Source organism: Mangrovicoccus sp. HB161399 (assembly GCF_013184745.1).
Taxonomy (GTDB): domain Bacteria; phylum Pseudomonadota; class Alphaproteobacteria; order Rhodobacterales; family Rhodobacteraceae; genus Mangrovicoccus.
Map to the genome: position 1 here is coordinate 1 of NZ_JAATVU010000015.1, position 109,780 is coordinate 109,780.

Sequence of the window (109,780 nt, forward strand, 5' to 3'; positions counted from 1 at the left end):
GAACTGGCCCGCTCGGCGCGGCCGGAGCGGTGGTCAGGCGGCACGCGCTGCTGGACCCCGATCGGCTCCGTCTGGCTCAACCCGGAACGGCCTGACGAGATGCCGCGAGGCCATGGGGCCGCCGGCGCGCTCGCCAGGGAAGCAGTCCGCGGCGGCCCCATGGCCGGGACGGGAGAGTGCGCAGCCTGAAAATAGACACCGGTGACAACAACCTTGAAAACCACCGGGATCTCGGACCGCTTCATCAGGCTGAAATCGTGGCGGGTTTCGCGTCCGTCCGGCGCCTGCCCTTCATCGCAGCAGAGCGCGGCCTCGCGTTCCTTTGCCAGCAGCGCCCTGGACCAGTAGCCGACCGGGTCCGCAACCAGTTCGACAGCAGCCTCGGGGGGCAGGCCGTGCGGCAGGCCCCAGCTGACCTGGCGCAGGAAGATTACGCGCAGACGGCCGTTCGCGGTGTAGTAGTAGCAGAGCTTGTCGCGCCCCTCGCCGAACTCCTTGAAGTCGCAGTCATGTTCGGGCGGAGCGATCCGCAGGGACTCCCAGAGCCGGTCCGGGTTCGCGTCCTGTGCGGAAGCGGCGGTTCCGAAGCAGAGCAGCGCTGCCGCGGGCCGAAGGGGGGACGGAAACTGCATGGCGTGGCCTCCCCGGGTGACTGATGTGCCATGCCGGCATGTCTCATCTTGAAAATCTGATGTGATGCGTGCTGCGGTGCAACCGGCATGGCGGCCCATGCCGTCCGACTGACAGTTTAGTTTTCCTGAACTGGAATGCAGCCGTGCGCGGCTTGTCGGAGCCGATGGGACAGGCATACTGACCCGGACAGATCACGCGCGAGGATATCATGGCACGCAGCGACAAGCTCCGGCTGGGCACATTCGTCTACACGTTCGGCTTCCACCCGGCAGCCTGGCTGCATCCCGAATCGGACGTGAACGGCGCGAACGACATCAGGCACCTTGCCGAGGTCGCGAAGATTTCCGAGGCGGGCAAGCTCGACTTCATGTTCTTCGCCGACAGCCCGGCGGCTGCCGTCGGCCATCCCGAGGCGCTGGCCCGCCAGCCCACCAAGATGAACCGCTTCGAACCGATCACCGCGATCACCGCGCTGTCGATGGTGACGGAGAAGCTCGGCTTCGTCGCCACGGCTTCCACCAGCTATTACGAGCCCTACAACATCGCCCGGCTCTATGCCTCTGCCGACCATATCTCGGGCGGGCGGGTCTGCTGGAACGTGGTCACCTCGGACCATGACGAGACCGGCTACAACTACAACCGCCAGGGGCTCGACCCGCATGCCGACCGTTACAACCGCGGCGAGGAATTCCTCGACGTGGTCTTCGGGCTGTGGGATTCGTGGGAAGACGACGCGCTGCTGCTCGACCGGGACTCGGGGATGTATCACGACCCGGCGAAGCTGCATCAGCTGGATCACGTGGGCGAACATTTCCAGGTGCGCGGGCCGCTGAACATCGCGCGCACGCCGCAGGGGCGGCCGGTGATTGCGCAGGCGGGCGGGTCCGAGCGCGGTAGGGAGCTTGCCGCGCGCACCGCCGAGATCGCGTTTTCGCTGGCCTCGAACATCGAGAAGAACGCCGCCTTCTACAAGGACGTGAAGTCCCGCATGGCGAAATACGGCCGCGACCCCAATGACCTGAAGATCATGCCGGGCATTGTCATCAACACGGGCGAAACCCGCGAAGAGGCCGAGGCCCGCGCGCAGGAAATGGTCGACATGATGCATCCCGAGGTCGGACTGCTGATGCTTCAGGAATTCCTGGAGACCGACCTGCATGGCGCCGATCTGGACTCGCCCTTCCCGATGGAGCGGATGCCCGAGAAGCCGAAAGGTTCGGTTGCCATGTTCCGGGAGGTGAAGGATTTCGTGGAGCAGGGGCACACCCTGCGCGAGCTGGTGACGCACTATGCCCGCCAGCACACCGGCAACGGGCTGACCGGCAGCTACATGGAAGTTGCGGATTTCATGCAGGAATGGTTCGAGGCCGAGGCGGCGGACGGCTTCATCCTGATGTTCCCGACCCTGCCGGCCTCGCTGCGCGACTTCACCCGCCTGGTGGTCCCCGAGCTGCAGCGCCGCGGCCTGTTCCGCGAGGAATACGAAGCCGGCACGCTGCGCGGCAATCTCGGCCTGAGCTGGCCGGTCAACCGCCATGCCGCGGCCCGGAAGGCGGCGGAGTAGCCTTCCGCCCGCACTTGCAGTACCGATCCGGCGGCGGGGCATCCCGGCCGCCGCACGTGTTTCCGGAGTATCCCGATGTCCCATCCCGCAATTGCCGCCCTCACCGCCCGTTTCGGAGACCGGATCGAGACCGGCCAGGCGATCCGAGACCAGCACGGGGCGGGGGACAGCTGGCATCCGCCGGCTCCGCCCGAGGCGGTTCTGTTCGCCGGGACGACCAAGGACGTCTCCGACGCGCTGGCGATCTGCCACGCGCATGGCTTCCCGGTGGTGGCTTTCGGCCATGGCTCCTCGATCGAGGGCCAGACCCAGGCGGTGCAGGGCGGGCTGTCTCTGGATCTCACGCAGATGACGAAGGTGCTGCGCGTATCGGCGCCCGACATGGATGCGACGGTGGAGGCCGGCTGCACCCGCCAGCAGCTGAACGAGGACCTGCGCGAGACCGGCCTGTTCCTGCCGATCGATGTCGGCGCGCATGCCACGATGGGCGGGCTGGCCTCGACGCGCGCCTCCGGCACCATGACGGTGCGCCACGGCACGATGCGCGACCGGGTGCTGGGGCTGACCGTGGTCATGGCCGACGGCGAGGTGATCCATACCGGCGGGCGGGCGCGGAAATCTTCCTCGGGCTACGACCTGACCGGGCTCTTCGTCGGGGCCGAGGGCACGCTGGGCATCATCACCGAGGTGACCTTGCGCCTTGCCGGCATCCCGGAGGCGGCGAAGGCCGGGCTCTACAGCTTCGCGGACATCGCCGAGGCGACGGAAACGGTGGTAGAGGCGCTGCAATGCGGGCTCTGCCTGAACCGGATCGAGCTGCTCGATGCGCTGCAGATGCGGGCGATCAACGCCTATAACGGCACGTCCCACCCCGAGACGGCGACGCTGATGGTCGACATGGCGGGTAGTGCGGACCAGGTGGCGGCCGATCTGGACATGTTCGGCGAGCTGGCCGGGGGCCACGGCGCGGCGGCCGCGCCCTGCGAGACGCCCGAGGCCCACAACGCGCTCTGGAAGCTGCGCCATTCGGCGCTCTATTCGGCCCGCGCGCTGCGTCCGGGTGCAAAGAGCCTGTCCACGGATGTCTGCGTTCCGGTCTCCTCGCTGCCGCAGGTGATCGCCGACATCCAGGCGGAAATCGCCGCTGCAGGTGTCATTGCACCGCTTCACGGCCATGTCGGCGACGGCAATTTCCACCTCGTGATGCTGTTCGACGGGCCGGAGGAACAGGAGGTCGTGCGCGGCCTCCATTCCCGGCTGATCGCCATGGCGCTGGAGGCCGGGGGCACCGCCACCGGCGAACACGGCGTGGGGCTGGGCAAGAAGCTCTACATGCAGGCCGAGCACGGACAGGCCCTTGGCATCATGAGGAAAATAAAGGCCGCGCTCGACCCGCAGGGCATCCTGAATCCGGGCAAGATCTTCGATCTCTGACAGTCCTGCGCGCCGCCTTGCGAATGCCGGGGGGCGTGACCCTGCACCCCATGGAACCCCTGCCGCTGCTCCGCTCCAATGGGCGGGGATCATGCTGACGCCCGCGGTTCCGGCTGCGCGCGGGGCCCCGAAACGGGAAAGGACCAGCCTTGAACCGCAATTCCGTGCCGCCTAGGCTCCGGTCATCGGAGTGGCGGGAGATGATCATGTACCGTGTCTGGGGCTTCATCAGCGAATATTCCCTGCTGCTGATCAGCGGGGCGCTGATCGCGCTCGTCTGGGTCAATGTCGAACCCCACAGCTATCACGACTTCGTAGAGTTCGTGATCGCCGACGATTTCTTCATCGGCCATCCGCATCTTGACGCCGAGGGCCATGTCCACCGCACGCTGACGCTGCACTACCTGATCAACGACGTGCTGATGGCGCTGTTCTTCGCCATCGCCGCCAAGGAGGTCTGGGAGGCGGTGATCCTCGCGAACGGCTCGCTCCGGGGCAAGAAGGCCGCGACGCCGCTCTTTGCCACCGCAGGCGGCATGGCCGGGCCGGTGCTGGTCTATCTGGGCATCGCCGCCGTTCTGGGGTCGGAGACCTTCAGCGCGGTGTCGCGCGGCTGGGCGATTCCCACGGCGACCGACATCGCCTTTTCCTATCTCGTCGGGCGGATCGTCTTCGGTGCGGGCCATCCGGCCGTGCGGTTCCTTCTGCTTCTCGCCATTGCCGACGACGCGGCGGGGCTGATCATCCTGGCGGTCTTCTACCCGTCGGGCGACCTGGCGCTGGAATGGCTGCTGCTGTCGATCGCTGCCTCGGCCGCGGCCTACATCCTGTTCAACGAACTGCCGCGGCGCATGGACCGGGGCGACCAGCTGCGGCTGCATTCGACCTGGGTGCGGCAGAAGCTGGGCTTCTGGCCCTATGCGATCGCCGGCTGCCTCAGCTGGTACGGCTTTATGCGGGCCGGGCTGCATCCGGCGCTGGGGCTGCTGCCGGTCGTGCCGGCGATTCCCCATGCCGACCGCGCCTTCGGCTTCTTCGCCGATGCCGAGAGCCACCTGCACGACCTGCTCAACGAAATGGAGCATGCGCTGAAATACCCGGTCGAGGTGGTGCTGTTCTTCTTCGGCCTCGTGAATGCCGGGGTGGAGCTGAACGCCATCGGCCCGGCGACGCTGCTGGTCTTCCTCGGCCTCGTGATCGGCAAGCCGCTGGGCGTCACGCTGTTCGGCTGGATCGCGGCGCGGCCGCTTGGGCTGGGCCTGCCGGAGGGCATGCGGGTGGTCGACCTGACGGTGATCGGCTGCGTTTCGGCGATCGGCTTCACCGTCTCGCTCTTCATCGCGACGGTCGCCTTCGAGGCCGGGCTGGTGCAGGACGCCGCCAAGATGGGCGCGCTGCTCAGCTTCGCCGCCGCGGCGCTGTCGATCATCGCCGGGCGGGTCACCCGGGTGAAGCGGCGCCCGGCATGATTTCCCGCGCATTAAGCATGTCTTCAGCCCGTCTCTGCTAGACCGTCTCCGGCCCCCCGGTCCGGGGGCGGAGATGGTGCATGATCGAGTTCTCGGGTGTCAGCAAGGCGTTCTGGACGGGAACCCGGTACAAGGTGATCCTTGACCGGGCTAGCTTTTCGGTGCGGCCGGGCAACTCTCTGGGCATCCTCGCCCGCAACGGCACCGGCAAGACCACGCTGATCAACATGATGGCCGGGCTGGAAAAGCCCGACGAGGGCGTGATCCGCCGCAACTGCCGGGTGTCCTTTCCGCTGGGCTTCATGGGCGGCGTGCTGGGGCGGCTGACGGGGATGGAGAATGCCCGCTTCATCGCCCGGCTCTACGGTCTTGATCCCGATTACGTGGAGGCCTTCTGCCGCTGGCTCTGCGGGCTGGAGGAGTATTTCGACCGCCCCGTCGGCCAGTACAGCGCCGGGATGCGCAGCCGGTTCTGCTTCGCGCTGATGCTGGCGCTGGATTTCGATCTCTACCTGATCGACGAGGGCATGCCGCGCGCCACCGATGCCGAATTCAACCGCAAGGCGGCGGGCATCCTGAAGGAGCGGCTGCGCAAGACCACGATCGTCATGGTTTCGCACCAGCCCGAGACGCTGGAACGGTTCTGCCGCTCTGCGGCCGTGCTGCGCGACGGACGGCTCTACCGGTTCGAGACGCTCGAGGAGGCGAGGCGACTCTATGACTACAAAGCCGCAGTCTGACGATCCGGGCGCCACGCGCCGCCGGGCGCGGCTGGAACGCCGCAAGGCCAGGGCGGAGAAGATCCGCGCCCGCCAGGAGGAGCATCGCGCCGATGTCCAGGCCGAGGGATTCACCGGCCATCAGCTGCGGAACGCGATGCGGCTCGCGCGGCATCACGGGCTGAGCGCGTCGGATCCGTTCGAGGCCGTGCGGCTGCTGCGCGAGCGCGGCGTCGATCCGCAGAGCCCGGCCAATCCGCTGCATCTGGTCGTCGACAACACCCGTCCGTCACCGGATGCGATGCCGGTGCCGGTGATCGCCGGCATGTCGCCCGCCCAGATCGCCGACGAGCAGCGCCAGCTGCTGGAGATAGAGCGGATCCAGCAGGACATCCTGCGGCGGCGCAAGCGCAACGTCTCGCAGCTCTGGGCGCGGATCGCCGGCTTCGTGATCGTCCCGACGCTGGCGGCCTGGCTCTATTTCGCGGTCGTCGCCACGCCGATGTACTCCACCAAGGCGGAGTTCATCGTCCAGAAGAGCTCCGGCGGCGGCAGCGGGCTGAGTTCGCTGCTGGCCGGGACCACCTTCGGCTCCTCGCAGGAAGCCGTGGCGGTGCAGCGCTACATCGACTCGAAGGAGGCGATGGTGCGGCTGTCCGAAGAGCAGGGATTCATCGGCCATTTCAGCGATTCCCGCATCGATCCGCTGGCACGGCTGCCCGCGAACGCCTCGATCGAGCGGGCCTACCGGCTCTACAAGCGGCGGGTGAAGGCGGGCTACGATCCTTCCGAGGGGGTGGTCCAGCTGGAAGTCTCGGCGGCCGATCCCGCTGTCTCGGTCGCCTTCGCCGATGCGCTGGTCTCCTATGCCGAACAGGTGGTCAACGATCTCACCCTGCGCCAGCGCCGGGACCAGCTGGCCGGGGCGGAGCGCGCCTTCTCCGCGGCGGAGGCCGATGTCCAGGCGGCGCAGCGCAAGGTGCTGGCGCTGGAGGAGGCGCGCGGCGTGATCAGCGCCGAGGCCGAGATCGGCGCCGTGATGTCCCAGATCGCTGCCCTGGAGATGTTGCTCCAGCAGGAGCGGCTGGAACTGGCCGGGCTCCTCGACAACCCGGCCCCGAACAAGGTGCGGGTGGCGGCGACGCAGGCCGGGATCTCGAGGCTGCGGAACGCGATTTCCGGGTTGCGCGGACAGCTGACCAATTCCGAGGAAGAGCTCTCGCTGGCGCAGGTCAACAGTGACCTCCACGTCGCCAAAGCTGGGCTCGCCACCCGCGAGGCGATGCTGCAGGAGGCGCTGCAGGCCCTGCAGGCGGCGCGGCGCGAGGCCGACCGGCAGGTCGGCTACCTGTCGCTGAACGTCTCTCCGGTGGCGCCGGAGCAGGCCGCCTATCCGCGGGTGGCCGCCAACACGGCCATGGCCTTCCTGATATTTGCTGGTATTTACCTGATGGTGTCCCTCACCGCTTCCGTCCTGAAGGAACAGGTAACAAACTGATGAAAACCATCTCCGTCGGAAATCTGGCCATCGGGAACGACGCTCCGCTGACCGTCATTGCCGGGCCCTGCCAGCTCGAATCCCTCGACCACGCCATGATGATCGCCGAGACCATGGCCGCAGCCTGCGCCGATGCGGGCGTCGGCTACGTCTTCAAGGCATCCTACGACAAGGCCAACCGCACCTCGCTGGGCGGCAAGCGCGGCCTCGGCATCGAGGCCGGGCTCGACATCATGTCCGCGGTGCGCGACCGGCTGGGCTGTCCGACCCTGACCGACATCCACAACGAGGAGCAGGCTGTGCGGGCGGCCAAGCAGGTCGACATCATCCAGATTCCGGCCTTCCTGTGCCGCCAGACCGACCTGCTGCTCGCGGCGGGCGAGACCGGCGCCGTCGTCAACATCAAGAAGGGCCAGTTCCTCGCGCCCTGGGACATGCCGAATGTCGTCTCCAAGGTGGAGAGCACCGGCAACGAGCGCATCCTGCTGACCGAGCGCGGTGCCTCCTTCGGCTACAACACGCTGGTCGCCGACATGCGCAGCCTGCCGACGATGATGAAGACCGGCTATCCGGTGGTGATGGACGCCACCCATTCGGTGCAGCAGCCGGGCGGGCAGGGCGGCTCTTCGGGCGGGCAGCGCGAATTCGCCCCGGTGATGGCGCGCGCCGCCGTCAGCCTCGGCATCGCGGCCGTCTTCATCGAGACCCACGAAGCGCCGGATACCGCGCCGTCGGACGGTCCGAACATGATTCCGCTCGACCGGATGCCCGCGATGGTGAAGTCGCTGAAGGCGTTCGACGAACTGGCGAAGGCCGATCCGCTGCGCGTCTGACGGATGACGCGAGGGCATGGATCGCAAGGGGAAATTTCCGCGAAAAAAATGCGTTTCGCCCCTTGCGCCCCCCGGCCCTACACAGTAAATCCGCCTCCACCGTTGGGGTGTAGCCAAGCGGTAAGGCAGCGGTTTTTGGTACCGTGTACCGTAGGTTCGAATCCTACCACCCCAGCCACTCTTCTCCGGAAGAGAAAAGACGGCCCCGCAGGTGTCTCCTGCGAGGCCGTTTTCTTTTGGGCCGGACCCTTCCGCCCCCGCCGCTAGCTCAGCAAGTTGGCCGTCGCATTCTGCCGGGCGGCCAGTTCCGCAGTCGCGGCCGCGATCAGCGTCCCTTCCACGGTGGCCCTGGCCGCATCGGCCTTGGCTTCGCTCCACTCCGCCTTGCGCAGATGCTCGCGCAGCGCCGTGAACGTGACGGCGGCATGGACGGGGGTCGACTTGATCTGGACGGATTTCGCCTTGGTCCAGGCATTTTCGACCTCGACCTTCTGCTCGACCGAGCCGATCTGGAAGGTCGGCGGCTTCTTCGAGAAGCGCGCCACAAGCCAGCGCAGGAGGATGGTGCACTCCTTCTCGGCCAGCGCGTTGGGCATGTGGAACGCGGTGCCCGCTTCGGCCGGGGCCTTGAGGTTCAGCGAGGACTGCTTGGCCAGCTGCGCGAATTTCCGCGCGTTGTAGTCGACCTTGGACGGAGCCGTCGCCTCGTAGTTCTTCATCGCGCCCAGATGCGACATCGGCAGCTTGCCGCCGCGGTTGGTCCCGCTCTCGCCGCCCTTGCCAACCTTCATCTTGTCCGCGCCATAGCTATAGGTCGCCGACTTGTCCGGCTGGCCCGAACCGAATTGCAGGAGCTTGCCGAAATCGAGCTCCTTGTCCTGGCTCTTGCCGTATTTCACGCCGCCCTCCAGCAGGTCGAGCAGCATCAGGTTGACCATGAAGCTGCGCGGATTGCGTGCCACTTCGGACAGGAACATCGCGGCGACCAGAGTGGCCACCCAGGGATCCTTGCAGTCCCAGTCGGGGCTCTCGAGAATCCTGCGGAACATCTCCGCCAGCTCGGTCTTGGGATATTTTGCCGTCTTGTCGCCGAGCTCCCAATAGGCCGGCCCCTTCGAGCCGTGCTCGGTCTCCTTGAAGACGATCCCCTCGGCCTTCACGTAGAAGCCCTCTCGGATGATCGTGGTGCCCGCGAGCCGGAACGTGCCGCCCTCCGAGCTGCAGCCGATGAAGGTGTCGAGCTTCTTCAGCCAGTTTGCCGGGATATTCCCGCTTTTGGTCGCGCTGGTCGTTCCGAGCATGTTCAGCGCGGTCGCTCCCCCGAGGAAGACCTTTCCGTTTGCTCCGCCTTCGCCGAATTCGGCCAGCAAGCCCAAGATCGCCATGAGTTCCTCCCTGCACGGCAGCCGGTCTAGCGCCGGTCCGGGGCGTCGGGCCGCACGCTGTCGCGGGTCGGCCCGGCTGTGCCGTCCCCGGCTCCGACCGTGCGGAAATCAACCCAGGGAAGCAAGGCAAATGAGCGGAGCCCGCTAGGGATGTCCGCTCCGGTGGCCGCGGGAGGGCGGCCGGGGGCGCTGCCGGTCGATCCGGGAGAACAGCATCGGCGTGGCGTAGATCGGGAACTGCATCAGCGCGACGAAGAGGGTCAGCAGCGGGTCATGCGGCAGGGAGGCCAGGACCAGCACGGTGTTGCGGTTGCCGAAGACGAGGCCGAGCGCCCGTGCCGATGCCGGGGGCAGGACCGGACGGGCGAGGGTCCGCATCGCGAGATGGCCGCCGATATTGACGGCCAGCGCGAGGCAGAGCAGCCCCGCCGCACGGCCGGGATCGGCCGTCACGGCCTCGCGCATCCCGGCCATCAGCGGGAACAGGAAGACGATCATCAGCAGCGCCGCCAGCCCGTTGAGCAGGTCCGCCTCCGCCGCGATGCGGGCCTGGCCCATGCGGCGCTGGATCGCCAGGCCGAGCGCGATGCCCAGCGACAGGATGCCCAGGACCCGCAGGGCGAGCGCCCCGGTGCCGATCTCAAAGGGCAGGCCCGACAGGGCCAGCGCGGCGGGCAGCAGAAGCGGGGCGAGCATCGTGCCAAGAAGCGTCAGCCGCAGCGCCAGCGCCAGGTCGTATCCCAGCATCAGGCACAGATTTGGCGCGGCGCTGAGCGGGGGCGCGGCGCAGAACACGGCGATCAGCGCGAGGATCTGCGGATCGAGCCCGGCGAGCCGCCCCGCCCAGACGGCCGCGGCGGCCAGCACGGCCTGGGTCAGCACCAGCCATCCGGCGAGGCGCAGCGCGGCGCCGGGCGCCAGCAGGCGGCGCAGCGTCGCCGGGTCGAGCGGCTGGCGGGCCACGCCCAGGGCGGTGGCGAGCGCCACCAGGAACGGCAGGGCAGGGCGCAGCAGCTCCGCGTCGACCGGCAGGAAGGGCACCGAGAGGAAGCCGAGAAGCAGCAGGACCGAGGCATGCCGGCCCGCCGCCGCGATCATGGTCATCGCGCGGCCTGGACGGTGTCGGGCAGCCAGGTGGCGAGCCCGGGAACGGCGACCAGGATGGCCACCATCAGCACCATGATCAGGAACATCGGCGCTGCGGTCCTGGCGATGTAGGTGATGTCATGGCGCGTCATGCCCTGCAGCACGAACAGGTTGAAGCCGACCGGCGGGGTGATCTGCGCCATTTCCACCACCACGACGATGAAGATGCCGAACCACATCAGGTCGATGCCCGCGGCGCGGATCATCGGCTCGATGATCGCCATGGTCAGGACGACGGCCGAGATGCCGTCGAGGAACATGCCGATGACGATGTAGAACACGGTCAGCGCCGCGATCAGCGCCACCGGGGAAAGGTCCATCGCGGCGATCACCGCGGCCAGGCTGCGCGGCAGGCCGGTGAAGCCCATGGCGAGCGTCAGGAAGGAGGCGCCCATCAGGATCAGCGCGATCATCGCCGAGGTGCGCGTCGCGCCGAGCAGGCTCTCGCGGAACGCCTCCCAGGTGAGCGAGCCCTGCAGCCCGGCGAGGATCAGCGCGCCGATCACGCCGAAGGCGGCGGCCTCGGTGGCGGTGGCGATGCCCGCATACATCGAGCCGATGACGACGAGGATCAGCGCCACGACCGGGATCAGCAGGGTGGAGGCGCGCAGCTTGTCCTTCAGCGGCAGGCGCGGCTCGGGATCGGGGGCCTGGTCCTTCCGGATCACCGACCAGAGGGCGATATAGGCCATGAACATCGCCGCCAGCACCAGCCCCGGCAGGACGCCCGCCATGAAGAGCCCGGTGATCGATTCCTTCACCGTCACGCCGTAGACGATCAGCGTCAGCGAGGGCGGGATCATCAGGCCCAGCGTCGCGGCGCCCGCGAGCGTGCCGACGATCATGAATTCCGGATAGCCGCGCTTGCGCAGTTCCGGGATGGACATCTTGCCGACCGTGGTCAGCGTCGCTGCGGACGAGCCAGAGACCGCGGCGAAGACGGTGCAGCCCACCACGTTGGAATGCAGCAGCCCGCCGGGGAAGCGCGCCAGCCACGGTGCCAGCCCCTTGAACATGTCCTCGGACAGCCGCGTGCGGAACAGGATCTCGCCCATCCAGATGAACAGCGGCAGCGAGGTCAGCGTCCAGCCGGAGGACGACGTCCAGACGGTGATCGACATCGAGCTGCCCGGATTGCGCGGGGTGAAGCCGATCATGCCCATGTAGGCCACGCCCATCAGGGCGAGCCCGACCCAGAGGCCGCTCCCGAGGAGGAAGAACATCACGAAGAGGAAGACGCCGATCTTGAGCCCGGTGGCGTCGCGGTCGAAGCCGGTCATCAGGTGGATCGCGGCGTAGAGCACCAGAAGGCAGCCGAGTGCCAGCGCGATCCGCGCCTTCGCCGGGGACAGCGCGTCCTGCAGCACGGGCGTCCTCGGCGCGTCGACGCCGTAGCTTTCGGTCAGAAGCAGGGACACCAGCGCGTCGATCACCGCGACGGCCAGCAGGACCGCGCCCGAGGCCATGGCCAGCTGCGGGATCCACAGGGGCGTGCCGTCCTGGCCCTGGGAAATGTCGTTGATCTTGTGGCTGAGCATCGGCGTCTTCACCGCATGCCAGGCGAAGAAGACGGCGATCGCCGCCGCCACGGTATAGCACCAGATCTCGACGCCGCGGCGCCAGCGCCCGGCCCGCTCCACCAGCATGCCGACGCGGATATGCTCGTTGCGGCGGAAGGTGTCGGCCAGTGCCAGGAAGGAGGCCGCGGCCATCGCGTAGCCCGCGTAATTCGCGCCGCCGGGCAGCAGGATGCCCAGCCAGCGCGTCACCATCTGGGCGACGACGAGACCGAGGATCGCCAGCAGCGCAAGCGCGGCCGCGTATCCGGAAAGGGCGTAGATCCTGTCGAGAACGCGGCGCATGTCCCCACTTTCGCTTGCGATGCCCGGAAGGGCGTTCCTGTCTGTCCGGAGCCGGAACCCGGATACGGCGCAGGGCGCCCCGGACCTGCCGGAGCGCCCCCTGTCCAGCCGCCGGGCCGGGATTACTGGGCCTTGTAGGCGTCGATGATCGCCTTGCCGTCCTCGCCCGCGCTTTCCATCCATTCGGCGGTCATGGTCTCGCCGATCTCGCCCAGCTTGGCCATGATCGGCTCGGCAGGCGGGTTCACGTCCATGCCGTTCTCGGCCAGGGTCGCGACGAAGCCGCCGGCCAGCTCGGCCGCCTTCTCTGCGCCGCGGGCCTGGGCCTTGGCCGCCTCGTCTGTGACGCAGGTCCGGGCCGCCTCGGAGAGGCCTTCCAGAGCCTCGGCATTGGCGAAGACGGTGTTGCGCGGCAGCCAGGCCTTCACGTCGTAGAAGTTGGTCATGTCTTCCCAGACGCTCTCATCCACGCCGGTGGAGCCCGAGGAGATCATCGACGACACGAGCCCGGTCGCCAGCGCCTGCTTCAGGTCTGCCGCCTCGATCTGGGTCGGGACCATGCCGGCCAGTTCGGCGACGCGCGCGGTGATGGAGTTGTAGGCGCGGAACTTCACGCCCTCCATGTCGGCGGGGGTCGCGACGGGCTTGGAGAAATACAGCCCCTGCGGCGGCCACGGCACCGAATAGAGCAGCGTCATGTTCTGCTTGGCCAGCACCTTGGCGAGGGTGGGCTCGGCCGCGGCGCGCAGCTTCTCGGAGGCTTCGAAGGAAGTCGCCAGGAAGGGGACGGAGTCATAGGCGAAGACGGGGTTCTCGTTGGCATGGGCCGACAGCAGCCGTTCGCCGATCTGCGCTTCGCCGAGCTGCACGGCGCGCTTGATCTCGTCGCCCTTGAACAGCGAGCCGCCCGCGTGGATCACGATCTCCAGCTCGCCGCCGGTGCATTCCTTGACGGCATCGGCAAAGATCTGGGCGTTCTCGGTGTGGTAGTTCGAGGCCGGGTAGGCCATCGGCATGTCCCAGGTCTCCGCCGAGGCGGCGCCCGCGAGGGCGGTCGAAAGCGCGAGGAACGCTGCTGCGGTGGGTTTCATGGTTTCCCTCTCTGTCGCATCTGCCTTGCCATTCTCTCCGCCCGCCCGTCCCCGAAGGCATGGCGGCGGCGTGGCATCGAAACGTTGGCAGATGTGGCAGGCTTTGGAAATGCAGCAAAGCTGGGTTCGCCATGAGAAAAACTCATCTCGGCCCGGCAAGGGGATGTTCCGGGGGAGCGGGGCGGGATCGGGCGGAAGTGTCCGCAGGGCGTGTCCGGGCCAGCGGGGCCGCTGCCGCCGGTTGCGGCGCGGGGCGGCTTTCCCCGGGGCGGACCCGGGGGAAGCCGGAGCGCGGTCAGGCGCGGCGCAGGAAGCGCGCGCCGGCGATCAGGATGCAGGCGCCGATCACGCCGACGATCAGGTTGGCGATGATGCCGTAGGCCTGCCAGCCGACGACCATGCCCAGCACGAAGTTCAGGATCACGGCGCCGAGGATGCCGAGGATGATGTTGGTCAGCAGCCCATGGGATGCGTCCATGATCTGCTCGGCGATCCAGCCTGCGATGGCGCCGATGATGATAGCGAGAAGCCAGCCGAGTCCGGCCATGGGGAAGTCCTCCGAATGTTTGGGACCTGCGAGGCAGGTTGCGCTTGGTTAACGCAAACCCTGCCTCCGCGTTCCCTGCCCCGGAGGGGCTTCGGCGGAAATCCCGCTCAGCTGCAGATGATGCGGCCCACTGTTTCGCCGTCGGTGCTGGTCACGGTCAGGCGGTGCGGATTGTAGTCCTTGGTCACGGACTGGTCGGGGCCGAGATAGCGCTTGGGCCCGGAATAGGGCAGGTCGAGCGCCAAGGCGAGCGGGCCGCCGACGAGGTACTGGTAGGATTCCGCGCCGCAATCCGCGGAGCCGATCGCCGCGGCCGAGGCCGAGCCGGACGAGCTGCCGGTGGAATAGGCGGAGCCTGCCGGGTCGCACGCGGCGAGGGCAAGGCAGGCAAGGACGGCGGGAACGAGGCTCTGGCGCATTGGCGTACTCCGGATCGACGGGCCGAAAATGCGGCAGGCCGGGCGGAATCGCAAGGACGCCGCGGCAGGCGCCCGCGGGGCTGTGGCTTTTGCGACAGGGCAGGGCGGCGGGCCGGGTGTTCAGCGCCGGGCGGACGGGGTAGAGAGGGGCGTGCCCCAACTGGAAGAGCCCGATGCCCGACGACCGTTCCAAGCTGCTAGCCGTCCTGATCGATGCCGACAACGTGCCCGCGAGCTATGCCGAAGCCATCTTCGAGGAGATCGCCTCGCTCGGCGAGGCCTCGGTGCGCCGCATCTACGGCGATTTTGCGCGCGAGGGGCTGAAGACCTGGGCGAAGAAGCTGGCCAAGCTCGCCATCGTGCCGATCCATTCGCCGTCGAACACCAAGGGCAAGAACTCCTCGGACATCAGCCTCGTGATCGACGCGATGGACATCCTGCACCAGGGCCGGTTCGACGGCTTCGTGCTGGTTTCGTCGGACAGCGACTTCACCCGGCTGGCCAGCCGGGTGCGCGAGCAGGGGCTGGATGTCTACGGCATGGGCGAGCAGAAGACGCCCGAGGCCTTCCGTATGGCCTGCAAGCGCTTCATCTACGTGGAGAACCTGGGCGATGACGGGGCGGAGGAGCAGCTGCCTGCCGCGCCGGGCGAGCCCGCCAAGCGCAAGCTGGCGCCGGTCGATGCCCGCAGCCTGGTGCTGCGCGCGATGGAGGCGATCGACCAGGACGACGAATGGTATTCGCTGGGCCAGATCGGCCAGCACATCACCGCGGCCAATCCGGATTTCGATCCGCGCACCTACGGCAAGAAGAAGCTGACCGAGCTGATCGCCGAGCTGCCGATTCTTGAGCTGCGCCGCGGCGCAGGCAACCAGTGGGAAGCGCGGCGGCTCGACTGAGGCGCATGGGAGAGGGCCGCGGGAGAGGGAGACCCTCTCCCGCCCCTCAGTGCCCGTACATGCCGGTGAGCGTGGCGGTGCCGAGGGCGGCCGCATTGACGAGAAAGCCGGCCACCGCGGTGGAGGCGCCCTCCGCGATGCCCGAGGTGGCCCCTTCGAGCGCGTAGAGCGTGAAATTGTAGCGGTGCGGGCTGTCGCCCTCGGGCGGGCAGGGACCGCCCCAGGCGGCGGCGCCGTAGTCGTTCGGGATCATCCGCGCGCCTTCGGGCAGGCCCGTGCCGTCGGCCGCGCCCGCCCCGGAGGCGAGGCCCGTCGCCGAGGCGGGGATGTCCAGCACGATCCAATGCCAGAATCCCGCGCCGCCGGTCGGTGCATCGGGGTCATGGACCATCAGCGCGAAGCTCTTGGTGCCTTCGGGCGGGTCCGACCAGGAGAGCGCGGGCGAGACATTGCCGCCGGTGCAGCCGAAGACATCGGCCACCTGCTCCATGGCGAGCTCGCCGCCCGGTTCGAAATCGGAGCTGGAGAGATCGAAGGCGGCAGCGGGCGCGGCGGCGGCCAGCGCCAGGGCGAAAGGGACGGAACGCAACATCCTGGGTCTCCGAAATGAATTTCTGTCCTGCGATCCTGCGCCCGGCCGATGCCCGCGGCCAGACCGCCCTTCGTCGCGGCCGGGTCGGCCCGGCCGGCGGCGCGCCGCGCCATGCCGCAGCGGCAGGACCACTGGCCGCCGCCGCTGCCGCCGCTATCTATCGCGCAAGCACAACGGTTTCGGGACCCTTCGATGGACTGGACTCTTTTCGCCGCCTACCTTGCCGCCGCCGCGGTCGCTGCCGCGACCGGGGTGATGTTCAAGCCGGGCAACTGGTACGCCCATCTGGAAAAGCCGGGCTGGACGCCGCCGAACTGGATGTTCCCGGCGGTCTGGACGCTGCTCTACGTGCTGATGTCGGCGGCCGCCGCGCTGGCCGCCGTGCAGCAGGGCAGCGCGCTGGGCATGGCGCTGTGGTGCCTGCAGCTGGTGCTGAACGCGGTCTGGTCGCCGGTCTTCTTCGGGCTGCACCACATGCGCGCCGGGCTGGTGGTCATCTGCCTCCTGTGGCTCGCGGTCGCGGCCACGGCGGCCGCCTTCTGGCAGCTCCTGCCGCTGGCGGGGGCGCTCATGCTGCCCTATCTCGCCTGGGTCACGGTGGCCGCCGCGCTGAACCGCGCGGTGATCGCGCGGAACCCGCAGGCGGGGGCCTGGAAGCTCGGCTGAGGCCGTCAGGCCCCGAGCACGATCTTCGCCGCCTCTTCGCCGGTCTCGACGAAGCGGAAGAGGTCGAGGTCGTCGGCACCGATCGTGCCCGCGGCTTCCAGCGCCTCCCAGTTGATGATCGAGCGCCAGAATTTCTCGCCGAAAAGCAGGATCGGCACCGGCGCCATGCGCTGGGTCTGGATCAGAGTCATCGCCTCGAACAGCTCGTCGAGCGTGCCGAAGCCGCCCGGGAAGACGGTGATCGCCTTGGCGCGCATCAGGAAATGCATCTTCCGGATGGCGAAGTAGTGGAAGTTGAACGAGAATTCCGGCGTCACATAGGCGTTGGGCGTGGCCTCGAAGGGCAGCACGATGTTCAGCCCGATCGACTTGCCGCCGGCCTGCTCGGCGCCCATGTTGCCGGCCTCCATCACGCCCGGACCGCCGCCGGTGACGATGACGTTCTCGTGGCCGCCGGATTTCATGCTTTCCAGCGTCATCAGCCGGGCGAATTCGCGGGCCTCTTCGTAGAAATGGCTGAGCTCGCCGAGCGCCGGGGTGCGCGCGTTGTGCTTCTCGGCGGGCGAGGGAATGCGGGCGCCGCCGAACATCACCACGGTGGAGGTGATCCCGGCCTCGTCCATCATCATCTGGGGCTTGAGAAGCTCCAGCTGCAGCCGCACCGGGCGCAGTTCCTCGCGCATCAGGAAGTCGGGATCGTCGAAGGCCAGCCGGTAGGTCGGCGACAGGGTCTGCGGCGTCTGTTCCTCGATCAGGCTGCGGCGGATGTCCTCTCGCGCATCGGGGAAGGGATGGGCCTTTGAACCTGTCATCTTGGTGTCTTTCATATGGATTGCACCCTCCGACCCATAGCCGTATAGCCCGGTGGACCGCGACGCCAGAGCAAACCGTTCGGAGAGGCCCCATGTCACACGCAGATCTGGAAACCGCCATCGAGGCCGCCTGGGAGGCCCGGGACACGATCACCCCGGAAACCAAGGGCGCGACCCGCGATGCCATCGAGACCACGCTCGACGCGCTGGATTCCGGCAAGATCCGGGTGGCCGAGAAGCAGGCCGACAATTCCTGGCACGTCAACCAGTGGGCCAAGAAGGCCGTGCTCCTGGGCTTCCGCCTGAAGGACATGGAAAAGCAGTCGGGCGGCCCGCAGGGCGGCGACTGGTGGGACAAGGTGGACAGCAAGTTCGCCGACTGGAAGAAGAAGGACTGGAAAGAGGCAGGCTTCCGCGCCGTGCCGAACTGCGTCGTGCGCAAGTCGGCCTATATCGCGCCGGGCGTCGTGCTGATGCCGTCCTTCGTCAATCTCGGCGCCTATGTCGACAGCGGCACCATGGTCGACACCTGGGCGACCGTCGGCTCCTGCGCGCAGATCGGCAAGAACGTGCACCTCTCGGGCGGCGTCGGCATCGGCGGCGTGCTGGAGCCGATGCAGGCCGGTCCGACCATCATCGAGGACAACTGCTTCATCGGCGCGCGTTCCGAGGTCGTCGAGGGCGTGATCGTCCGCGAGGGCTCGGTCCTGGGCATGGGCGTGTTCCTCGGCCAGTCCACGAAGATCGTCGACCGCGAGACCGGCGAAGTCACCTATGGCGAAGTCCCTGCGGGCTCCGTCGTCGTCGCGGGCACGCTGCCCTCGAAGAACGGCGTGAACCTCTACTGCGCGGTGATCGTGAAGCGCGTCGACGAGAAGACCCGCTCCAAGACCTCGATCAACGAGCTGCTGCGCGACTGATCCGCGGCCAGACCGTTTTCGGAGGGCTTCCCCGCGGGGAGGCCCTTTTCCGTTCGCGGTCCAGCTCTTCGGCCCAGGGGCCTGCCGCGGTCTCCGCCGCGCCTGATTGACCGGTGCGCTGCGCCGGATTGGCATCATGCCGTGGAAACGGGTGCCGGAGTTTCTTGCCGGATGGCCGAGTCTAGGAAGCGCAGGACGCCTGGACCGGCTCTTGCCGGAAGATGTGTCCACTGGGTGATGCTGCTGTTTGCCCGGCACGAGGCTTGGGTGCTCCGGACAAGGAGAAAAGCGCCATTCTTTGGCCCGCTGTTCCTCGGAACTTTCTTCCCATGGATGCTCATTCCCGCGATTCCCGTTGGCATCTCGATGGTTTTCCTCATGGAGAAGGCGTTCATTCTCGCCATGATCTTCGGTTGGGTCGGGCGCGTCGGCGGAATTGTCGTCCTGGTTCCCTGGTACTTCCGGCGGGATTGCACCGACGATGATTTGAGGCATGGCCGCGCCAAGAGGGCGCTGAAGAAGGAAAGGGAGCTTTCGGCCTGCCTGGACCGGCTGCAAGCCACGGACCCGCGCGAAGCGGTCCGCGAGCTGCGCGTCTTCCCGAAACGGAAAAGGCAGGACTCCGGGCTGCGGAAACAGCCATTGGACGGGCCCGCTCCACCGCGGCCCGGCGTCGCGTGAAATCGGTCCCGGACCGTGCTAGCGTGCCTCGAGTTTCGGGTTCGAGCGGGGTGACATGGTGGACAAGCAGGTTCTGGCGGTGGAGCAGGAGCTGGCCTCCCGCTTCGAAAGCCTCGGCTTCAACTGCGAATTCGGCTTCGTCCAGACCAGATGCGGATGGCAGCAGGGCGGGCTTCTCAGATGGGCGGTGGCGATGCCGGGGCCATTGCTGAAGAACCTGCGGAACGGCTTCGACGGCATCTACGAATGGGACAGCCTCGTCGTGCGCAACCCGAAGATGGTCACCGACACCGCAAGCGGGCTTGGATTCCACACGGGGATGCATTCGAAGGACGGCGCATTCGTGCATGGCGAAGAGGAGCGGCGGCGCATCCACGAGGAGGAGCGCGCGAAGTTCCTGTTCCTGCGCGACCGTCTGCTGGAGCAGCTGGCCGAGGGGCATCGCATGTTCGTCTACAAGTACAATCCCGGCGTCGAGCCCGAGATCGTGCAGAAGATCGCCCGCACCATCGGACGGGCGGGGCCGGGGCGATTCCTCTACGTGCAGGCGGCCGAGCGGCCCGAGCAGGTCGGGACCGTCACACACGAGGGCGGCAACCTCTATCTCGGCTACGTGGAAAAGCTCTGGTGGCGCGATCCCGAACCCGCGAATGTCGATTACGCGGGCTGGCGCAAGCTGATGCAGGCGACGGAGCGCTTCCTGCCCTGAGGCAGGTGCGCCCCGCCAGCGGTCAGGCGGCGTCCGGGACCAGCCCGCGCCCCTTCAGCAGGGCCTCCGGCCCGGGCATCCGCCCGCGGAACGCGGTGTAGAGCTCCGCCGGATCGGCCGAGCCGCCGACCGAGAGGATGTTGCGCTCCAGGCTCGCCGCAGTCTCGTCATGGAAGGCGTCGTCCTGTTCGAGGAAGGCCTCGAACGCATCGGCATCCATCACCTCGGACCACATGTAGCTGTAGTATCCGCTGGAATAGCCGTCGCCCGCGAAGACATGGGCGAAATGCGGCGTCGCATGGCGCATGGCGATCGCATGCGGCAGGCCGAGCCCGTCCAGCACCTCCTTCTGCCGCGCCATGATGTCCTCGGGCGCCTTGCCGGAATGGAAGTCGAGATCCACGAGCGCCGAGGCGACATATTCCACCGTGGCGAAGCCCTGGCCGAAATTCTTTGCCGCCAGCAGCCGGTCCAGCATGTCCTGCGGCATCGGCTCGCCGGTCTCGGCATGGGTGGCGAACTCCTGCAGCACGGCGGGGACCTCCAGCCAGTGCTCGTAGAGCTGGCTCGGCAGTTCGACGAAATCGCGCGCCACAGAGGTGCCGGAGACCGAGGAATAGGTCACGTCCGACAGCATCTGGTGCAGCGCATGGCCGAATTCGTGGAACAGCGTGCGCGCGTCGTCATAGCTCAGCAGCGCCGGCTTGCCCTTGGGCGGCTTGGCGAAGTTGCAGACATTGACCACGACGGGGCGGATGTCGCCTGCCAGCTTCTGCTGGTCGCGGATCGCCGAGCACCAGGCGCCGGAGCGCTTCGAGCCGCGGGCGAAATAGTCGCCGATGAAGACGGCGAGGTGGCGGCCGTTCCGGGTGACCTCCCAGGCGCGGCAATCGGCATGGTAGAGCGGCACGTCGAGCTTGCGGAACTCCAGCCCGAACAGCCGGTTGGCGCAGGTGAAGGCCGCCTCGATCATCCGGTCGAGCTGCAGGTAGGGCTTCAGCGCGGCCTCGTCGAGATCGTGCTCCGCCGCGCGCTGCTTCTCGGCGTAGTAGTGCCAGTCCCAGGGCTCCAGGTCGCCGTTCACCCCGTGCTCGTGCATCATCTGCGCGAGTTTCGCGGCATCGGCCTCTGCCTGCGCCTTGGCGGGCTGCCAGACCTGCATCAGCAGGTCGCGCACCGCAGCGGGCGTCTTGGCCATCTCGGTTTCCAGCTTGAAGGCGGCGAAGCTGCCGTATCCCAGCAGGCCCGCGCGTTCCTCGCGCAGCTTGAGGATCTCGGTGGCGATGCCGCGGTTGTCGGTCTCGCCGCCATTCTCGCCGCGGGCCACCCAGGCGCGGTATGCCTTCTCCCGCAGGTCGCGGCGCGGGCTGAACTGCAGGAAGGGCGTGATCAGCGAGCGGCTGAGCGTCACCACCGGGCCGTCCTGGCCCTTTTCCTCGCCCGCGGCACGGGCGGAGGCCGTGACGAAGTCCGGCAGGCCCTCCAGGTCCCCTTCGGCAAGCGGCATGAACCAGGACCGCTCGTCGGCCAGCAGGTTCTGGGTGAATTGCGTGCCCAGGACGGCGAGCCGCGCGGTGATCTCGGCCAGCCGTTCGCGGTCGGCGCCTTCCAGCTCGGCGCCCGAGCGGACGAAGCCGCGCCGGGTCAGCATCAGCAGGCGCGCCTGTTCCGGCGTCAGCTTCAGCGTCTCGCGCTGCTGCCAGAGGGCATCGACCCGCGCGAAGAGCTGGCGGTTCATCGAGACTTCGGAGGAATAGGCGGCGAGTGCGGGCGAGAAATCCCGCATCAGGGCCTCGCGCGCGGCGTTGCTGTCGGCGCCCGCCATGTTGTAGAACACGCCCAGCACCTTGTTCAGCAGCCGGTCGGCCAGTTCCAGGGCCTCGATCGTGTTGGCGAAGGTCGGCGGCTCGGGGTTCTCCGCGATCGCCTTGATCGCCGCCCGCGACTGTTCCATCGCCTCGTCGAAAGCGGGACGGAACTGGCCGTCCTCGATGCGGTCGAACGGGGGCAGGTCGAATTCGGTTGCCCAGTCTTCGGTCAGCGCATTGGTCATTGCGGGACTCCTTTTTCCAAGAGCTAAGCCTTGCGCGCGCCGCTGGCGAGAGGGCGCGCGGAAATTTTGCGGTCAGGCGCCGCGGCCCTGGCAGACCGGACAATCCGCCCGCGCCTTCAGCCGCAGCTTGCGGTTCTCGCCCCAGAGCGCGTCGTAGAGCACCATCTCGCCGCGCAGCGGCTGGCCTGCCTCCGCGAGGTATTTCAGCGCTTCGACCGCCATCATCGAGCCGATGACGCCGGGCAGGGGGCCGATCACTCCGGCCTCTGCGCAGGTCGGCACCAGCCCGGGCGCGGGGGCCTCGGGGAAGACGCATTGGTAGCAGGGGCCGCCGCCCGCGGGGTCGAACAGGCTCAGCTGGCCCTCCCACTGGGTGATCGCCCCCGAGATCAGTGGCGTGGAGGTCTCCGCGCAGGTCCGGTTGACGAGATAGCGGGTGGCGAAATTGTCGGTGCCGTCGAGCACCAGGTCGTACTCCGCGATCAGTTCCGCCGCGATGCCGTCGTCGAGGCGCTGGTGATAGGGGCGGACCAGCACATGCGGGTTGATCTCGCGCAGCGCCATCTGTGCCGAGAAGACCTTGGGCATGCCGGTGCGTTCGGCCGTGTGGATGATCTGGCGGTGTAGGTTCGAGACATCGACCGTGTCGTCGTCGATGACCCCGATGGTGCCGACGCCCGCCGCTGCGAGATATTGCAGCACGGGCGCGCCCAGCCCGCCCGCGCCGATCACCAGCACCTTGGCGCGCTTCAGCTTCATCTGCCCCGGACCGCCGACCTCGCGCAGCAGGATCTGGCGCATGTAGCGGTCCAGCTCGTCATCCGACAGCGGCGCCCGCGGGTCGGGCTCCGGCTCCGGCGCGGGGTCTGGCTCCCGGTTCTCGGGGCGCACGCGGGATTTCAGCGCCCTGAGGCCCTGGACATACGCAAAGCCGATCGCGGCGAAGCCGCCGAGCAGCAGCCACATCTCCACCGACCCGCCGAGCGCGCGGTGCAGCGCCGCGCCGGGCGGCAGCAGGAGCAGGAGGGCGAGGGTCAGGATGTAGAGCAGCCCGATCATCAGCCAGCGGGCCTGGCGCGGCGCCTTCAGCGCCCAGCCGGCCAGCCAGATCGCTGCGGCGGCGGCGAGGAACAGGATCATCGCGGCGCCTCCGTCAGGGGCATCCGGGCGCGGGCGCAGGGCATGGGGGCGGTCCTTTCCAGGTCGGCTCGGTCCCCTGTCTGCCCCCGGACAGCCCTGTGATCAATGGGCGAATGGGCTCATTCGGCGGGCACGCGCACCAGCGCGAATGCCTCCTTGACCAGCGGGTCCAGCCCGTCGCCGCCTGCCTCCACATGGGCCGCCAGCTGCTGGCGCATCCGCGGTTCCCAGAAATCGTTCAGGTGGTCGGCCACGCGCTGGGCCTGGTCGCTGCCCGGCTGGGTCTTGAAGAAGGTGGCGATCTGGTTGGCCATCATGGCCATTTTCTCAGGCGACATTTGGATCCTCGGGCTGGATGCGGTCGGGGCGGCTGTAGAGGTCGAAGCCGTCGCCGCGGGCGAAGGCGGCAACGGTCAGCCCGGCCCCGCGGGCGAGGCGGAGCGCTGTGGCGGTGGGGGCGGAAACGGCGATCAGCACCGGCGACCCGGCGATGACGGTCTTCTGCACCATCTCGACCGAGACGCGGCTGGTCAGGACGATGGCGCCGTCTGCCGGATCGGTGCCGCGGCGGACCAGCGCGCCGATCAGCTTGTCGAGCGCGTTGTGGCGGCCGACATCCTCGCGGGCGCAGGTGATGCCCTTGCCGGGTTCGAGAAAGCCCGCCGCATGGACCGCGCGGGTCTGGTCATGCAGCGGCTGGTGGTGGCGCAGCTCCTCGGTGGCCCGGCCGGCCTCGGCGGCGGTCAGGCGCCAGTCCGGATCGGGCAGCACCGGCAGGGGCCGCAGCGCCTGTTCTAGGCTGTCGATGCCGCAGAGCCCGCAGCCCACGGGGCCGAGCATCGCCCGGCGCCGCGCCTTGACCTCGGCGGACCGGTCGGCCGAGAGCCAGAACCGCGCCTCGATCCCCGTGCCGTGCTCGGCCAGCTCGAAGCTGGCGATGTCCTCCGGCCCCTGCAGGATGCCCTCGCTGAGCGCGAAGCCGATGGCGAAATCCTCGATATCCGAGGGCGTCGCCATCATCACGGCCTGGGTCGACCCGTCGAAGGTGATCGCGACGGGGGTCTCCTCGGGCAGGGACCGGGTGATCTCGGCCTGCCCGCCGCCGCGATGGGCGTGGCCGGGCAGGCTGCGGACCGGTTTCATCGTCATTCCGCCGCCGGCAGGATCCGGCGGGACTTGGCGGCCTGGGCGTTGTACTCCTCCTGCCAGTCGGTGGGACCGTTGGAGGGCAGGACCTGCACCGCGGTGACCTTGTATTCCGGGCAGTTGGTGGCCCAGTCCGAGAAGTCGGTGGTGATCACGTTGGCCTGCGTGTCCGGGTGGTGGAAGGTCGTGTAGACCACCCCCGGCATCATCCGGTCGCTGATCTGCGCGCGCAGCGTGGTTTCGCCGGAGCGCGAGGCCAGCTTGATCCAGTCGCCGTCCTTCACGCCGCGGTTCTCGGCATCGGAGGCGTGGATTTCCAGGATGTCCTCGGGATGCCAGGCGGTGTTCTCGGTCCGCCGGGTCTGGGCGCCCACGTTGTACTGGCTGAGGATCCGCCCCGTCGTCAGCAGCAGCGGGAAGCACGGGCCGGTGCGTTCCTCGGTCGCCACGTACTCGGTGACGATGAACCGGCCCTTGCCGCGCACGAAGCCGTCGACATGCATGAGCGGCGTGCCGTCCGGGTTCGCGTCGTTGCAGGGCCACTGGACCGAGCCCTTCTCGTCCAGCATCTCGTAGGTGACATTGGCGAAGCTCGGCGTGGTCGCCGCGATTTCCGCCATGATCTCTGACGGATGGCCGTAGTTCCAGTCGGCGCCCATCGCCTGGGCGAGCTTCTGCGTGACCTCCCAGTCCTCGTAGCCGTTCTTCGGCGCCATCACCTTGCGCACCATGTTGATGCGGCGTTCCGCGTTGGTGAAGGTGCCGTTCTTCTCCAGGAAGGACGAGCCCGGCAGGAAGACATGCGCGTAGTTCGCCGTTTCGTTCAGGAAGAGGTCGTGGACGATGACGCAGTCCATTGCCGCAAGGCCGGCCGCCACGTGCTTGGTGTCCGGGTCGGATTGCAGGATGTCCTCGCCCTGGCAGTAGAGGCCCTTGAACGAACCGTTCACCGCTGCGTCCAGCATGTTGGGGATGCGCAGGCCGGGCTCGGGGTCGATCTCGACGCCCCAGGCGTCCTCGAAGATCTTGCGGACCTCTGGCATCTTCACGTGGCGGTAGCCGGGCAGCTCGTGCGGGAAGGAACCCATGTCGCACGATCCCTGCACGTTGTTCTGGCCGCGCAGCGGGTTCACGCCCACGCCCTGCCGGCCGATATTGCCGGTCAGCATGGCGAGGTTGGCGATGCCCATCACGGTGGTGGAGCCCTGGCTGTGCTCGGTCACGCCGAGCCCGTAATAGATCGCGCCGTTGCCGCCCTGCGCGAAGAGCCGCGCTGCGTCGCGCATCTCGACGGCCGGGACGCCGGTCATGTCCTCGATCGCCTCGGGGCTGTGGCGCGGATCGGAGATGAATTCCGCGTATTCCTGGAACTCGTCCCAGTCGCAGCGCTCGCGGATGAAGGCCTCGTCATAGAGCTTCTCGGTGACGATGACATGGGCGAGGCCGGAGACCACGGCGACGTTGGTGCCCGGGCGCAGCGGCAGGTGGTGCGCGGCGCGGATATGGGCGGATTTCACCAGGTCGATGCGGCGCGGATCGATGACGATCAGCTTGGCGCCCTGGCGCAGCCGCTTCTTCAGCCGCGAGGCGAAGACCGGGTGGCCGTCGGTCGGATTGGCGCCGATGACGATGACCACATCCGTGTGCTCGACCGAGTCGAAATCCTGCGTGCCGGCCGAGGTGCCGAAGGTCTGTCCCAAGCCATAGCCTGTCGGCGAATGGCAGACGCGCGCGCAGGTATCGGTGTTGTTGTTCATGAAGACGCCGCGGGCGAGCTTCTGGACGAGGTAGGTTTCCTCGTTGGTGCAGCGGCTGGAGGTGATCACGCCGATGGAGCGGCGGCCGTGCTTCTGCTGGATGCCCTTCAGGCGGTCCGCGGCGAAGCTCAGCGCCTCGTCCCAGCTGACCTCCCGCCACGGCTCGTCGATCGTGTCGCGGATCATCGGATTGAGGATGCGGTCCTTGTGCGAGGCGTAACCATAGGCGAAGCGGCCCTTGACGCAGCTATGGCCGCGGTTCGCCTTGCCGTGCTTCCACGGCACCATGCGCACGAGGTCGTCGCCGTTGAGTTCGGCCTTGAAGGAGCAGCCGACGCCGCAATAGGCGCAGGTGGTCACGACCGAGCGCTCCGGCGTGCCGAGTTCCCAGATCGATTTCTCCTGCAGCGTCGCGGTCGGGCAGGCCTGCACGCAGGCGCCGCAGCTGACGCAGTCCGAGGACAGGAAGTTGTCCGAGGCGGCGCCGGCCGAGACCCGGCTGTCGAAGCCGCGGCCCTCGATGGTCAGCGCGAAGGTGCCCTGCACCTCTTCGCAGGCGCGGACGCAGCGCGAGCAGACGATGCATTTCGACGGGTCGTAGGTGAAATACGGGTTCGACTCGTCCTTGGCGATGTAGCGGAAGTTGCCCGGTCCGTCGCGGCGGTCGGCATCGGCCTTGCTGAGCGCGCCGGTCCCGGTCGGGTCGAAATGGTTCTGGCCGCTCTCGTAGCGCACGTCGCGCAGGCCGACCATGCCGGCCATGTCCTGCAGCTCGCAATCGCCGTTCGCGGCGCAGGTGAGGCAGTCCAGCGGGTGGTCGGAGATGTAGAGCTCCATCACCCCCTTGCGGATCTTCTTCACCTTGGCGCTCTGCGTGTGGACCTTCATCCCCGGCGCGACCGGGGTGGTGCACGACGCCGGCGTGCCGCGGCGGCCCTCGATCTCCACGACGCAGAGGCGGCAGGAGCCGAAGGCCTCGACGCTGTCGGTGGCGCAGAGCTTCGGAATCTTCAGGCCGGCCAGCATCGCGGCGCGCATCACCGAGGTATGTTCGGGCACCGTGACCTCGACCCCGTCGATGGTCAGCGTCACCGGCTTGCCTTCGCGGGCGGGCGTGCCGAGATCGGCATCGGTATCCCACGGAATGATGAAATCCTTCATTCGGCTGCCTCCTTGGCGGTGGTGGCGAAGTCTTCGGGGAACTGCTTCAGCGCGGACATGACGGGGAAGGGGGTGAAGCCGCCGAGCGCGCAGAGCGAGCCGTCCTTCATGGTCTCGCAGAGATCGGTCAGGAGCGGGATGGCCGAGGCGTCGCCGCGGGCGATCCGGTCGATGGTCTCGACGCCGCGCACGGCGCCGATCCGGCAGGGGGTGCATTTCCCGCAGCTTTCCACCGCACAGAATTCCATCGCGAAGCGCGCCATGCCCAGCATGTTGGCGGTGTCGTCGAAGACCACGATCCCGGCATGGCCGATCAGCGCTTCCTTGCGGTCGAATTCCTCGTAGCCGAAGGGCGTGTCGAATTTCTCGGGGGCCAGATAGGCGCCGAGCGGGCCGCCGACCTGCACTGCCTTGACCGGGCGGCCTGAGGCCGTGCCGCCGGCGATGTCGTTGACCAGCTCGCCCAGCGGCATGCCGAAGGCGGTCTCGAACAGGCCGCCGCGCTTGACGTTGCCAGCGATCTGGATCGGCATCGTGCCCTTGGAGCGGCCGAGCCCGAAATCGGCGTAGAACTGCGCGCCCTTCTCGAAGATCACCGGCACGGTGGCGAGCGACAGCACGTTGTTGACGACGGTCGGGCGGCCCATGAAACCCTCGAGCGCCGGAAGCGGCGGCTTGGCGCGGACGACGCCGCGCTTGCCTTCCAGCGAGTTCAGGAGTGAGGTCTCCTCGCCGCAGACATAGGCGCCGGCGCCGACGCGCAGTTCCAGGTCGAAGGCGGGGCCTTCGCCCATCACCTTGGCGCCGAGGATCCCGGCCTTCTGCGCGGCGGCGATGGCCGCGCGCATGATGGCGTTGGCCTGCGGGTATTCGGAGCGCGAATAGATGTAGCCCTTGGTTGCGCCGGTCGCGAGACCGGCGATGATCATGCCCTCGATCAGGGTGAAGGGGTCGCCTTCCATGATCATCCGGTCGGCGAAGGTGCCGCTGTCACCCTCGTCGGCATTGCAGACGATGTATTTCTGGTCCGCATGCGCGAGCCGCACCGTGTCCCACTTGATGCCGGTCGGGAAGCCCGCGCCGCCGCGGCCGCGCAGGCCGGACAGCTTGACCTCGTCGACGATCGCTTCGCCGGACATCCCCAGCGCGCGGCGCAGGCCGACGAGGCCGCCATGGGCTTCGTAATCGGCCAGGCCGAGCGGATCGGTGATGCCGCAGCGGGCGAAGGTCAGGCGGGTCTGCTTCGCCATCCAGGGCAGCTCTTCGACCAGCCCCAGCGATTTCCGGCCATCGCCGTCGAAGACTTGGCCTGCCTCGGAGGGCAGGAGCGGGCCGAAGCCCTTGCGGCCCTCGGGGGTTTCGATCTCCACGAGCGGCTCCAGCCAGACCATGCCGCGGGTGCCGTTGCGGACGATCTCGGCCTCGATGCCGCGCTTGGCGGCTTCGGCGGCGACGGCCTCGGCCACCGCATCTGCGCCGAGCGCGCGGGCGGCGCTGTCGAGGGGAACGTAGATCTTCATGCCCCGGCCTCCTTCAGGATGGCGTCCATCTTCTCGCCGTCCACGCGGCCATGCAGCGTTTCGCCGACCATGACGGCGGGCGCGCAGGCGCAGAGTCCGAGGCAGTAGACCGGCTCGACCGTGACATTGCCGTTCGGCGTGGTGCCGTGCCAGGCGAGGCCCAGCTTGGCCAGCGTCGCGTCGGCCAGCGCGTTGGCGCCCATCGACTGGCAGGCCTCGGCGCGGCAGATCTTCACGACATGGCGGCCCGCGGGGACTTTCCGGAAGTCATGGTAGAAGGACATGACGCCATGCACTTCGGCGCGGGTGATGTTCAGCGCATCGGCAATCGGCTGGATCGCGGAGTCCGGCACATGGCCGTAGGTTTCCTGCAGCGCATGGAAGATCGGCAGCAGCGGACCTTCCAGGTGAAGCTGCGCGTGGATCAGCGATTCAATCTCTTCTGCGGTCGGCTGCGGGAAATCCCGTGGCATGCAGTCCTCCAGGTCGGTTTTTGCGGCATCCTGAGAACAAGAGGATTAAGAAATCAATATGGGCTTTCCGTCGCTTGATTGGAATTTCCTATCAGCGGGGGCGGCACCTCCGCGGCTCCCGGCGGGCCGGGCGGCCGCAGGTCCTTGAGATGCAGGAGCTTTCGAGCCGCGCGGCGCGGAAAATCGGGATCCGACCGGGCAACGCAGCCGAAGGCACATCCTCGCTGCATAGTTTACAGGAGGTTTATGCTTGCCGCAACGGCAGCGCGTGGCCGGGTCAGTCCGCGGCCAGGGCCTGCGCGATGCGCAGGGCGAGGCGGCGGGCAACCTCGTCCTTGCCCATGCGCGGCCAGTCCTCGGCGCCGTCCGCGGTGATCAGCGTCACGGCGTTCTCGCTGCCGCCCATGATGCCGGTCGCGGGCGAGACGTCATTGGCGAGGATCCAGTCGCAGCCCTTGCGCGCCCGCTTGGCGGTGGCATTGGCGATCACGTCGTCGGTCTCGGCGGCAAAGCCCACGACCAGCGGCGGGCGGCCCTCGGCCAGCTGCGAGACGGTCTTCAGGATGTCGGGGTTCTCGGCGAATTCCAGCGCGGGGGCCCTGCCCGTGCCATCCTTCTTCATCTTCGAGCCGCTGGCATTCTCGACCCGCCAGTCGGCCACCGCGGCGGCGAAGACGGCGGCATCGGCTGGCAGGGCGGCGAGGGCGGCATCGCGCATCTCGCGCGCGGTCTCCACCCGGACCAGTTCCACGCCCGCGGGCGGCGGCACTTCGCCGGGGCCGGTGACGAAGCGCACATGCGCGCCCAGGTCGCGCAGCGCGCGGGCAATGGCGACGCCCTGCGCGCCGGAGGAGCGGTTGGCGATGTAGCGCACCGGGTCGATCGGCTCGTGCGTCGGACCGGAGGTGACCAGCACCGTCTTCCCGGCCAGCGGCTTCGGTCCGAGCGCGGCGTCGATGGCCGCGAGGATCGCGGCCGGCTCGGCCATCCGGCCGGGGCCGTATTCGCCGCAGGCCATCTCACCCGACTCCGGTCCGGCGATGGCGATGCCGTCTGCGGCCAGCGTGGCGAGGTTCCTCTGCGTGGCGGGATGCTCCCACATCCGGACATTCATCGCGGGTGCGATCAGCACCGGCGTGTCGGTCGCCAGCAGCAGCGTCGTCGCGAGGTCGTCGGCGATCCCCTGTGCCATGCGCGCCATCAGGTTGGCGGTGGCGGGCGCGACGACCACCAGATCGGCGACGCGGCTGAGCTGGATATGGCCCATCTCCGCCTCGGAGGTCAGGTCGAACAGCTCGGCATGCACCGCCTCTCCGGCCAGGGCCGAGACCGAAAGCGGCGTCACGAACTCGCCCGCCGCGGCGGTCATCACCGGCGTCACCGCTGCCCCTGCCTTGCGGCAGAGCCGGATGAGTTCCAGCACCTTGTAGGCGGCGATGCCGCCGCCGATGATCAGGAGAATGCGCTTGCCTGCCAGCATCTTGAGAATGTCCCCCGGGAACCGGTCCCGGGGGCATCTAAGGGCAGGACGGGACCGGACACAATGGCTGCCTCTGCCGCGGATACGCGTCCGGAGGGACCCCGCGGGGCCGCTCCTCACTCGTTACAGGTGGTATGGTAGCTGTAATTTTCCCTGAGTCACCAGGATGGATCGCATATCCGGCATGCAGAATTTTCATTCATATCGACGGCATCTACCGGAACGCCGCGCAGGGATCGCCGCGGGGTGCCGGTTCGGTCGCGATCTGCACGTCGAACCTGTCGCCGGGGTCCTCTTCGCCGTGCTCGGAGAGCGCGATGGCTGCCACCCGGACATCCGGCGCGGCGGCGGCCAGCGCGGCGGGCATGCCCCAGTCGCGGCGCACATGGCCCCGACCGGCAATCACCACCACCGGCGCGCCATAGCGCTCCAGCGCGTCCAGGGCGGTGCGGGCGAAGGCGGCATCGCGCAGCCGCTGGGCCTCGACCATTCCCGGCAGCATCTCCTCGGGCAGGGCGCCGCAATGCGCGTCGCGCTGCAGGCCGAGCCGGTCCTCCAGCTGGGTAGCAGGCAGGTCCGCGGCCAGGCCGTAGCGCAACGCCCCGTCGCCGAAGGCGGCGGCGGCGCCGCCGGAGATGGCGGCGCGCAACGTCTCGCGCGGCAGCGCGGCGCCCAGCACGGCAGCCTCGGGCGCGGCGGTGAAGATCGGGTAGTACATCGCGAAATCCGGCCAGCCCGATCCGTCCCAGCCGAGCGCCGCGCGCATCGACGGCTCCGACCGGTCCGCCAGCCCGTCAAGCGCGGCCGCCTGTTCGGGCGACAGCATCTCGAAGACCAGCGCCCTGGGCGCCAGTTCGGCGGTGAATTCCGCCTGAAGCCGGTGATGCGCGGGATTGTCGTGGGTCTCGCCCAGCAGCACGATCTGCGCGCCGCGGGCAGGTTCGGGGAGGGACTCCGCCCCGGCCGGGACGGCCAGGAGGGACAGGCAGAGCAGGAGCGTCCGGCCGGACGCCCTCAGAGGAAGTCGGCCAGCACCACGTTGCGGGATTCCAGCGTGCGGCGCATCTTGGTGAAGGCCGCCGCCTCCAGCTGGCGCACGCGTTCCTTCGACAGGCCCAGCTCCTGGCCGAGGCTCTCCAGCGTCCGCGTGTCCTCGCGCAGCTTGCGTTCGCGGATGATGAAGCGTTCCCGCTCGTTCAGCGCCTCCATCGCCACGCCCAGATAGTCGCGCAGATGCGCCGCGTCGTGCTCCAGCTCCACCTGATGCGAGGACTGGCTGCCCTCGTCCTCCAGCGTGTCGATCCATTCGCGCCCGTCCTCGTCGCTGGACTGGGTGGCGTTCAGCGAGAAATCCGAACCCGAGAGCCGCCCCTCCATCATCTCGACATCCTGCAGGGGAACGCCGACCTCGGTGGCGATCATATGGCGCAGCTGGTGGCTGTCCAGCATCTCGCCGCGGGCCTCGGCCTCGCGCTCCAGCCGCGCCTGGACCCGGCGGAGGTTGAAGAACAGGGATTTCTGCGACGAGGTGGAGCCGGTGCGCACCATCGACCAGTTGCGCATCACGTAATCCTGAATGGAGGCCTTGATCCACCAGACCGCGTAGGTGGAGAACCGGACGCCGCGGTCGGGGTCGAACTTGTCTGCCGCCTTCATCAGGCCGAGGCTGGCCTCCTGGATGAGGTCGTTCATCGGCGCGCCGTAGCGCCGGAACTTGGACGCCATCGAGATCGCCAGCCGCATGTAGGCGGTGATCAGCCGGTGCAGCGCCCGTTCGTCGCGCTGGTCGCGCCAGGCGTATGCGAGTTTGAGTTCGGTTTCCGCATCCAGTAATTCCGCTTTCATCGCGTGGCGCGACAAGGTCTGGTCAGTTGCGATAGCATCAAGGGCCATGGGGTCCGGTCTCCTCTTGTCATCACAACTACGCGCGAGACCCCGTTTTGGTTCAGCCCCGGAGGAAAAAATGTTGCCAAATCTCGCTCTCGTGCTAGGCGGCGCGGCTTCCGGAAAGTCGAAATTTGCCGAAAGCCTGATAGATAACAGCGGGTTGCGAAAATTCTACCTGGCGACTTCACAGATTTGGGATGACGAGATGTCGCTCAAAGTGGAGGCACATCGAGAACAGAGGGGCAACGGCTGGACCACGATCGAGGCGCCGATGGCCGTCGACGAGGCGCTGCACCGCTGTCCGGCAGGGGCGGGGATCCTGCTCGACTGCGCGACGATGTGGCTGACCAATGTCATGCTGGCCGAGGCGGATGTCGAGGCGGCGGAGATGGCGCTGCTGGCCGCGCTTTCCGCGGCGCCGGGTCCGGTTGTGGTGGTCTCCAACGAGGTCGGGCAGGGCATCGTGCCCGACAACCCGCTGGCGCGGCGGTTCCGCGATGCGCAGGGACGGCTGAACCAGAAGCTGGCGGCGCAGGCGGGGCTGGTGGTCTTCGTGACGGCGGGGCTGCCGATGGCGCTGAAGGGAGTGCTGCCGTGACCATGCTGCATTGGGTGCGCCACGGGCCGACGCATGCCAAGACGATGGTCGGCTGGACCGACCTGCCCGCCGACCTGTCCGACGCGGCGCAGGTCGCGCGGCTGTCGGCGCATCTGCCGGCGCAGGCTCGGCTGGTGTCGTCCGACCTGTCTCGGGCCGCGGCCACGGCCGATGCGCTGGCGGGGCCGGGACGGCTGCGGCTGCCGCATGACCCGGACCTGCGGGAGATCCATTTCGGCGCCTGGGAAAACCGCGCCTTCGCCGAGATAGACGCCGATGAGCCCGAGGCCATCGCCGCCTTCTGGCAGGCCCCAGGGGCGTCGTGCGCGACGGGGGGCGAGAGCTGGGACATGCTGTCGGCGCGGGTGTCGGCGGCGGCGGACCGGCTGGCCGGGCTGGGCGGCGAGGTGATCGTGGTGGCGCATTTCGGCGCGATCCTCACCCAGCTTCAGCGCGCCCGCGGGCTGCCCGCAGCCGAGATTTTCGCCCAGAAGGTGGACAACCTGTCGGTGACGCGGCTGCACTGGACCGGCGCCGGCTGGCAGGAAGGCTGCGCCAATCACTGCCCGTGATGGCGAGCCGCACAAAACGCCATTTCCGCCGCGCGGACCGCGCGGCTAGGCTCTGCCGCATGAGCTACGAACTGTATGTCGGACACGCGTCCTATTCGAGCTGGTCGCTGCGCGCTTGGCTCCTTCTCCACCGGTTCGGCCTGGAACACAGGCTGGCCCAAGTCGATGTCTACGAGGGCCGCAAGATGGCCGATCTCGCGCCGGTGGCCCCTGCCAGGACCGTGCCGGTCCTGGTCCTGCCGGACGGCACGGCGGTGGGCGAGAGCCTCGCCATCGCCGAGACCCTGCACGAGCGCCACCCGGACGCCGGGTTCTGGCCTGCCGATCCGGCGGCGCGGGCGGCGGCGCGCTGGGTGACCTCCGAGATGCATGCGGGCTTCGGCGCGCTGCGCGGCAACTGCCCGATGGTGGTCACCCACCGCCGCACGGATTTCGTGCCGCCCGCCGAGGTGCTGGCCGATCTGGAGCGGATCGGGGAGCTGTGGGCCTTCGCCCGGACCCGCGCGGCCGGAACGGGGCCGTGGCTGTTCGGGGAATACAGCATTGCCGACGCCTTCTATGCGCCGGTGGCGATGCGGATCGCGGGCTACGGCCTGCCGGTTGCCGGAGCGGCGCGCGGCTACGTCAATGCCCATCTCGCGGATCCGGCCATCGCCGCCTGGCGGGAGATCGGCGCCGGCTGGCCGATGGCGGAGGAGCCGCCCTATGCGCAGGGAACGGCAAGGGAGCCCTGGCCCGCAGCGGTGTGATCCCGTGGCGGCATCGTGATCATGGTTAACCTGCCGTTAGCGCGGGGCCGTGCTAAGCTGCGGCCATGCGACGGCTGCTTCTCATCCTCTGCCTCCTCTTGCCGGCTCTTGCCGCAACGGCGGAGCCGCGCAGCTACCGGCTCGACCCCGCCGGGTCGGAGGTGCGCTTCGGCTATGCCGTCGGCGGGGTGCCGGGCGAGGGGGTGATGCCGGTCAAGTCGGCGCGGATGGCGATCGACTTCGCCAGGCTGGAGCGCTCGAAGGCCGAGGTGGTGCTGGACGTGCCGCGCATCCGTGCCTCCAGCCAGATGATCACCGACGCGCTGAAGGGCGAGAGCATGCTGCATGCCGCGGCCTATCCGGAAATCCGCTTCGTGTCGTCGAAGGTCAGCGGGTCGGTGCGCGACGGGGCGACGATCTCGGGCATGGTCACGATCCGCGGCGTCACCCGGCCGCTGGCGCTGAAGGCGCAGCTGTACCGGCCGCCCGACAGCGCCGAGGGCGATCTCAGCCGCCTGACCGTGCTGCTGACCGGCACGATCAACCGCCACGATTTCGGTGCGGACGGCTATGGCGAGCTCGTTTCCGGCCGCGTCGACCTGCGGATCCGGGCGCAGCTGGCGGAAACCGGGGGGTGATCCCGGAACAACCTGGCCGCGGCTCCCGTTGACCGGGCGACCACAGCAAGGAAAGGAGCGTCCCATGATACGCAAGCACGGATCCGCCGTCTGGCGCGGCGAGCTCAAGACCGGCACCGGCACCGTCAGCACCCAGAGCGGCGCGCTCGACAGCCAGCCCTACGGCTTCAACACCCGCTTCGAGGACAAGGCCGGCACCAATCCCGAGGAACTGGTGGGCGCGGCCCATGCCTCCTGCTTCTCGATGGCGCTGTCGATGATCCTCGGCGAGGCCGGGTTCGCCGCCGAGGAGATCAAGGCGCGCTCGACCGTCTTCCTCGACAAGGAAGAGGGCGGCTTCGCGGTGCAGAAGCTGCATCTGACCGTCGAGGCCACGGTGCCCGGCGCTTCCGAAGAGGCGTTCCTGGAGGCGGCGCGGACGGCCAAGGAAAATTGCCCGATCTCGAAGCTTATGGCGGCCGAGATCACCATGGATGCGGCGCTCGAAACATCCATGGCCTGAGGGCGGAGCTGCGTGTGCCGGACCGGCATGCGCAGCCCGGAACATGCCGGCAGCGGCGTGCAAGTCCTTCATTCGGCGCGGCTTAAGGCACGCAAAAATTGAATAACATGATAAGTAACGCTCGACAGCAGATCTCCTCCCTTGTATCCGTGGTGGGGTAACGTGCGGAACCATTTTTTCGAATTCCGCCGTTCTGGAGGAGATAGATAAAATATGAGAAAACTCTTATGTGCCGCGGCGATGGTCGCGGCGCCTGCCTTTGCGCATTCTTCCACTCTGCTGAACGGCGTCGAGGTTACCGAGGCGTTCGTGCTGTCCGCGCCGGACGACACGGCCTCGTTTTCCTATGAGACCGGAGGGCAGAGCTTCAAGCTTTCGGGCATCTCCGTCGCGGGCACCGATGCCCATGACGGCGACTCCCTGTCGCTGGTCCTCTATGGCCTCGACTCTGCATCGACTCCGTTTTCCACGGTGATCGACCTGTCGCCCGACAGCCCATCGGCTGCCCTCGCATATTCGTCGATCGCGGATTTCGTGATTTCCAGCGATTTCACCGTGGAATTCTCGATGACGGGCGCGCCCGCCAATGCCGGCATCACCTTCAGCTTCACGCCGCAGGCGGTTCCTGTGCCAATGGCCGGCGCATTGCTCGGCACCGCGCTGCTGGGCGGCGGCGCCTTTGCCGTCCGCCGGAAGGCATCCTGACCGGCGGCGCCGCGCGTCCCGGATTGCGGCGCGCGGCGAATCGTGCTCGCGCGCTGCGTTTTCCCCTTTCGGTCCGGACTGCGGCATGATAGCGGCAAGCTCCTGCAATTGCTCCATAGAAACGTGAACATCGCATTGACTCGTCGGTCTGTGCGCATGGATGCCGTGCATCGCACTTCCGGTTGCGGCGAGCGTGCGCAGATGGTCTTCTACCGAAGATTGTTTCTGGTGTTAAAAATGAAGATATTGAGAATTTTCCCTCGATATTTCAGGTTCTGACCCTATACCGGCCCTATAGGATGGTTAACGCGAGCGGTGGCAATTCCGCGCCCTCCGCCCATCGAAGGAACGGACGCGAAATGTATAGATATGTAATTCCGGCGGCTGTCGCTGCCATGCCTTTTGCTGCCTCGGCAGCGACCTACAATGTCGACCTGGATACTCTGACGTCGCCCTTCTACGTCGCCGAGACGCTGGAAGCCGGCGTTGACGAGGTCGATACCTACAACTTCACCTCCGCAACGGCCTATGACATCTCGTCGGTCGTCTCCCTCGGCATCGGCAACAGCGCGGGCGCGGATGTCACCGCGATGACCCTGACGATCGACGGCGTCGATTACGCCTACACCCTGATCGGGAGCGTCGGCGGCCTGACCTATGCAGCTGCCGAAGGCGTGCCGCTGAGCAACATCACCTCCTTCTCGATCACGATCGACTCCACCGGCGAGCAGCAGGACGTGGGCTACAACCTCCGCGTCGTCTACGAACCCTCCGCGGTTCCGCTGCCCGCTGCCGGCGGCATGCTCGGCCTTGCCCTGCTGGGCGGCGCGGCCGTCCTGCGCGGCCGCCGCAAGTCGGACGAAGCCTGATCGCACGCAATCCGCGCTGTGTTGCAGGGGCACGGGTCAATCCCGTGCCCCTTGGCGTGCGCGGGGCAGGGGGCGGACGGCGTGCGGCGACGGGAAAAACCCCGCGCCGGGGGGCTTTGGCGGCTGCAGGCCACGCAGCGCTAGAACTCGTCCTCCCCTTGGGCTAAAGGGGCCGGGACGAGACAAAGGCACCCCCCAATGGCACGCATCCTGATCACTTCCGCGCTTCCCTACATCAACGGCATCAAGCATCTCGGCACGCTGATCGGGTCGCAGCTTCCGGCGGATCTCTATGCCCGCTACAACCGGGCGAAGGGCAACGAGGTCCTGTTCCTCTGCGCGACCGACGAGCATGGCACCCCGGCCGAGCTGGCCGCGGCCAAAGCCGGGAAACCCGTCGCCGAATACTGCACCGAGATGCATGCCACGCAGTCGAAGCTGGCCGAGGGGTTCCGCCTCAGCTTCGACCATTACGGCCGCTCCTCCTCGAAGCAGAACCGCGAGCTGACCCAGGATTTCGCCGCCGCGCTGGCCGAGAACGGCTTCATCGACGAAGTCTCCGAGAAGATGGTCTACTCGAATGCCGACAGCCGCTTCCTGCCCGACCGCTACATCGAGGGGACCTGCCCGAACTGCGGCTACGACAAGGCCCGCGGCGACCAGTGCGAGAACTGCACCAAGCAGCTGGACCCGACCGACCTGATCAATCCGCGTTCGGCGATCTCCGGCTCCACCGACCTCGAAGTCCGCGAGACCAAGCACCTCTATCTGAAGCAATCCGCGCTGAAGGACGATCTGGATGCCTGGATCGATTCCAAGGCCGACTGGCCGATCCTGACCACGTCGATTGCCAAGAAATGGCTGCATGACGGCGACGGCCTGCAGGACCGCGGCATCACCCGCGACCTCGACTGGGGCGTGCCGGTGCAGAAGGGCCGCGAGCCCTGGCCGGGGATGGAGGGCAAGGTCTTCTATGTCTGGTTCGACGCGCCGATCGAATACATCGGCTGCGCCGCCGAATGGGCCGAGGCCAAGGGGCTGGGCGACGAGGCCTGGCAGCGCTGGTGGCGCACCGACAAGGGCGCGGAGGATGTCCGCTACGTCCAGTTCATGGGCAAGGACAACGTGCCCTTCCACACGCTCAGCTTCCCGGCGACGATCATGGGCTCGCGCGAGCCCTGGAAGCTCGTCGACTACATCAAGTCCTTCAACTACCTGAACTATGACGGCGGGCAGTTCTCGACCTCGCAGGGCCGGGGCGTGTTCATGGATGCGGCGCTGGAGATCCTGCCGTCGGACTACTGGCGCTGGTGGCTGCTGAGCCACGCACCGGAAAGCTCCGACAGCGAGTTCACCTGGGAGAACTTCCAGGCCGGCGTGAACAAGGACCTTGCCGACGTGCTGGGCAACTTCGTCAGCCGCGTGACCAAGTTCTGCCGCTCGAAATTCGGCGAAGTGGTGCCCGACGGCGGGGCATGGGGCGAGGCCGAGGAGGCCGTGCTGAATGACATCGAGGCGCGGGTGAAGACCTACGAGGCCCTGATGGAGGCGATGGAGGTCCGCAAGGCGTCGCAGGAACTGCGCGCCATCTGGGTGGCGGGCAACGAATACCTGCAGGCCGCCGCGCCCTGGTCGGTGTTCAAGACCGACCCCGAGGCCGCCGCCGCGCAGGTCCGCTTCGCGCTGAACCTCGCCGTGATCTATGCCGGGCTCAGCTCGCCCTTCATCCCGGACGCGGCGGAGAAGCTGCGCGAGACCTTCGCGCTGCAGGTCATCGACTGGCCGGAGGATATCCGCGCGGCCATGGCCGAAACGCTGAAGCCGGGCCATGCCTTCGCCGTGCCGGACGTGCTTTTCGCCAAGATTACCGACGACCAGCGCGACGAGTGGCAGGCGCGCTTCGCCGGGCAGTGAGCCCGGCTGCCCGGTAAACGGGCAGTGGCCGCGCCGCGGCACGTCTGCGGCGACAAACCGTTTGTCCCCCATTCGGCGGATGCCTAATGCTGCGGGCGGGGCTGTCGGCCCCGCCGGAAGCGAGGAAGACCGAATGACCGAGATGGCGAAGCGCTACGAACGCAACATGGGCGGCTACGGGGCCAATCCGCCCGATGCAGCATGGCCGGGCGGCGCCCGGATCGCGGTCAACTTCGTCGTCAACTACGAAGAGGGCGGCGAGAACTGCCTGCTCCACGGCGACACCTATTCCGAGGCCTTCCTCTCCGAGATCGTCGGCGCGGCCAACTGGCCGGGGCAGCGGCATTGGAACATGGAGTCGATCTACGAATACGGCGCGCGCGCCGGGTTCTGGCGGCTGCACCGCATTTTCACCCGCAGCAACGTGCCGGTCACGGTCTACGGCGTCGCCTCGGCGCTGGCGCGCAGCCCCGCCCAGGTCATGGCGATGCAGGAGGCCGGATGGGAAATGGCCAGCCACGGCCTTAAGTGGATCGAGTTCAAGGACATGCCCGCGGAGGAGGAGGAGGCCCAGATGATGGAGGCGATCCGCCTCCATGCCGAGGTCACCGGCGAGCGCCCGCGCGGCTGGTACACCGGGCGCGCCTCGATGAACTCGGTGCCGCTGGCCGCGCTGGAAGGCGGCTTCGACTACATCGCCGACACCTATGACGACGACCTGCCCTACTGGAAGCGCTTCGGCGGCCGCGAGCAGCTGATCATCCCCTACACGCTGGATGCCAACGACATGCGCTTCGCCTCGGCGCAGGGCTTCAACACCGGCGAGCATTTCTTCACCTACCTGAAGGACACGTTCGACGGGCTCTATGCCGAGGGCGTGGCGGGCAGGCCGAAGATGATGACCGTCGGCCTGCATTGCCGCCTGGCCGGACGGCCGGGCCGGGCAGAGGCGGTGCGGAAGTTCCTCGACTACGTCCTGAGCCGCGACCAGGTCTGGATCGCCACCCGGGCCGAGATCGCCGCGCATTGGGCGCAGGAGCATCCGCCGGCGGAGACCTTCCGCCCGACCGAGCTGGCGAAGGACGCCTTCGTCGCGAAGTTCGGCAGCATCTACGAGCATTCGCCCTGGATTGCCGAACGCGCCTGGGGGCTGGAAATGGGCCCGGCCTACGACTCGCTGGCGGGCATGCACATGGCGCTGGCCCGCGCCTTCCGGTCGGCCAGCGGCGAGGAGCGCATGGGCGTCCTGGCGGCGCATCCGGATCTTGCGGGAAAGCTGGCCGCGGCCAAGCGGCTGACCGCCGAGTCGGCCGCCGAGCAGGCCTCGGCCGGGCTCGACGCGCTGACCGATGCGGAGCGGGCGGAGTTCGAACGGCTCAACGGGGCCTACACGGCGAAATTCGGCTTCCCCTTCATCATTGCAGTGCGCGACAACACCAAAGGGACCATTCTGGAGGCATTCAACAGAAGGTTGTCCCACGATGCGGAAAGCGAATTTGCCGAGGCTTGCAGGCAGGTCGAACGCATCGCATATCTTCGCCTGTCCGAATTCCTCTCGTAATCCAGAAAGATCAGACGCTAGATGCCGTCGATAGAAAACCTCAACCCGGACATGCCGCTTTTCGCGCGCACCGGGATCAACCTGGCTTCGGCGGGCCTCGGGGCCCGCGCTGTCAGCAGCTCCAACGAATTCTTCGCCCCGCTCGAGCGCATGCTCGCGGATGCGCCTGCGATCTTCATCCCCGACAAGTTCGATGACCACGGCAAGTGGATGGACGGCTGGGAGACCCAGCGGCGCCGCGACGGCGGGCATGACTGGGGCATCATCAAGCTCGCGGCGCCCGGCCGGGTGCTGGGCTTCGACGTCGATACCTCGCATTTCACCGGCAACTATGCTCCGGCCTGCCGGATCGAGGCGGCCTGGCTGCCCGCGGGCAAGGAGCCGGACGAGGAGACCTCCTGGGTCACCATCCTCAACCACAAGGCGCTCGGCGCCAGCGCGCACCACTACTTCCCGTGCAAGAGCTACGAGCTCTGGACCCACCTGCGGCTGCACATCTATCCCGATGGCGGCGTGGCGCGGCTGCGCGTCTTTGGCGTGCCGGAGCTGGACCCGACCGGCGACGGCCAGGAGATCGACCTGGTCGCGGCGCTGAACGGCGGCCGCGTGCTGGGCTTCTCGGATGCGCATTACGGCGACGTCAACCGCCTGCTGGCACCGGGGCGCGGCCTCAACATGGGCGACGGCTGGGAAACCCGGCGGCGGCGCGAGCCGGGCTACGACTGGATGGTCATCGCCCTCGGCGCGCGCGGCCACATCCACAAGGCGCTGGTCGACACCTGCCATTTCAAGGGCAACTTCCCCGACCGCTGCTCGATCCAGGCAGCCGATCTGGGTGCCTTCGGCGACGGGCTGACCGACGCGCTGATCACCGACTCGATGTTCTGGAAGGAACTGCTGCCGCCGCAGCGGCTGTCGGCGGACGCGATCCACACCTACGCCGACGAGCTGGAAGCCGATTTCGGCGCGGTGACGCATGTGCGCTTCAACATCTTCCCGGATGGCGGGGTGAGCCGGCTGCGGCTCTTCGGCCGTCCGGCATGACGATCCTCGCAAGGCCGCTGACCCAGGCGGCCTTCGCGCCCTTCGGCGACGTGCTGGAGGCTGCGGGGGCGCCCGACAAGCTGATCAACCAGGGGCTCTGCGGCCGGTTCCACGACCTGGCGCAGCTCGATTTCGGACCGGGCGGCCGGGCCGGGGTCAGCCTGTTCAAGGCCGAGCCGCGCAGCCTTCCCTACAAGCTGGAGATGGTCGAGCGCCATCCCGAGGGCAGCCAGGCCTTCCTGCCGATGTCGATGGATCCGTTCCTCGTCGTCGTGGCCGAGGGCCGGGACGATGTGCCGGGGCCGGTTCATGCCTTCCTGACGGCGCCGGGGCAGGGGATCAACCTGCACCGCGGCACCTGGCACGGCGTGCTGACGCCGCTGTCGGCGCCGGGGCTCTTCGCCGTGGTCGACCGCATCGGGGACACGGCCAATCTCGAGGAACACTGGTTCGACGCGCCGATGACGGTCGCGGCCGCCTGAGCGCTACTTGGCCTCGGCCGCGAGGTCGGGGCCGGGCGGCGGCGCGATGTTGGCGCGGTCCGGCATTTCCGGATCGCCCGCGCCCCAGATGCCGCTTTCATGGACCCAGCCGCGGATGCCGTCCGCGGTGATGCGGCACCAGCCGGACTCGCATTCCTTCAGCTGGGCGATCACGCCCTCCTGCGCCTCGGCCAGCACCTCGGAGGCGTCCTCGGGGCCGCGGTGGATCTCCAGCATGTCGTCGTCGACGATCACCGTGCGGTTGCGGCTGAGCAGCACGTAATGCACCCAGCCGCCGAAGCCGTCGCGGTCGACGACGCGGCGCCAATGGCCGTATTCGGCCGTCACCATCAGCGGCATGTTGCGGTGCTTGAACACCCAGTCGATGCGGTGGTTGATCGAGGGCCCGCGCCGGGCATTCGCCTCGGGCGCCTTCATCGACACCCAGCGCGGCAGCGGCTGGCCGGTTTCGGAGCCGATTTTCTGCTGCTGGGCAGCTGCCGGTGCCGCCGCGGCGAGCGCGACCGCCAAGACGGCCCTGTACAATGGTCTCATTGCCTTGCCTCTGCTCTGCCTGGGCCGCGGTTTAAATTGCCGCGCGCGCACCGGGGTTCTTGTGTCCCCTGATCTTATGCCGCAATTTGCCACCGAATGGGGCTCAAGGAAAGACCGAGGGTGGAGAGAATGGGGCAGGACCGTTTGAAAGTTGTCGTGACCCGGCGGTTGCCGGAAGCCGTTGAGAAGCGCCTGGCGGATCTCTTCGACACCACCCTGCGCGAAGACGACACGCCGATGACCAAGGCGGAGCTGATCGAGGCGATCCGCACGGCCGACGTCCTGGTGCCGACGGTGACCGACCAGATCGACGCGGGCATGATCGCCCAGGCCGGCCCGAACATGAAGCTCTTCGCCAACTATGGCGCGGGGGTCGACCACATCGACGTCCGCACCGCGCGGCAGCGCGGCATTCTCGTGACCTACACCCCCAATGTCGTCACCGACGACACCGCCGACATGGCGATGGCGCTGATGCTGGGCGTCACCCGGCGCATCCCCGAGGGCCTGGCTCTGATGCAGTCCGGCCAGTGGAAGGGCTGGGCCCCGACCGCGCTACTGGGCGGCCGCCTCGGCGGGCGGCGGCTGGGGATCATCGGCATGGGCCGGATCGGCACCGCGGTGGCGCGCCGCGCCCGGGCCTTCGGGCTGGAAATCCACTACCACAACCGGCGTCCCGTCCATTCCTCGGTCGCCGAGGAGCTGGGCGCGACCTATTGGGAAGACCTCGACGAGATGATCCGCCGCTCGGACATCCTGTCGGTCAACTGCCCGTCGACGGCCGACACGTTCCACCTGGTCAACGCGCGGCGGCTGAAGCTGATGAAGCGCACCGCCGTCGTGGTGAACGTCTCGCGCGGCGAGGTGATCGACGAGGCGGCGCTGACCCGGGCGCTGCGCGCCGGCGAACTGGCCGGGGCGGGGCTCGACGTGTTCGAGAAGGGCCCCGAGTCGACCGCGCCGCTGCGCGACCTGACCAATGTGGTGCTGCTGCCGCACATGGGCTCGGCCACGGTCGAGGGCCGGATCGAGATGGGCGAGAAGGTGATCATCAACATCAAGACCTTCGCCGACGGCCACCGCCCGCCGGACCAGGTCATTCCCGGGATGCTGTGACCGGACCGGGGGCCGCGCTGCGGCCCCTTCGCGTTTCCGGCGGGATCAGGCGCCGTGGCGCATGTCGACGGCGAACAGGTCCTGGTCGGGGCGCAGCCGCTTCACCTGCTGGGTGACGTCGGTCATGTAGACCAGCGCGCCGAGGATGCCGCCCTCGCCGGAATTCACCGGGCGCATGTCGCAGCGCATGATCGTCGCCCGGCCGTGGTCCGGCAGCGCGACATGGTATGTCTGCAGCTTGCCCGCGAAACAGGCGTCGAGCCGGGCGCGGGCGCGCGTCTCGAAGCGGTGGCGGCCGATCACCTCGGCCAGCGGCATCCCCATCAGCGATATCTGCTGCCGCCCGAAATGGCGCGCGGTCTCCTCGCTGGTGGCGATCAAGCAGTAATCCGTGCCGATCAGCGACAGCCGCCCCTCGGCGAAGGCGACATAGTCGGCCACCGATCCGCCGAAATGCGCGGCCGGGCGCGCGCCGGAGGGCCGGGTCATGCAGGGCACGGCCGCGGTCCGTTCCGGCTGGCCGATCGCGCCGCAGGCTTCCTGTGCCGCATCCAGCAGCGCCGACAGCTCGGGGGCGAAGCCCTGCATCTGCGCGTCGCGCTGGATCAGGTTGACGATGCAGGCCAGCTTCTGCGCCGCCTCCTGCGGGTCGCGCGGCGCCGCCCCGAGGACTTCGCCGCGAAGGTCGCTTGCCTGGCGCAGCAGCAGCGACAGGTCAGCCGTGTCGGGCTCGTCCCGCTGCAGCAGCGCGTCGATGCGGCTGTTCACGAGGCTGTACTGCGCAAGCGCACTCAGCAGAGACATGTTCCGTCCGCCAAAACATTCATCCTGAATTCAACGTGCGGGATGGAAACCGTTTAGCTTCGCAAGGTCAAGTAAATTGATCTTAACGGTACACTTGATCCTCGCCGGGGAAGGAGCGGTCGCGCACTTCTTCGGCATAGGACTTGACCGCCTGCTTGATCATGTCACCCAACTGACCGTAAACCTTGACAAATTTCGGAGTCCAGGGGTTTAGGCCCAGCATGTCCTCCAGCACGAGGATCTGGCCGTCGCAATGGGCGGAGGCACCGATTCCGATGGTGGGGATGGCGACCTGGTCGGTGATCCGGCGCGCCAGCGGCTCCAGCATGCCCTCCAGCACCAGCGCGAAGGCGCCGGCCTCGGCCACTGCACGGGCATCCTCCTCGTGCATCGGCCAGCTTTCCTCGTCCCTGCCCTGAGTCTTGAAGCCGCCCATGACATGGCTCGATTGCGGGGTCAGGCCGATATGGGCCATCACCGGAATGCCGCGCTCGGTCAGGAAGCGGATGGTCTCGGCCATGCGCTTGCCGCCCTCCAGCTTGACCGCGCCGCAGCCGGTTTCCTTCATGATCTTGGCGGCGTTGCGGAAGGCGATGGAGGGGCTTTCCTCGTAGGTGCCGAAGGGCATGTCGACCACGATCAGCGCCCTCTTCGTGCCGCGGACCACGGCCCGGCCATGCATGATCATCAGGTCGAGCGGCACGCCGACGGTCGATTCCATGCCGTGCATCACCATCCCGAGGCTGTCGCCCACCAGGATGAAATCGGCCACCTCGTCGACGATCGCGGCGGTATGGGCATGGTAGGAGGTCAGCGAGACGATGGGCTCGCCGCCCTTGCGCCGGGCGATCTGAGGGACGGTGACGCGGCGGATGGGGGCCTGGGTGCTCATGGATGTCTCCTTAGGCGGGGGTCACGACGCGGTTGTCGATGAGGAGGATTGGGCCGAAGCGGACGGCGAGCAGGATCACCGCCGGTCGGTCGAGCGGACCGTCCAGGTCGGCCAGGGTCGCGGCATCCTGGATGTCGATCGCGTCGACTTCGGCGGAAGGCGCCTCGGCCAGTGTCAGCGCGATGTCGGCGCGCAGCTCGCCGATGGTCACCGGCCCCTTGGCCAGCTCTTCGGCGCGGTCGAGCGCGCGGTTCAGCACCGGCGCCTCGATCCGGTGCTCTTCCGACAGGCGGACATTGCGCGAGGACATGGCCAGCCCGTCGGCTTCGCGCACGATCGGATGGCCGGCGACCTCCACGGGCACGTCGAGATCGCGCACCATGGTGCGGATCACCGCGAGCTGCTGGTAGTCCTTCTCGCCGAAGAAGGCGGCATCCGGCTGCACGATGTTGAAGAGCTTGGTGACGACCGTGGCGACGCCGCGGAAATGGCCGGGGCGCAGCGCGCCGATCAGCACCTTCGACAGTCCGGTGGTCTCGACGATGGTCTGCGCGCCCGGCGGATACATCTCGTCCACGCCGGGCAGGAACACGGCATCCACCCCTTCGGCGCGCAGCAGATCCAGGTCGCGCGCGTCATCGCGGGGGTATTTCTCCAGGTCGGACGGATCCTCGAACTGGGTCGGGTTCACGAAGACCGAGACGACGACCCGGTCGCAATTGGCCTTGGCCATGCGGACGAGGCCAAGATGGCCCTCGTGCAGCGCACCCATGGTCGGCACGAAACCGATCCGCTGCGCCCCGCCCGCGCGCATCGTCGCGATGGCACGGCGGATCCCGGTCTTGCTGTTTCGGATTTCCATGGGGCACCCCTCCCGGCTCTTGCGGCTGGCATACGAAACCGGGCGGGCGCAGGCAAGGCGAAGGGCTCAGGCGACGGCCGTTGGCGCCTGCGGGCGGGGCCACATCGGCGTCAGCTTCGGCGCGGCCGCGTGGCGGTCGTGCTTCAGCAGCGAGATGTAGTCCTTCACCACGTGGTCGATGCCGAAATGCGACCGCGCGCTGTCGAGCTCCTGCACCGAGCCGAGCCAGCGCAGGTTTTTCAGCTTGTAGCCCTCGGTGACGAAATCCTGCTTCCACACGACGTTCATCACCCAGCCCTCGCCCTCGACCTGCGGCTGGTCGGCCCGGATCACCTGGGGCGAGGCGAAGCCGATGGCCGGGACTTTCAGCGCGGTGCCGATGATCTGGGCCGAGGCCGCACCGAGCGAATGGCCGGCGATGAATGTCGGCTTCCGCCCGCGCAGGAAGGCCATGACCTTCAGCGCATGCAGCAGGAAGCCGCCGTGGAACTGGCTGACGGGCAGCGATCCGGTCAGCTGCGCCAGCCGCGCCGAATCGGCCAGGCGGCGGTCCGGGCGCAGGTTGAAGTCGACATAGTCGCGGATGCCGTTCGAGCCGGTGATCAGCAGCGTCCCGCCGCGGGTCAGCGCCGCCTCGGCCTTGCCGTCGCGCGAGACATCGGCCAGCCCCGAGACCATCCGGGCGGCCAGCATGGCCGGGCGGAAGCGGTCCAGCTCCTTCGCCACCTCGACGTAATCGCGTGCAATCACCGGCATTCCCGATCTCCTCCTGCCCGCCGCCTGCCTCCGTGCCGCGGCGCTCCTTCGGGAAATCCAAGCACCGGCCGTGCCGTCTGTCCAGCGTCCGCCGGGGCAGGGCGCGCTTAGGATTCGTTAACCGCCCGCGCAGGAAGCTGGCCGGTTCAGTCCGGAATTCGACTACAATGCCCATCATCAAGCTGGACAATGCAGGGAGGACTCGCATGATCCATCAGTCGATCGCCATGATCGTGACATCCCGCCCGCTCCAGACCGTATCGCCAGACGCGACCGTCCGGGAGGCCTGCCACAAGCTCGCCGTCGCGCCCGAAGGGGCGGTTGCGGTCCTGGACGGCAGGGAGCTTGTCGGCATCGTATCCGAACATGACGTGATCGCCCGCGCGATCTGCGCCGACCGGGCCACCACCGAGACGCTGGTCGCTGCCGTGATGACGGCCGATCCCTGCACCATCGACGTCTCCGCCAGCCTGGCGGAAGCCATGAAGATCATGACCGACGGCGATTTCCGCCACCTGCCGGTCATGCTGGGCAGCGAACTGGTCGGCATCCTGTCGATGCGGGACATCCCGACCCAGTACCGGCTGCTGGTGGAGCGCTTCGCCGAGTTCCGCGATACCGCGCTCGGCCCGGACGACCGCGTGACCATGCTGGTCTGACGCGGCAGGGAAGGCCGCCCGCGCCGGTGCCGGGCGGCCCTTCCGTTCAGGCCGCCGCCAGCTCGTCGTAGCAGGCCAGCGTCTTGGCGGCGTACATCAGCGACGGCCCGCCGCCCATCTGCACGCACATCGACAGCATGTCCGAGATCTCTTCCCGGGTGGCGCCGCATTTCACCAGCGCCTCGGTATGGAAGGCGATGCAGGGCTCGCAGCGGTCGGCCACGGCAATTGCCAGCGCGATCAGCTCCAGCGTCTTCTTGTCGAGCGCGGTGCCGGTCTTGGCCGCCTTGGACAGGGCGCCGAAGCCCTTGCTCATCTCCGGTGCCGCCTGGTTCAGGCTGCGCAGGCTGGTTCTCATTTCGTCGAGCTTGTCGGCCCAGGTCATCGTCGGCCCCTTTCCGGGAATGGTTGCTGGCTGGCCGCTTCCTAGCGCGTCACGCATCCGGAAAACTTGATCCATGCTAAATTCCGCATTCGAAAGTCAGGAAAAGCCGTCTCTTTCCGGCGGGGCGCTGCGGAAGCGGTTTTCGTTAACGTTGCGATAACGGGATACCGGACTAGTTTGTAACAGGAATATGACAGATGGTTTTGCCATCGACATCGTTAGGAGGAGCAGATGGTGATCAGAACCGTCGGGGATGTGGTGCGGAACCGCCCGTTCGGCAGCGTCCTGCCGGGGCAGAGCCTGCGCGAGGCCTGCCGCGAGATGCGCCGGGCCGGAGACGGGGCGCTGGCCGTGATGGAGGAAGGCGCGCTCTGCGGCATCCTGTGCGAGACCGACGTGATCCACCGCGCGGTCTGCGAGGGGCTGCCGATGGACGGCACGGCCGTCAGCGAGGTGATGAGCCGCGGGCCGGAGGTGATCGACGCGTCCGACAGCGTGGCCGCGGCGCTGCAGGCGATGTACGAGGGCGGCTTCCGCCACCTGCCGGTCCTGGAGGGGGCGCTGGTGATCGGCATCCTGTCGATGCGCGACATCCCGACCGAGTACCGCTACATGGCCGAGCGCTTCGCCCAGGCCCAGACCGGGCCGCGTCCGCTGGCCGAGCGCGGCTACCGCCTGCTCTGAAACGGGAAAAGCGCGCAGGCTGCGCTGCGCGCTTCCGCTTGCCGTCCCGGGGACGGGATCAGTTCGGGATGTCGCCCGTCACGCCTTCGACATAGAAGCTCATGCCGGCCAGGGTGCCGTCATCCGCGACCTCGCCATCGGCCAGCCAGGGGGTGCCGTCCTGCTTGTTCAGCGGGCCGGTGAACGGATGGTAGCTGCCGTCGACGATCGAGTTCATCACCTCGGTGGCCTTGGCCTTCACCTCCTCGGGCATGGCGTCGGAGAATTCGCCGATGCCGACCATGCCGTCCTTGATGCCCGACCAGGTCATCGCGGTTTCCCAGGTGCCGTCCATCACCGCCTGGACGCGCTCCTCGTAATAGGGTGCCCATTCGTCGATGATCGAGCTCAGCCGCGGCTTCGGCGCGTATTGCGCCATGTCCGCCGCCTGGCCGAAGCCGTAGCCGCCGACCTTCTCCATCGTCGCCAGCGGGGCGGTGGAGTCGGTATGGGCCAGGATCACGTCGACGCCCTGCTCGCGCAGCGCCTGGGTCGCGTCGGCTTCCTTCGCCGGGTCGTACCAGGTGTTCAGCCAGACGACGCGGATCTCGACGTCGGGATTGACCTTCTTGGCATGGATGTAGGTTGAGTTGATGCCGCGGATGACTTCCGGGATCGGGAAGGAGGCGAGATAGCCGATCTTGTTGGTCTCGGTCATCATGCCGGCGATGGTGCCCATCACCGCCCGGCCCTCGTAGAAGCGCGCCGAATAGTTGGCGAAGTTCGGGCCCGACTTGAAGCCGGTCGCATGCTCGAACTTCACGTTAGGGAACTTTGCCGCGACGCTTTCCACCTGGTCCATGTAGCCGAAGGAGGTGGCGAAGATGATGTCCGCGCCGGTCAGCGCCATCTGGGTCATGACGCGCTCGGCATCCGGACCTTCCGGCACCGACTCCTGCTCGATCAGCTCCACCTGGTCGCCGAAATGCTCCTTCAGCTTCACGGCCGCCTCGTGGTGGTGCTGCGACCAGCCGCCGTCGTTGACGGGGCCGACATAGACGAATCCGACCTTGACCGGGTCAGCCGCGAGGGCTGCGGTCGCCGCGCCCATGGCGAGGGCGAGGCTGGTGGCCATGGCGGAAATGCTGGGAAATCTCATGTCTTTCCTTCCTGCTGCGGTCTTGCCGGGACTGTTCGATGAGCGCCGAGGTGATCACGGCGGCGGGGACGGCAATGACCCCCAGCCCGACGAATAGGATGGCCGAGGTGAAGATCCTCCCCCCGGCGGTGATCGGATAGCTGTCGCCGTAGCCCACGGTGGTGAAGCTGACGACTGCCCACCACATGCTTTCGGGGATCGACCCGAAGGCCTCGGGCTGGGCGTCATGCTCGAAGATGTAGATGCCGACGGCGGCAATGTAGAGGACGATCCCCGCGAGCAGCGCGAAGACCGTGAGGTCGCCCTTCACCGAGGCCAGCGCGTCGGTGAGCCGGTCCAGCGCATGCGCGGCGCGCAGGAGCTTCAGCAGCCGGAACAGCCGCACCACCCGCAGCGAGCGCAGCGCCGCCCATTCCGGGCTGAGCATGGCGAAGGCGGGCAGGCAGGCCATCAGGTCGACGATGCCCCAGAAGCTGAAGATGTAATGCAGCGGCCGCGGCGCGCAGATGATGCGGATGATGTATTCGGTGGTGAAGACCGCAAGGATGAACCACTCGAAGATCTGCATCGCCCCGTCGAAGACGGGCGGCAGGTCGTCCAGCGATTCCAGCGTGATCGCGACTGCCGACAGCACGATCGCGCCGTTAAGGAGGAAGGCGACGATGCGGCCCAGCCGGGGATGCTCGCCCTCCAGCACGCTCAGGATCTCTGCTCGCCTCATCTCGGTCTTCCCGTCCAGTTCCCGGTTCCGGCCTCAGCGCGATGCGTGGAAGGCCCGGCCCAGCGATCCCGGCGCGCCGGCTGCCGCGCCGGCGGCGGACATGACGACGAGAACGAGGATCGTGACCAGATAGGGCGACATCGACAGAAGCTCCACCGGCACGTTGACGCCCGCCGCCTGCATGTTCAACTGCAGAACCGTGATGCCGCCGAAGAGATAGGCGCCGATCAGCAGGGGGAAGGGCCGCCAGGCGGCGAAGACCACCAGCGCCAGCGCGATCCAGCCCGCGCCCGCGGTCATGCCCTCGGTCCATTGCGGCACGCGCACGAGGCTCAGATAGGCGCCGCCGAGCCCGGCCATCGCCCCGCCGAAGAGGATGGCGAAGATGCGGATACGGGTGACCTTGTAGCCGAGCGCATGCGCCGCGGCGTGGTTCTCGCCCACCGCGCGCAGGATCAGCCCAGGGCGCGAATAGCGCAGGAAGGCCCAGACCGCGGCGAGGGCGACGAGGCTGAAATAGACCATGCCGTCATGCTCGAACAGCATCGGGCCGAGCACGGGGATGTCCGACAGCACCGGGATGTGCAGCTCGGGCGTGACCGGGGGCTTCAGCCCGACGAAGCTCTGGCCGAGCAGCGCCGAGAGCCCGAGGCTGAAGAGCGTCAGCGCAAGGCCGGTCGCCACCTGGTTCGACATCAATCCTTGCGTCAGCACGCCGAAGACCAGCGCCAGCACCGCGCCGCCTGCCGCGCCGCCGAGGAATCCCAGCGTCGGCGATCCGGTGGCGACGGCGGCCATGAAGCCGGTGATCGCGCCGGTGATCATCATGCCCTCGACGCCCAGGTTCAGCACGCCGGATTTCTCCACGACCAGCTCGCCCAGGCCTGCCAGCAGGATCGGGGTGGAGGCGGCCATCAGCAGCGGGATCAGGTTGATCAGGGAAATGTCCATCACGCGGCCCTCCCGGTGGCGATGCGCAGCCGGTAGTGGCTGAAGACGTCGAAGGCGAGGAGGAAGAACAGCAGCATCCCCTGGAAGGCCTGGATCGCGGCGGCAGGCAGGCTCAGCATCAGCTGCGCCAGCTCGCCCCCGATGTAGGTGAGCGCCATCAGGAGCCCGGCCAGCAGGATGCCCACCGGATGCAGCCGCCCGAGGAAGGCGACGATGATCGCGGTGAAGCCGTAGCCCGCGCCGAAATCGATCGAGATCTTGCCCGCGGGACCGGCCACCTCGAAGAGCCCGGCCATGCCCGCCAGCGTGCCCGAGACGCCCATGCAGAACAGGATCAGCCTTGCAGGGTTCACGCCCGCCAGCTTCGCCGCCCGCGGCGCCTCGCCCGCCAGCTTGATGTGGAAGCCGAGCACGTGGCGCTGCAGCAGCACATAGGCGGCGATCACCGCGATCAGCGCGGCGACCACGCCCCAGTGGATGCCTGAATTGGCAATGATCTCGGCGTTGTGCGCCGAAGGGTAGCCCTGCAGGTTGCGCGAGCCGGGGAAGCCGCCGCCCTCGGGGTTCCTCAGGAAGCCCACCGCCGCCGCCGACAGGATCTGCTCGGCCACGTAGACGAGCAGCAGCGAGACGAGGATCTCGTTGGTGTTGAACATCGTCCTGAGCAGGCCGGGGATCATTGCCCAGGCCCAGCCGCCGAGCGCGCCGGCGATGACCATCAGCGGCAGCAGGATCGGCAGCTCCATCGGGTAGAGCGCCAGCGCCAGCCCGGCGCCCGCCAGCGCCCCCATGATGTACTGGCCCTCGGCGCCGATGTTCCAGATGCCCGCCCGGAACCCGAGCGACAGGCCGATGGCGATGAGGATCAGCGGCCCGGCCTTGATCAGGAGCTGCGGCCGCGAATAGCTGCCGAATTGCGGCGAGAAGATCGGGTCCCAGAAGATCGTCTTGATGGCGAGAAACGGGTCCTTGCCGAGAAGCGCGAACATGATGGCGCCCGCGATCATCGTCGCCAGGACGGCCAGCAGCGGCGCTAGATAGGTCCAGGATTTCGAGGGCGCCGGGCGCCGTTCCAGCCGGATCATGCCGCGGCCTCCTCTTCGGGGTCCCGGCCGCCCAGCATGAGCCCGAGGTCGTTCATCGTCAGCCCCTGCGCGGGGCGGGGCCGCACCATTCGCCCGTCGCAGATCGCGGTGATCCGGTCGGAGATCTCCATCAGCTCGTCCAGATCCTGGCTGATGACGATCAGCGCGGCGCCGCCTTCGGCAAGCTTGATCAGCGCCTTGCGGATATGCGCGGCGGCAGCGGCATCGACGCCCCAGGTCGGCTGGTTGACGATCAGCAGCCCCGGATTCTGCAGCACCTCGCGGCCGACGACGAATTTCTGCAGGTTGCCGCCGGACAGCGCGCCCGCGGCCGTGCCCGGCCCCGGCGTGCGCACGTCGAAGGCCTTGATGACATGCTCGGCATATTCGCGCACCCGCCGCCAGTCGATCCAGCCGCCGGGCGCCAGGCGCATCCTCAGCGCGGCGGTCATCAGCGCGTTGTCGGTCAGGCTCATGTCCGGCGCGGCGGCATGCCCCAGCCGCTCTTCGGGAGCGGAGAGGATGCCGAGGACCCGCCTCTCGTGCGGGCCGAGCCGGCCGACTGCCTGCCCCTCGAAGGTGACGCTGTCCGGCGCGGTGCGGGTCTCGCCCGAGAGCACGGCGAAAAGCTCGTCCTGGCCGTTCCCGGCGACGCCGCCGATGCCGAGGATCTCGCCCTTGGCGACCGAGAATCCGATCTCCTTCAGCGCGGTGCCGAACTGGCTGGCGGCCGGCAGCGACAGGCCGTTGACCGAGAAGATCTCGGCCCCAGGCGCGCCCGGATGCTTCACCGGCGTGTCGAGCTTGGCGGCGACCATCATTTCGGCCATGTCGCGGGCCGAGGTGTCGCGCGGCACGCAATCGCCGACGACCTGGCCGTGGCGCAGGATCGTCGCGGTGTCGCAGAGCGCGCGGATCTCGTCGAGCTTGTGCGAGATGTAGAGGATCGCGGTGCCTTCGGCGCTGAGCTGGCGCAGCGTGCGGAACAGGATCTCCACCTCCTGCGGGGTCAGCACCGAGGTCGGCTCGTCCATGATCAGGAGCCGCGGGTTCTGCAGAAGGCAGCGGACGATCTCCACCCGCTGGCGCTCGCCCGCCGAAAGGTCGCCCACCCGCCGGTTCGGCGAGAGCGGCAGGCCGTAGGCCTCCGACACCTCCCGGATCTGGCGGGCCAGCACGCGGCGCTTCGGCGGCGTCTCCATCCCGAGCGCGATGTTCTCGGCCACGGTCAGCGCGTCGAAGAGCGAAAAATGCTGGAACACCATCGCCACGCCTGCCTGCCGCGCCGCGGAAGGCTCGGGCGGCGCGTAGGGCTGGCCGTCGAGCACCATCGTGCCCTTGTCCGGCGTCACCAGCCCGTAGATGGTCTTCACCAGCGTCGATTTCCCGGCGCCGTTCTCGCCCAGGAGCGCATGCACCTCGCCCTTCCTGATGCGGAAGGACACATTGGAATTGGCCACCACACCGGGATAGGCCTTGGTCACCCCGTCGATGACCAGCAGGTCGTCAGTCGAATTCACCCCGTGCGGTCCTGTCTTGCTGTGTCTTCACGAACCTGTGCGCTCAGTAGCGCGGCGGCGACGCCCACGGCAATCGCCTGCGGGTGTTTCCCGAGGGCGGGATTGCCGATCGGGCAGGCAATCCGCGCGATTTCCGCCCGCGAATGGCCCAGATGCCCAAGACGCGAGCGGAACCGTGCCCATTTCGTGGACGATCCGATCAGTCCGATCCGGGCCTGTCCCCGGGCCAGCGCGGCATGGCACAGCGCCAGGTCCAGCTCGTGCGAATAGGTGAGGATCAGGATCTCCGCCTCCTGCGGCGCCAGCGCCAGCGCGCGCACAGGGTCGGGGGCGGGCAGGGCGGTGACGTCCGCGGGGATGGCGTCCGGGAACCGCTCCGGCCCGGTATCGACCCATGTGACCGCAAAATCCGGCAGCGGCCGGAGAATGCCGACCAGCGCCCGGCCGACATGGCCCGCGCCGAAGATCCAGAGCGGCCGCCGGGCCGCGGCCTGCGGCTCGATCAGCCAGCCGTCGGCCAGCCGCGCCTGCGGCGGGATTCCCTGGCCGCGCGCGGCCTTCAGCGCGTGGCGCAAGCCGAGCGGCATCTCCCTGCTGCCTTCGACCCGGCGGACGAAAGGTCCGTCGCCGGGCAGGGACTCTGCATCGAAGATTTCGGTCACCAGCGTTACCGCGCCGCCGCAGCACTGGTTCAGCGCCGGTCCCAGCGCCTGCCGGGCCACCCGCGCGCCGCCCGCTGCCAGCATCTCCCGCGCCGCCGCCACTGCGCGGTATTCCAGCGCCCCGCCGCCGATCGTGCCGGCCTGTCCGTCCGCCCAGGCCAGCATCGCGGTGCCCGGCCCCCGCGGCGCCGACCCCCTGGCCTCGGCCACGACGATGCGCGCCACGCGTCCGTGGCATTCCACGGCGCGGACCAGCTCCTCCCGGTCGAAGCTCATGATTTCACCCGCTCCACCGCCCAGAGCAGCCGCTCGGGCGTGGCGGGGGCGTCGATCGCCGGATAGGCGTCCCCGCAGGCCGCGACCGCGTCGGACAGCGCCAGGAAGTTGGAGATGCCCAACATGAAGGGCGGCTCGCCCACCGCCTTGGAGCGGTAGATCGTGTCCTCCCGGTTCGGCCGGTCCCAGAGCGCGACGTTGAAGACCGGCGGCCGGTCGGAACAGGCCGGGATCTTGTAGGTCGAGGGCGCGTGCGTCCTGAGCCGCCCCTTGGCGTCCCAGACCAGCTCCTCCATCGTCAGCCAGCCCGCGCCCTGCACATAGGCGCCCTCGACCTGGCCCTTGTCGAGCGCCGGGTTCAGCGAGCTGCCGCAGTCATGCAGGATGTCGGTCCTCAGGATGCGGTTCTCGCCGGTCAGCGTGTCGAGCACGACCTCGGTGCAGGCGACGCCGTAGGCGAAGTAGTAGAACGGCCGCCCGTGCCCGGCGATGCGGTCCCATTCGATCTTCGGCGTCTTGTAGAAGCCGGTGGCCGAGAGGCTGATCCGCGCCTCGTAGGCCGCCTTCGCGACTTCCTCGAAGCTGTATTCCGCCCCGCCAACCGTTACCTTGTCCTCGGCGAAGACCACCTCGCGCGGGCTGGCCTGGTGCTTCTCGGCGACGAATTCCGCCAGCCGTTCCACGATCGTGTCGCAGGCGGCGCGGACGGCCATGCCGTTGAGGTCAGAGCCCGAGGAGGCGGCGGTGGCCGAGGTGTTGGGCACCTTGGCCGTGTCCGTCGCAGTGATCTTCACCCGCTCGGGGCGGACGCCGAAGCGGCTGGCCGCGACCTGCGCGACCTTCTGGAACAGCCCCTGTCCCATCTCGGTGCCGCCATGGTTCATCGCGATGGAGCCGTCCTGATAGACATGCACCAGCGCGCCCGCCTGGTTCAGGTGGGTGAGCGTGAAGCTGATCCCGAACTTGACCGGGCCGAGCGCGATGCCGCGCTTCAGCACCGGGCTGGCCGCGTTCCACTCGCGGATCGCGGCGCGGCGGCCGGCATACCCGCAGGAGGCGGCCAGCGCCTCCGTCATCTCGTGCAGCTCGAAATCCTCGACCGGCATGCCATAGGGCGTGATCTGCGGCACCGCATGCGGCCCGGGCACGACGCCGCGGCCGTCCTCCATGCCCGCGGCAAGGCCGTCGCCGTGCCGGGGCACCGTGTCGTAGTAGTTGAGCCGCCGCACCTCCAGCGGGTCCTTGCCCACCGCATGGGCGACATGGTCGAGCACCCGCTCGATCGCCACCATGCCCTGCGGCCCGCCGAAGCCGCGGAAGGCGGTGGCGCTGACGGTATTGGTCTTCAGCCGGTGCGAGACGATGCGCACATGCGGCAGGTGATAGGCGTTGTCGGCATGCAGCATCGCGCGGTCGGCGATGGCGTGGCTGAGGTCCTGCGACCAGCCGCAGCGGCAGAACTGCTCGAACTCGATCCCGGCGATCTTGCCCGTGTTGTCGAAGCCGACCTTGTACGCGATGCGGAAATCATGGCGCTTGCCGGTGATCACCATGTCGTCGTCGCGGTCATAGCGCATCTTCGCCGGACGGCCGGTGCGCGAGGCGACGATGGCGGTGGCGATGGCCAGCCAGTTGCCCTGGCTCTCCTTGCCGCCGAAGCCGCCGCCCATCCGGCGGGTCTCGACGCGCACGGCATGCATACCGGTTTCCAGCGCCTCGGCGACCTTGTGCTGGATCTCGGTCGGGTGCTGGGTCGAGGAATGGACCAGCATGTCGCCGCCTTCCTGCGGCACCGACAGGGCGGCCTGGCCCTCCAGGTAGAAATGCTCCTGCCCGCCGATCTCCATCGAGCCTTCGGCAGTCATCGCCGCCCCCGCGAGCGCGGCATCGGGATCGCCCTGGCCCCAGACGAGCTTCGCGCCGAAGAAGCTTTCCGCCTCCAGCGCATCGTCGATGGACAGGACCGGGGTCTCTTCCGCGATCTCCGCCTTGCCGAGCGCGGCGGCCCGGCGGGCGGCGCCATGGCTGGTCGCGGCGACGAGGAACAGGGGCTGGCCCTCGAAATGGATCTCGCCGGTACACAGGAGCGGCTCGTCATGCGCGCCGGGCGAGCAATCGGGGACATGCCCGAAATCCGCCGCGGTCAGCACCATGACTACGCCGGGCGCGGCGCGGACCGCGTCGAGATCGAGCGATGTCAGCGTGCCCTTGGCGACCTTGGAAAGCCCGAAGGCGAGATGCAGGCAGCTGGCGGGCACCGGAATGTCGTCGACATAGCGCGCCTGTCCGGTGACATGCAGCGGCGCGGCGTCGTGGGGGAGGGGCTTCGCGACGGTCATGCCGAGACCTCCAGCACATTGGCGGCGGTGCCTTGATCCTCGTGGAAATAGCGGATCAGCATGTTGGCGGCGGCCTTCAGCCGGTAGTCGGCGGAGGCGCGCATGTCGGAGAGCGGCGTGAAGTCCTCGGCCATCTTCGCTGCCGCGGCGGTCACGGTTTCCAGCGTCCAGGGCCGGCCCAGCAGGGCGGCCTCGACGGCGGCGGCGCGCTTCGGAATGCCCGCCATGCCGCCGAATGCGATGCGGGCTGCCGTCACGGCGCCGTCCTCCACGGTGACCGAGAGCGCCCCCATGACGGCCGAGATGTCCTGGTCGAAGCGCTTCGACAGCTTGTAGCATTTCAGCCGGTCTGGCTGGCGCGGGAGGCTGACCGCCTCGACGAATTCGCCGGGCTTCCGGTCCTGCCTGCCGTAATCCAGGAAGAAGGATTCCAGCGGGATCGCGCGGCGGTCCGCCCCGCAGCGCAGGTGCAGCGTGGCGCCGAGCGCGATCAGCGCGGGCGGGCTGTCGCCGATCGGCGAGCCGTTGGCGATGTTGCCGCCGACCGTCGCGGCGTTCCGCACCTGCGTGGAGCCGTAGCGGCGGATCATCTCGGCCAGCCCCGGGTGATGGCCCGCGATGAAGGCGCCGAATTCGCTGACGGTCGTCATGGCGCCGATGCGGATCGCTTCGTCGGTGACGGCGATTCCGGCGAGTTCGGGGATGCGGTTGAGGAAGGCGACCGGGCCGATCTTGCGGAACTGCTTGGTAATCCACAGGCCGACATCGGTCGCGCCCGCAACCAGCGTGGCGTCCGGGTTGGCGAGGTACCACTCCGCCAGCGCATCCGCCGTCACCGGCATGTCCGACTCCGGCGCGCCCAGAACGGCAAGGTCCTCGGCCATCCAGTCCGGCACAGGCTCGGACGCGGCGGCCTCGGCGGCGCGGACGATCGGCGCGTAGCCGGTGCAGCGGCAGAGATTGCCCGCCAGCTTGTCGTTGAAATCCGTCGCGCCGGCCGCGTGCGCCGCCGCCATCGAGGCGATGAAGCCCGGCGTGCAGAAGCCGCATTGCGAGCCGTGCAGATCCACCATCGCCTGCTGCACCGGGTGGAGCTGTCCGTCCGGCCCGGCGATGCCCTCGACCGTGCGCACGGCGCGGCCATGGAGCTGCGGCAGGAAGAGGATGCAGGCGTTCAGCGCGCGCGGTCCCCCGCCGTCGGTCACCACAACGGTGCAGGCGCCGCAATCGCCCTCGTTGCAGCCCTCCTTGGTGCCTGTCAGCCCGCGGGAGTCGCGCAGCCAGTCCAGCAATGTCGTCGTGGGGTCGATGCCGTCGAGGCGCACGATCTCTCCGTTCAGGAGAAACGAGACGTCGGCCATGGTCGTCCTGTTGCCGCTTTCTCTGCGTGAGGACCCTGGAACGATCGGGTCCGTGCCGTCCCGGCCCGATGCGGCGGAAAGCCGGGGCGGCGAAAATGTCCGGACCCCAGCTTCTCCGAATTCCGGCCCAATGCAAGCGGGCGGGCCGGAAGCGTTGCACTTTTCCGGGCGAATGCCTCTCTTTTCGGCAACTCGCCCCGGCGGCTCAGATCTCGACCCGGCCCATCGGCAGGATCAGCCTGTGGCGCAGCCCGTCCTCGTGCCATTCGGTCTCCATCGTGCCGCGGAAATGGCCGCGCACGGTCATGTCGACGAGCCGCGAGCCGAAGCCGGTGGCGGTGGGCTTTTCCAGCGGCGGGCTGCCGGTCTCGGTCCAGTCGAGCACCAGCCGCTCGCCCTCGTTCGCCCAGGTGACGGCCAGCCGCCCCTCGGCCACCGAGAGCGCGCCGTATTTCGCGGCATTGGTGGCGAATTCATGCAGCACCAGTGCAAGGTTGGTCGCGCCGCCCGCACCCAGCGACAGGGTCGGGCCGGTGACGGTGACATGGTCGTCCTGGCGCATCAGGTGCGGTTCCAGCAGCGTCACCACCAGCGCCTGCAGCGAGACATCGGCGCGGCCTTCGGCCTCCTGCGTCACCACCGGGCGGATCAGGTCATGGGCGCGCGCCAGGGCGTTGATCCGGCCGCGCAGGGTCTGGGACATCTCGGCGGGGGTCTCGGCGCTGCGGGCGGTCATGCCGATCATGCCGGAGACAACCGAGAACAGGTTCTTCACCCGGTGGTTCAGCTCGCCGACCAGCAGCTGGCGCTGGGCAACTTCCTGGCGCAGGCGGATCTCGCTCTCGATGATGGCGCAGATGTCCTCCAGCACCTTCAGCTCGCGCTCGGTCCAGTTGCGCGGTTCGCTGTCGATGGCGCAGAAGGAGCCCAGCACCTGGCCGTCCGGCCCGTGGATCGGCAGGCCCAGATAGGCGACGACGCTGAGATCGGCGACCGCGCCGTTCGTCACCAGGAGCGGATGGTTGCGTGCGTCTTCCACGGCCAGCGGCCGGTCGGAGGTGACGACATACTGGCAGAAGCTGTGCGACAGCGGCGTCTCGCGCATGCAGGCGACCGGTTCGGGCAGGCCGACCTGCGCCTTGAAGAACTGGCGGCGGTCATCGACCAGGGAAATCAGACCGACCGGCACGCCGAGCACCTCGGTCGCGATCCGGACGGCCCGGTCGAAGGCCTCCTCGGGCAGCGTGTCCAGAAGCGCGGTGCGCTCCAGCGCGGCAAGACGGTCGGGATCGGCGAGGCGTTCCTGGTGATCCGCGGGAACGACCGGCGGAAAGCGGTGTTTTGGCACGCGTGTCTTGCTCCGGAGGGCCGCGTCGGGCCCAAATACTTGAAACCGACAGCTCTATAGACTGGGGCCGGCCCCGAGGGAAAGCGGTAAAAGGTCTTTGCGGGGTGCCCGGCGGGCCTCCGCCGGCCGGCGCGGCGGCTCCGCTGCGGGTCCCGGCGGCGGCCTCGGGACTTCCCCCCGCTGCCCGCAGGGCGTAGCTTCGGAGGCATGAGCAGTGCCCCCCGATTCATCCATCTCCGCCTCCATACCGAATACTCGCTTCTCGAGGGCGCCATGCGCACCAAGAAGCTGCCCGACCAGATCGCCGCGATGGACATGCCCGCCGTCGCGGTGACCGACACGAACAACATGTTCGCCGCGCTGGAATTCTCGGTAACGGCGGCCAAGGCAGGGGTCCAGCCGATCATCGGCTGCCAGGTGTCGGTGCAGTACGCGCCGCCGGTGCCGGGAGAGAAGGTGCTGCCGCCCGCGCCGGTGGTGCTGCTGGCGCAGGACGAGACCGGCTACGGCAACCTGATGAAGCTGAACTCCGCGCTCTATCTCGCCCGTCCCGGCGAGGAGCCGCATGTCACGCCCGAGGAACTGGCCGCGCATTCGGACGGGCTGATCTGCCTCTCGGGCGGGCCGGACGGGCCGGTGGGGCGGCTGCTGCAGGCGGGGCACCGCCCGAAGGCAGAGGCATTCCTGAGCTTCCTGGCGCGCAGCTATCCCGACCGGCTCTATGTCGAGCTGCAGCGCCATCCCGGCGAGGATGGCCAGCCCGAGCCGGAGCGGCTGACCGAACGCGGCCATGTCGAGATGGCCTATGCGATGGGCCTGCCGCTGGTCGCGACCAACGACGTCTACTTCCCGAAACCGGCAATGTACGAGGCGCATGACGCTCTGATCTGCATTTCCGAGGGCGCCTATGTCGACCAGTCCCAGCCGCGCCGCCGCCTGACGCCGCAGCACTACCTGAAATCGCCCGCCGAGATGGCCGCGCTCTTTGCCGACCTGCCCGAAGCGGTGGAGAATACGGTGGAGATCGCGCGCCGCTGCGCCTTCGCCGCCTATACCCGCGCGCCGATCCTGCCGAAATTCGCCGATGACGAGGTGGAGGAGCTGCGCCGCCAGGCCAGGCAGGGGCTGGAGGACCGGCTTGCCGTCATTCCGCACGCGGTCAGCGTCGAGGAGTACCAGAAGCGGCTGGATTTCGAGCTGGGCATCATCGAGGGCATGGGGTTCCCCGGCTACTTCCTGATCGTGGCGGACTTCATCAAATGGGCCAAGGACCATGACATCCCGGTCGGGCCGGGCCGGGGCTCGGGCGCGGGCTCGCTGGTCGCCTATGCGCTGACCATCACCGACCTCGACCCGCTGCGCTACAGCTTGCTCTTCGAGCGGTTCCTCAACCCCGAGCGGGTGTCCATGCCCGACTTCGACATCGACTTCTGCATGGACCGCCGCGAAGAGGTGATCCGCTACGTGCAGGAGAAATACGGCCGCGACAAGGTCGGCCAGATCATCACCTTCGGCGCGCTGCTGTCCAAGGCGGCGGTGCGCGATGTCGGGCGGGTGCTGCAGATGCCCTTCGGCCAGGTCGACCGGCTGTCGAAGATGATCCCGGTGGAAGGGGTGAAGCCGGTTTCCATCGAGCAGGCGCTGAAGGACGAGCCGCGGCTGGCCGAGGCGGCGAAGGCGGAGGAAGTCGTCGGACGGCTGCTGACCTACGGCCAGCAGGTGGAGGGGCTGCTCAGGAACGCCTCCACCCACGCGGCGGGCGTGGTGATCGGCGACCGGCCGCTGGATGCGCTGGTGCCGCTCTACCAGGATCCGCGCTCGGACATGCCGGCGACCCAGTTCAACATGAAATGGGTGGAGCAGGCCGGGCTGGTGAAGTTCGACTTCCTCGGCCTGAAGACCCTGACCGTGATTCAGAATGCCATCGACCTGATCGAGGGGCAGGGGCGCACGCTGCATGTCGCCGCCGACGGCACGCCGCTCTACCAGCCCGAGCCCGGCACCGAAGGCCAGATCAACGCCATTCCGCTGGACGATGCCAGGACCTACCGGCTCTATGCCGATGCCAAGACGGTGGCGGTGTTCCAGGTGGAAAGCTCGGGCATGATGGATGCGCTGCGGCGCATGAAGCCCACCTGCATCGAGGACATCGTCGCGCTGGTGGCGCTCTACCGGCCCGGCCCGATGGAGAACATCCCGGTCTATTGCGAGGTCAAGAACGGCCTGCGCGAGATCACCTCGATCCACCCGCTGATCGACCACATCCTCGCCGAGACCCAGGGCATCATCGTCTACCAGGAACAGGTGATGCAGATCGCCCAGGAGATGGCGGGCTACTCGCTCGGCGGCGCCGACCTGCTGCGCCGGGCGATGGGCAAGAAGATCAAGGAGGCGATGGACGCCGAGCGGCCGAAATTCGAGTCCGGCGCCGCCAAGAACGGCGTCGACAAGAAGAAGGCCACCGAGGTCTTCGACCTTCTCGAGAAATTCGCCAATTACGGCTTCAACAAGTCCCACGCCGCCGCCTATGCGGTGGTTTCCTACCAGACCGCCTGGCTGAAGGCGAACCACCCGGTGGAGTTCATGGCCGGCGTGATGAACTGCGATATCCACCTGACCGACAAGCTGTCGGTCTATGCCGAGGAGGCGCGGCGGCGGCTGGAGATCGAGATCGTCCCGCCCTGCGTCAACCGCTCGGCCGAGACCTTCGCGGTGGAAGACGGCAGGATCATCTACGGTCTCGGCGCGCTGAAGAATGTCGGCCTCGAGGCGATGCGGCTGATCACCAGGGCCCGCGGCGACCGTCCCTTCGCCACGCTGTTCGACTTCGCCCGCCGCGTGGACATGAAGCATATCGGCAAGCGGCCGCTGGAAATGCTGGCCCGCGCTGGCGCCTTCGACCAGCTCGACCGCAACCGCCACCGGGTCTTCGCCGCGCTCGACGCGCTGGTCGCCTATTCCGCCGCCATCCACGAGCAGCGCGCCTCCAGCCAGGTGTCGCTCTTCGGCGAGGCGGGCGACGACCTGCCCGAGCCGCGCTTGCGCGACCTGTCGGACTGGCTGCCGACCGAGCGGCTGGGCGAGGAGCACAAGGCGATCGGCTTCTACCTCTCGGGCCATCCGCTCGACGACTACATGGCGCCGCTGAAGCGCCAGAAGGTGCAGACCCTGACCGAGGTGGCGGCGCTCGCCCGCCGAGACGGCAAGATCATCGCCAAGCTGGCCGGCGCGGTCTCGGCCCGGCAGGAACGGAAATCGAGCCGCGGCAACCGCTTCGCCTTCGTGCAGCTGTCGGACCCGACCGGGCTCTACGAGGTGACGGTCTTCTCCGATACGCTGGAACAGTGCCGCGACCTCCTGGAGCCGGGCCAGAACGTCGTGCTGACGGTGGAGGCGGAAAGCGATTCCGACCAGCTGAAGCTGCTCTGCCGCTCGGTGACGCCGGTCGATGACGTGGCGGCGCAGGCGGGTCCGGTGGGGATGCGGGTGACGCTCGATGCCGAGGCCGAGCCGGGCGGTCCCGCGGCGATGATCGCCGATCTGCTGCAGCGCGCGACCGAGGAGGCGCGCCGCCAGCGCCGGGCGCCGGTGCAGCTGCTGCTCCGGATGCACCGCGAGGGCTTCCAGGGCGACGGCGTGGTCGAGCTTGGCCAGTTCGTGGTCACGCCGCAGATCAAGGGGGCGGTGAAGTCGCTGCCCGGCGTGGAGCTTGTCGAGGACTTGTGACGCGCGCCAGTTGACTCAAGTTGCGCGGATTTCGGCATCCGGGCCGGATTTGCGCAAACCGGACCTTAAAGCCTGCCGGCTAGACAGCGCCCCGTGTGGGGGCTTCTCCTGTTGGAGGGGCGGAATGAACAGACGTGACATGCTTTGCGGCGGGGCTGCCGCGGCTATCGCAATGGCGCCCGGCATCCTCCGGGCAGGGGCTGCGCATGGATGCTACCGTGCGGAGGCCAACAAGGTGCGCTGCCAGGTGGGCTTCCCGGACGCGCCCTACATCGAACCGCAGGAATGCCGGGCGGATTGCTGGGCGAATTGCCTTGCCTACATGCTGCGCGGCTTCGGCGCCAAGATTTCGGTCGGCTCCGTGCTCTGGCGCATGGAGCAGGAAGGCGCCTGCCGCAACGGCGACGACGAGGCGCAGCTGATGGCGGCCTCGGGCAAGTGGATCGACGATACCGGCCGGACCTTCTGGGTCTCGGCGCGGCGCCTGCAGGACATCCGCCACGGCACCTTCTCTACCGAGGAGTTCCAGCCGCTGGTCAACGCGCTGTCGGCCCGCCCGCTGATCGCCGGCAGTCCCGGCCATTCCATGGTGCTGACCGAGATGGCCTATGTCGACGCGCCGATGGTGATGATGCGCCAGGAGGAGCTGACCTTCCGCGATCCCTGGACCGGGACCTCGAACCTGCGCCGCCTGGCCTACGAGGAGACGCCCGAGCGCATGTTCGCCATCGACATCCGCATCCGCCGGATGTAACCGCGCCGCCCGTTGCCGCCGCTCACCAGTGCGGCGGGCGCTGGTCCGCCAGCGGAATCGAGTCCGACGCATCCGCCTCGCGCGCGGCCTCGCGTTCGGCCAGCATGCCGACCAGCCGGGACATCCGGTCGATCTCCTTGCCGCGCCGCGCGACCTCGTCGGACAGATCGGCCACCATCCGCTCCAGATGGGCGATCTTCTCTTCCAGTGCCTGCGTGTCGCTCATAGCTGTCTCCGTGTCCCGGGCGCGCCTTGCCCCTCACGCCCCCTTGGGCTAGAGCGGCGCGCGAGACAAGGGTGAGGTGCGTCATGGCTGCCAAGCAAAAGAAAGCTCCCCGGCCGAAGGCCGAGACCCCCAAGGGCTTCCGCGACTATTTCGGTGCGGACGTGGCCGAGCGCAAGGCCATGCTCGACAAGATTGCCGGAGTGTACCATCTCTACGGCTTCGAGGCACTGGAAAGCTCGGCCGTCGAGACCGTCGAGGCGCTGGGCAAGTTCCTCCCCGACGTGGACCGGCCGAACGAGGGCGTCTTTGCCTGGCAGGAGGAGGACTCGGGCTGGGTGGCACTGCGCTACGACCTGACCGCGCCGCTCGCGCGGGTCTATGCCCAGCACCGCAACGACCTGCCGACGCCCTACCGCCGCTATGCGATGGGGCCGGTCTGGCGCAACGAGAAGCCGGGGCCGGGCCGCTTCCGCCAGTTCTACCAGTGCGATGCCGATACCGTGGGCGCGCCGACCGTCGCCGCGGATGCCGAAATCTGCGCGATGCTCTCGGACGTGCTAGAGGTCGTCGGCATTCCGCGCGGCGACTACCAGGTGCGGGTCAACAACCGCAAGGTCCTGAACGGCGTGCTGGAGACGATGGGGCTGGCCGATGACGCGCAGCGCGATGCGGTCCTGCGGACCATCGACAAGTTCGACAAGGTCGGCGAAGCGGGCGTGCGCGAGCTGCTGGGCAAGGGCCGCCTCGACGCCTCGGGCGCCTATATCGACGGCGTCGGCCTGTCCGACGGCCAGGCAGCGCCGGTGCTGGCCTTCCTGACCTCGAAGGGCGCGGATGCCACCAAGACGCTGCAGAACCTGCGCGACGCGATCGGCGCGTCGCAGATCGGCGCCGAGGGTGTCGGCGAGCTGGAGACCATGGCCGAGCTTCTCGGCGCTCAGGGCTATGGCAGCGACCGGATCGAGATCGATCCTTCGGTGGTGCGCGGCCTCGGCTATTACACCGGCCCGGTCTTCGAGGCCGAGCTGACCTTCGAGATCCTCGACGAGAAGGGCCGTCCGCGCCAGTTCGGCTCGGTCTCGGGCGGCGGGCGCTATGACGATCTGGTCAAGCGCTTCACCGGCCAGGAAGTCCCGGCGACCGGCGTGTCCATCGGCGTCGACCGGCTGCTGGCGGCACTGCGCGCCAAGGGCCGTATGGGCGGCGACACGACGGGCCCGGTGATCGTCACCGTGATGGACCGCGACCGCATGGGCGCCTACCAGGAGATGGTCGCCGAGCTGCGCAACGCGGGCATCCGCGCCGAGGTCTATCTGGGCAACCCGAAGAACTTCGGCAACCAGCTGAAATACGCGGACAAGCGCAATTCGCCGGTCGCCGTCATCCAGGGCTCGGACGAGGCCGACCGGGGCGTGGTGCAGATCAAGGACCTGATCTTGGGTGCCAAGATCGCGCAGGAAGCCAGCCTCGAGGAATGGAAGTCCCAGCCCGCGCAGTTCGAGATCCAGCGCAGCGACCTGGTGGCGGAGGTCCGCAAGATCCTCGGAGGCGGCAATGCCTGACCGCGCGGCGATCCGCGACGAGGCGCACCGGCTGCGCCGCGCCTTCGAGGCCGCAGGCGCGGAGCCCTTCGAGGGCGCGATCCTGCAGCCGGCCGACACGCTTCTGGACCTCTATGGCGAGGATATCCGCGGCCGCGCCTATGTCACCGCCGATCCTCTGCGCGGCGAGCAGATGCTGCGCCCGGATTTCACGGTTTCCGTCGTGCAGGCGCACATGGAGAGCGGCCGCGGGGAAGGGCGCTATGCCTATTCCGGCCTGATCTTCCGCCAGCAGGAGGAAAATCCGGAGCGTCCGTCTGAATACTTCCAGACCGGCCTGGAGATCTTCGGCGGCGACCCAGCCGAGGCCGATGCCGAGGCTTTCGCGATGATCCGTGACCAGCTCGACGGGCTGCCGGTGCGGGCGATCACCGGCGATATAGGCGTGCTGATCGCTGCCGTGGACGGGCTGGAGACCTCGGATATCCGCAAGGCGGCGCTGCGCCGCCACCTGTGGCGGCCCGAGCGGTTCAAGGCGCTTCTGGCGCGCTACTCCTCGACCGAGGATCTGGCCAGGCTGCGCGGCGGCCTGCTGGCCAAGGTCAAGGCGGGCGAGGACGTGCTGGCCGAGGCGGGACCCGAAATCGGCCTGCGCTCGCCCGCGGAGGTGATGGCGCGGCTCGGCCGTCTGGTCGCCGATGCCGAGGAGCCGCCGATCCCGGCGGAGCAGGTCGCGCTGCTCGACCGCATCCTGCGCCTGCGCGGCGCGGCCTGGGCGATGGCGGCACCGCTGCGCGAGCTGGCGGGCGTCATCCCGAGCCTGGCCGAGGCGGCGACCCGCATGGAGGCGCGGCTGGCGGCGCTGGAGGCGCGCGGCATCGATCTCGACACGCTGGAATTCGAGGGCAGCTTCGGCCGCACCACTCTGGAATACTATGACGGCTTCGTCTTCGGCTTCCTCGTCGACGGGCAGAGCCGGGACAACTGGCCCCCGGTCGCGTCCGGCGGGCGCTATGACGAGATGACCCGCGTGCTGGGCAATGGCCGCCCGGTGCCGGCCGTCGGCGGCGTGATCCGCCCCGAACAGGTCCTGAAGCTGAGGGAAGCCCAATGCTGAAGCTCGGAGTGCCCTCCAAGGGCCGGCTGATGGAACAGACCTTCGAATGGTTCGCGGAGCGCGGCATCCAGCTGGCGCGCACCGGCTCGGACCGCGAATATGCCGGGGCTGTCACCGGGGTCGAGGGCGTCGAGCTGGTGCTGCTGTCCGCGGGCGAGATCCCGCGCGAACTGGCGGCAGGGCGCATCCATCTGGGCGTGACGGGCTCCGATCTGGTGCGCGAGAAGCTGGCGCGCTGGGACGCGACGGTCGAGAGCCTTGCGCTGATGGGCTTCGGCCATGCCGACCTGATCCTCGCCGTTCCGAAATTCTGGGTCGATGTGGAAACGCTGTCGGATCTCGATGCAGCTGCCGCGGCCTTCCGGGCCGAGCATGGCCACCGGCTGCGGATCGCGACCAAGTACCACCGGCTGGTGCGCGACTACCTGCGCCAGCACGGCGTGGCCGATTACCAGCTGGTCGACAGCCAGGGCGCGACGGAGGGCACCGTCAAGAACGGCACGGCCGAGGCGATTGCCGACATCACCTCCACCGGCGAAACGCTCCGGGCAAACCACCTGAAGATCCTCGGCGAGGATCCCATCCATGCCAGCCAGGCGAACCTGTTCCGGTCGCTGACCGCGGACTGGGGCGAAGCCGAACTGGCGAGCCTCGCGCAGATCGACGGCATGGTGAAGGCGGCGGCCTGAGCCGCCTTCCATCTCGGCTTCAGCCCTTGCGCCGCACCATGCCGCGTGCCGGGTCGTAGCCCCAGACGGCCGCCGCGCCGAACACCGCGAAGGCCAGCAGCGACCAGCCGAGCGACGCCCAGTTGATCTGGCCGTAGAGCGCGAAGCGGATCAGTTCCACCCCGTGGCTGAACGGGTTCACTGCACAGATGTCCCTGAGAAGGCGGGAACTTTCCGCCATGCGCCAGAGCGGATAGAGCGCGGTCGACAGGAAGAAGCAGGGGAAGATGACGAAGTTCATCACGCCCGCGAAATTCTCCAGCTGCTTCACCGTGGAGCTCAGCGCCAGCCCCAGAGCGCCCAGCATCAACCCGGTGATCACGAGCGCTGGCAGCACAAGGATGTAGCCGTACCAGGGCATGGCGATGCCGAACCCGGCTGCCACGGCGAGGAAGGCATAGGCCTGGATCACCGAGATCGCCGTGCCCGCCACCAGCTTCGCGAAAAGCAGCCACCAGCGCGGCAGCGGCGCGGTCAGCAGCAGCCGCATCGAGCCCATCTCGCGGTCATAGACGAGGCTCAGCGACGACTGCATCCCGTTGAACAGCAGGATCATCCCGCAGAGCCCGGGGACGATATAGGTCTCGTAGGTGATGTAGGTCTCGTAGGGCGGGATGATCGACAGGCCGAGCGCGGCGCGGAAGCCGGCGGCGAAGACCAGAAGCCAGACGAGCGGGCGGACGAGCGCGGACAGGAGCCGCGCGCGCTGCTGCCAGAAACGGTAGGCCTCGCGCCGGACGATGGCGCCGAGCGCCGTGGCCCAGGCGCGGGCGGGTAGGGCATTGCTCATGCGGCGCGTTCTCCCGTGAGGGCGAGGAAGGTCTCCTGCAGGCCGCGGTCCCCGGCGATCTCGCCCGCGATGCCGTCGGCCAGGATGCGGCCCTGGTGCAGGATCACCAGCCGGTCGCCCTGCAGGACCTCGTCGGTCAGGTGGGTCGCCCAGAGCACGGTCAGGTTCCGCGTCGCCGCCAGGTCGTGCACATGCGCCACCAGCGCGGCGCGGGAGGCGGCGTCGAGCCCGACGGTCGGCTCGTCGAGCAGCAGCACCGCCGGATCGTGCAGCAGCGCCCGGGCCAGTTCGAGCCGCCGCCGGTGGCCGCCGTTCAGGTCGCGGGCGCGCTGGCCGGCCCGGTCGGCGATGTCGAGCCGGTCCATCGCGTCCTCGCAGCGGCGCGTGGCCTCGGCCCCGGATGTGCCCTGCAAAGCCGCGAAATAGCGCAGGTTCTGCATCACGGTCAGGTCCAGATCCAGGGTCTGGCTCTGGAACACGACCCCCATCCGGGCGAGTGCCTGGCGCGGCGTGCGACCCATGTCATGGCCCGCGATCTCGATCCGCCCGCCGCGCGTGGTATAGAGCCGCGTCAGCAGGTTGAAGAGCGTCGATTTCCCGGCGCCGTTCGGGCCGAGCAGCGCGCAGAACTGCCCCGGCGCGACGGAGAAGCTGACATGGTCGAGCGCGGTCTTCGTCCCGAAGGCATAGGTCAGGTCGGTGACGGCAAGGCTCATGCGGCCCCGCCCCGGTGATGTCTCATGCGCTCCTCCCAAAGCTCCCGGGCCACTGTCGCCGCGGCGCAGGGGGAGTTCAAGAGGCGCCGGGCCGCATCGCCGCGCCCCAGGGGAAGCGGCCGACCTTGATCGACTTCAGCGGCTTGCGCGAGGCCACGTCGATCACCGTCACGTCGCCGGAAATGCCGTTGGTGGTGAAAAGCTGGCTGTGATCCGGCGAGAACGCCATGTGCCAGACCCGGCGCCCGGTCAGGATGTACTCCTCGACCTCGTAGGTCTCGGCATTGATCACGGCGACATGGTTGGCGGGCCCCAGCGCAACGAAGGCGGTCTTGCCGTCGGGGGTGAATTCGAAGCCGACGGGCTGGATGCGGTCGGGATGCACGCCCTGGATCGCGAAGGTGATCCTGGCGCGCTCCTCCTTCGATTCGGTGCCGAAGACGGTGACCGTGCCGCCGATCTCGGAACTGACCCACAGTTCCGTGTCGTCCTTGACGAATTCGGCGTGGCGCGGGCGCGAATCGACCAGCGTGTTGGCGATGATCTTGTGCGTCGCGGCGTCGATCCAATGCGCCATGTTGGTGGTCTCCGAGGTGGTGACGACGATCGTCCCCGCCTTGTTGACCGCCATGCCCTCGGGCTCGATGCCGACATTGATCTGGGCGATGACGGTGCGGCTGTCGACATCCACGACGGTCGTCACCGCGTCGTCCTCGTTGGCGATCCACAGGTGGCGGTCGTCGGGATGCAGGATGAACTGCTCGGGGTCCTCGCCCGAGGGCAGGTCATGCAGGATCTTGCCGGTATCGGGATCCATCACCTGCACCGAGTCGCTGTCGGAGGCGCAGATATAGACCCTGGAATAGTCGTGGCTGAAGGTGATGCCGCGCGGCCGCTCGCCGGTGGGGATGGTGCGGGTCACCTCCATGCTGTCGATGTCGATCACGCTGATCGTGTCGTCCTTCTCGTTGGTCACCCAGATCTCGCCGCCGGCGAAGGCGGGCAGGGCGAGGATCAGGCACAGGGCGGTCAGGCAGCGGGTCATGGCGCGGTCCTTGGTATCGGGGGCGGCGTGGCGGCGGCGCGGCCTGCCCGGTGTCAGTCGAATTGGGTGCAGGCGCTGTCGGGCCGGTCGAGCCCCAGCGTGTCGAGCTCGTTGCCCTGGTGCAGGAAGCCCTCCATCGGCGCGACCGCGACGACGGCCTGGTCGGTGACCAGCGGGATCGGCTGGCGCAGCTGGCCATTCCAGGGACGGAAGGAGAGCGGGCTTCCCTTGAAGCCCGCCAGCTCGAAATCGTCGCCCAGCATGTAGGCGCGCAGCTCGGCCGGATCGGCCGAGCCGGTCCGCGTCACCGCCTCGCCGAGCGCGCGGAAGGCGGCCCAGGCGGCGTAGTCCCGGTCCTGCATCGGCCGCCCGGCGAGCTCCTCGAAGCGGGACTGCAGCTGCGCCGCGCCCCATTGCTCGACCACGCGCGACCACGCGGCCGGCATCATCCCGGCGGAGCCCGCGACGGGACGCGGCAGCCAGGTGTTGTAGGCGATATAGCGGGCGAAATCATGGGCTTCGTCGGCGATCAGCAGCACGTCGTGGTCGCGGAAGCCCTGGGTGAAGAGCGGCACTTCCTGGGACGCGTTGCGGCGCATGTCCGCCGCCTCGTCCCAGACCGCCTCGCCGCGGGCGCGCAGCCGGAACTTGGCGGCCGACGCCTTCATCGCCTCGGCCCAGGCATGGTCAGCGTCGCGCGGTCCGGTGATCAGCGCCAGATCGGTCCAGCGCTTCGAGGCAAGCCCCTGCATCAGCGCATCGGCCAGCATGGCGCGCGAGGGCAGGGTGTGCAGCAGGTTCGCCCGGCAGTCGCCGGAACGCAGCGCGGTCTCCGGCGCCGCCGCGTTGAAGATCAGCGCGCCCTGCGCCTCCGGCAGGTCGGCAATGGCCAGAAGGTCGGCGGCAGGCGCGTCGACGATCAGGAAGGGCGATTGCGCCAGCGCGTCTCGCGCCACGGCGAGAATGTCGCCGCCCTCGGGCACGTCTGATTCGGAGAGGCCGTAGGAATGTCCGAGGAACTGCCCGGTGGTGCGGTTATCGCGCAGCCCCAGCTCCGCGCCCGCACGGCCCAGATCCTCCGGAACCGGGTCGAGGTTGGACAGCACGGGCGGCGGCGGCACCACGCGGTGCAGCCAGGTCACGCCCAGCTCCAGCGCGGGCGCGCTGCCCGCCCAGAGGCCGAGCAGCAGGGATGCGATGGCAAGCCTCATGGTCTCCTCCCTCAAGGCCTCCAGAGCCTACGGGCGCCCCCGGCGGGCCGGTATTGGACCATGGTCGGAGCGCCGGGGAGGGCGTTAGCGCCGGTGCTTCGCCAAAGGTCGAATGGTGGCGTCCGGCGGTGGCAGCTAGCTTTCCGGTCAGCGAACGAACAAGAACGCCCTTGTGGAGGAGACCCCCGGATGCTGTTCCGACTGACCGCGCTGAGCGCGACGATTCTTGCTGCCACCACCTCTCTGGTCCTGGCCCATGGCGACGTGGCCCCGCAGCCGGTGAACACCGACGCGCTGCCGGATCTGGAGGACCCGGAGGAGTGGATGACCGAGAACCCGTATCGCGGCATGGGTGACGAGGTCTACCAGAAGGCGATCGAGATCGGCTCCTCGGGCTTCAACCAGAACTGCGCGCGCTGCCACGGGCTGGAGGCGATCTCCGGCGGCCTGGCGCCCGACCTGCGCTTCCTCGAGGCGGAGGAATACGGCGACGAGTGGTTCGTGGAACGGTTCCGCCACGGCTACACCCAGAACGGCACCACCAAGATGCCGGCCTTCGGCGAGCTTCTCGGCCAGAAGGCAGCCTGGGCGATCCGCACCTATATCGAGACCCGGCCCGACGACGCGCAGGTCACCGAGGCGACGCCCGCGCTGATGGAGCTGAAGGGCGAGCTGGAGGGCGGCTCGGCCGACATCCCGGTGGTGCAGGCCAAGCTTTCCGACATTGCCGGGCAGATCGAGACGCTGTCGGGCGCCGAGCTGTCCGACAGCGTGGCGCGCCGGGCGGCAATGTCGCTGGAGATGCATCCGGATGACACCCACAAGGCGGTCGAGATCCTGAAGGTCGGCCTCTCGGCCGCGCATTAGGACTGGCCATGGGGAGGAGAGACATGCTGCGCCGCGCCTGCCTGGGCGCGGTGCTTGCCGGGGCGGCGGTCGCGATGGCGGCTGCCGCCCAGAGCCGTTGCGCGGATTATGTCCCGCAGCCGAAGCCGCAGAATGCGAGCCGCGACATCGTCGGCCAGGATCTGGACGCGATCCTCGAGCAGGGCTTCATCGAATTCGCTGCCTTCGACGATTTTGCGCCCTGGTCCTTCGGGGAGAAGGGCGAGATCAAGGGCGTCGACATCGAGATCGGCAAGCTGATCGCCGCCGATCTGGGAGTGGAGCCGCGGTTCCGCCTGGTCGAGGCGGGCGAGAATCTGGAGGCGGATCTGAGGAACTGGCTCTGGAAGGGGCCGGTGACGGGCGGCAAGGTGGCGAATGTGATGCTGCATGTGCCGGTCAACCGCGATTTCACCTGCCGGGTGGAGCAGGTGGTCTTCACCGGCCAGGCCTACCGCCAGCAGATCGCCATCGCCTATTCCGAGACGGCCTATCCCGGCGAGGTGCCGGGCACGGCCTATTTCCGCTACGATCCGGTGGGCGTGGAGAATGACACGATCGCGGATTTCTACCTGTCGTCGCTGGCAGGCGGGCAGCTGCTGGACCAGATCCACCGCTATCCGTCGACGCTCGACGCGGTGGCGGCGATCGGCACCGGCGAGGTGAAGGCGGCGATGGGGCCGATGGCGGAGCTGGAATATGCCCGTCCCGCGGTGGTCAAGGTGGTGTCGCCGCCGCTGCCCGGCTTCGGCGCGGGGCGCTGGACCGTGGGGGTCGGCGTGCATTTCGCCTACCGTCCGCTGGCCTATGCGGTCGATGACGCGATCTCGGCAGCGCTGGAGGACGGGCGCATCCAGGCGATCTTCGCCGGTTACGGCCTGACCTGGATGGAACCCGAAAGGTGATCCAGCGGACGCGCGCGCCTTGCGGCGCCCGCGGCACGACGCTGGCGCCTCCCGTCCGGGAGGCGCGTCCGCCCTTGGCAGCGGCCGCCGCCGGGCGGGCGGCCGGGGGCCCGGGGCCTGGGAGAGGGGCCGGGGAGAGGGCTGGCCCTCGCCCCGGAGGCATCAGCCGGACAGCGTTTCGAGGTCGCCTCCGGGGCTGACCAGCGTGACACGGCGCAGCTCCGGCAGCCCGTCGAAGACCGCCGCGATTTCCGCGCGGTCCATCATGCAGAATGCGGTCGATAGCCCGTCGGCCAGCGTGGCGGTCTCCGCTTCGACGCTGACGGTCGACCAGCGTGCCGCAGCCTGCGGATTGCCCGGATCGAGAATATGCGTCCGGCCGTCCGCCGTCCGCATCGCGCCGGGCGAAGACGTGGCGACCGCGCCGTTCCGGATGGTCCGGTAGCCCAGCAGTCCCTGTTCCGGATCCGCCACTCCCAGCGTCCAGGGGCCGCCGCTTGCCCGGAACTCTCCGAGGTCGACCAGCGTGTCGGCGAAGCCGTGTCCTGCCAGAAGCGCGCTGATCCGGTCGGCGGCATGGCCCTGGGCAATGCCGTTCAAGGTCAGGCTCTGGCCCGGGGCGAGGACGATGCCGTTTCCTGCCAGCAGGGCGCGTTCCCAGCCCACCGGGCCGGGCGGGGAGGTCCAGAGCGACTGGATGCTCGGATCGAAACGGCCGCCGGTCAGGCGGTGGATCCGGCCGCAGGCGCCGAGCAGCTCGGCCATCCAGGGATGCAGGTCCTCCAGCCGTCCTGCGGCGTTGAGCCGGGAAAGATCCGATCCTGGATCGTAGAGGCTGAACCGGGCTTCGAGCGCACGGATCATCGCCTGCATCTCGCGCAGCGCCGCATCCGCCTGTCCCGGCCGGCCGCGCAGCGTGACCGCGACATCGGCGCCGAAGGCGCGGCCCCGCCAGCTGGCGGCATGGCCTGCCCCGGGAAAGGCAGCGGCGGCGGCCGCAATGGCGAGGAGGCGGCGGCGGGTCAGGGTCATTCGGCGGCCTCCAGGCCGCGGTCCCGGCGCTTGGCAGCGAGGACCAGCGGCACGCACTGGCGCGGGTCGTCATGGATCGCCACGCAGTCGAGGCACTGGAAGCATTCGTCATAGGCGATCTTGCCCGAGCGCTCGATCGCGCCGTAGCGGCAGCGGACCTTGCAGAGCTGGCAGGGCGAACCGCAGTCCTCCCGCCGCGGAATCCAGCGGCGCAGGCGGAGCATGCCGCCGACCGCCATCAGCGCGCCCAGCGGGCAGACATAGCGGCAGAAGCCCTTGAAGGTGACCATGGCGAGAAGCAGCCAGAAGGCCGCATAGGCGGCGTATTGCCAGTCGCGCAGGAAGAAGGTGGTGATCGCGGTCTTGAAGGGCTCGACCTCGGCCGCCTTGTCGATCTGCCCCGGTGCCAGCACGGCGGTGCCGAGAAGGAAGGCGAGCACCACGTATTTCAGCGCCTTGAGGCGGCGGTCCCAGGCCGGGGAGGGCTCGACCTGCGGCAGGTGCAGGAGGCGCCCCAGACGGTCGGCGAATTCCTGCAGCGCGCCGAAGGGGCAGAGCCAGCCGCAGAACAGCCCGCGGCCCCAGAGGAAGAGGCCCGCGATCGCCGCCGCCCAGATCAGGAGCGAGAACGGGTCATAGGCGAGGAAGGCGAGGCTGCCGCCCTGCAGGGCGGCGGCAAGAACGGCGAGCGGGGTCACGATGGAGAGCTGGCCCTGGCCCCACCAGCCGACGAACCCGAGCATTGCGGCAATCACGCCCAGCCGGATCGCGCCGAAGCGGGGATGGGCGGCAAGGCGGCTCTGGCCGAAGCCGAGCACCGGCAGCAGCAGCGCCAGCCCCAGGCCGAGCGCGATCAGGTCGCCCTGCCGGTTCTCGGCGGCGGCGCGCCACGGCGGCAGCGACCGCGGCGCCTCGGGCCGGGCGAAGAAGCGGGCCGGAGTGGCGTGTTCCAGCACGAGGTTGACGCTGCCGGTTGCGGGCTGGAACATGCCGTGCTCGCGCACCGCCTCGACGGTCAGGATCCAGGGCCGCGCCGGGTCGAAGCCGAGCCGCCGGTCGGTGCGCAGGATCATGGCCGTGGCGTCCGAAAGCTCCGCGGGCAGGCCGTCGTTCAGCGTCACGAAGAGATCCGCATCGCGGAGCGCGACCGGCAGTCCGTCCTGCTCTGCCGTCAGCCGGTCCGGCGCGGTGTTGCGGACGAAATCTTCGCTCACCAGCCCGTGCCGCCCGGCATCGATGACCAGGATCGGTTCGTCATCCGGCGAGATCGTGCGGAAATTCGCGAGCTCGCGCGCGGTGTCTTCGCCCAGAACGGCGCGGGCGATGGCGGGCGGGCCGAGATCGACCACGTAGAGATCGAGGAACATGCCCTCCGGCTCGGCCGCCGCTTCCGGATCGTCATGCGCCCAGATCGTGCCCGCGAACTGCCTGTCGATCGCGGCATTGGTCACCGCCAGCCGCCCTGCTATGCCCTCGGCGATCATGTCCTCCCAGTCCAGATCCTCGTCATGCGCCATGTCCGGATGCGCGGGCGGCTCGGCGGCGATGCCCTTCATCTTCTCCTGCGCGACGGCCCGCGTCGCGGCGAGCAGGCTCTCATGCGCGATGCGGATGCTGGCGGTCGCCTTGGTGACGCCGTCGAGATAGGTCAGCGGCCCGTCCGCCTTGCCATAGGGGCTGCCCACCACCATCGGCGTGGCGATGGACAGGCCGCGATACTGTTCGAAGAAGGCGTGGAACGGCGCTTCGCCGAGGCCCGAGACGAAGATCGGCTCGTTGTGGTGCAGGAGCGAGACGTCGAGGAAGCGGCCTTCGAGGTCGATCATGACGAGGATGTCGATCGGCACGCCGGAAAAGCCCGGCAGTGGCGCAAGCGGCTCGGTCTCGAAGACATAACCTGCCAGCGCGCCGCCGGAATTCAGAAGTTCGTGGACGCCTTTGCCGCCGACCGGCTCGCCCAGCGAATAGGGAGGCATGATCCGGGCGGCGAGCTGTTCGGGGGAGAGCGGCTCGAAGGCGCGTGCGGGGCCTGCGAGGAGACAGGCCAGGCAGATGAGTAGCGCTATGGTTGCCCCCCGGATCATGCCGACAGGCTGCACCGGAAGCGGCGGCAGGGCCATTCGACCAAGGTCGGTGCAGGGAAGGGGAGAGGGGTGCGGGGAGAGGAAGGGCCCTCTCCCCGCACCCCTCTCCCCGCGCTCAGCTTCGGGCGTCGGCGCGGATCATCTCCGCCGCTTTCTCCGCGATCATCACCACCGGCGAGGCGGTGTTGCCGCTGGTGATGGTCGGCATGACCGAGGCATCGACCACGCGCAGCCCCTGGATGCCATGCACGCGCAGCCTCTCGTCGACCACGGCAAGCGGGTCGCTGCCCATCTTCGCGGTGCCGACCGGATGGAAGATCGTCGTGCCCACCGCCGCGGCGGCTTCGGCCAGCGAGGCTTCGCCGGCATAGTCCGGACCGGGGCGGACTTCCTCCGGGCGGAACGCGGCCAGCGGCTTCTGCGCCACGATCCGGCGGGTCAGCGCGATGGCGCGGGCCGCCGTGCGGCGGTCGCCCTCGGTCGAGAGGTAGTTCGGCGCGATCTTCGGCTTGTCGTCCGCCCGGCCCGAACGCAGCCGCACCGTGCCGCGGCTTTCCGGGCGCAGGTGGCAGACCGAGGCGGTGAAGGCCGGATACGGGTCCAGGTCCTCGCCGAATTTCGGCAGCGACAGCGGCTGGACATGGTATTCCAGATCCGGCGTCGCGACCGAGGCGTCCGACTTGGCGAAGGCGCCGAGCTGCGAGGGCGCCATCGACATCGGACCCGAGCGCTTCAGCGCGTATTCCAGCCCGATCTTCGCCTTGCCGAACAGCGTCGAGGCGCGGGCGTTCAGCGTGTCCACGCCGCTGACCCTGTAGGAGCAGCGCAGCTGCAGGTGGTCCTGCAGGTTGCCGCCGACGCCCTCCATCGCCTGCCGCACCTCGATGCCGTGCTCGGCCAGATGCGCCGCCGGGCCGAGGCCGGAGAGCATCAGGATCTTCGGAGAGTTGATAGCCCCGGCCGAAAGCACCACCTCGGCGTCCGCCAGGATGTCCCGTGCCGTGCCGCCCTGCCGGATCGTCACGCCGGTGGCGCGGGGGCCGTCGAAGATCACGCGCTCCACCTCCGCATCGGTGATCACGGCGAGGTTCGAGCGGCCCTTGGCGGGCTTGAGGAAGCCCTTCGCCGTGTTCCAGCGCCAGCCGCGGCGCTGGTTGACCTGGAAATAGCTGACGCCTGCGGTGCTGCCGGTGTTCAGGTCGTCGACCATCGGGATGCCTTCCAGCGCGCAGGCCTCGGCGAAGGCGTCGAGAATGTCCCAGCGCAGCCGCTGGCGCTCCACCCGCCACTCGCCGCCCGCGCCGTGCAGCGCGGAGGCGCCGCCGAAATGGTCCTCGGACTTGATGAACCAGGGCAGCACGTCGTCCCAGCCCCAGCCGGTGTTGCCCATCTGGCGCCACTGCTCGTAATCCTCGGCATGGCCGCGCTGGTAGAGCATGCCGTTGATCGAGGTGCAGCCGCCCAGCACCCGGCCGCGCGGATAGCCGATGGCACGGCCGCCGAGGCCCGCCTCGGGTTCGGTCTGGTAGCACCAGTCGGTGCGCGGATTGCCGATGCAGTAGAGATAGCCGACCGGGATATGGATCCACGGATAGTTGTCGCGGCCCCCGGCCTCCAGCACCGCCACGCGGGTCTTTCCGTCGGCGCTCAGCCGGTTGGCGAGCACCAGCCCTGCCGTGCCTCCGCCCACGATCACGTAGTCGAACCGATCCGTCATGCCGTTCCTCCCGATGTCTCCTCGGCAGGCACTTTCCATGGCGCCGTGCCGCATGTACATGAACGAATGTGAACGGCCTTGGTGCGAAAACGAACGATGCTCTATCACTGGGACGACATCCGCTTCTTCCTCGAGATCCACCGGGCGGGCAGCCTGACCGGCGCGGCGCGGCGGCTGAAGGTCAGCCACACCACCGTTGCCCGGCACCTGGCGCGGCTGGAGCGGGATCTCGATGTCGAGCTGGTGGAGAAGGCGGAGGACGGCCTGCGGCTGACCCAGGCGGGGTTCGACATGCTGTCGCTCGCGCGCGCCATGGAGGATACCGGCACCTCGATCGGCGACCGGATGGCGGCCAAGGGCACGGCGGTGACCGGAACGGTCCGGGTCGGCGCGCCGGACGGGTTCGGCAATGCCGTGCTGTCCTCGCTGCTGCCCGCGCTCAGGCGCGAGCATCCGGGGATCGAGCTGGAGCTGGTGCCGGTGCCTGTCACCCACAAGCTCTGGCGCCGCGACGTCGACATCGCCATCAGCCTCGACCGGCCGGAAACGGGCCGGCTGGTGATGCGCAAGCTCGCCGATTACGACCTGCGCCTCTACGGCGCGCCGGAGCTGCTGGCGGCGGGCATGCCGCAGGAGATCGCCGATCTCGCCGGCTTCGATTTCGTCGGCTACATCCCCGACCTGCTCTATACCGAGGAACTGAACTTCAACGCCCAGATCGCGCCCGGGCTGAGGGTGCCGTACCGCGCGGCGACGGTGCAGGCGCAGCTCGATGCCGTGCGTGCGGGCGCCGGGCTGGGCGTGCTTCCCTGCTACATGGCGGCGGGGACGGGGCTGCTGCCGGTTCTGCCCGACCGGGTGGGATTCTCGCGGACCTACTGGCTGCTGATCCCCGAAGAGATCCGCGACTGGCAGAAGGTCCGGCTGGTCGCCGAGCACATCGCCGCCGCGCTGCGCAGGGACGCCGCGCGCTTCCGCTTCCGGGCTGCTGCGGGGGATCCATCTTGAGATGGATCAAGGCACAACCCCAGATTGATCCCAAGATGCGAATGTGAGGTTCCTGACCGAGACGGCACATGCGCCTGTCCCGGCGCAGGCACGGAAGGGAGGGAAGGAACATGGGATTCTGGAAAGCACTGGCGGCGGCCCCGCTTCTCGCGCTCGCGGCGGGGGGCGGCCTGGCCGACGAGATGGGCCGCATGGACTACATACAGGGCTGCGCGGGCTGCCATGGCGAAACCGGCATGGGCCAGGGACCGCTGGCCGAACTGCTGACCATCCAGGTGCCGGATCTGACGCATCTGGCGGCACAGAACAACGGCAAGTTCCCGATGCTGGAGGTGATCCACATCATCGACGGCCGCACCGGGGTGCGCGCCCATGGCGGGCCCATGCCGGTCTGGGGCACGCTCTTCAAGCAGGATGCGATGGGCGAGAGCGGCGTCTTCGGCGGGCCCGAGGCGGTCGCCCGGGCGCGGATCCTGTCCATCGCCTACTACCTGGAATCGATCCAGCAATAGCGCAGCCTGCCTGCCGCCCGTCCGGACCCGCCGGGCGGCGGGCGCCCCTCAGCTGCAGGCGGGGTTTGCTTTTGCGCCGGGATCGCGTATGAGTGCCGCGCTACGTTATTCCGACCGCACCCTGTCTCCCTAACCGGCTTCAGTCTGCTTTTCGATCTGACACAGCCGGGCTGCCGCAATGCCGTGGGCAGCATCAAACTTCAGGAGACAGCACGATGGCCAGTGGCACCGTGAAATGGTTCAATCAAACCAAAGGCTTCGGCTTCATCCAGCCGGATGATGGCGGCAAGGACGTGTTCGTCCACATTTCCGCTGTCGAGCGCGCGGGCATCCAGAACCTGCCCGACGGACAGAAAGTGTCCTTCGAAATCGAGACTGGCCGCGATGGCCGCCAGTCGGCACGTGACCTGGAACTCGCCTGATTTTCATTCAGCGTCCCCCGGCCGTGCCGGGGGAGTCCTAGGAAGGTCCATGACCACCAAGAAAAAGTCTCCCGGCCTGTTCCGGGAGACCCCCGCGCCGAAGACGCCCTTCGAGAAGACGGCGGCAGCGGCAAGGGAAATCATCGACAGCGAAAAGCGCTCCCGCGACGACCGGACTGCAGCCCTCAAGGCTGCCCGGCTGGAGCGCGAGGCGAAGGATGAGGAAGGCCCGTCACCGGGCAAGCCGCCGAAATCCGGAAGATGAGGGAGGGACGGCGTTTTGCCGTCCCTTTTCCTTTCGGCCCGGCGGGTCAGGCGGTCAGGGCGGGCAGGCCCATGTCGGCCGAGATCAGGTCCAGCCATTTCGACAGCCGGCCGTCGGTCAGCGCGGCCTCGTTGTCGAGATCGAGCGCCAGGCCGAGGAATTCGCCGTCCACCTCGGCCGTCGAGAATTCGTGGCCGTATTCGTCCGACGGCCAGCTGCCCACGCAGGTGGCACCGCGGTCGGTGAAGAATTCGTGCAGCAGGAAGATCGCGTTCACGAATTCGGTCGGGTAGGTGATCTGGTCGCCCAGCCCGTAGATCGCGATGGTCTTGCCGGCGAAGTCCTGGTCCTCGAGCTTGGGCAGGAATTCCAGCCAGCTTTCCTCCTGCGCCTCGGTGGCCAGGCCCGGCAGCTCGCCGTCGCCCAGCGTCGGGGTGCCGAGGATGAGGAAGTCGTAGGACATGAAGTCCTCGACCGTCGCGCGGTTGACGTTCAGCGGCTTCGCCATCGTCTCGTCGTCGAAGTTCTTCTTGATCTGCTTGGCGATCTTGCGGGTCTTTCCCGTGTCCGTGCCGAAGAAGATGCCGATCCGTGCCATGTCATGTCCCCTTTTCCGGTTGGCTCCGGAGGGTACCTAGCAGGGACCGTGCCAGGCCCGGCAGGCGCGCCGGGAGGCAGGGTTTTGGCGGAAGTCCGACAGGAATTGTCGGACTTCCGCCGGTCAGAAGCGCGTCAGGTAGGTTTCGTATTCCAGCGGCTGGATGACCGTGGTCAGCTCCTCGATCTCCTTGCGCTTCACGGCGACGAAGACGTCGCGGAAGGCCTCGCCGAAGATCTCGGCGGCGATGCCGGATTTCGCGAAGCGGTCGACGGCCAGTTCCCAATGCGCGGTCAGCGGTTCGGCGGGCTCGTGCTCCTCGTCGATCATCGGCCCGGGCTCCAGTCCGCGCTCGATGCCGTAGAGCATGCCGCCGAGGATCGCCGCGATCACCATGTAGGGGTTGGCGTCCGCGCCTGCGATCCGGTGCTCCAGCCGCGCGGCGACGCCGCTGGATTCGGCCAGCCGCACCGCGACGCCGCGGTGGTCCAGCCCCCATTCCGGTGCGTTCGGCGCATAGGACAGCGCGCCGAAGCGGCGGAAGCTGTTCATGTGCGGCGCGAAGATCGCCTGCAGGTCGCGCATCGTCGCCAGCGTTCCGGCCACGGCCGAGGCCAGCAGCGGTCCCGGCTCGCCCGGCTGGTCGAAGATGTTCTTCCCGTCCTGGTCCAGCACCGAGACATGGACATGCATGCCCGAGCCCGGCTCGTCGCCGTAGGGCTTGGCCATGAAGGTGCCTTCCAGCCCGTGGCGGCCCAGCACGCCGCGCACCGCCCGGCGGAACAGGACGGCATTGTCGCCCGATTGCAGCGCCGGACCGTGATGGAAGTTCACCTCGAACTGGCCGGGGCCGTATTCCGCGGTCACGGTATCGGTCGGGATGTTCTGTGCGGCGCAGATGTCGCCGATCTCGTCCAGCCAGGCCGAGGCGCGGTGCATGACCTCCATGTCGTAGTTCTGCGCCGGCGGCGTGCGCTCGGGCGGCTGCGGCGGGTGGTCGACGCTTTCGCGGTGCTCGAGCGCGTAGAATTCCAGCTCGGGCGCGACGACCGGGGTCCAGCCCTTCTCGGCATAGCGCTTCAGGACCCGCTTCAGGAGGGTCCGCGGGCTGAGATCCGAGGGAACGCCCAGCTCCTCTTCGAGATCGACCAGCACCTGGGCGGTCGGGCGGTCGGCCCACGGCACCGGAAGCAGCGTCCCGGGCACCGGCACCAGCACGCCGTCGGGATCGCCGACGACGATGCCGAGACCGGTCTCGGTCACCTCATGGCCGCGGATCGACACGGCGCAGGTCGAATAGGGGATGCGGACGCCGCCCTTGGCGATCTTCTTCCACTGGTCGCCGGGCATCCACTTGCCGCGGAAGATCCCGTTGAGGTCGCACAGCAGAAGCTCGATGCGCTCGGGCTCCCCATGCTCGGCGCAATAGGCCTTGTACTCTTCTTCGAATGTCACTTCTGGCCTTCCCGTTCCTCGGTCTCCCGCCGCGCGATCTGACGTTTCGAGACGAGGGCCGCGACCACGACTCCGACAGCAACGATGGAGATCAGGATGGTAGACAGCGCATTTATCTCGGGCGAGACGCCCAGGCGCATGGATGAGAATATCTTGATCGGAAGCGTTGTGCTAGAGGGACCCGAGGTGAAGGAGGCGATCACGAGGTCATCGAGAGACAGGGTGAACGCCAGCAGCCAGCCCGAGACCACCGCCGGGGCGATGATCGGCAGCGTGACGAAGCCGAAGGCCTGCATCGGCGAGCAGCCCAGATCCAGCGCGGCCTCTTCCAGAGAGCGGTCGAAAGTCACCAGCCGCGAGGACACCACCACCGAGACGTAGCACATCGCGAAGGTGGTATGCGCCAGGATGATGGTCAGGATGCCCCGGTCCAGCCCGATCGCGATGAACAGCAGCAGCAGCGACAGGCCGGTGATCACCTCCGGCATGACGAGCGGCGCGTAAATCATGCCCGAGAACAGCGTGCGGCCGAGGAAGCGGCGCTCCCGCACGAGCACCCAGGCCGCCATGGTGCCCAGCACGGTGGCAATGGTCGAGGAGACCACCGCCACGCGCAGCGTCACCCAGGCGGCGTCGAGGAATTGCTGGTTGCGGAACAGCTCGCCGTACCACTTGGTCGAGAAGCCCGCCCAGACCGTCACCAGCCTCGATTCGTTGAAGCTGTAGATCATCAGGAGCAGCATCGGCAGGTACAGGAAGGCCAGTCCCAGCGTCAGCGTGGTCATGTTGAAGAAGGACATGTTGCGCTTCATGCGTTCTTCTCCTCGTTGCGCTGGAACAGCACGATCGGGATCACGAGGATCAGCAGCAGCACCACTGCCACGGCGGAGGCCACCGGCCAGTCGCGGTTGGAGAAGAATTCCTCCCACAGCACCTTGCCGATCATCAGCGTGTGCGAGCCGCCGAGGATCGAGGGGATGACGAACTCTCCCAGGGAAGGGATGAAGACCAGGAAGCAGCCCGCGACGATGCCCGGCCGCGACAGCGGGAAGGTGACCCGCCAGAAGGCTGCGATGCGCGTGCAGCCGAGGTCTTCGGCGGCTTCCAGCAGGCTCTCGTCCATCTTCTCCAGCGCGGCGTAGATAGGCAGGATCATGAAGGGCAGGTAGGTGTAGACGATGCCGATATAGACGGCGAGCGGGGTGTTGAGGATGCTCAGCGGCTCGTCGACCACGCCGAGCCAGAGGAGGATCTGGTTGAGGTATCCCTCGCTCGACAGGATGCCGATCCAAGCGTAGACGCGGATCAGCGCCGAGGACCAGAAGGGCAGGATGATTAGCATCATCAGGGTCGGGCGCCATTCGGGCTTCGCCCGCGACATGGCATAGGCGACCGGATAGCCGATCAGCAGCGTGAAGAAGGTCGAGACCGCGGCGATCCAGAGAGAGGACACGTAGGACTTCCAGTAGAGGTCGTCCTCGGTCAGCCAGGTGAAATTCTCGAAATCGAGCCCGGAGAAGAACTCCCTGATCCCGGCCCAGCCTGCCGACAGGTCCAGCGTCGGCATGTAGGGCGGGATGGCGATGGCCGTGTCCGAGAGCGAGATCTTCAGCACGATCAGGAAGGGCACCATGAACAGCGCCAGCAGCCATCCGTAGGGGACGGCGATCAGGAACAGGCGGCGCGGGTTCATTCTCATGAGGTCAGCACCACGCCTGCATGGCGGCTCCAGCTCAGCCAGACCCGGTCGTTCCAGGTGAAGCGGCTGGCGGCATAGCGCTCCGCATTGGTCATGAGCGCCTTGACCATCTGCCCGCTGTCGAGCCGGACATGGTAGTTGCTGACATCGCCGAGATAGCCGATGTCGACGATCGTGCCCTGGACCGAGTTGATCCGGTCGGGATGCGGTTCGCTGCCCACCCAGATCTTCTCGGGGCGGATCGCGTAGAACACGCTCTGTCCCGGGCTGACCGTCTCGGCGCAGCGCGTCATGATCGGCTTCTGGCCCTCGGCATAGGAGATGGCGATTTCCTCGGCGACGCTCTCGACGCGGCCCTCGATGATCGACACCTCGCCGATGAAGTCGGCGACGTAGCGCGAGTTCGGGGTCTCGTAGATGTGCTGCGGGGTGTCGACCTGGCAAAGGCGGCCCGCATCCATCACCGCAACGCGGGAGGCGACCGTCATGGCCTCTTCCTGGTCATGGGTGACGATCACGAAGGTCGTGCCGGTCTTCTCCTGGATGTCCATCAGCTCGAACTGGGTGTCCTGGCGCAGCTTCTTGTCGAGCGCGCCGAGCGGTTCGTCGAGCAGCAGGAGCTTCGGGCCGAGCGCGAGGCTGCGCGCGAGCGCGACGCGCTGGCGCTGGCCGCCGGAAATCTGGTGCGGCTTGCGGCGGGCGAACTGGTCGAGCCGGGTCAGGCGCAGCATCTCCTCGACGCGCGCCTTGATCGTCTCCTTGTCCTGCCCCGCGCGGCGCAGGCCGAAGGCGATGTTGTCCCAGACGGACAAGTGCGGGAACAGCGCGTAGCTCTGGAACATCATGTTCACCGGCCGCTTGTTCGGCGGCACCGGCGCGATGTTCTTGCCGTCGAGCCAGATGGTGCCCTCGGTCGGCGTCTCGAAGCCCGCCAGCATCCGCATCAGCGTGGTCTTGCCGCAGCCCGACGGGCCGAGCAGGGCGAAGAATTCCCTGGGATAGATCTGCAGGTTGATGTCCTGCAGCGCGGTGAAGTCGCCGAAGCGCTTGGTCACGCCCTCGAACCGGATCAGGGGAACGGCCGCAGGGTCATTCCATGGGGCAAAGGGGGCGGGGGCGGGCTTTGTATCCATGGCAGACCTGGAACGCTTCACTTCATTGGAAAGGAAAGGACCGCGCCGGTCTGGCGCGGTCCCGGCCGCCGGGTCAGGTGCCCGACTTGATCTTGGTCCAGAGCCGCGTGACGATCCGGTTCACCTTGGGATCGTAGGCGGTGACGGTGTAGAGGTTCTCCAGCGTCGCTTCGTCGGGATAGATCGCCGGGTCGCCGATCACGTCCTCGTTGAGGAATTCCTGCGACGCCTTGTTGCCGTTGGCGTAGTAGACGTAGTTCGACGCGGCCGCCATGTTCTGGGCGTCCATGATGAAGTTGAGGAAGGCCAGCCCGCCCTCCGGGTTCGGCGCATCGGCCGGAATGGCCATCTGGTCGAACCACATCAGCGCGCCTTCCTTCGGCGCGTTGTAGGCGATCTCGACGCCGTTGTCGGCCTCTGCCGCGCGGTCGCGCGCCTGCAGGATGTCGCCCGACCAGCCGAAGGCCACGCAGATCTCGCCGTTGGCGAGCGCGTTGATGTATTCCGAGCTGTGGAACTTGGTGATGTAGGGGCGCACGGCCATCAGGACCGGCTCCACCTTCTCGATCACGTCGGGATCGTGGCTGTCGGGATCTTCGCCGATATAGCGCAGCGCGGCCGGGATGATCTCGGTCGGCGCGTCGAGGAAGTGCACGCCGCAGGAGGCGAGCTTCTCCATGTTCTCGGGCTTGAAGATCAGGTCGAGGCTGTCGATCGGCGCGTCCTCGCCCAGCACTTCCCTGACCTTGGCGAGGTTCACGCCGAGCCCGGTGGTGCCCCACATGTAGTTGATCGAGTACTCGTTGCCGGGATCGTATTTCGCGGTGCGGTCCTTGATCACGTCCCAGAGGTTTTCCGAGTTCGGCAGCTTCGAGAAGTCGAGCTTCTGGAACACGCCGGCCTGGATCTGGCGCTCGAGGAAGGTGCCGGTGGGCACGACGACGTCGTAGCCGGAACCGCCGGCCAGCATCTTGGTTTCCAGCAGCTCGTTCGAGTCGAACACGTCGTAGACCAGCTCCAGGCCGGTCTCTTCCTCGAACTTCGCCAGCAGGTCCTCGTCGATGTAGTCCGACCAGTTGTAGACGTGGACGGTGCCCTCGGCGGCGATGGCCGCGGACCCGCAGAGCAGCGCCGCAGCAAGCGGCAGCAGTGCCTTCTTCATTATCGGTTTCCCCATTGAACCTAAGCGTTCTGCGGTCACTCTGTGAAGTTTCCCGTGCCGCCGCAAGGGTGCCCGTGCGACAGTGCCGGATTTGCGGAGCGTCGCGATTGACAGCTGCCGCGTTCCTACGCACGGTACGCATCAGCTGCCGCCCGCGCATCCGCCGGACGGCCAATCCTTCGCGACCCACAGGTGAATTTCCGTGTCCTCCGAGATTGCCGCCGACTGGCGGGAGAAGCTTCCGGTGGCCTTCCAGGCCTATCGTGCAGACCGCCGCATTGAAGAAGTCGAATGCGTCATTCCGGACCTTGTCGGCCAGTCCCGCGGCAAGGCGATGCCGTTCCACAAGTTCAATCCCGAGAGCCGGTTCCATCTGCCGATCTCGCTGTTCTACCAGACGATCACCGGCGAATGGGTCGACATCGAGGAAATCGACCAGCAATGGACCGAGACCGACATCATCCTGGTGCCTGACATGTCGACCGCCACCGCCGCCCCCTGGGCGGAGGAGGACGTGACGCTGCAGGTGATCTGCGATCTCGAGACCCGCCAGGGCGAGGTGCTGGAAGTTGCGCCGCGCAACGTGCTGCGCCGGGTGATCCAGCGCTATGCCGCCAAGGGCTGGCAGCCGGTGGTCGCGCCGGAACTGGAATTCTACCTGACCAAGCCGAATGTCGACCCGAACGAGCCGATCGAGCCGCCCGTCGGCCGCACCGGCCGCCGCGGCACCGGCCGCCAGGCCTATTCGATGTCGGCGGTGGACGAATACGGCCCGGTGATCGACACGATCTACGAATATGCCGAGGCCCAGGGCCTGGCGATCGACACGCTGATCCAGGAAGGCGGCGCGGGCCAGATCGAGATCAACCTGCTGCACGGCGATCCGCTCTGGCTGGCCGACCAGGTGTTCTACTTCAAGCGCACGATCCGCGAGGCGGCGCTGAAGAACGGCATGTTCGCCACCTTCATGGCCAAGCCGATGCGCGACGAGCCGGGCTCGGCCATGCATATCCACCAGTCGGTGCTGGACGCGAAGACCGGGCGCAACATCTTCACCGGAGAGGACGGCCGCGAGACCCCGGAATTCTACCATTTCATCGGCGGCTCGCAGATCTACGTGCAGAAGCTGATGCCGCTCTTCGCGCCCTACATCAACAGCTACCGCCGCCTCTCGGGCGGGCTCTCGGCGCCGACCAACCTGGAATGGGGCGCCGACAACCGCACCACCGGGCTGCGCATCCCGTCCTCGCCGGCGCAGCACCGCCGGGTGGAGAACCGGGTGATTGGCATCGACTCCAACCCCTATCTGGCCATAGCCGGATCGCTGGCGGCGGGCTACATGGGACTGGTGGAGAAGATCGAGCCGCGGGCGCCCGCGGTGGGCGAGGTCTGGACCGAAATCGGCGAGACCATCCCCGAGGGGGCCTACGAGGCGCTTGCCGCCTTCGAGGAGTCCGGTGCCGTGAGGGAAGTGTTGTCCGAGGAGTTCTGCGCCCTCTATGCCGCGATCAAGACCGCAGAGGTGAACGAGTTCCGCCAGGAGATCTCCCCCTGGGAACGCCAGCACCTGATGCTCAACGTGTAACGCCCGCAAAGAAGACCGACCATGCCGCTGAACCATCTGCCCACCGCCGAGCTGCAGGCGCTTGACGCCGCCCATCACCTGCATCCCTTCACCGACGGCGATGCGCTCAACGCCAAGGGCGCGCGGATCATCACCAGCGCGAAGGGCGTGTTCCTGACCGACAGCGAGGGCGAGGTGATCCTCGACGGCATGGCCGGGCTGTGGTGCGTGAACATCGGCTACGGCCGCAGGGAGCTGGCCGAGGCGGCGATGCGCCAGATGCAGGAGCTTCCCTTCTACAACACCTTCTTCCAGACCAGCCACGTGCCCGCGATCGAGCTGGCGGCGCGGCTGGCCGAACTTTGCCCGGGCGACCTGAACCACGCCTTCTTCAACGGCTCGGGCTCGGATTCGAACGACACCAACCTGCGCATGGTCCGGCATTACTGGGCGGCGAAGGGCAAGCCGTCGAAATCCGTCGTGATCTCGCGCTGGAACGGCTATCACGGCTCGACCATGGGCGGCGGCTCGCTTGGCGGGATGAAGGGCATCCACAAGCAGGGCGGCCTGCCGATCCCGGACATCGTCCATATCAACCAGCCCGACTGGTGGTCCGAGGGCGGCGACATGACGCCGGACGATTTCGGCCTGATGCGCGCGCAGGAGCTGGAACAGAAGATCCTGGAACTTGGCGAGGACCGCGTCGCGGCCTTCATCGCCGAACCGGTGCAGGGTGCCGGCGGCGTGATCGTGCCGCCCGCCACCTACTGGCCGGAAATCCAGCGGATCTGCGACAAGTACGAGATCCTGCTGATCGTCGACGAGGTCATCACCGGCTTCGGCCGCACCGGCAAGTGGTTCGGCTCGCAGACCATGGGGATCCGCCCCGACATCATGACCTTGGCCAAGGGGCTGAGCTCTGGCTACATCCCGATCGGCGCCTCGATGGTCTCCGACGAGGTGGCGAACACCATCAACTCGGCCGACGAATTCGCCCATGGCTACACCTATTCCGGCCATCCGGTGGCGGCGGCTGTTGCGCTGGAGAACCTGCGCATCCTCGACGAGGAAGGCATCGTCGAGCGCGCGGGGTCCGAAACCGCGCCCTATCTGGCGGAGGCGTGGGAGAGCCTCGGCGACCATCCGATGGTCGGCGAGACCAAGATCGTCGGGCTTATGGGCTCTCTCGCGCTGACGCCGGACCGCGCCAGCCGCGCCAAGTTCGCCGCCAAGGAGGGCACGGTCGGCTATATCTGCCGCGAGCGCTGCTTCGCCAACAACCTGGTGATGCGCCATGTCGGCGACCGGATGATCATCTCGCCGCCGCTGGTGATCTCGCATTCCGAGATCGACCTGCTGGTGGAACGCGCCCGCAAGGCGCTGGACGAGGCCTTCGAGCAGGTCAAGGCGAAGGGCCACTGGCAGGCCGCGGAATGACCCTCACCCCGGCCGGGGCGCAACCAGCTGCAGGCAGACCTCTGTCCGGCGCGCCGAGGCAGGCAGGCGCGGCCTCCTGCTCCGGTGCGGCTTCGGCGCGGGAGCCGCGCTGATGGATATCCTCCGGATCAACGATCCCGAAGGCGAGCTGCCGCAGTCGTGGTATGCCGCGACCGCGCAGCCGCCGGGTCCGTTCCCGCCGGCCGAGGGCGCGCTGCAGGCCGATGTCTGCGTCGTCGGCGGCGGCTTCACCGGCCTGTCCGCGGCGCTGCATGCGGCGCGGGCCGGGCACAAGGTGGTGCTGGTCGAGGCCAACCGCATCGGTTCGGGCGCGTCGGGCAGGAATGGCGGGCAGGTCGGCACCGGCCAGCGGGTCGAGCAGATGGAGCTGGAAAAGCTCGTCGGGATCGACGATGCGAAGAAGCTCTGGGAGATCGGGCTGGAGTCGGTGGCGCTGACGAAGGCGCTGGCCGGGGAGGCGGGCGGCGATGCGGGCTGGGGGCAGGGCATCCTGCATGCCGACCACCGCCCCCGCTATGCCGCCGACAGCCGCGCCCATGCCGAGCACATGGCCAAGCACTACGGCTATGGCCTGATCCGCTATCTGGACCGCGACGCGATCCGCCACGAGGTGGGCAGTCCCGGCTACCATTCCGGCACGCTCGACATGGGCGGCGCGCATCTGCATCCGCTGCGCTACGCCTTCGGGCTGGCGCGGCTCTGCCTTGCCGCCGGGGTCGTGCTGCACGAGGAAAGCCGGATGACCGGCATGGAGGGCACGACGGTCGTCACGGACCGGGCCCGCATCCGCGCCCAGAAGGTCGTGCTGGGGCTGAACGGCTACCACAACAACCTGCTGCCGGGCCTTGCCCAGCGGGTCATGCCGATCAACAACTTCATCGCCGCGACCGAGCCGCTGGGCGACCGCGCGGCGGAGATCATCCGCAATGGCCATGCGGTCGGCGATTCGCGGTTCGTGATCAACTACTTCCGGCTTTCCGGGGATGGCCGCCTGCTGTTCGGCGGCGGCGAGAGCTATGGCTACCGCTTCCCCTCGGACATCGCGGCCAAGGTCCGCAAGCCGATGCTGCAGGTCTTTCCGCAGCTCCGAGACGTCAAGATCACCCATGCCTGGGGCGGCACGCTGGGCATCACCATGCAGCGCCTGCCGCATTTCGCCGAAGTTGCGCCGGACGTCTTCAGCGCGTCGGGCTTTTCCGGCCACGGCGTCGCCATGGGCACGCTGGCGGGCAAGATGATGGCCGAGGCAATCGAGGGAAGCCGCAGCCGCTTCGACCTGATGGCGGGGCTGCCCGCATCGAAATTCCCCGGAGGCGTCACCCTGCGCGAGCCGCTGCTGGCCGCCGCGATGACATGGTACGCGCTCCGCGACCGGTTCTAAGGAGACCCCCATGACCGAGCTTCAGACCGACAAGTTCTACTACGCCGGCACCTGGATGCAGCCTGCCGGGCCGGACCGGATGCCGGTGGTCAACCCCGCCACCGAAGAGCAGATCGCCGAGATCGCGCTGGGGACGTCCGAGGATGTCGACCGCGCCGTTGCCTCCGCGCTGAACGCCTTCGAGAGCTATTCGCGCACCACCAAGGCCGAGCGGCTGGAACTGCTGGCCGCGATCCGCGCCGTCTACGGAAAGCGCCACGAGGAGATGGCCCAGGTCATCACCTCGGAGATGGGCGCGCCGGTCCGGCTGTCGCGCAACGCCCAGGCGGCGGTCGGCACCGGCCATCTCGACGGGTTCGTCCGCGCGCTCGAGCACATGCAGTTCGAGTACGAGAACCTGGAAGGCGACCTGATCGTGAAGGAACCGATCGGCGTCTGCGGGCTGATCACGCCCTGGAACTGGCCGATCAACCAGATCGCGCTTAAGGTCCTTGCGGCGCTGGCGGCCGGCTGCACCATGGTGCTGAAGCCTTCCGAGATCACGCCGCTGTCGGGGCTGCTCTATGCGGAAATCCTCGACGAGGCGGGCGTGCCTGCGGGCGTGTTCAACCTGGTCAACGGCACCGGGCCGGAGGTCGGCGCGGCCCTGTCGAAGCATCCCGATGTCACCATGATGAGCTTCACCGGTTCGACCCGCGCCGGCCAGCAGATCAGCATCGACGCCTCCGCGAACATCAAGCGCGTGGCACTGGAGCTGGGCGGCAAGTCGCCGAACATCCTGCTCGACGACTGCGACGTGGACGCGGCGGTGAAGAGCGGTGCCCGCGCCGTCTTCATGAATACCGGGCAGAGCTGCAACGCGCCGACGCGGATGCTGGTCCCGGCCTCGCTCTACGAGCGGGCCAAGGAGGTCGCGAAGGCGGCCGCGGAGGCCACCGAGGTGGGCGACCCGGCGGTGGACGGCCGCCATATCGGCCCTCTGGCCTCGGACATCCAGTTCGGCAAGGTCCAGTCGCTGATCCAGCAGGGCATCGACGAGGGCGCGACGCTTCTGGCCGGCGGCACGGGCCGTCCGAACGGGCTGAACCACGGGTACTACGCCAAGCCGACGGTTTTCGCCGATGTCACCAACGACATGACTATCGCGCAGGAGGAGATCTTCGGTCCGGTCCTGGCGATGATCCCCTATTCCGACGAGGAGGAGGCGGTGCGCATTGCCAATGACACGCCCTACGGCCTGGCGGCCTATGTGCAGTCCGCCGACGTGGACCGGGCGATGGCGATCGGGCGGCGGCTGCGCGCGGGCATGGTGCGGCTGAACAATACCGACATCGAATACGGTTCGCCCTTCGGCGGCTACAAGATGTCCGGCAACGGCCGCGAGGGCGGCGAGATGGGGATCGAGGATTTCCTGGAGACCAAGTGCGTGTCGCGCCCGTCGTGATGCTCCGGCGCCGCGGTTCCCGTGCGGGGAAGCGGCGCCCGCCATGCGGCAGCGATAAATCAAATCGTTTGACTTGCTAAACGGAAGGGCAGACCGTCGCTTCGCAGGCGGAACGATCCAGCTTCGCCGGGCCAGTGGTGCGGGGGCACGGATGCTCACTCAAGCTCAGCTGAACACCGCCATGGCGCGCATGGTTCAGACACCGCAGCCGATGGTCTTGTTCCACGGCACCAATACCCCGGTCTTCTTTTCGAAGGTGTGCATTCGCACCGGCTTCGAGTCGAACGAGATGTTCATGGCCAAGTATTCCCTCGCCTCGCTGGGGGGAAGCGGCCGCAACGCGGCAAATTACGGGCCCGGAATCTACCTTGTCGACTCCCGCATCGCCGCGGTTGGCTATGGAGCGCTCGTCATCCGGGCCGAATTCGAATCGACCACCAATTACATGGACTTGCACACGGTAGCCACGCGAAGGGGCCACCTGATGGCCATCGGCGTGCCGTTGCAGGACCTGCTCGCCGAACCGCAGCTTTACGGCCTGATCAGGGTCACGCAGAACTACTACGTGATGCGCACGCCGTTCAATTGCACGATCGGCGCGGGCTGACGCGGGCCGCCTGCGCCGGAGGCAGCCGGTCAGTGACAGGGCCTTGCTGGCGGCAGGGACCAAGGCGTGGCTGCGCTGCCGGAATTCCGGATTGCTTTGGCGGCCAGACTGGAGGATGTCCCGCGCCTTCCGCGCGCCGCCGGAGCGCGCTGCTGCGGTGCGCCGGCCCGAACCGGCCGAGATCTGGTCTGCAACGCGCTGCATGCAAGCGAAGGACGGCCTGTCTTCCGGCAGCAGCACGTTGTTCGGAAAGAGCCGCGGGGCGGAGCGATGGCGATCGCGGATTTCCCGGAAGCCGGCCGAGTTTCGCGGCACCGGTGTTGGCGGCAGGGTTTGCCCCCTTGGCGCGGGCGGGGTCCTGGTCCTGCGGGAATGGGGCAGGGGGCCCTGGGGCCCCTTGCCGGTTGCGTGCCCGGTTCAGTTGTTCGGGCAGGTGCCGAGGCTGCGGCAGGTCGCGCCCGCGGCGCCGCCGATCAGCGCGCCGGTCAACGGGTCGCCGCTGATCACCTGGCCTGCGGCTGCGCCCATTGCCATGCCGGTCAGGGCGCGCTCGCCATCCGTCTGGCCGCAGGCGGTCAGGGCCACGGTGCCGCAGATCGCGGTGATCCAAGTCAGTCTTGCCATTCGTTTTCCCTCTCCTTCGGGGTCCGGCCGAACCGTTCCGGTTGCGCCGGATGAACGTTCCGCCACTCCGGCGGGTTCCGTCAGCCGCGCAGCATGCCCGAGCCGGAGAAAGCTGCAAGGGCGATCGTGGCGGCAGGGCGGCGGCAGGCGGTGGCATGCCGATGCCCGGCGGATCGCGGGAGTTGCGCCAGGGGCGGCTGCGGCCCTAAACCGGTGGCACCGCCCGGCGCAGGGTCCGGACGGGCCGGGGCCGGGCCCCAATGCAGAGTATCGAGGACAGACCAATGCCGTTCGAATCCACCGGGGCCGCCGTGCCCACCGTCCTTGCCGAGGATGACCGCATGAAGGCCACCCGCTGGGACTTTCCGCCCGGCGCGACCACCGGCTGGCACGAGCACGGCATGGACTATGCCGTCGTCGTGCTGACCGACGCGGTGATGGCTTACGAGGTCGACGGCGAGATCGCCGAGCGGCCGGTGAAGGCGGGCGAGACCTATCTGCGCCCGAAGGGCGTGAAGCATGACGTGCGCAATGCAGGCGACGGTCCGCTGTCTTTCGTCGAGATCGAGATCAAGGGCTGACCGCTGCTCATTTTTCTGGCATCCGCAGCTTGCCGCGATGTTTGGCGTCCACTCGCCAGAGTTTGCGGCGCACGCCCGCGGGTTCCAGGTGCCGGTAGGCACCGCCGGAAAACTTCGGCCAGTCGAGCGCCAGCCCCTGTTCCACGAGCGCTGCCGAAAGGTCAGTTCCATCGGGCAGGAAGCATTTCGCGACCACGCGGCCGTAGCTGCCATGGTCCTCGAGTTCGGCGGTGACGACATGCCCGCGGCAGAGCGCGATCATCGCTGTCTTGGCCTTGCGCCCGTAGGGCTGGTCCATTTCCGGCGCGTCGATTCCGGCCAGCCTGACATGCGTCTTGCCAATCACGATCGTGTCGCCGTCGATGACGTAGCACCTGCCCTTCAGCGTCTCCGGCACCGGCTCGAAAGGCGGTGCCTCGGGACGGGCGGGCGGCGGCGGCGCGGTGGTGCCGGCCGGCCGCATGTCCTGCCGGGAGAAGGCCGACTCCGCCGGGCGGACGGCTGGCTCGGGAGGGGGCACGCGATCCGGAAGTCGCCGGTTTGTGAAAATCTTCCTGAACCATCCGAGCATCGCGTCCTCCCCTTGGCGCCTTCCAGCCTCGCCCTCAAAAGTTGAATTCCGATTCACACATGTAAATGTTGATCGGCCGTGCGTCAGGGCGTGCCGTCGGGTCAGTCCAGCCGCTTTCTGAAGCGCAGCGAGGCGATGCCGAGGCCAATGGCGGCAAAGCAGGCCAGCCAGAGCATCTGAGGGCCGATCTCGGCCAGCCCGGCGTCGCGCAGCACCACGCCGCGGATCAGCCGCAGGAAATGCGTGACCGGCAGGGCGTTGGCCAGCCATTGCGCCGGGACCGGCATGCCTTCGTAGGGGAACATGAAGCCCGAGAGCAGGATCGAGGGCAGAACGATGAAGAAGGTCATCTGCATCGCCTGAAGCTGGGTCTTGGCGATGGTCGAGATCACCAGCCCCAAGGACAGGCTGGCCGCGATGAACAGGAGCCCGCCCCAGAGCAGCAGCCAGAGGCTGCCGACGATGGCCACGCCGAAGATCGCCCGCCCGAGCCCGAGGATCAGGCAGGCCTGGATCAGCCCGATGCCGAGGAAGGGCACGATCTTGCCCAGCATCAGCTCCACCGGGCGCACGGGGGTGTTGATCAGCATCTCCATGTTGCCGTGCTCGCTTTCCCGGACGATGGCCGCGGAGGTGAAGAGCACCATGGTCATGGTCAGGATGATGCCGACGAGGCCGGGAACGATGTTCACCTCCGTGCGCTGCTCGGGATTGTAGAAGAGCGCGACCTCGAAGGTCGGCACCGACATGTTCTGCGGGCGGCGGAACAGCTCGGTCAGCGGCATGTTGCGCAGCGATTTCAGCGCCGCCCCGATGGTCGTGTCCGAGCCGTCGACGATCCATTGCGCCACCGGGCGGGAGACCTGGGCATCCGTCGCGGGCGGTGGGTCCATGCCGACGGCGGGCGAGCGCACCAGCCGGCCCGCGAGATCTTCGGGGATGACGAAGGCGGCGCGGACATGGCCCGCGCGGATCGCGCGCTCCGCGGCTTCGGCCGTCATGTGGCGTTCGGTGAAATCGACTATCTGCGTGGCCTCGACCATCTGAACAAGCGCGCGGCTCAGCCCGGACTGGGCCTGGTCGACCAGCGCGGCGGGGATGTGGCGCAGGTTGGTCTCGATCGCGTAGCCGAAGAGCAGCAGCTGGATGATCGGGATCATCACGATCATGCCGAAGGTCATGCGGTCGCGCTTGAGCTGCAAAAGCTCCTTGCGCAGGACCGCCATCATCCGGAAGGGCGAGATCATGCCGCCTGCTCCCGCGTGGCGGATACGAAGACGTCCTCCAGGTTCGGACGGGTGCGGGCGATGGCGGCGCCGTCGCCCAGGCCGGCCGCCTCGCGCAGCCGCGCCTCTGGCTCCGGGACGTCGCCCTCGACCAGCACGCGCAGCCTGGCGCCGATCTGGGCGGCCGAGAGGATCCCCGCGGCGCCGTCCAGCCGCCGCCGCGCCGCGCGCAGGTCGGTGCCCTCGACCTCCAGCACGGTGACGCCGAGCGCATCCATCAGCTCCTGCGGCGTGCCGTCGGCGCGTTTCCGGCCGCGGTCCAGGATGGCCAGCCGGTGGCAGCGCTCGGCCTCGTCCATGAAATGCGTCGACACCACGATGCTCGCGCCCTCGGCCACCAGGTCGAACAGCTTCTCCCAGAAGCCGCGGCGGGATTCCGGATCGACGGCGGAGGTCGGCTCGTCGAGGAACAGGAGCCGCGGCCGGTGCATGACCGCCAGCGCCAGCGCCAGCCGCTGCTTCTGCCCGCCCGAGAGGCTGCCGGCCATCTGGGCGGCCAGCCCGGCGAGGTCATATTCCTCCGTGAGTTCGCCGATCCGCGCCCGCGCCTTCCGCCCTCGCAGCCCGTAGACCGAGGCCGTGAAGCCCATGTTCTCGGCCACGGTCAGATCGCGGTAATGGCTGAAGCTCTGGGTCATGTAGCCGATCTTGCGCTTCAGCGGCTCGGCCCTGCCGGGCAGCTCCACCCCCAGCACCCGCGCCGAGCCTTCGGAGGGGGTCAGCAGCCCGGTCAGCATCCGCATCGCCGTGGTCTTGCCGCAGCCGTTCGGCCCGAGGAAACCGTAGATCACCCCTGGCTCGATCTCGAGGTCCAGACCGTCCACCGCGGTTTTCGGGCCGAAGCGGCGGGTCAGCCCGCGCGCCTCCACGACCGGGCCGCTCACTTCAGCACCAGCTGCGCAGGCACGCCCACGGCGATGGCATCGGCTTCCGCGGGCAGGGTGACTTCGGCCAGATACATCAGGCGGCTGCGCTCGCTCTGGTTCAGCGCGTAATAGGGGGTGAAGGCCGGGTCGGCGGAGATCCAGCGGATGCGGCCTTCGAAAGAGTCCTCCACGCCGTCGATCCGCACCGTGACCGCATCGCCCGCCTTCAGCCCGGCGCGGTAGGGTTCGGGCACGTAGGCGCGCACCAGCAGGGGGCCCGCGGCCAGCAGGACGGCGACCGGGCTGCCCTCGGTCGCGCGTTCGCCCAGGTTCCAGGGCAGGCTGTCGAGCGTGCCGCCGCGCGAGGCGCGGATGGTCAGGTCGTCGAGCTTCTGCGTCTCGGCGCGCAGCGAGGCCTTGGCCGCGGCGACCTCGGCTTCGGAAGCCGCCAGATCCTCGGTCCGTGCGCCGTTCCGCAGCTCCAGCAGCGCCTGCTTCGCATGGTCGAGCGACGCCTGTGCCGCGTCCCGGTCGGCGGCGTCCTCGTCCAGCCGCGCGCGGCTGACCGCGTCGCTCTTCACCAGCGTGCGGTTCCGCTCCCAGGTCACCTGCGCGATCCTCAGCTGCGCCTCGGCGCCCGCGACATCCGCCTCGGCCGCGGCGATCTCCTCGTCCCGCGCGCCCGCCTCCAGCTTGGCCTTGGCCGCCTCGGCCTGCGCCAGGTTCGCCCGCGCCAGATCGGCGGCGGCCGCCTGCACCCGGTCGTCGAGCTGCACCAGAACGGTTCCCTCCGCCACCGGCGTGCCCTCGGCCACCGGCAGCGCGGTGATGATCTCGGATGCCGTGGCGGTCAGCGCGACCCGCTCGCGCGAGGTCAGCCCCAGCGCGATCCCCTCCTTGCCGCCGCCGCAATCCTGGAGCAGCAGCGGCAGGGCGAGCGCCAGGGCGGCGAAAAGGGCGGGAAAGGGCGGCATGGCGGATCTCCGGGCAGGCAGTGCCCCGAGCCTAGCATCCGGGCGCCCCCGCCGTCTTGATCTGGATCGCTCTGGCCATTCCCGCCGGGTTGCCTAGATTGGGCGTGCAGCCGGAAAAGGGACCGAGATGAAGATATTGCTGGTCGAGGACGACACCCGGATCGCGCAGTTCGTCGCCGAGGGCCTGGCGCAGGAGGGCCATGCGGTGGACAGCTTCGGCGACGGCAAGGAGGCGCTGGCGCATTGCCTCGACGCCGATCCCGACGTGGCGGTCGTCGACCGGATGCTGCCCGGGCTCGACGGGCTGTCGCTGGTCAAGGCGCTGCGCGCGGCGGGCAAGTCCATGCCGGTGCTGTTCCTGACCGCGCTCGACCAGGTTGACCAGCGGGTCGAGGGGTTCAAGGCCGGCGCCGACGACTACCTTGGCAAGCCCTTCCATTTCGCCGAGCTGCTGGCGCGGGTGGAGGCGCTGGGCCGCCGCAAGGGCGGGGCCGCGCCCGAGACCGTGCTGAAGGTGCATGACCTGACGCTCGACCTGATGGCGCACAATGCGGTCCGCGCGGGCCAGGAGATCGAGCTGCACGCCCGCGAATACCAGCTGCTTGAGCTGCTGATGCGCAATGCCGGACGGGTGGTGACGCGCTCGATGCTGCTCGACCGGGTCTGGAACATCAATTTCGAGCCTGGCACGACGGTGGTGGAGACCCATGTCAGCCGCCTGCGCGCCAAGGTGGACAAGCCCTTCGACTGCCCGCTGATCCATACCGTGCGCAATTTCGGCTACGTGATGCATGGCCCGCGCTAGGCTGGCCGTCGCCCTCGGTTCGGGCCTGACCTCGGGCGCGGCCTTCCGCGGCGCGCTCTACGGCATCGCGGCCTTCTGCGGCGTGCTGTTCCTGTCCGGCATCGCGGTGCTGGCCACCGCGCGCCATGCCGTGCGGGCGGATATCGAGGCCGGGCTCGCCGCGCAGCTGGCCATCGTGCAGGAAATGGCCGCTGCCAGCGATGCGGCGGCCTTCGACGCGACCGTGACGGATCTGGCCCGCCGCTTCGCCGCGGCCAACCTGGTGGTGGCGGTCTATCACGGCAACGACGTGGTGGCGGCCAATGCCGCCCTGCCGCGGGCGCCCGACACCTGGCGCATCGTCAGCGACGTCGCGACGATCCGCGGCGAGGAACTGGACCGGGTGCTGGTCCTGACCGGGCGGGCCGGGCCCTATACGGTGGTGCTGGGCCGCGACATGGGCGGGGTGACCCGGGTCAGCCACGCGATTGCCGGGGTGCTCGCTGCGGTCGGGCTGGTGGTCGTGGCCACGCTCATCGCCATCGGCTGGGTGCTGAGCGCGCGGTCCGAACGCGCACTGGGCCGGATCGAGGCAGCGCTCGACCTGGTGTCGCGCGGCGAGTTCGGCGCGCGGGCGCCGGAGGCCGTTGATCCCGACCAGATCGACCGGGTGGCGGCCAAGATCAACATCCATCTCGACCGGCTGGAGCTGCTGATGGCCGAGGCGCGCAACCGCGCCGCCGCCATCGCGCATGACCTGCGCACGCCGCTGGCCCGCGCCATTCTGACCGCCGAGCGGCTGCTGGCCGAGGTCGGCGCCGGGCCGGGCGCGGAGGAGGCGGCGGAACTGGCGGAGGAACTCGACCGGCTGGCGCGGATCTTCGACGCGATCCTGCGCATCGCCCGGATCGAGGGGGCGCAGGGCGCGCTGCCCGAGGTTCCGGCCGATCTGGGGCGGGTGCTTGCGGAGGTGGCCGATCTCTACGAGGCGGCGGCCGAGGCGCAGGGCCAGACTCTTGCCGCCTCGGGCCATGCCGCTGTGCGGGGCGATGCCACGCTGCTGACCCAGGCGGCGGCGAACCTTGCGGCCAATGCCGTCGCCCATGCCGGGCCGGGTGCCGCGATACGGCTGGAGGCCGGCCTGCTGGACGGCTGCGCGGTGCTGGCCTGCCTCGATGACGGGCCGGGCATCCCCGAGGCGGAGCGGACCCGCGTGCTCGACCCGTTCGTGCGGCTCGACGCCGCCGCCGGGGGCACCGGGCTGGGCCTGACCTTCGTGCGCGCGGTGGCCGAACGCCACGGCGCCGAGCTGCGCCTGTCGGACGGCGGCCCGGGGCTGCGTGCGGAAATCGTCTTCCCGCGGGAGCTTACGCAACTGTAAGCTTGGAAGCATTGGCCCGTAAGACCGGCCGCCCATCTGTCATCCGTGACCAACGGAACCCATGGAGGACAAGATGGCACAGCGTTCGAAATTCGGCCGGAAAGTTGCAATCGTCGTGGCCACTGCGGCCGTCCTGGCCTCGCCCGTCGCAACGGTGGCCGTGGCCGCCGAGAACGGCAAGGTGGCCGAACAGGCCGAGGCGGCGAAGGCCAAGGCGGACTACGCCACCCAGGACGAGTTCCTGAAGGCCTCGGACGAGGGGCTGCAGGTGCTCAGCAAGATCCACCAGGCGCGGGCGGAGCTGTATGACGGCCAGAAGGACGCGGCGGCGAAGCTGCTCGACGAGGCCTCGACCCAGCTCGGCACCGCCAAGGGCGACCTGAAGCAGATGCTGGTGGCCGACACCAAGAGCGGATCGGAGGACCCGGTCTACCTGCCGGTCGATGTCCAGATCGGCTATGGCGAGACCTTCGTGCCGGATGACAGCTCGCGGCAGGCACTGAGCGAGGCCGGGGCGCAGCTTCAGTCCGACCAGCCGGACAAGGCGCTGGAGACGTTGCGCGTGGCCAACCTCGACATGCAGGTGATCGCGGCGATGATGCCGCTGGATCAGGCATCGGCGCATCTGTCCGACGCGCAGAAGGCGATCGGATCGGGCGATACCGCCTCGGCCCAGGCCTCGCTGGCGGCCCTCGAGGACAGCGTGGTGGTCCAGGGCTGGAACATCGACGCGATCCCGAAGCAGGGCGACAAGGCGGTGCAGCAATCCTCGGCAGCGGACACGGTCGGCGGCATGCAGGGCGCGCTTCCCGGGGCGGCGTCGGGCCAGCAGCCCACCGCGGTCAACTGACCGCCGCCCGGGCGTTCCATTCCAAAGGTGGCGAGACCTTGCCCCGCGGTTTCCGCGGGGCCTTTTTCGTGCCGGGCCGGCTTCACGATTCCGTCGCTGGAAAAACCGGTGCCGCGTCAGTAGGTTCGGAGCAAGGCTGCCGGAGAGGAACAGGAGGCGGAACATGGTTCTGACGAGGCGCGCCGCCGTCCTTGGCGGGGGACTCCTTGCCGTGCTGGTGCTTCATGCCGTGATCGCGACGGTTGCGACCTTTGCCCTGGCGGTGCTGCTGGCCGGTGCGGCGGGCTATGCGCTGCGCCATGGCGGATGGCGGCTGCGCCCGATGCGGGACCTTCCGGCCGAGGCGGCGCTGGCCGCTCCGGCGGTGCCGGAATTCGCCGCGGCGGTGGACGAGCTGCGCAAGCTGGCGCGGCGCAGCGACGGCGAGGCGCGCGAGCCGCTCCTGCGCATCGCCCGGCATCTCTCCGCCCTGTCGCGGGCCGGACTGCCCGAAGAGGAGACCCGGCAGGAGCGCCAGCTGGCGCAGGCCCTGCAGGACAGCGCGGCAAGCCTGCGGATCCGCGGCGGCGCGGTTACCCCCGCGGCGGTTGCGCCGCTGATCGGGCTGGCCGAGGCGCTGGAACAGGCCTCCGACCGGGCCCGGCTGGCCAAGGAGCGCGACTTCGCGGATACCGCGCGCAGCCTCGGGCACCGCCTGCGCGGCAGGGCGTGACGCCGGAATGTTCCAAGGAAGAGGTTTGAGGTCCCGGCGCTCCGCGGCGTGGGGGCAATGAGGCTCGGCCCCGGGACCTGGTCGTTTGCTTGCGATGGGGGTGTTCTAGCCCCGTCACATGGCCGGATGAGGGACCCCGGAAGGCAGGCCGCGGGTCATTTTGCGGCGGGAACGGGGCAGCAGCCGGGATCTGTTCGGACGGAACGGACGCACACGGGCCGCCGGAGATGATCTCCGGAGGACCAAGTGCTGCCGATGTCTGGAGGGAAGTTTGAGGTCCCGGCGCTCCGCGGCGTGGGGGCAATGAGGCTCGGCCCCGGGACCTGTGGTCGCTTGCTTGCGATGGGGGAGTTCTAGCCCCGTCACATGGCCGGATGGGGGAGACCGCGCGGCAGGTCCGGGGTCATTTCTGGACGGAAATGGGGCAGGGACCCGCATGGCGCGGGTCCCTTCGCAAGGCTGCGGCTCAGCGCCGGGCGTCGGCGCGCAGCGGCGCCGGGACGGGGAGGACCAGGCTGCCGAGGGCAGCGAGCCCAGCCAGGGCGCCGAGCAGGGGGAGCGTGTCCGCGATCATCTCCGCCCCCCTCAGTTCATGTACCAGCCATGCGACGCCACCAGCGACTGGCCGGTCAGCGCGTTGCTGGGGAAGGCGGCGAAGAAATGCGCCACGGCGGCGATGTCCTCGACGGTGGTGAACTCCGTGTCGACTGTCTCGCCCAGCATCACCTTGGAGATCACCTCGTCCTCGGAAATGCCCAGATCCTGCGCCTGTTCGGGGATCTGCTTCTCCACGAGCGGCGTCTTCACGAAGCCCGGGCAGATCACGTTGGTGCGGATGCCGTGCTCGCCGCCCTCCTTCGCGATGACGCGGGCAAGGCCGAGCAGCCCGTGCTTGGCGGTGACATAGGGGGCCTTCAGGGCCGAGGCTTCCTTGGAATGGACCGAACCCATGAACAGGATCGCGCCGCCGCCCTGCCTCTTCATGTGCGGGATCACCGCCTTCGAGGTCAGGAAGGCGCCGTCGAGATGGATGGCAAGCAGCTTCTTCCACTCGGCGAAGGGGAAATCCTCGACCTTGTGGACGATCTGCACGCCGGCATTGGAGACCAGGACGTCGATCCGGCCCCAGGTCGCGGCGACCTTCTGCACGCCGGCATTGACCATGTCCTCGTCGGTGACGTCCATCTCGACGGCCATGGCCTCGCCCTTGGTCTTCGCGTTGATCTCCTCCGCGGCCTTGCGCGCGGCGTCGATCTTCAGATCCGCGATGACGACCTTGGCGCCGTCCTCGGCATAGCGGGTGGCGATGGCCTTGCCGATGCCAGAGGCGGCGCCGGTGACGATGCAGACCTTGTTCTCGAGAGTGCTCATGAGGGTCTCCTTTCTGGTTCAGCGGCGGCTCCGGGCCGTCCGCCAGTCTCCCCGGGGGAACGCGGGCCGCGGGGCCCGCGTTCCGGTCCGGCTCAGTCGGTCATGTAATCGTGTACGACCTCGCCGAGGCCGAGCGTCAGGTCGGCGAGGATGTGCTTCGCGCCGATCACCTCGCGCACCGGCAGCGCGGCGACATCGGCCTTGGCGTGGCGGAAGAGCTCCAGCTCGCCGGGACCTTCCCAGCCGCCCTTCACGTTGAGGTCGGTCTGGCGGTAGCGGACCAGCTCGCAGATGCGCGGCGTGCAGTCGACATGCGGGATGATCTTCAGCAGGAACTGCGGCGCCGAGAGCTGCGCCTCGACGGCGGCCAGGTCCATCGCCCCGTGCTTGTAGCCCATGGTGCCGGTGGCGACCCGGACCGATCCGCTGTCGAGCGTGCCGACCAGCACGTCCTTTTCGACATGCAGCGAGGGCGTGGCGTATTTCTTCGGGAAGCCCCAGATCTCGCGCCCGCCGGCGATCGGCGCCTCGTCGTTGAGATACATCGAATGGACATAGCCGCCCTTCGTGCCCTGGTACGTGACCGGGATCACCTGGCCGCTTTCGGTGTAGTCGCCGAAGCCGGTCGAATCGGGCATGCGGATGAATTCGTAGTTCACCACCGGGTCGTCGAATTCCAGCGGCTCCGGCAGCACGCGGCGCAGCGCGTCGGGGTCGGTGCGGTAGCTGATGACCAGGAATTCGCGGTCGGTGAAGCGGTAGGGCCCGCGCGGATAGCTCGGGTTCGCGAAGGGCATGGCGAAGGCGCGGTCGCGGACGGAATGGACGGTGTCTTTCATGTCTGGGGCTCCTTTCGTTCCGGGTTGGTCAGGTCGAAGACGCGCAGTCCCTCGTGGCGGCCGCGCGCCTGCCAGCGCGGATCGGCCAGCGACTGCCCGACATCGCGCGCGCCGGCCTCCCAGTGCTGCAGCATCGACAGGCGGGAGAAGTCGTAGTCCTTGGCATCGGTCTCGAAGGCGGCGCGGCGGTGGATCAGGTGGACCAGGTCGACCGGCGCCGAGGGCGCGGCACGGCAGAGCCGGTCCAGGTCCGGATCGCCGCGCATCGTCTCGGGCAGGCGCGCGCGCAGCCGCCGTGCCGCGGCGGCCAGCTTGTGCAATTCGCGGTAGCGGTCGGTGGTCAGCCGGGTGCGGCTGGAGAACTGGATGTCCTTGCGGCGGCTCTCCACCTCTCCCAGCGTCTTCGGCCTCTGGCCGCGGGCGGAAAACAGGTCGGCCTGGAAGATGGTCATCGGCCGGTCGTCATGATGTTCCAGCACGTATTGCAGCGGCGTGTTCGAGACCAGCCCGCCATCCCACCAGAGCCGCCCCTCCACCTCGACTGGCGGGAGGCCCGGCGGCAGCGCGCCGGAGGCCATGACATGCTCGGGGCCGATCGTCTGGCGGGCGGAGTCGAAATAGGCGAAATTGCCGGTTTCCAGGTCGACCGCCCCGACCGACAGCCGCGGGCCATGGTCGTTGAGCCAGTCGAAATCGGCCAGCTCCTCAAGCGTGACGCGCAGCGGGCCGGAGGTGTAGATGCTGTCGGCGGGCAGCAGCCCCGGCGGCCAGGGCCAGCGCGGCCGGAAGAAGCCGGGAACGCCGGAGGCCACCACGGCCGCGGCGGCGGCGTTTTCGTAGCCGAGCCGCAGGATGTCGGGCAGGTTGCGCGCGGGCGGGGCGGGCAGGCTGGCGGACACCTGTTCCCAGAAGGCGGCGAGCCGCGCCTCCCGCCGCTCCGGCGGGTTGCCGCAGATCAGCGCGGCATTGATCGCGCCGATCGAGATGCCTGCCACCCAGCCCGGGCTGTGGCCTGCCGCTGCCAGCGCGGTGGCGGCCCCGGCCTGGTAGGCGCCGAGCGCGCCGCCGCCCTGCAGCACAAGGGTCGTGATCGGGGCGTTCCGGGGCATGGCCGCATTCCTTTCCATCCATGGAAGGGAAATGGCGGAGCATGTTTGCCGGTTCCTGCCGCCCTGCTTACATCTTCGTAAGCTCCGGCCGCGGGGCGGGCAGGCGCGTCAGCGGCAGACCTTCTGGGCGGTCTGGCCGAAGACCTGGTAGCGGCGCCAGAAATCCTCGTGCGAGGACCGGTCGGACTGGCGGATGTCCTGCGCCATCTGCGGGTCCTTGAAGAATTTCGCCGCCAGCCGCTGGTCGGACCGGGTCAGGGTCTGGTCGGCGACGCGCTGGATGCAGCCGCATAGCGGCGCCGAGGCGGCCGTCCGCTCGGATTTCATGCAGGCGCGCTCGATGCGGGCGGCTTGTGCGGCGGGGGCGGACAGCAGGAGGGCGGCGGCTATCAAAGCGCCTGCGCGGGCCGCAGCTGCGGTCCGGATCGGGGTCTTCGCGGGTGACATGCTCTGCCTCGGCGGTATGTGAGTCTTTTTAGGTCTTATGCCGCAAGGTTAGGGAAAACCCGAACTTCCGGCAAGTCCCGGCCCCGGAGCGGGCGGCTGCCGCGGGGGCGCGCCGCCGTGCCCGGGCCGCGGGGCCGGAACACCCATGGGAATCAGTCGCTTGCGCCCGACTGCCGCAGCCCTGAGCGGGCCGCTGCTGTTGCAGCCATGCCAGATGTCCGGCACCGGGGGCCAACTTCGCCCCGCCGTCGGGGGCGAAGCCTGCGCATTCCCATTGACGGCGCCCGGAATCCCTGCATATGCGAGCCCATGACCGAGCTTTCCCGCATCCGAAACTTCTCCATCGTTGCCCATATCGACCACGGCAAGTCCACGCTGGCCGATCGCCTGATCCAATCCACCAACACGGTGTCGGAACGGGAGATGAAGGAACAGCTGCTCGACGCCATGGATATCGAGCGGGAACGCGGCATCACCATCAAGGCGAACACCGTCCGCATCGAGTACATCGCCGATGACGGCGAGCTGTACGTGCTGAACCTGATCGACACGCCCGGACATGTCGACTTCGCCTACGAAGTCTCGCGGTCCATGCGCGCGGTCGAGGGCTCGCTCCTGGTGGTCGACTCGACCCAGGGCGTCGAGGCCCAGACCTTGGCCAACGTCTACCAGGCGATCGACGCCGACCACGAGATCGTGCCGGTCCTGAACAAGATCGACCTGCCCGCCGCCGACTGCGAACGGGTCGCCGAGCAGATCGAGGACGTGATCGGCATCGACGCCTCCGACGCGCTGAAGGTCTCTGCCAAGACCGGCATCGGCATCAAGGAGACGCTGGAGGCCATCGTCCACCGCCTGCCCGCGCCGAAGGGCGACAAGGACGCGCCGCTGAAGGCCATGCTGGTCGACAGCTGGTACGACGCCTATCTGGGCGTGGTCGTGCTGATCCGCGTCATGGACGGCGTGATCAGGAAGGGCGACCGCATCGTCATGATGGGCACCGGGGGCAAGTACCCGGTGGAACGCCTCGGCGTGTTCCGTCCCGCGATGCAGAACGTGGCGGAGCTGGGCCCGGGCGAGATCGGCTTCTTCACCGCCTCGATCAAGCAGGTCCGCGACACCCGCGTCGGCGACACCATCACCCACGAGAAGAAGGGCGCCGACAAGCCGCTGCCGGGCTTCAAGCCGTCGGTGCCGGTGGTGTTCTGCGGCCTCTTCCCGGTCGACTCCGCCGAATTCGACGACCTGCGCGACGCGATCGAGAAGCTGGCGCTGAACGACGCCTCCTTCTCCTACGAGATGGAGACCTCGGCCGCGCTCGGCTTCGGCTTCCGCTGCGGCTTCCTCGGCCTGCTGCATCTCGAGGTGATCCGCGACCGGCTGGAACGCGAATACGACATCGAGCTGATCACCACGGCGCCCTCGGTGGTCTACCACCTGTTCATGAAGGACGGCACCGAGACCGAGCTGCACAACCCGGCCGACATGCCCGACCTGACCTATGTCGACCATATCGAGGAGCCGCGCATCAAGGCGACGATCCTCGTGCCGGACGAATACCTGGGCGACGTGCTGAAGCTCTGCCAGGACCGCCGCGGCATCCAGCTGGACCTGACCTATGCGGGCAGCCGCGCCATGGTGGTCTACGATCTGCCGCTGAACGAGGTGGTCTTCGACTTCTACGACCGGCTGAAATCGGTGACCAAGGGCTATGCCTCCTTCGACTACCAGATGGAGGGCTACCGCGAGGACAACCTCGTGAAGATGCAGATCCTCGTCAATGACGAGCCGGTCGACGCGCTTTCCATGATGGTCCACCGCGACCGGGCGGAGATGCGCGGCCGGGCGATGTGCGAGAAGCTCAAGGACCTGATCCCGCGGCACATGTTCAAGATCCCGATCCAGGCGGCGATCGGCGGCAAGGTCATCGCGCGCGAGACCCTGTCGGCGCTGCGCAAGGACGTGACGGCGAAATGCTATGGCGGCGACGCCACCCGGAAGAAGAAGCTTCTGGAGAAGCAGAAGGCCGGCAAGAAGAAGATGCGCCAGTTCGGCAAGGTGGAGATTCCGCAGGAAGCCTTCATCTCGGCGCTCAAGATGGACGAGTGACATGTCCTTCAGCCGTGCGGAGTTCCTTGAAAAGAACCTCGCGCGGCAATCGGAATTGATAAGGGCGGCCGATCTGAAGGTCGCCTTTCTCGTTCCCACTGCCACGGCCATGGTCGGCGTCCTCGCCGCGCTGTTCCGCTCCTCGCATCCCAGCACCGTGTCGTTCCTGCTGCTGAAGCTGAACCTGGTGCCGATGATCCTGCTGTTCACGGTGATCGGCCTCGCGGTCTTCCCGCGCTTCCGTCCCGGGCGGGGATCGCTGCTGTTCTTCGGCGACATCGCGGCGCAGGACCAGACCGCCTATGCCGATGCGGCGCTGGCGGTGGACGAGGAGGCCTATCTGCGAGACCTGGCCGAGACCTGCCACGTCACGGCCTGCATCGCCCGCACCAAGCACCGCCTGGCGCGCCTGGCCTATCTCTGCTTCCTGCTGATCCTGCCGTTCTGGGCCAGCGCGGTCTATGTGCTGAGCACGGAGATGTAGTAGCTTGGACCATGCTCAGTTTCGCCAACTTTCTTCCGTGCTGAATTTTCAGAATGCCTCTCGCCATGTGACTTCGCACGCATGAGCTAGGCTGAGGATCATGGGAGGAAGCAGGAATAAAAAGCCGAGTGCAAAAAGTATGGCAATTGCGGCCCGTACAAGTGGAGCGGAATTGTCGAGATATACGTAATTGTACCACAGCACACGCACGACCTGCTCCGTTGTCGGTGGCTTTAGGGATTCTGGATTGTTCGGCTCGCATCGTTCCCACTTTTCGGTCTTTGCGTTTATGAAACCACGATCCAGCCAATAGTAGTTGTCGATCCTTGCCAATCTCAGTGCGAGTTTGGCTCTTGGCGAGTTGAATATGTGAACTATCTGGTTGTATCGCTCCCGTGTAATCAGAGGTGCAAGAGCCACGTATTCGAGGTGGGTTACGTATTTCTTGAGCAAGGTCGGACAAAAAACATTGAAAATAAGGGCTCCCAAACCGATAAAGGCGAGCCCAAGAAAGCTAGTCGAAAGTCTGACCGAGATATCGTAGTCTACAACTTGGGATGCTCTATCTCTCAGGCCTCGAAGCCCTTCCGTCTCAAGCGCGAGCGGTATGACCGGAGCAAGCAAGGGAAGCAGGGAGAAGCCGCGGGCAATGGGGGAGGCGCCGATTTTGGCCAAGCTTGACCATTTTGAAATAGATACGAATGGTCTGGTAAGTGATACTGCCCATGACTTTCTCATGCGATTCTCGAAAAAGAATAGAATTTCAGGAAAGTCTAGAAGATTTTTTCTGCTGCCCGCCTCTCAATCGGTGGTTGTCCATTGATTCAGGGAAAATTTAAGAAGGTTGTAATGTTTCTTTGGCGTGATGCCCGAAAATTCGGCGGTCACGTTCTTCTCAGAAGCTCTCTTTGCTAAGTACGCGTTTGGGAACCGATGGAATTGAAGTGGCGCCGTAAAGAACGCCACTACTTTGTCAAATGGCTACCAGTAGGCTCTCGGCTGACGAGGTCTCGTAGATGCCAACGCTTTCTTCGAGGTGGAGCGTCGCGATCACCACGTCCCGACCCGCATCTTGTGGCGCTTCCAAGGCCGGACACTCTCCGGACGAAAGTTTTCCCTTCACGCATCCGTGAGCCTGCATCCGTCGGCATCCGCCTCTCCGTACCCTCGCATGTAACGGCGCTGAGGCGCTGCAACCGAGGAGACCACCGATGCTGACATTCACCGCCGCCGCCGCGCTGCTGCTTGCCGCTCCCGCCGCCTTTGCCGAGTCCCACGGGATTGCCCCGGGCGTCATGGCCGAGGACCAGAGCGTCGCCAACGGCGTGGTCAGCGCCTCCCATGTCATCGCGCCGGAAAACGG

The 109,780-nt window shown here is 68.1% G+C and carries 107 protein-coding genes, 1 tRNA gene and 1 pseudogene (1 of these 109 cut by a window edge); 50 read left to right on the plus strand and 59 right to left on the minus strand.

Annotated features, from left to right (window positions below; translation table 11 throughout):
- Window positions 1-632, minus strand: a 632-nt coding sequence (locus HCC78_RS34770; protein ID WP_172328737.1) for a hypothetical protein, incomplete at its 3' end; no start/stop codon positions are given.
- Window positions 633-841: 209 nt separating this feature from the next.
- On the opposite strand from HCC78_RS34770, the gene HCC78_RS10550 reads away from it, so the two are divergent.
- From HCC78_RS10550 to HCC78_RS10580, 7 genes are all read left to right on the plus strand, one after another.
- Window positions 842-2,197 carry an LLM class flavin-dependent oxidoreductase gene (locus tag HCC78_RS10550; protein ID WP_172328738.1) on the plus strand — a complete coding sequence of 452 codons (1,356 nt, stop codon included), beginning with the start codon at window positions 842-844 and terminating at the stop codon, window positions 2,195-2,197.
- A 75-nt stretch (window positions 2,198-2,272) separates the two neighbouring features.
- Window positions 2,273-3,631: an FAD-binding oxidoreductase gene (locus HCC78_RS10555; RefSeq protein WP_172328739.1), complete on the plus strand. Its 1,359-nt coding sequence runs from the start codon at window positions 2,273-2,275 to the stop codon at window positions 3,629-3,631.
- 206 nt (window positions 3,632-3,837) lie between these two features.
- Window positions 3,838-5,100, plus strand: coding sequence for a Na+/H+ antiporter NhaA (locus HCC78_RS10560; protein ID WP_172328740.1), 1,263 nt, complete (start codon window positions 3,838-3,840; stop codon window positions 5,098-5,100).
- A gap of 80 nt (window positions 5,101-5,180) precedes the next feature.
- A complete protein-coding gene (locus HCC78_RS10565) occupies window positions 5,181-5,840 on the plus strand; it encodes an ABC transporter ATP-binding protein (protein WP_172328741.1) in 660 nt (219 codons plus the stop codon).
- Window positions 5,818-7,317, plus strand: a complete 1,500-nt coding sequence (locus HCC78_RS10570; protein WP_172328742.1) for a capsule biosynthesis protein — start codon at window positions 5,818-5,820, stop codon at window positions 7,315-7,317. Before HCC78_RS10565 ends, HCC78_RS10570 begins: the two co-directional genes overlap by 23 nt.
- Window positions 7,317-8,150 (plus strand): 3-deoxy-8-phosphooctulonate synthase, encoded by an 834-nt coding sequence (gene kdsA, locus HCC78_RS10575; protein ID WP_172328743.1) that lies wholly within the window; start codon window positions 7,317-7,319, stop codon window positions 8,148-8,150. The genes HCC78_RS10570 and kdsA overlap by 1 nt, the downstream gene beginning before the upstream one ends.
- 103 nt (window positions 8,151-8,253) lie before the next feature.
- Window positions 8,254-8,328, plus strand: a tRNA-Gln gene (locus HCC78_RS10580).
- An 85-nt stretch (window positions 8,329-8,413) separates the two neighbouring features.
- Here the strand turns inward: HCC78_RS10580 and HCC78_RS10585 are convergent.
- The 7 genes and pseudogenes from HCC78_RS10585 to HCC78_RS10610 all read right to left on the minus strand — a co-directional run bounded on the left by HCC78_RS10585 (window position 8,414) and on the right by HCC78_RS10610 (window position 14,600).
- A complete protein-coding gene (locus HCC78_RS10585; RefSeq protein ID WP_172328744.1) occupies window positions 8,414-9,535 on the minus strand; it encodes a hypothetical protein in 1,122 nt (373 codons plus the stop codon).
- Between the two features lie 144 nt (window positions 9,536-9,679).
- Window positions 9,680-10,639, minus strand: coding sequence for a hypothetical protein (locus tag HCC78_RS10590; protein ID WP_172328745.1), 960 nt, complete (start codon window positions 10,637-10,639; stop codon window positions 9,680-9,682).
- The gene (locus HCC78_RS10595) at window positions 10,636-11,961 is read right to left on the minus strand and encodes a TRAP transporter large permease (protein WP_253949133.1); all 1,326 of its coding nucleotides are present in this window, start codon (window positions 11,959-11,961) and stop codon (window positions 10,636-10,638) included. The genes HCC78_RS10590 and HCC78_RS10595 overlap by 4 nt, the downstream gene beginning before the upstream one ends.
- A gap of 138 nt (window positions 11,962-12,099) precedes the next feature.
- Window positions 12,100-12,726, minus strand: a pseudogene (locus HCC78_RS33660) (TRAP transporter small permease); the annotation flags it as partial.
- Window positions 12,666-13,634 carry a TRAP transporter substrate-binding protein gene (locus HCC78_RS10600; RefSeq protein WP_172328747.1) on the minus strand — a complete coding sequence of 323 codons (969 nt, stop codon included), beginning with the start codon at window positions 13,632-13,634 and terminating at the stop codon, window positions 12,666-12,668. The pseudogene HCC78_RS33660 and the gene HCC78_RS10600, both read right to left, overlap by 61 nt.
- A gap of 295 nt (window positions 13,635-13,929) precedes the next feature.
- Window positions 13,930-14,181, minus strand: a complete 252-nt coding sequence (locus HCC78_RS10605; protein WP_172328748.1) for a GlsB/YeaQ/YmgE family stress response membrane protein — start codon at window positions 14,179-14,181, stop codon at window positions 13,930-13,932.
- A 107-nt stretch (window positions 14,182-14,288) separates the two neighbouring features.
- Window positions 14,289-14,600 (minus strand): I78 family peptidase inhibitor, encoded by a 312-nt coding sequence (locus tag HCC78_RS10610; protein ID WP_172328749.1) that lies wholly within the window; start codon window positions 14,598-14,600, stop codon window positions 14,289-14,291.
- Window positions 14,601-14,773: 173 nt separating this feature from the next.
- Between HCC78_RS10610 and HCC78_RS10615 the strand changes: the two genes are divergently transcribed.
- Window positions 14,774-15,499 carry an NYN domain-containing protein gene (locus tag HCC78_RS10615; protein ID WP_172328750.1) on the plus strand — a complete coding sequence of 242 codons (726 nt, stop codon included), beginning with the start codon at window positions 14,774-14,776 and terminating at the stop codon, window positions 15,497-15,499.
- Window positions 15,500-15,545: 46 nt separating this feature from the next.
- Here the strand turns inward: HCC78_RS10615 and HCC78_RS10620 are convergent, their stop codons facing one another.
- Entirely contained in the window at window positions 15,546-16,091 is a 546-nt protein-coding gene (locus HCC78_RS10620; RefSeq protein WP_172328751.1) for a YbhB/YbcL family Raf kinase inhibitor-like protein, read from the minus strand.
- A 192-nt stretch (window positions 16,092-16,283) separates the two neighbouring features.
- Here HCC78_RS10620 and HCC78_RS10625 point away from each other — a divergent pair, with 192 nt between their 5' ends.
- Window positions 16,284-16,757 (plus strand): TspO/MBR family protein, encoded by a 474-nt coding sequence (locus HCC78_RS10625; RefSeq protein ID WP_172328752.1) that lies wholly within the window; start codon window positions 16,284-16,286, stop codon window positions 16,755-16,757.
- A 5-nt stretch (window positions 16,758-16,762) separates the two neighbouring features.
- Here the strand turns inward: HCC78_RS10625 and HCC78_RS10630 are convergent, their stop codons facing one another.
- On the minus strand, window positions 16,763-17,569 hold the full coding sequence (locus HCC78_RS10630; RefSeq protein ID WP_172328753.1) for an LOG family protein: 807 nt from the start codon (window positions 17,567-17,569) through the stop codon (window positions 16,763-16,765).
- A 92-nt stretch (window positions 17,570-17,661) separates the two neighbouring features.
- Here HCC78_RS10630 and dapD point away from each other — a divergent pair, with 92 nt between their 5' ends.
- From dapD to HCC78_RS10645, 3 genes are all read left to right on the plus strand, one after another.
- On the plus strand, window positions 17,662-18,489 hold the full coding sequence (gene dapD / locus HCC78_RS10635; protein WP_138466408.1) for a 2,3,4,5-tetrahydropyridine-2,6-dicarboxylate N-succinyltransferase: 828 nt from the start codon (window positions 17,662-17,664) through the stop codon (window positions 18,487-18,489).
- Window positions 18,490-18,726: 237 nt separating this feature from the next.
- Window positions 18,727-19,170, plus strand: coding sequence for a hypothetical protein (locus HCC78_RS10640; RefSeq protein ID WP_172328754.1), 444 nt, complete (start codon window positions 18,727-18,729; stop codon window positions 19,168-19,170).
- A gap of 55 nt (window positions 19,171-19,225) precedes the next feature.
- Window positions 19,226-19,879, plus strand: a complete 654-nt coding sequence (locus HCC78_RS10645) for a hypothetical protein (protein ID WP_172328755.1) — start codon at window positions 19,226-19,228, stop codon at window positions 19,877-19,879.
- A gap of 22 nt (window positions 19,880-19,901) precedes the next feature.
- On the opposite strand, the gene HCC78_RS10650 is transcribed toward HCC78_RS10645, so the two are convergent.
- From HCC78_RS10650 to HCC78_RS10695, 10 genes are all read right to left on the minus strand, one after another.
- Window positions 19,902-21,932, minus strand: a complete 2,031-nt coding sequence (locus tag HCC78_RS10650) for a M3 family metallopeptidase (protein WP_172328756.1) — start codon at window positions 21,930-21,932, stop codon at window positions 19,902-19,904.
- A gap of 72 nt (window positions 21,933-22,004) precedes the next feature.
- Entirely contained in the window at window positions 22,005-23,072 is a 1,068-nt protein-coding gene (locus HCC78_RS10655) for a molybdopterin-synthase adenylyltransferase MoeB (RefSeq protein WP_172328757.1), read from the minus strand.
- A gap of 119 nt (window positions 23,073-23,191) precedes the next feature.
- Window positions 23,192-23,410, minus strand: coding sequence for a formate dehydrogenase subunit delta (locus tag HCC78_RS10660; RefSeq protein WP_172328758.1), 219 nt, complete (start codon window positions 23,408-23,410; stop codon window positions 23,192-23,194).
- Window positions 23,400-24,221 (minus strand): formate dehydrogenase accessory sulfurtransferase FdhD, encoded by an 822-nt coding sequence (fdhD, locus tag HCC78_RS10665; RefSeq protein ID WP_172328759.1) that lies wholly within the window; start codon window positions 24,219-24,221, stop codon window positions 23,400-23,402. Before fdhD ends, HCC78_RS10660 begins: the two co-directional genes overlap by 11 nt.
- On the minus strand, window positions 24,218-27,136 hold the full coding sequence (fdhF, locus tag HCC78_RS10670) for a formate dehydrogenase subunit alpha (RefSeq protein ID WP_172328760.1): 2,919 nt from the start codon (window positions 27,134-27,136) through the stop codon (window positions 24,218-24,220). The genes fdhD and fdhF overlap by 4 nt, the downstream gene beginning before the upstream one ends.
- Window positions 27,133-28,656: an NADH-ubiquinone oxidoreductase-F iron-sulfur binding region domain-containing protein gene (locus HCC78_RS10675; protein ID WP_172328761.1), complete on the minus strand. Its 1,524-nt coding sequence runs from the start codon at window positions 28,654-28,656 to the stop codon at window positions 27,133-27,135. Before HCC78_RS10675 ends, fdhF begins: the two co-directional genes overlap by 4 nt.
- Window positions 28,653-29,129 (minus strand): formate dehydrogenase subunit gamma, encoded by a 477-nt coding sequence (locus tag HCC78_RS10680; RefSeq protein WP_172328762.1) that lies wholly within the window; start codon window positions 29,127-29,129, stop codon window positions 28,653-28,655. Before HCC78_RS10680 ends, HCC78_RS10675 begins: the two co-directional genes overlap by 4 nt.
- Before the next feature lie 277 nt (window positions 29,130-29,406).
- Window positions 29,407-30,609: a bifunctional phosphopantothenoylcysteine decarboxylase/phosphopantothenate--cysteine ligase CoaBC gene (gene coaBC / locus HCC78_RS10685; RefSeq protein WP_172328763.1), complete on the minus strand. Its 1,203-nt coding sequence runs from the start codon at window positions 30,607-30,609 to the stop codon at window positions 29,407-29,409.
- Between the two features lie 214 nt (window positions 30,610-30,823).
- Window positions 30,824-31,627 carry a ChaN family lipoprotein gene (locus HCC78_RS10690; protein WP_172328846.1) on the minus strand — a complete coding sequence of 268 codons (804 nt, stop codon included), beginning with the start codon at window positions 31,625-31,627 and terminating at the stop codon, window positions 30,824-30,826.
- Complete coding sequence (locus tag HCC78_RS10695) at window positions 31,624-32,502, minus strand: RNA polymerase factor sigma-32 (RefSeq protein ID WP_172328764.1); 879 nt, start codon at window positions 32,500-32,502, stop codon at window positions 31,624-31,626. Before HCC78_RS10695 ends, HCC78_RS10690 begins: the two co-directional genes overlap by 4 nt.
- A gap of 70 nt (window positions 32,503-32,572) precedes the next feature.
- Here HCC78_RS10695 and cobU point away from each other — a divergent pair, with 70 nt between their 5' ends.
- From cobU to HCC78_RS10750, 11 genes are all read left to right on the plus strand, one after another.
- Entirely contained in the window at window positions 32,573-33,094 is a 522-nt protein-coding gene (cobU, locus tag HCC78_RS10700) for a bifunctional adenosylcobinamide kinase/adenosylcobinamide-phosphate guanylyltransferase (RefSeq protein ID WP_172328765.1), read from the plus strand.
- Between the two features lie 2 nt (window positions 33,095-33,096).
- On the plus strand, window positions 33,097-33,666 hold the full coding sequence (locus tag HCC78_RS10705; RefSeq protein WP_216671111.1) for a histidine phosphatase family protein: 570 nt from the start codon (window positions 33,097-33,099) through the stop codon (window positions 33,664-33,666).
- Between the two features lie 59 nt (window positions 33,667-33,725).
- Entirely contained in the window at window positions 33,726-34,415 is a 690-nt protein-coding gene (locus HCC78_RS10710; RefSeq protein WP_172328767.1) for a glutathione S-transferase, read from the plus strand.
- Window positions 34,416-34,480: 65 nt separating this feature from the next.
- On the plus strand, window positions 34,481-35,053 hold the full coding sequence (locus HCC78_RS10715) for a YceI family protein (protein ID WP_172328768.1): 573 nt from the start codon (window positions 34,481-34,483) through the stop codon (window positions 35,051-35,053).
- A 64-nt stretch (window positions 35,054-35,117) separates the two neighbouring features.
- Window positions 35,118-35,555: an OsmC family protein gene (locus HCC78_RS10720; protein ID WP_172328769.1), complete on the plus strand. Its 438-nt coding sequence runs from the start codon at window positions 35,118-35,120 to the stop codon at window positions 35,553-35,555.
- A 213-nt stretch (window positions 35,556-35,768) separates the two neighbouring features.
- On the plus strand, window positions 35,769-36,260 hold the full coding sequence (locus HCC78_RS10725; RefSeq protein ID WP_172328770.1) for a hypothetical protein: 492 nt from the start codon (window positions 35,769-35,771) through the stop codon (window positions 36,258-36,260).
- 359 nt (window positions 36,261-36,619) lie between these two features.
- Window positions 36,620-37,129, plus strand: a complete 510-nt coding sequence (locus HCC78_RS10730) for a hypothetical protein (RefSeq protein ID WP_216671110.1) — start codon at window positions 36,620-36,622, stop codon at window positions 37,127-37,129.
- Window positions 37,130-37,327: 198 nt separating this feature from the next.
- Window positions 37,328-39,043 (plus strand): methionine--tRNA ligase, encoded by a 1,716-nt coding sequence (metG, locus tag HCC78_RS10735; protein ID WP_172328772.1) that lies wholly within the window; start codon window positions 37,328-37,330, stop codon window positions 39,041-39,043.
- Window positions 39,044-39,176: 133 nt separating this feature from the next.
- Complete coding sequence (gene puuE, locus HCC78_RS10740) at window positions 39,177-40,604, plus strand: allantoinase PuuE (RefSeq protein WP_172328773.1); 1,428 nt, start codon at window positions 39,177-39,179, stop codon at window positions 40,602-40,604.
- A 21-nt stretch (window positions 40,605-40,625) separates the two neighbouring features.
- Window positions 40,626-41,648: an allantoicase gene (gene alc, locus HCC78_RS10745; RefSeq protein ID WP_172328774.1), complete on the plus strand. Its 1,023-nt coding sequence runs from the start codon at window positions 40,626-40,628 to the stop codon at window positions 41,646-41,648.
- Window positions 41,645-42,130 carry an ureidoglycolate lyase gene (locus HCC78_RS10750; RefSeq protein WP_172328775.1) on the plus strand — a complete coding sequence of 162 codons (486 nt, stop codon included), beginning with the start codon at window positions 41,645-41,647 and terminating at the stop codon, window positions 42,128-42,130. The genes alc and HCC78_RS10750 overlap by 4 nt, the downstream gene beginning before the upstream one ends.
- Before the next feature lie 3 nt (window positions 42,131-42,133).
- Here HCC78_RS10750 and HCC78_RS10755 read toward each other — a convergent pair whose 3' ends face one another.
- Window positions 42,134-42,685 (minus strand): SH3 domain-containing protein, encoded by a 552-nt coding sequence (locus HCC78_RS10755; RefSeq protein ID WP_172328776.1) that lies wholly within the window; start codon window positions 42,683-42,685, stop codon window positions 42,134-42,136.
- A gap of 129 nt (window positions 42,686-42,814) precedes the next feature.
- Here HCC78_RS10755 and HCC78_RS10760 point away from each other — a divergent pair, with 129 nt between their 5' ends.
- On the plus strand, window positions 42,815-43,801 hold the full coding sequence (locus tag HCC78_RS10760) for a D-glycerate dehydrogenase (RefSeq protein ID WP_172328777.1): 987 nt from the start codon (window positions 42,815-42,817) through the stop codon (window positions 43,799-43,801).
- A 45-nt stretch (window positions 43,802-43,846) separates the two neighbouring features.
- Here the strand turns inward: HCC78_RS10760 and HCC78_RS10765 are convergent, their stop codons facing one another.
- The 4 genes from HCC78_RS10765 to HCC78_RS10780 form a co-directional block, all read right to left on the minus strand.
- Window positions 43,847-44,605: a PAS domain-containing protein gene (locus HCC78_RS10765; protein ID WP_172328778.1), complete on the minus strand. Its 759-nt coding sequence runs from the start codon at window positions 44,603-44,605 to the stop codon at window positions 43,847-43,849.
- An 82-nt stretch (window positions 44,606-44,687) separates the two neighbouring features.
- Complete coding sequence (gene panB / locus HCC78_RS10770; protein ID WP_172328779.1) at window positions 44,688-45,497, minus strand: 3-methyl-2-oxobutanoate hydroxymethyltransferase; 810 nt, start codon at window positions 45,495-45,497, stop codon at window positions 44,688-44,690.
- A 10-nt stretch (window positions 45,498-45,507) separates the two neighbouring features.
- On the minus strand, window positions 45,508-46,359 hold the full coding sequence (panC, locus tag HCC78_RS10775) for a pantoate--beta-alanine ligase (protein ID WP_172328780.1): 852 nt from the start codon (window positions 46,357-46,359) through the stop codon (window positions 45,508-45,510).
- A gap of 66 nt (window positions 46,360-46,425) precedes the next feature.
- The gene (locus tag HCC78_RS10780) at window positions 46,426-47,115 is read right to left on the minus strand and encodes a hypothetical protein (protein ID WP_172328781.1); all 690 of its coding nucleotides are present in this window, start codon (window positions 47,113-47,115) and stop codon (window positions 46,426-46,428) included.
- A 206-nt stretch (window positions 47,116-47,321) separates the two neighbouring features.
- Here HCC78_RS10780 and HCC78_RS10785 point away from each other — a divergent pair, with 206 nt between their 5' ends.
- Window positions 47,322-47,774 carry a CBS domain-containing protein gene (locus HCC78_RS10785; protein WP_172328782.1) on the plus strand — a complete coding sequence of 151 codons (453 nt, stop codon included), beginning with the start codon at window positions 47,322-47,324 and terminating at the stop codon, window positions 47,772-47,774.
- Window positions 47,775-47,820: 46 nt separating this feature from the next.
- On the opposite strand, the gene HCC78_RS10790 is transcribed toward HCC78_RS10785, so the two are convergent.
- On the minus strand, window positions 47,821-48,159 hold the full coding sequence (locus tag HCC78_RS10790) for a carboxymuconolactone decarboxylase family protein (protein ID WP_172328783.1): 339 nt from the start codon (window positions 48,157-48,159) through the stop codon (window positions 47,821-47,823).
- A gap of 231 nt (window positions 48,160-48,390) precedes the next feature.
- On the opposite strand from HCC78_RS10790, the gene HCC78_RS10795 reads away from it, so the two are divergent.
- The gene (locus tag HCC78_RS10795; protein WP_172328784.1) at window positions 48,391-48,843 is read left to right on the plus strand and encodes a cyclic nucleotide-binding/CBS domain-containing protein; all 453 of its coding nucleotides are present in this window, start codon (window positions 48,391-48,393) and stop codon (window positions 48,841-48,843) included.
- A gap of 58 nt (window positions 48,844-48,901) precedes the next feature.
- On the opposite strand, the gene HCC78_RS10800 is transcribed toward HCC78_RS10795, so the two are convergent.
- From HCC78_RS10800 to HCC78_RS10840, 9 genes are all read right to left on the minus strand, one after another.
- Window positions 48,902-49,981 (minus strand): BMP family ABC transporter substrate-binding protein, encoded by a 1,080-nt coding sequence (locus tag HCC78_RS10800; protein ID WP_172328785.1) that lies wholly within the window; start codon window positions 49,979-49,981, stop codon window positions 48,902-48,904.
- Window positions 49,902-50,702 carry an ion transporter gene (locus tag HCC78_RS10805; protein ID WP_172328786.1) on the minus strand — a complete coding sequence of 267 codons (801 nt, stop codon included), beginning with the start codon at window positions 50,700-50,702 and terminating at the stop codon, window positions 49,902-49,904. The genes HCC78_RS10800 and HCC78_RS10805 overlap by 80 nt, the downstream gene beginning before the upstream one ends.
- A 33-nt stretch (window positions 50,703-50,735) precedes the next feature.
- Window positions 50,736-51,653, minus strand: coding sequence for an ABC transporter permease (locus HCC78_RS10810; RefSeq protein WP_172328847.1), 918 nt, complete (start codon window positions 51,651-51,653; stop codon window positions 50,736-50,738).
- Window positions 51,653-52,738, minus strand: a complete 1,086-nt coding sequence (locus tag HCC78_RS10815; protein ID WP_172328787.1) for an ABC transporter permease — start codon at window positions 52,736-52,738, stop codon at window positions 51,653-51,655. Before HCC78_RS10815 ends, HCC78_RS10810 begins: the two co-directional genes overlap by 1 nt.
- Window positions 52,735-54,258 carry an ABC transporter ATP-binding protein gene (locus tag HCC78_RS10820; RefSeq protein WP_371743806.1) on the minus strand — a complete coding sequence of 508 codons (1,524 nt, stop codon included), beginning with the start codon at window positions 54,256-54,258 and terminating at the stop codon, window positions 52,735-52,737. The genes HCC78_RS10815 and HCC78_RS10820 overlap by 4 nt, the downstream gene beginning before the upstream one ends.
- Entirely contained in the window at window positions 54,255-55,196 is a 942-nt protein-coding gene (gene xdhC / locus HCC78_RS10825; protein WP_172328788.1) for a xanthine dehydrogenase accessory protein XdhC, read from the minus strand. Before xdhC ends, HCC78_RS10820 begins: the two co-directional genes overlap by 4 nt.
- Window positions 55,193-57,535 (minus strand): xanthine dehydrogenase molybdopterin binding subunit, encoded by a 2,343-nt coding sequence (xdhB, locus tag HCC78_RS10830; RefSeq protein WP_172328789.1) that lies wholly within the window; start codon window positions 57,533-57,535, stop codon window positions 55,193-55,195. The genes xdhC and xdhB overlap by 4 nt, the downstream gene beginning before the upstream one ends.
- Window positions 57,532-58,896, minus strand: coding sequence for a xanthine dehydrogenase small subunit (gene xdhA, locus HCC78_RS10835; RefSeq protein WP_172328790.1), 1,365 nt, complete (start codon window positions 58,894-58,896; stop codon window positions 57,532-57,534). The genes xdhB and xdhA overlap by 4 nt, the downstream gene beginning before the upstream one ends.
- Window positions 58,897-59,101: 205 nt before the next feature.
- A complete protein-coding gene (locus tag HCC78_RS10840) occupies window positions 59,102-60,244 on the minus strand; it encodes an HWE histidine kinase domain-containing protein (protein ID WP_172328791.1) in 1,143 nt (380 codons plus the stop codon).
- Window positions 60,245-60,451: 207 nt separating this feature from the next.
- Between HCC78_RS10840 and dnaE the strand changes: the two genes are divergently transcribed.
- Both dnaE and HCC78_RS10850 read left to right on the plus strand, forming a co-directional pair.
- Window positions 60,452-63,970 (plus strand): DNA polymerase III subunit alpha, encoded by a 3,519-nt coding sequence (dnaE, locus tag HCC78_RS10845; protein WP_172328792.1) that lies wholly within the window; start codon window positions 60,452-60,454, stop codon window positions 63,968-63,970.
- A gap of 124 nt (window positions 63,971-64,094) precedes the next feature.
- Entirely contained in the window at window positions 64,095-64,724 is a 630-nt protein-coding gene (locus tag HCC78_RS10850; RefSeq protein ID WP_172328793.1) for a hypothetical protein, read from the plus strand.
- Window positions 64,725-64,746: 22 nt separating this feature from the next.
- Here the strand turns inward: HCC78_RS10850 and HCC78_RS10855 are convergent, their stop codons facing one another.
- Window positions 64,747-64,950: a SlyX family protein gene (locus tag HCC78_RS10855; protein ID WP_172328794.1), complete on the minus strand. Its 204-nt coding sequence runs from the start codon at window positions 64,948-64,950 to the stop codon at window positions 64,747-64,749.
- Between the two features lie 83 nt (window positions 64,951-65,033).
- Here HCC78_RS10855 and hisS point away from each other — a divergent pair, with 83 nt between their 5' ends.
- From hisS to hisG, 3 genes are read left to right on the plus strand one after another with little or no spacing between them, the layout of a single operon-like run.
- Window positions 65,034-66,512, plus strand: coding sequence for a histidine--tRNA ligase (gene hisS, locus HCC78_RS10860; protein ID WP_172328795.1), 1,479 nt, complete (start codon window positions 65,034-65,036; stop codon window positions 66,510-66,512).
- Window positions 66,505-67,608: an ATP phosphoribosyltransferase regulatory subunit gene (locus HCC78_RS10865; protein ID WP_172328796.1), complete on the plus strand. Its 1,104-nt coding sequence runs from the start codon at window positions 66,505-66,507 to the stop codon at window positions 67,606-67,608. The genes hisS and HCC78_RS10865 overlap by 8 nt, the downstream gene beginning before the upstream one ends.
- Entirely contained in the window at window positions 67,602-68,297 is a 696-nt protein-coding gene (gene hisG, locus HCC78_RS10870; RefSeq protein ID WP_172328797.1) for an ATP phosphoribosyltransferase, read from the plus strand. Before HCC78_RS10865 ends, hisG begins: the two co-directional genes overlap by 7 nt.
- A gap of 19 nt (window positions 68,298-68,316) precedes the next feature.
- On the opposite strand, the gene HCC78_RS10875 is transcribed toward hisG, so the two are convergent.
- From HCC78_RS10875 to HCC78_RS10890, 4 genes are all read right to left on the minus strand, one after another.
- Complete coding sequence (locus tag HCC78_RS10875) at window positions 68,317-69,126, minus strand: ABC transporter permease (protein ID WP_172328798.1); 810 nt, start codon at window positions 69,124-69,126, stop codon at window positions 68,317-68,319.
- Complete coding sequence (locus HCC78_RS10880; protein WP_172328799.1) at window positions 69,123-69,842, minus strand: ABC transporter ATP-binding protein; 720 nt, start codon at window positions 69,840-69,842, stop codon at window positions 69,123-69,125. Before HCC78_RS10880 ends, HCC78_RS10875 begins: the two co-directional genes overlap by 4 nt.
- 76 nt (window positions 69,843-69,918) lie before the next feature.
- Window positions 69,919-70,887: a YVTN family beta-propeller repeat protein gene (locus HCC78_RS10885; RefSeq protein ID WP_172328800.1), complete on the minus strand. Its 969-nt coding sequence runs from the start codon at window positions 70,885-70,887 to the stop codon at window positions 69,919-69,921.
- Window positions 70,888-70,940: 53 nt separating this feature from the next.
- The gene (locus tag HCC78_RS10890; protein ID WP_172328801.1) at window positions 70,941-72,098 is read right to left on the minus strand and encodes an ABC transporter substrate-binding protein; all 1,158 of its coding nucleotides are present in this window, start codon (window positions 72,096-72,098) and stop codon (window positions 70,941-70,943) included.
- A 189-nt stretch (window positions 72,099-72,287) separates the two neighbouring features.
- On the opposite strand from HCC78_RS10890, the gene pedF reads away from it, so the two are divergent.
- Both pedF and HCC78_RS10900 read left to right on the plus strand, forming a co-directional pair.
- On the plus strand, window positions 72,288-72,965 hold the full coding sequence (gene pedF, locus HCC78_RS10895; RefSeq protein ID WP_172328802.1) for a cytochrome c-550 PedF: 678 nt from the start codon (window positions 72,288-72,290) through the stop codon (window positions 72,963-72,965).
- An 8-nt stretch (window positions 72,966-72,973) separates the two neighbouring features.
- Window positions 72,974-73,888: an ABC transporter substrate-binding protein gene (locus tag HCC78_RS10900; RefSeq protein ID WP_253949130.1), complete on the plus strand. Its 915-nt coding sequence runs from the start codon at window positions 72,974-72,976 to the stop codon at window positions 73,886-73,888.
- Window positions 73,889-74,050: 162 nt separating this feature from the next.
- Here the strand turns inward: HCC78_RS10900 and HCC78_RS10905 are convergent, their stop codons facing one another.
- From HCC78_RS10905 to HCC78_RS10915, 3 genes are all read right to left on the minus strand, one after another.
- Window positions 74,051-74,920, minus strand: a complete 870-nt coding sequence (locus tag HCC78_RS10905) for an FAD:protein FMN transferase (protein WP_172328803.1) — start codon at window positions 74,918-74,920, stop codon at window positions 74,051-74,053.
- Complete coding sequence (locus tag HCC78_RS10910) at window positions 74,917-77,004, minus strand: 4Fe-4S binding protein (protein ID WP_172328804.1); 2,088 nt, start codon at window positions 77,002-77,004, stop codon at window positions 74,917-74,919. The genes HCC78_RS10905 and HCC78_RS10910 overlap by 4 nt, the downstream gene beginning before the upstream one ends.
- 115 nt (window positions 77,005-77,119) lie before the next feature.
- A complete protein-coding gene (locus HCC78_RS10915) occupies window positions 77,120-78,721 on the minus strand; it encodes a GMC family oxidoreductase (protein ID WP_172328805.1) in 1,602 nt (533 codons plus the stop codon).
- 96 nt (window positions 78,722-78,817) lie between these two features.
- On the opposite strand from HCC78_RS10915, the gene HCC78_RS10920 reads away from it, so the two are divergent.
- The 4 genes from HCC78_RS10920 (at window position 78,818) to HCC78_RS10935 (ending at window position 80,928) form a co-directional block, all read left to right on the plus strand.
- The gene (locus HCC78_RS10920; RefSeq protein ID WP_172328806.1) at window positions 78,818-79,729 is read left to right on the plus strand and encodes a LysR family transcriptional regulator; all 912 of its coding nucleotides are present in this window, start codon (window positions 78,818-78,820) and stop codon (window positions 79,727-79,729) included.
- A gap of 110 nt (window positions 79,730-79,839) precedes the next feature.
- Window positions 79,840-80,241: a c-type cytochrome gene (locus HCC78_RS10925; RefSeq protein ID WP_172328807.1), complete on the plus strand. Its 402-nt coding sequence runs from the start codon at window positions 79,840-79,842 to the stop codon at window positions 80,239-80,241.
- Window positions 80,242-80,456: 215 nt separating this feature from the next.
- The gene (locus HCC78_RS10930) at window positions 80,457-80,663 is read left to right on the plus strand and encodes a cold-shock protein (protein WP_172328808.1); all 207 of its coding nucleotides are present in this window, start codon (window positions 80,457-80,459) and stop codon (window positions 80,661-80,663) included.
- 49 nt (window positions 80,664-80,712) lie between these two features.
- Complete coding sequence (locus HCC78_RS10935) at window positions 80,713-80,928, plus strand: hypothetical protein (protein ID WP_172328809.1); 216 nt, start codon at window positions 80,713-80,715, stop codon at window positions 80,926-80,928.
- Window positions 80,929-80,974: 46 nt separating this feature from the next.
- Here the strand turns inward: HCC78_RS10935 and HCC78_RS10940 are convergent, their stop codons facing one another.
- From HCC78_RS10940 to HCC78_RS10965, 6 genes are all read right to left on the minus strand, one after another.
- Window positions 80,975-81,526 (minus strand): flavodoxin, encoded by a 552-nt coding sequence (locus tag HCC78_RS10940; RefSeq protein WP_172328810.1) that lies wholly within the window; start codon window positions 81,524-81,526, stop codon window positions 80,975-80,977.
- Between the two features lie 123 nt (window positions 81,527-81,649).
- Window positions 81,650-82,981 (minus strand): glutamine synthetase family protein, encoded by a 1,332-nt coding sequence (locus HCC78_RS10945; RefSeq protein ID WP_371743807.1) that lies wholly within the window; start codon window positions 82,979-82,981, stop codon window positions 81,650-81,652.
- Entirely contained in the window at window positions 82,978-83,793 is an 816-nt protein-coding gene (locus HCC78_RS10950; protein WP_172328811.1) for an ABC transporter permease, read from the minus strand. Before HCC78_RS10950 ends, HCC78_RS10945 begins: the two co-directional genes overlap by 4 nt.
- The gene (locus tag HCC78_RS10955) at window positions 83,790-84,680 is read right to left on the minus strand and encodes an ABC transporter permease (protein WP_253949131.1); all 891 of its coding nucleotides are present in this window, start codon (window positions 84,678-84,680) and stop codon (window positions 83,790-83,792) included. The genes HCC78_RS10950 and HCC78_RS10955 overlap by 4 nt, the downstream gene beginning before the upstream one ends.
- Window positions 84,677-85,813, minus strand: coding sequence for an ABC transporter ATP-binding protein (locus HCC78_RS10960; protein WP_172328813.1), 1,137 nt, complete (start codon window positions 85,811-85,813; stop codon window positions 84,677-84,679). The genes HCC78_RS10955 and HCC78_RS10960 overlap by 4 nt, the downstream gene beginning before the upstream one ends.
- Before the next feature lie 73 nt (window positions 85,814-85,886).
- Window positions 85,887-86,975: a polyamine ABC transporter substrate-binding protein gene (locus tag HCC78_RS10965; protein WP_172328814.1), complete on the minus strand. Its 1,089-nt coding sequence runs from the start codon at window positions 86,973-86,975 to the stop codon at window positions 85,887-85,889.
- A 202-nt stretch (window positions 86,976-87,177) separates the two neighbouring features.
- Here HCC78_RS10965 and HCC78_RS10970 point away from each other — a divergent pair, with 202 nt between their 5' ends.
- From HCC78_RS10970 to HCC78_RS10990, 5 genes are all read left to right on the plus strand, one after another.
- Window positions 87,178-88,560 (plus strand): glutamine synthetase family protein, encoded by a 1,383-nt coding sequence (locus HCC78_RS10970; protein ID WP_371743808.1) that lies wholly within the window; start codon window positions 87,178-87,180, stop codon window positions 88,558-88,560.
- 21 nt (window positions 88,561-88,581) lie between these two features.
- Complete coding sequence (locus tag HCC78_RS10975; protein ID WP_172328815.1) at window positions 88,582-89,976, plus strand: aspartate aminotransferase family protein; 1,395 nt, start codon at window positions 88,582-88,584, stop codon at window positions 89,974-89,976.
- A 112-nt stretch (window positions 89,977-90,088) separates the two neighbouring features.
- A complete protein-coding gene (locus HCC78_RS10980; protein WP_172328816.1) occupies window positions 90,089-91,378 on the plus strand; it encodes an FAD-binding oxidoreductase in 1,290 nt (429 codons plus the stop codon).
- A gap of 10 nt (window positions 91,379-91,388) precedes the next feature.
- Window positions 91,389-92,822, plus strand: a complete 1,434-nt coding sequence (locus HCC78_RS10985) for an aldehyde dehydrogenase family protein (protein ID WP_172328817.1) — start codon at window positions 91,389-91,391, stop codon at window positions 92,820-92,822.
- 151 nt (window positions 92,823-92,973) lie between these two features.
- Window positions 92,974-93,429 (plus strand): hypothetical protein, encoded by a 456-nt coding sequence (locus HCC78_RS10990; protein WP_172328818.1) that lies wholly within the window; start codon window positions 92,974-92,976, stop codon window positions 93,427-93,429.
- 417 nt (window positions 93,430-93,846) lie between these two features.
- Here the strand turns inward: HCC78_RS10990 and HCC78_RS10995 are convergent, their stop codons facing one another.
- A complete protein-coding gene (locus HCC78_RS10995; protein WP_172328819.1) occupies window positions 93,847-94,053 on the minus strand; it encodes a hypothetical protein in 207 nt (68 codons plus the stop codon).
- Window positions 94,054-94,337: 284 nt separating this feature from the next.
- Here HCC78_RS10995 and HCC78_RS11000 point away from each other — a divergent pair, with 284 nt between their 5' ends.
- Window positions 94,338-94,634: a cupin domain-containing protein gene (locus tag HCC78_RS11000; protein ID WP_172328820.1), complete on the plus strand. Its 297-nt coding sequence runs from the start codon at window positions 94,338-94,340 to the stop codon at window positions 94,632-94,634.
- 7 nt (window positions 94,635-94,641) lie between these two features.
- On the opposite strand, the gene HCC78_RS11005 is transcribed toward HCC78_RS11000, so the two are convergent.
- From HCC78_RS11005 to HCC78_RS11020, 4 genes are all read right to left on the minus strand, one after another.
- Window positions 94,642-95,205 carry a thermonuclease family protein gene (locus tag HCC78_RS11005; RefSeq protein WP_253949132.1) on the minus strand — a complete coding sequence of 188 codons (564 nt, stop codon included), beginning with the start codon at window positions 95,203-95,205 and terminating at the stop codon, window positions 94,642-94,644.
- A 101-nt stretch (window positions 95,206-95,306) separates the two neighbouring features.
- On the minus strand, window positions 95,307-96,452 hold the full coding sequence (locus HCC78_RS11010) for an ABC transporter permease (RefSeq protein WP_172328821.1): 1,146 nt from the start codon (window positions 96,450-96,452) through the stop codon (window positions 95,307-95,309).
- Complete coding sequence (locus HCC78_RS11015) at window positions 96,449-97,375, minus strand: ATP-binding cassette domain-containing protein (RefSeq protein WP_172328822.1); 927 nt, start codon at window positions 97,373-97,375, stop codon at window positions 96,449-96,451. The genes HCC78_RS11010 and HCC78_RS11015 overlap by 4 nt, the downstream gene beginning before the upstream one ends.
- Window positions 97,372-98,331, minus strand: coding sequence for an HlyD family secretion protein (locus tag HCC78_RS11020; protein WP_172328823.1), 960 nt, complete (start codon window positions 98,329-98,331; stop codon window positions 97,372-97,374). Before HCC78_RS11020 ends, HCC78_RS11015 begins: the two co-directional genes overlap by 4 nt.
- A gap of 127 nt (window positions 98,332-98,458) precedes the next feature.
- Here HCC78_RS11020 and HCC78_RS11025 point away from each other — a divergent pair, with 127 nt between their 5' ends.
- The 4 genes from HCC78_RS11025 (at window position 98,459) to HCC78_RS11040 (ending at window position 102,058) form a co-directional block, all read left to right on the plus strand.
- Complete coding sequence (locus HCC78_RS11025) at window positions 98,459-99,136, plus strand: response regulator transcription factor (RefSeq protein WP_172328824.1); 678 nt, start codon at window positions 98,459-98,461, stop codon at window positions 99,134-99,136.
- On the plus strand, window positions 99,123-100,496 hold the full coding sequence (locus tag HCC78_RS11030) for a HAMP domain-containing sensor histidine kinase (protein ID WP_172328825.1): 1,374 nt from the start codon (window positions 99,123-99,125) through the stop codon (window positions 100,494-100,496). The genes HCC78_RS11025 and HCC78_RS11030 overlap by 14 nt, the downstream gene beginning before the upstream one ends.
- Before the next feature lie 73 nt (window positions 100,497-100,569).
- Window positions 100,570-101,346, plus strand: a complete 777-nt coding sequence (locus tag HCC78_RS11035; protein ID WP_172328826.1) for a YfdX family protein — start codon at window positions 100,570-100,572, stop codon at window positions 101,344-101,346.
- Window positions 101,347-101,509: 163 nt separating this feature from the next.
- Entirely contained in the window at window positions 101,510-102,058 is a 549-nt protein-coding gene (locus HCC78_RS11040) for a hypothetical protein (RefSeq protein ID WP_172328827.1), read from the plus strand.
- Between the two features lie 585 nt (window positions 102,059-102,643).
- On the opposite strand, the gene HCC78_RS11045 is transcribed toward HCC78_RS11040, so the two are convergent.
- The 4 genes from HCC78_RS11045 to HCC78_RS34775 all read right to left on the minus strand — a co-directional run bounded on the left by HCC78_RS11045 (window position 102,644) and on the right by HCC78_RS34775 (window position 105,704).
- Window positions 102,644-103,429, minus strand: coding sequence for a 3-hydroxybutyrate dehydrogenase (locus HCC78_RS11045; RefSeq protein WP_172328828.1), 786 nt, complete (start codon window positions 103,427-103,429; stop codon window positions 102,644-102,646).
- A gap of 92 nt (window positions 103,430-103,521) precedes the next feature.
- Window positions 103,522-104,268 carry an acetoacetate decarboxylase gene (locus tag HCC78_RS11050; protein ID WP_172328829.1) on the minus strand — a complete coding sequence of 249 codons (747 nt, stop codon included), beginning with the start codon at window positions 104,266-104,268 and terminating at the stop codon, window positions 103,522-103,524.
- Window positions 104,265-105,377, minus strand: a complete 1,113-nt coding sequence (locus HCC78_RS11055; RefSeq protein ID WP_172328830.1) for a DUF3734 domain-containing protein — start codon at window positions 105,375-105,377, stop codon at window positions 104,265-104,267. Before HCC78_RS11055 ends, HCC78_RS11050 begins: the two co-directional genes overlap by 4 nt.
- Before the next feature lie 108 nt (window positions 105,378-105,485).
- Window positions 105,486-105,704: a hypothetical protein gene (locus HCC78_RS34775; protein WP_371743809.1), complete on the minus strand. Its 219-nt coding sequence runs from the start codon at window positions 105,702-105,704 to the stop codon at window positions 105,486-105,488.
- 429 nt (window positions 105,705-106,133) lie between these two features.
- Between HCC78_RS34775 and lepA the strand changes: the two genes are divergently transcribed.
- On the plus strand, window positions 106,134-107,933 hold the full coding sequence (lepA, locus tag HCC78_RS11065) for a translation elongation factor 4 (RefSeq protein WP_172328832.1): 1,800 nt from the start codon (window positions 106,134-106,136) through the stop codon (window positions 107,931-107,933).
- Between the two features lies 1 nt (window position 107,934).
- The gene (locus HCC78_RS11070) at window positions 107,935-108,417 is read left to right on the plus strand and encodes a Pycsar system effector family protein (RefSeq protein ID WP_172328833.1); all 483 of its coding nucleotides are present in this window, start codon (window positions 107,935-107,937) and stop codon (window positions 108,415-108,417) included.
- Window positions 108,418-108,465: 48 nt separating this feature from the next.
- Here HCC78_RS11070 and HCC78_RS11075 read toward each other — a convergent pair whose 3' ends face one another.
- Entirely contained in the window at window positions 108,466-109,155 is a 690-nt protein-coding gene (locus tag HCC78_RS11075) for a hypothetical protein (RefSeq protein ID WP_172328834.1), read from the minus strand.
- Between the two features lie 473 nt (window positions 109,156-109,628).
- Here HCC78_RS11075 and HCC78_RS11080 point away from each other — a divergent pair, with 473 nt between their 5' ends.
- A protein-coding gene (locus HCC78_RS11080) for a hypothetical protein (protein WP_172328835.1) crosses the window boundary here: on the plus strand, window positions 109,629-109,780 show its start. The gene runs 262 nt beyond the window's last position; 152 of the gene's 414 nt are visible here — the first part of the coding sequence; it begins with the start codon at window positions 109,629-109,631; its stop codon lies off the right edge, out of view.

Excerpts from the sequence above, each read along its gene's own strand:
- HCC78_RS10550 (WP_172328738.1), top strand. The coding sequence starts at position 842 with ATGGCACGCAGCGACAAGCTCCGGCTGGGCACATTCGTCTACACGTTC.
- HCC78_RS10555 (WP_172328739.1), top strand. The coding sequence starts at position 2,273 with ATGTCCCATCCCGCAATTGCCGCCCTCACCGCCCGTTTCGGAGACCGG.
- HCC78_RS10560 (WP_172328740.1), top strand. The coding sequence starts at position 3,838 with ATGTACCGTGTCTGGGGCTTCATCAGCGAATATTCCCTGCTGCTGATC.
- HCC78_RS10565 (WP_172328741.1), top strand. The coding sequence starts at position 5,181 with ATGATCGAGTTCTCGGGTGTCAGCAAGGCGTTCTGGACGGGAACCCGG.
- HCC78_RS10570 (WP_172328742.1), top strand. The coding sequence starts at position 5,818 with ATGACTACAAAGCCGCAGTCTGACGATCCGGGCGCCACGCGCCGCCGG.
- kdsA (WP_172328743.1), top strand. The coding sequence starts at position 7,317 with ATGAAAACCATCTCCGTCGGAAATCTGGCCATCGGGAACGACGCTCCG.
- HCC78_RS10585 (WP_172328744.1), bottom strand. The coding sequence starts at position 9,535 with ATGGCGATCTTGGGCTTGCTGGCCGAATTCGGCGAAGGCGGAGCAAAC.
- HCC78_RS10590 (WP_172328745.1), bottom strand. The coding sequence starts at position 10,639 with ATGACCATGATCGCGGCGGCGGGCCGGCATGCCTCGGTCCTGCTGCTT.
- HCC78_RS10595 (WP_253949133.1), bottom strand. The coding sequence starts at position 11,961 with ATGACCGGCTTCGACCGCGACGCCACCGGGCTCAAGATCGGCGTCTTC.
- HCC78_RS10600 (WP_172328747.1), bottom strand. The coding sequence starts at position 13,634 with ATGAAACCCACCGCAGCAGCGTTCCTCGCGCTTTCGACCGCCCTCGCG.
- HCC78_RS10605 (WP_172328748.1), bottom strand. The coding sequence starts at position 14,181 with ATGGCCGGACTCGGCTGGCTTCTCGCTATCATCATCGGCGCCATCGCA.
- HCC78_RS10610 (WP_172328749.1), bottom strand. The coding sequence starts at position 14,600 with ATGCGCCAGAGCCTCGTTCCCGCCGTCCTTGCCTGCCTTGCCCTCGCC.
- HCC78_RS10615 (WP_172328750.1), top strand. The coding sequence starts at position 14,774 with ATGCCCGACGACCGTTCCAAGCTGCTAGCCGTCCTGATCGATGCCGAC.
- HCC78_RS10620 (WP_172328751.1), bottom strand. The coding sequence starts at position 16,091 with ATGTTGCGTTCCGTCCCTTTCGCCCTGGCGCTGGCCGCCGCCGCGCCC.
- HCC78_RS10625 (WP_172328752.1), top strand. The coding sequence starts at position 16,284 with ATGGACTGGACTCTTTTCGCCGCCTACCTTGCCGCCGCCGCGGTCGCT.
- HCC78_RS10630 (WP_172328753.1), bottom strand. The coding sequence starts at position 17,569 with ATGACAGGTTCAAAGGCCCATCCCTTCCCCGATGCGCGAGAGGACATC.
- dapD (WP_138466408.1), top strand. The coding sequence starts at position 17,662 with ATGTCACACGCAGATCTGGAAACCGCCATCGAGGCCGCCTGGGAGGCC.
- HCC78_RS10640 (WP_172328754.1), top strand. The coding sequence starts at position 18,727 with ATGCTGCTGTTTGCCCGGCACGAGGCTTGGGTGCTCCGGACAAGGAGA.
- HCC78_RS10645 (WP_172328755.1), top strand. The coding sequence starts at position 19,226 with ATGGTGGACAAGCAGGTTCTGGCGGTGGAGCAGGAGCTGGCCTCCCGC.
- HCC78_RS10650 (WP_172328756.1), bottom strand. The coding sequence starts at position 21,932 with ATGACCAATGCGCTGACCGAAGACTGGGCAACCGAATTCGACCTGCCC.
- HCC78_RS10655 (WP_172328757.1), bottom strand. The coding sequence starts at position 23,072 with ATGATCCTGTTCCTCGCCGCCGCCGCAGCGATCTGGCTGGCCGGCTGG.
- HCC78_RS10660 (WP_172328758.1), bottom strand. The coding sequence starts at position 23,410 with ATGTCGCCTGAGAAAATGGCCATGATGGCCAACCAGATCGCCACCTTC.
- fdhD (WP_172328759.1), bottom strand. The coding sequence starts at position 24,221 with ATGACGATGAAACCGGTCCGCAGCCTGCCCGGCCACGCCCATCGCGGC.
- fdhF (WP_172328760.1), bottom strand. The coding sequence starts at position 27,136 with ATGAAGGATTTCATCATTCCGTGGGATACCGATGCCGATCTCGGCACG.
- HCC78_RS10675 (WP_172328761.1), bottom strand. The coding sequence starts at position 28,656 with ATGAAGATCTACGTTCCCCTCGACAGCGCCGCCCGCGCGCTCGGCGCA.
- HCC78_RS10680 (WP_172328762.1), bottom strand. The coding sequence starts at position 29,129 with ATGCCACGGGATTTCCCGCAGCCGACCGCAGAAGAGATTGAATCGCTG.
- coaBC (WP_172328763.1), bottom strand. The coding sequence starts at position 30,609 with ATGCTGGCAGGCAAGCGCATTCTCCTGATCATCGGCGGCGGCATCGCC.
- HCC78_RS10695 (WP_172328764.1), bottom strand. The coding sequence starts at position 32,502 with ATGGCCCTTGATGCTATCGCAACTGACCAGACCTTGTCGCGCCACGCG.
- cobU (WP_172328765.1), top strand. The coding sequence starts at position 32,573 with ATGTTGCCAAATCTCGCTCTCGTGCTAGGCGGCGCGGCTTCCGGAAAG.
- HCC78_RS10705 (WP_216671111.1), top strand. The coding sequence starts at position 33,097 with ATGCTGCATTGGGTGCGCCACGGGCCGACGCATGCCAAGACGATGGTC.
- HCC78_RS10710 (WP_172328767.1), top strand. The coding sequence starts at position 33,726 with ATGAGCTACGAACTGTATGTCGGACACGCGTCCTATTCGAGCTGGTCG.
- HCC78_RS10715 (WP_172328768.1), top strand. The coding sequence starts at position 34,481 with ATGCGACGGCTGCTTCTCATCCTCTGCCTCCTCTTGCCGGCTCTTGCC.
- HCC78_RS10720 (WP_172328769.1), top strand. The coding sequence starts at position 35,118 with ATGATACGCAAGCACGGATCCGCCGTCTGGCGCGGCGAGCTCAAGACC.
- HCC78_RS10725 (WP_172328770.1), top strand. The coding sequence starts at position 35,769 with ATGAGAAAACTCTTATGTGCCGCGGCGATGGTCGCGGCGCCTGCCTTT.
- HCC78_RS10730 (WP_216671110.1), top strand. The coding sequence starts at position 36,620 with ATGTATAGATATGTAATTCCGGCGGCTGTCGCTGCCATGCCTTTTGCT.
- metG (WP_172328772.1), top strand. The coding sequence starts at position 37,328 with ATGGCACGCATCCTGATCACTTCCGCGCTTCCCTACATCAACGGCATC.
- puuE (WP_172328773.1), top strand. The coding sequence starts at position 39,177 with ATGACCGAGATGGCGAAGCGCTACGAACGCAACATGGGCGGCTACGGG.
- alc (WP_172328774.1), top strand. The coding sequence starts at position 40,626 with ATGCCGTCGATAGAAAACCTCAACCCGGACATGCCGCTTTTCGCGCGC.
- HCC78_RS10750 (WP_172328775.1), top strand. The coding sequence starts at position 41,645 with ATGACGATCCTCGCAAGGCCGCTGACCCAGGCGGCCTTCGCGCCCTTC.
- HCC78_RS10755 (WP_172328776.1), bottom strand. The coding sequence starts at position 42,685 with ATGAGACCATTGTACAGGGCCGTCTTGGCGGTCGCGCTCGCCGCGGCG.
- HCC78_RS10760 (WP_172328777.1), top strand. The coding sequence starts at position 42,815 with ATGGGGCAGGACCGTTTGAAAGTTGTCGTGACCCGGCGGTTGCCGGAA.
- HCC78_RS10765 (WP_172328778.1), bottom strand. The coding sequence starts at position 44,605 with ATGTCTCTGCTGAGTGCGCTTGCGCAGTACAGCCTCGTGAACAGCCGC.
- panB (WP_172328779.1), bottom strand. The coding sequence starts at position 45,497 with ATGAGCACCCAGGCCCCCATCCGCCGCGTCACCGTCCCTCAGATCGCC.
- panC (WP_172328780.1), bottom strand. The coding sequence starts at position 46,359 with ATGGAAATCCGAAACAGCAAGACCGGGATCCGCCGTGCCATCGCGACG.
- HCC78_RS10780 (WP_172328781.1), bottom strand. The coding sequence starts at position 47,115 with ATGCCGGTGATTGCACGCGATTACGTCGAGGTGGCGAAGGAGCTGGAC.
- HCC78_RS10785 (WP_172328782.1), top strand. The coding sequence starts at position 47,322 with ATGATCCATCAGTCGATCGCCATGATCGTGACATCCCGCCCGCTCCAG.
- HCC78_RS10790 (WP_172328783.1), bottom strand. The coding sequence starts at position 48,159 with ATGACCTGGGCCGACAAGCTCGACGAAATGAGAACCAGCCTGCGCAGC.
- HCC78_RS10795 (WP_172328784.1), top strand. The coding sequence starts at position 48,391 with ATGGTGATCAGAACCGTCGGGGATGTGGTGCGGAACCGCCCGTTCGGC.
- HCC78_RS10800 (WP_172328785.1), bottom strand. The coding sequence starts at position 49,981 with ATGAGATTTCCCAGCATTTCCGCCATGGCCACCAGCCTCGCCCTCGCC.
- HCC78_RS10805 (WP_172328786.1), bottom strand. The coding sequence starts at position 50,702 with ATGAGGCGAGCAGAGATCCTGAGCGTGCTGGAGGGCGAGCATCCCCGG.
- HCC78_RS10810 (WP_172328847.1), bottom strand. The coding sequence starts at position 51,653 with ATGGACATTTCCCTGATCAACCTGATCCCGCTGCTGATGGCCGCCTCC.
- HCC78_RS10815 (WP_172328787.1), bottom strand. The coding sequence starts at position 52,738 with ATGATCCGGCTGGAACGGCGCCCGGCGCCCTCGAAATCCTGGACCTAT.
- xdhC (WP_172328788.1), bottom strand. The coding sequence starts at position 55,196 with ATGAGCTTCGACCGGGAGGAGCTGGTCCGCGCCGTGGAATGCCACGGA.
- xdhB (WP_172328789.1), bottom strand. The coding sequence starts at position 57,535 with ATGACCGTCGCGAAGCCCCTCCCCCACGACGCCGCGCCGCTGCATGTC.
- xdhA (WP_172328790.1), bottom strand. The coding sequence starts at position 58,896 with ATGGCCGACGTCTCGTTTCTCCTGAACGGAGAGATCGTGCGCCTCGAC.
- dnaE (WP_172328792.1), top strand. The coding sequence starts at position 60,452 with ATGAGCAGTGCCCCCCGATTCATCCATCTCCGCCTCCATACCGAATAC.
- HCC78_RS10850 (WP_172328793.1), top strand. The coding sequence starts at position 64,095 with ATGAACAGACGTGACATGCTTTGCGGCGGGGCTGCCGCGGCTATCGCA.
- HCC78_RS10855 (WP_172328794.1), bottom strand. The coding sequence starts at position 64,950 with ATGAGCGACACGCAGGCACTGGAAGAGAAGATCGCCCATCTGGAGCGG.
- hisS (WP_172328795.1), top strand. The coding sequence starts at position 65,034 with ATGGCTGCCAAGCAAAAGAAAGCTCCCCGGCCGAAGGCCGAGACCCCC.
- HCC78_RS10865 (WP_172328796.1), top strand. The coding sequence starts at position 66,505 with ATGCCTGACCGCGCGGCGATCCGCGACGAGGCGCACCGGCTGCGCCGC.
- hisG (WP_172328797.1), top strand. The coding sequence starts at position 67,602 with ATGCTGAAGCTCGGAGTGCCCTCCAAGGGCCGGCTGATGGAACAGACC.
- HCC78_RS10875 (WP_172328798.1), bottom strand. The coding sequence starts at position 69,126 with ATGAGCAATGCCCTACCCGCCCGCGCCTGGGCCACGGCGCTCGGCGCC.
- HCC78_RS10880 (WP_172328799.1), bottom strand. The coding sequence starts at position 69,842 with ATGAGCCTTGCCGTCACCGACCTGACCTATGCCTTCGGGACGAAGACC.
- HCC78_RS10885 (WP_172328800.1), bottom strand. The coding sequence starts at position 70,887 with ATGACCCGCTGCCTGACCGCCCTGTGCCTGATCCTCGCCCTGCCCGCC.
- HCC78_RS10890 (WP_172328801.1), bottom strand. The coding sequence starts at position 72,098 with ATGAGGCTTGCCATCGCATCCCTGCTGCTCGGCCTCTGGGCGGGCAGC.
- pedF (WP_172328802.1), top strand. The coding sequence starts at position 72,288 with ATGCTGTTCCGACTGACCGCGCTGAGCGCGACGATTCTTGCTGCCACC.
- HCC78_RS10900 (WP_253949130.1), top strand. The coding sequence starts at position 72,974 with ATGGGGAGGAGAGACATGCTGCGCCGCGCCTGCCTGGGCGCGGTGCTT.
- HCC78_RS10905 (WP_172328803.1), bottom strand. The coding sequence starts at position 74,920 with ATGACCCTGACCCGCCGCCGCCTCCTCGCCATTGCGGCCGCCGCCGCT.
- HCC78_RS10910 (WP_172328804.1), bottom strand. The coding sequence starts at position 77,004 with ATGATCCGGGGGGCAACCATAGCGCTACTCATCTGCCTGGCCTGTCTC.
- HCC78_RS10915 (WP_172328805.1), bottom strand. The coding sequence starts at position 78,721 with ATGACGGATCGGTTCGACTACGTGATCGTGGGCGGAGGCACGGCAGGG.
- HCC78_RS10920 (WP_172328806.1), top strand. The coding sequence starts at position 78,818 with ATGCTCTATCACTGGGACGACATCCGCTTCTTCCTCGAGATCCACCGG.
- HCC78_RS10925 (WP_172328807.1), top strand. The coding sequence starts at position 79,840 with ATGGGATTCTGGAAAGCACTGGCGGCGGCCCCGCTTCTCGCGCTCGCG.
- HCC78_RS10930 (WP_172328808.1), top strand. The coding sequence starts at position 80,457 with ATGGCCAGTGGCACCGTGAAATGGTTCAATCAAACCAAAGGCTTCGGC.
- HCC78_RS10935 (WP_172328809.1), top strand. The coding sequence starts at position 80,713 with ATGACCACCAAGAAAAAGTCTCCCGGCCTGTTCCGGGAGACCCCCGCG.
- HCC78_RS10940 (WP_172328810.1), bottom strand. The coding sequence starts at position 81,526 with ATGGCACGGATCGGCATCTTCTTCGGCACGGACACGGGAAAGACCCGC.
- HCC78_RS10950 (WP_172328811.1), bottom strand. The coding sequence starts at position 83,793 with ATGAAGCGCAACATGTCCTTCTTCAACATGACCACGCTGACGCTGGGA.
- HCC78_RS10955 (WP_253949131.1), bottom strand. The coding sequence starts at position 84,680 with ATGAGAATGAACCCGCGCCGCCTGTTCCTGATCGCCGTCCCCTACGGA.
- HCC78_RS10960 (WP_172328813.1), bottom strand. The coding sequence starts at position 85,813 with ATGGATACAAAGCCCGCCCCCGCCCCCTTTGCCCCATGGAATGACCCT.
- HCC78_RS10965 (WP_172328814.1), bottom strand. The coding sequence starts at position 86,975 with ATGAAGAAGGCACTGCTGCCGCTTGCTGCGGCGCTGCTCTGCGGGTCC.
- HCC78_RS10975 (WP_172328815.1), top strand. The coding sequence starts at position 88,582 with ATGCCGCTGAACCATCTGCCCACCGCCGAGCTGCAGGCGCTTGACGCC.
- HCC78_RS10980 (WP_172328816.1), top strand. The coding sequence starts at position 90,089 with ATGGATATCCTCCGGATCAACGATCCCGAAGGCGAGCTGCCGCAGTCG.
- HCC78_RS10985 (WP_172328817.1), top strand. The coding sequence starts at position 91,389 with ATGACCGAGCTTCAGACCGACAAGTTCTACTACGCCGGCACCTGGATG.
- HCC78_RS10990 (WP_172328818.1), top strand. The coding sequence starts at position 92,974 with ATGCTCACTCAAGCTCAGCTGAACACCGCCATGGCGCGCATGGTTCAG.
- HCC78_RS10995 (WP_172328819.1), bottom strand. The coding sequence starts at position 94,053 with ATGGCAAGACTGACTTGGATCACCGCGATCTGCGGCACCGTGGCCCTG.
- HCC78_RS11000 (WP_172328820.1), top strand. The coding sequence starts at position 94,338 with ATGCCGTTCGAATCCACCGGGGCCGCCGTGCCCACCGTCCTTGCCGAG.
- HCC78_RS11005 (WP_253949132.1), bottom strand. The coding sequence starts at position 95,205 with ATGCTCGGATGGTTCAGGAAGATTTTCACAAACCGGCGACTTCCGGAT.
- HCC78_RS11010 (WP_172328821.1), bottom strand. The coding sequence starts at position 96,452 with ATGATCTCGCCCTTCCGGATGATGGCGGTCCTGCGCAAGGAGCTTTTG.
- HCC78_RS11020 (WP_172328823.1), bottom strand. The coding sequence starts at position 98,331 with ATGCCGCCCTTTCCCGCCCTTTTCGCCGCCCTGGCGCTCGCCCTGCCG.
- HCC78_RS11025 (WP_172328824.1), top strand. The coding sequence starts at position 98,459 with ATGAAGATATTGCTGGTCGAGGACGACACCCGGATCGCGCAGTTCGTC.
- HCC78_RS11030 (WP_172328825.1), top strand. The coding sequence starts at position 99,123 with ATGGCCCGCGCTAGGCTGGCCGTCGCCCTCGGTTCGGGCCTGACCTCG.
- HCC78_RS11035 (WP_172328826.1), top strand. The coding sequence starts at position 100,570 with ATGGCACAGCGTTCGAAATTCGGCCGGAAAGTTGCAATCGTCGTGGCC.
- HCC78_RS11040 (WP_172328827.1), top strand. The coding sequence starts at position 101,510 with ATGGTTCTGACGAGGCGCGCCGCCGTCCTTGGCGGGGGACTCCTTGCC.
- HCC78_RS11045 (WP_172328828.1), bottom strand. The coding sequence starts at position 103,429 with ATGAGCACTCTCGAGAACAAGGTCTGCATCGTCACCGGCGCCGCCTCT.
- HCC78_RS11050 (WP_172328829.1), bottom strand. The coding sequence starts at position 104,268 with ATGAAAGACACCGTCCATTCCGTCCGCGACCGCGCCTTCGCCATGCCC.
- HCC78_RS11055 (WP_172328830.1), bottom strand. The coding sequence starts at position 105,377 with ATGCCCCGGAACGCCCCGATCACGACCCTTGTGCTGCAGGGCGGCGGC.
- HCC78_RS34775 (WP_371743809.1), bottom strand. The coding sequence starts at position 105,704 with ATGAAATCCGAGCGGACGGCCGCCTCGGCGCCGCTATGCGGCTGCATC.
- lepA (WP_172328832.1), top strand. The coding sequence starts at position 106,134 with ATGACCGAGCTTTCCCGCATCCGAAACTTCTCCATCGTTGCCCATATC.
- HCC78_RS11070 (WP_172328833.1), top strand. The coding sequence starts at position 107,935 with ATGTCCTTCAGCCGTGCGGAGTTCCTTGAAAAGAACCTCGCGCGGCAA.
- HCC78_RS11075 (WP_172328834.1), bottom strand. The coding sequence starts at position 109,155 with ATGAGAAAGTCATGGGCAGTATCACTTACCAGACCATTCGTATCTATT.